At 66.4% G+C, this 109,559-nt stretch carries 109 protein-coding genes, 8 tRNA genes and 1 pseudogene (2 of these 118 only partly in view); 73 read left to right on the plus strand and 45 right to left on the minus strand.

Going from position 1 to position 109,559, the window contains the following annotated elements:
- Together EZ304_RS16420 and rlmKL are read left to right on the plus strand one after the other, a co-directional pair.
- Positions 1 to 485 carry the 3' portion of a hypothetical protein gene (locus EZ304_RS16420; protein ID WP_142807621.1) on the plus strand. 43 nt of this gene lie to the left of the window's left edge, so only the last 485 of its 528 coding nucleotides appear in the window; its start codon lies beyond the left edge, outside the window; it ends in the stop codon at positions 483 to 485.
- Between the two features lie 145 nt (positions 486 to 630).
- Entirely contained in the window at positions 631 to 2,769 is a 2,139-nt protein-coding gene (gene rlmKL / locus EZ304_RS16425; RefSeq protein ID WP_142807622.1) for a bifunctional 23S rRNA (guanine(2069)-N(7))-methyltransferase RlmK/23S rRNA (guanine(2445)-N(2))-methyltransferase RlmL, read from the plus strand.
- Between the two features lie 155 nt (positions 2,770 to 2,924).
- Here the strand turns inward: rlmKL and EZ304_RS16430 are convergent, their stop codons facing one another.
- The 7 genes from EZ304_RS16430 to EZ304_RS16460 form a co-directional block, all read right to left on the minus strand.
- Positions 2,925 to 3,254, minus strand: coding sequence for a DUF3325 domain-containing protein (locus tag EZ304_RS16430; RefSeq protein ID WP_142807623.1), 330 nt, complete (start codon positions 3,252 to 3,254; stop codon positions 2,925 to 2,927).
- Positions 3,251 to 4,879, minus strand: a complete 1,629-nt coding sequence (locus EZ304_RS16435; RefSeq protein WP_142807624.1) for a PepSY-associated TM helix domain-containing protein — start codon at positions 4,877 to 4,879, stop codon at positions 3,251 to 3,253. Before EZ304_RS16435 ends, EZ304_RS16430 begins: the two co-directional genes overlap by 4 nt.
- Positions 4,876 to 5,190, minus strand: coding sequence for a DUF3649 domain-containing protein (locus EZ304_RS16440; protein WP_099552614.1), 315 nt, complete (start codon positions 5,188 to 5,190; stop codon positions 4,876 to 4,878). Before EZ304_RS16440 ends, EZ304_RS16435 begins: the two co-directional genes overlap by 4 nt.
- A gap of 106 nt (positions 5,191 to 5,296) precedes the next feature.
- Positions 5,297 to 7,495: a TonB-dependent siderophore receptor gene (locus EZ304_RS16445; RefSeq protein ID WP_142807625.1), complete on the minus strand. Its 2,199-nt coding sequence runs from the start codon at positions 7,493 to 7,495 to the stop codon at positions 5,297 to 5,299.
- 271 nt (positions 7,496 to 7,766) lie between these two features.
- Entirely contained in the window at positions 7,767 to 9,053 is a 1,287-nt protein-coding gene (locus EZ304_RS16450; RefSeq protein WP_142807626.1) for a DUF445 domain-containing protein, read from the minus strand.
- A gap of 118 nt (positions 9,054 to 9,171) precedes the next feature.
- Positions 9,172 to 10,050 carry a plasmid replication/partition related protein gene (locus tag EZ304_RS16455; protein ID WP_099552617.1) on the minus strand — a complete coding sequence of 293 codons (879 nt, stop codon included), beginning with the start codon at positions 10,048 to 10,050 and terminating at the stop codon, positions 9,172 to 9,174.
- Between the two features lie 63 nt (positions 10,051 to 10,113).
- Positions 10,114 to 11,466 (minus strand): aspartate aminotransferase family protein, encoded by a 1,353-nt coding sequence (locus tag EZ304_RS16460; protein WP_142807627.1) that lies wholly within the window; start codon positions 11,464 to 11,466, stop codon positions 10,114 to 10,116.
- Positions 11,467 to 11,569: 103 nt separating this feature from the next.
- Between EZ304_RS16460 and EZ304_RS16465 the strand changes: the two genes are divergently transcribed.
- A complete protein-coding gene (locus EZ304_RS16465) occupies positions 11,570 to 13,066 on the plus strand; it encodes an aldehyde dehydrogenase (RefSeq protein ID WP_142807628.1) in 1,497 nt (498 codons plus the stop codon).
- A gap of 85 nt (positions 13,067 to 13,151) precedes the next feature.
- On the opposite strand, the pseudogene EZ304_RS16470 reads toward EZ304_RS16465, so the two are convergent.
- Positions 13,152 to 13,510: pseudogene (locus tag EZ304_RS16470) on the minus strand (hypothetical protein).
- A gap of 147 nt (positions 13,511 to 13,657) precedes the next feature.
- Here EZ304_RS16470 and EZ304_RS16475 point away from each other — a divergent pair.
- Positions 13,658 to 14,959 carry an MFS transporter gene (locus tag EZ304_RS16475; RefSeq protein WP_142807629.1) on the plus strand — a complete coding sequence of 434 codons (1,302 nt, stop codon included), beginning with the start codon at positions 13,658 to 13,660 and terminating at the stop codon, positions 14,957 to 14,959.
- Here the strand turns inward: EZ304_RS16475 and EZ304_RS16480 are convergent.
- The 5 genes from EZ304_RS16480 to EZ304_RS16500 all read right to left on the minus strand — a co-directional run bounded on the left by EZ304_RS16480 (position 14,940) and on the right by EZ304_RS16500 (position 21,611).
- Complete coding sequence (locus EZ304_RS16480; RefSeq protein WP_004151683.1) at positions 14,940 to 15,401, minus strand: bacteriohemerythrin; 462 nt, start codon at positions 15,399 to 15,401, stop codon at positions 14,940 to 14,942. The genes EZ304_RS16475 and EZ304_RS16480 overlap by 20 nt on opposite strands.
- 84 nt (positions 15,402 to 15,485) lie before the next feature.
- On the minus strand, positions 15,486 to 16,829 hold the full coding sequence (locus EZ304_RS16485) for a diguanylate cyclase (protein WP_142807630.1): 1,344 nt from the start codon (positions 16,827 to 16,829) through the stop codon (positions 15,486 to 15,488).
- Positions 16,830 to 16,925: 96 nt separating this feature from the next.
- Positions 16,926 to 18,479, minus strand: a complete 1,554-nt coding sequence (locus EZ304_RS16490; protein WP_142808117.1) for an MASE1 domain-containing protein — start codon at positions 18,477 to 18,479, stop codon at positions 16,926 to 16,928.
- A 199-nt stretch (positions 18,480 to 18,678) separates the two neighbouring features.
- A complete protein-coding gene (locus EZ304_RS16495) occupies positions 18,679 to 20,283 on the minus strand; it encodes an MASE1 domain-containing protein (protein ID WP_142807631.1) in 1,605 nt (534 codons plus the stop codon).
- A gap of 50 nt (positions 20,284 to 20,333) precedes the next feature.
- A complete protein-coding gene (locus EZ304_RS16500) occupies positions 20,334 to 21,611 on the minus strand; it encodes an NAD(P)/FAD-dependent oxidoreductase (protein ID WP_099555098.1) in 1,278 nt (425 codons plus the stop codon).
- A 161-nt stretch (positions 21,612 to 21,772) separates the two neighbouring features.
- Between EZ304_RS16500 and EZ304_RS16505 the strand changes: the two genes are divergently transcribed.
- The 3 genes from EZ304_RS16505 to EZ304_RS16515 all read left to right on the plus strand — a co-directional run bounded on the left by EZ304_RS16505 (position 21,773) and on the right by EZ304_RS16515 (position 25,130).
- Positions 21,773 to 22,534, plus strand: coding sequence for a gamma-glutamyl-gamma-aminobutyrate hydrolase family protein (locus EZ304_RS16505; RefSeq protein WP_142807632.1), 762 nt, complete (start codon positions 21,773 to 21,775; stop codon positions 22,532 to 22,534).
- Positions 22,531 to 23,928, plus strand: coding sequence for a glutamine synthetase family protein (locus EZ304_RS16510; protein ID WP_099555094.1), 1,398 nt, complete (start codon positions 22,531 to 22,533; stop codon positions 23,926 to 23,928). Before EZ304_RS16505 ends, EZ304_RS16510 begins: the two co-directional genes overlap by 4 nt.
- 92 nt (positions 23,929 to 24,020) lie before the next feature.
- Positions 24,021 to 25,130 (plus strand): polyamine ABC transporter substrate-binding protein, encoded by a 1,110-nt coding sequence (locus EZ304_RS16515; protein WP_071228406.1) that lies wholly within the window; start codon positions 24,021 to 24,023, stop codon positions 25,128 to 25,130.
- Between the two features lie 38 nt (positions 25,131 to 25,168).
- On the opposite strand, the gene EZ304_RS16520 is transcribed toward EZ304_RS16515, so the two are convergent.
- Positions 25,169 to 26,569: a flavin-containing monooxygenase gene (locus EZ304_RS16520; RefSeq protein WP_099603917.1), complete on the minus strand. Its 1,401-nt coding sequence runs from the start codon at positions 26,567 to 26,569 to the stop codon at positions 25,169 to 25,171.
- A 273-nt stretch (positions 26,570 to 26,842) separates the two neighbouring features.
- Between EZ304_RS16520 and EZ304_RS16525 the strand changes: the two genes are divergently transcribed.
- The 4 genes from EZ304_RS16525 (at position 26,843) to EZ304_RS16540 (ending at position 31,195) form a co-directional block, all read left to right on the plus strand.
- Positions 26,843 to 27,979 (plus strand): ABC transporter ATP-binding protein, encoded by a 1,137-nt coding sequence (locus tag EZ304_RS16525; protein ID WP_019337141.1) that lies wholly within the window; start codon positions 26,843 to 26,845, stop codon positions 27,977 to 27,979.
- On the plus strand, positions 27,976 to 28,908 hold the full coding sequence (locus tag EZ304_RS16530) for an ABC transporter permease subunit (protein WP_142807633.1): 933 nt from the start codon (positions 27,976 to 27,978) through the stop codon (positions 28,906 to 28,908). The genes EZ304_RS16525 and EZ304_RS16530 overlap by 4 nt, the downstream gene beginning before the upstream one ends.
- On the plus strand, positions 28,905 to 29,747 hold the full coding sequence (locus tag EZ304_RS16535) for an ABC transporter permease subunit (protein WP_004151945.1): 843 nt from the start codon (positions 28,905 to 28,907) through the stop codon (positions 29,745 to 29,747). The genes EZ304_RS16530 and EZ304_RS16535 overlap by 4 nt, the downstream gene beginning before the upstream one ends.
- 83 nt (positions 29,748 to 29,830) lie before the next feature.
- Positions 29,831 to 31,195: an NAD-dependent succinate-semialdehyde dehydrogenase gene (locus EZ304_RS16540; RefSeq protein ID WP_142807634.1), complete on the plus strand. Its 1,365-nt coding sequence runs from the start codon at positions 29,831 to 29,833 to the stop codon at positions 31,193 to 31,195.
- Between the two features lie 74 nt (positions 31,196 to 31,269).
- Here EZ304_RS16540 and EZ304_RS16545 read toward each other — a convergent pair whose 3' ends face one another.
- The 9 genes from EZ304_RS16545 to EZ304_RS16580 form a co-directional block, all read right to left on the minus strand.
- Positions 31,270 to 32,292 (minus strand): magnesium and cobalt transport protein CorA, encoded by a 1,023-nt coding sequence (locus tag EZ304_RS16545; RefSeq protein ID WP_049431296.1) that lies wholly within the window; start codon positions 32,290 to 32,292, stop codon positions 31,270 to 31,272.
- Positions 32,293 to 32,298: 6 nt separating this feature from the next.
- Entirely contained in the window at positions 32,299 to 33,549 is a 1,251-nt protein-coding gene (locus EZ304_RS16550) for a DUF4105 domain-containing protein (protein ID WP_099552713.1), read from the minus strand.
- Positions 33,546 to 34,427 carry an HlyC/CorC family transporter gene (locus EZ304_RS16555; RefSeq protein ID WP_005408827.1) on the minus strand — a complete coding sequence of 294 codons (882 nt, stop codon included), beginning with the start codon at positions 34,425 to 34,427 and terminating at the stop codon, positions 33,546 to 33,548. Before EZ304_RS16555 ends, EZ304_RS16550 begins: the two co-directional genes overlap by 4 nt.
- Before the next feature lie 64 nt (positions 34,428 to 34,491).
- Positions 34,492 to 35,079 carry a hypothetical protein gene (locus EZ304_RS16560; protein WP_142807635.1) on the minus strand — a complete coding sequence of 196 codons (588 nt, stop codon included), beginning with the start codon at positions 35,077 to 35,079 and terminating at the stop codon, positions 34,492 to 34,494.
- The gene (locus EZ304_RS16565) at positions 35,079 to 35,687 is read right to left on the minus strand and encodes a hypothetical protein (RefSeq protein WP_142807636.1); all 609 of its coding nucleotides are present in this window, start codon (positions 35,685 to 35,687) and stop codon (positions 35,079 to 35,081) included. Before EZ304_RS16565 ends, EZ304_RS16560 begins: the two co-directional genes overlap by 1 nt.
- A gap of 65 nt (positions 35,688 to 35,752) precedes the next feature.
- Positions 35,753 to 36,082, minus strand: coding sequence for a hypothetical protein (locus EZ304_RS21170; protein WP_260678123.1), 330 nt, complete (start codon positions 36,080 to 36,082; stop codon positions 35,753 to 35,755).
- A complete protein-coding gene (locus EZ304_RS21175) occupies positions 36,048 to 36,368 on the minus strand; it encodes a hypothetical protein (protein WP_260678124.1) in 321 nt (106 codons plus the stop codon). The genes EZ304_RS21170 and EZ304_RS21175 overlap by 35 nt, the downstream gene beginning before the upstream one ends.
- A gap of 48 nt (positions 36,369 to 36,416) precedes the next feature.
- Positions 36,417 to 36,902, minus strand: coding sequence for an rRNA maturation RNase YbeY (ybeY, locus tag EZ304_RS16575; protein ID WP_142807637.1), 486 nt, complete (start codon positions 36,900 to 36,902; stop codon positions 36,417 to 36,419).
- Positions 36,899 to 37,885, minus strand: coding sequence for a PhoH family protein (locus tag EZ304_RS16580; RefSeq protein ID WP_099552710.1), 987 nt, complete (start codon positions 37,883 to 37,885; stop codon positions 36,899 to 36,901). The genes ybeY and EZ304_RS16580 overlap by 4 nt, the downstream gene beginning before the upstream one ends.
- A gap of 441 nt (positions 37,886 to 38,326) precedes the next feature.
- Between EZ304_RS16580 and EZ304_RS16585 the strand changes: the two genes are divergently transcribed.
- The 3 genes from EZ304_RS16585 to EZ304_RS16595 are packed head-to-tail and all read left to right on the plus strand — an operon-like array spanning position 38,327 to position 41,336.
- The gene (locus EZ304_RS16585) at positions 38,327 to 39,283 is read left to right on the plus strand and encodes an HlyD family secretion protein (RefSeq protein ID WP_142807638.1); all 957 of its coding nucleotides are present in this window, start codon (positions 38,327 to 38,329) and stop codon (positions 39,281 to 39,283) included.
- 20 nt (positions 39,284 to 39,303) lie between these two features.
- Complete coding sequence (locus EZ304_RS16590) at positions 39,304 to 40,227, plus strand: ABC transporter ATP-binding protein (RefSeq protein ID WP_142807639.1); 924 nt, start codon at positions 39,304 to 39,306, stop codon at positions 40,225 to 40,227.
- A complete protein-coding gene (locus tag EZ304_RS16595; protein WP_142807640.1) occupies positions 40,224 to 41,336 on the plus strand; it encodes an ABC transporter permease in 1,113 nt (370 codons plus the stop codon). The genes EZ304_RS16590 and EZ304_RS16595 overlap by 4 nt, the downstream gene beginning before the upstream one ends.
- Positions 41,337 to 41,369: 33 nt before the next feature.
- On the opposite strand, the gene miaB is transcribed toward EZ304_RS16595, so the two are convergent.
- A complete protein-coding gene (gene miaB, locus EZ304_RS16600; RefSeq protein WP_142807641.1) occupies positions 41,370 to 42,788 on the minus strand; it encodes a tRNA (N6-isopentenyl adenosine(37)-C2)-methylthiotransferase MiaB in 1,419 nt (472 codons plus the stop codon).
- Positions 42,789 to 42,936: 148 nt separating this feature from the next.
- Positions 42,937 to 43,557 carry a glutathione S-transferase family protein gene (locus EZ304_RS16605; RefSeq protein ID WP_005415942.1) on the minus strand — a complete coding sequence of 207 codons (621 nt, stop codon included), beginning with the start codon at positions 43,555 to 43,557 and terminating at the stop codon, positions 42,937 to 42,939.
- Positions 43,558 to 43,637: 80 nt separating this feature from the next.
- Here EZ304_RS16605 and EZ304_RS16610 point away from each other — a divergent pair, with 80 nt between their 5' ends.
- From EZ304_RS16610 to EZ304_RS16640, 7 genes are all read left to right on the plus strand, one after another.
- Positions 43,638 to 44,606, plus strand: coding sequence for a helix-turn-helix transcriptional regulator (locus EZ304_RS16610; RefSeq protein WP_142807642.1), 969 nt, complete (start codon positions 43,638 to 43,640; stop codon positions 44,604 to 44,606).
- A gap of 46 nt (positions 44,607 to 44,652) precedes the next feature.
- Positions 44,653 to 45,573 carry a lytic transglycosylase domain-containing protein gene (locus EZ304_RS16615; RefSeq protein ID WP_142807643.1) on the plus strand — a complete coding sequence of 307 codons (921 nt, stop codon included), beginning with the start codon at positions 44,653 to 44,655 and terminating at the stop codon, positions 45,571 to 45,573.
- 200 nt (positions 45,574 to 45,773) lie between these two features.
- Positions 45,774 to 46,394 (plus strand): ubiquinol-cytochrome c reductase iron-sulfur subunit, encoded by a 621-nt coding sequence (gene petA, locus EZ304_RS16620; protein WP_004151998.1) that lies wholly within the window; start codon positions 45,774 to 45,776, stop codon positions 46,392 to 46,394.
- On the plus strand, positions 46,394 to 47,653 hold the full coding sequence (locus EZ304_RS16625) for a cytochrome b (protein ID WP_006429450.1): 1,260 nt from the start codon (positions 46,394 to 46,396) through the stop codon (positions 47,651 to 47,653). Before petA ends, EZ304_RS16625 begins: the two co-directional genes overlap by 1 nt.
- Positions 47,646 to 48,395 carry a cytochrome c1 gene (locus tag EZ304_RS16630; protein WP_099552704.1) on the plus strand — a complete coding sequence of 250 codons (750 nt, stop codon included), beginning with the start codon at positions 47,646 to 47,648 and terminating at the stop codon, positions 48,393 to 48,395. The genes EZ304_RS16625 and EZ304_RS16630 overlap by 8 nt, the downstream gene beginning before the upstream one ends.
- A gap of 134 nt (positions 48,396 to 48,529) precedes the next feature.
- Positions 48,530 to 49,165 (plus strand): glutathione S-transferase N-terminal domain-containing protein, encoded by a 636-nt coding sequence (locus EZ304_RS16635; RefSeq protein ID WP_005408842.1) that lies wholly within the window; start codon positions 48,530 to 48,532, stop codon positions 49,163 to 49,165.
- A gap of 84 nt (positions 49,166 to 49,249) precedes the next feature.
- Complete coding sequence (locus EZ304_RS16640) at positions 49,250 to 49,702, plus strand: ClpXP protease specificity-enhancing factor (protein WP_142807644.1); 453 nt, start codon at positions 49,250 to 49,252, stop codon at positions 49,700 to 49,702.
- Positions 49,703 to 49,787: 85 nt separating this feature from the next.
- Here EZ304_RS16640 and EZ304_RS16645 read toward each other — a convergent pair whose 3' ends face one another.
- The 4 genes from EZ304_RS16645 to EZ304_RS16660 form a co-directional block, all read right to left on the minus strand.
- Positions 49,788 to 50,138, minus strand: coding sequence for a DUF3301 domain-containing protein (locus tag EZ304_RS16645; RefSeq protein WP_049436544.1), 351 nt, complete (start codon positions 50,136 to 50,138; stop codon positions 49,788 to 49,790).
- 67 nt (positions 50,139 to 50,205) lie between these two features.
- Positions 50,206 to 51,207 (minus strand): DUF2272 domain-containing protein, encoded by a 1,002-nt coding sequence (locus EZ304_RS16650; RefSeq protein WP_142807645.1) that lies wholly within the window; start codon positions 51,205 to 51,207, stop codon positions 50,206 to 50,208.
- Positions 51,208 to 51,321: 114 nt separating this feature from the next.
- On the minus strand, positions 51,322 to 52,173 hold the full coding sequence (gene nadC, locus EZ304_RS16655; protein WP_106549015.1) for a carboxylating nicotinate-nucleotide diphosphorylase: 852 nt from the start codon (positions 52,171 to 52,173) through the stop codon (positions 51,322 to 51,324).
- Positions 52,170 to 52,439: a Trm112 family protein gene (locus EZ304_RS16660; protein ID WP_049432560.1), complete on the minus strand. Its 270-nt coding sequence runs from the start codon at positions 52,437 to 52,439 to the stop codon at positions 52,170 to 52,172. The genes nadC and EZ304_RS16660 overlap by 4 nt, the downstream gene beginning before the upstream one ends.
- A 58-nt stretch (positions 52,440 to 52,497) precedes the next feature.
- Between EZ304_RS16660 and purE the strand changes: the two genes are divergently transcribed.
- The 3 genes from purE (at position 52,498) to EZ304_RS16675 (ending at position 54,600) form a co-directional block, all read left to right on the plus strand.
- Entirely contained in the window at positions 52,498 to 53,001 is a 504-nt protein-coding gene (purE, locus tag EZ304_RS16665; RefSeq protein ID WP_005412808.1) for a 5-(carboxyamino)imidazole ribonucleotide mutase, read from the plus strand.
- A complete protein-coding gene (locus EZ304_RS16670) occupies positions 52,998 to 54,146 on the plus strand; it encodes a 5-(carboxyamino)imidazole ribonucleotide synthase (protein WP_142807646.1) in 1,149 nt (382 codons plus the stop codon). Before purE ends, EZ304_RS16670 begins: the two co-directional genes overlap by 4 nt.
- A gap of 112 nt (positions 54,147 to 54,258) precedes the next feature.
- Complete coding sequence (locus EZ304_RS16675) at positions 54,259 to 54,600, plus strand: carboxymuconolactone decarboxylase family protein (RefSeq protein WP_019659022.1); 342 nt, start codon at positions 54,259 to 54,261, stop codon at positions 54,598 to 54,600.
- A 114-nt stretch (positions 54,601 to 54,714) separates the two neighbouring features.
- Here EZ304_RS16675 and EZ304_RS16680 read toward each other — a convergent pair whose 3' ends face one another.
- Positions 54,715 to 55,293: a superoxide dismutase gene (locus EZ304_RS16680; RefSeq protein ID WP_099552721.1), complete on the minus strand. Its 579-nt coding sequence runs from the start codon at positions 55,291 to 55,293 to the stop codon at positions 54,715 to 54,717.
- 121 nt (positions 55,294 to 55,414) lie between these two features.
- On the opposite strand from EZ304_RS16680, the gene grxD reads away from it, so the two are divergent.
- The 13 genes from grxD to EZ304_RS16745 all read left to right on the plus strand — a co-directional run bounded on the left by grxD (position 55,415) and on the right by EZ304_RS16745 (position 70,266).
- Complete coding sequence (gene grxD, locus EZ304_RS16685) at positions 55,415 to 55,735, plus strand: Grx4 family monothiol glutaredoxin (RefSeq protein WP_005408852.1); 321 nt, start codon at positions 55,415 to 55,417, stop codon at positions 55,733 to 55,735.
- Entirely contained in the window at positions 55,732 to 56,508 is a 777-nt protein-coding gene (locus EZ304_RS16690; RefSeq protein WP_142807647.1) for an SDR family NAD(P)-dependent oxidoreductase, read from the plus strand. The genes grxD and EZ304_RS16690 overlap by 4 nt, the downstream gene beginning before the upstream one ends.
- Positions 56,509 to 56,740: 232 nt before the next feature.
- The gene (locus tag EZ304_RS16695) at positions 56,741 to 59,986 is read left to right on the plus strand and encodes a TonB-dependent receptor (RefSeq protein ID WP_142807648.1); all 3,246 of its coding nucleotides are present in this window, start codon (positions 56,741 to 56,743) and stop codon (positions 59,984 to 59,986) included.
- A 115-nt stretch (positions 59,987 to 60,101) separates the two neighbouring features.
- Complete coding sequence (locus EZ304_RS16700; protein ID WP_142807649.1) at positions 60,102 to 60,851, plus strand: Fic family protein; 750 nt, start codon at positions 60,102 to 60,104, stop codon at positions 60,849 to 60,851.
- Between the two features lie 81 nt (positions 60,852 to 60,932).
- Positions 60,933 to 61,361: a hypothetical protein gene (locus EZ304_RS16705; RefSeq protein WP_142807650.1), complete on the plus strand. Its 429-nt coding sequence runs from the start codon at positions 60,933 to 60,935 to the stop codon at positions 61,359 to 61,361.
- A gap of 288 nt (positions 61,362 to 61,649) precedes the next feature.
- Entirely contained in the window at positions 61,650 to 63,038 is a 1,389-nt protein-coding gene (ppnN, locus tag EZ304_RS16710; protein WP_099552697.1) for a nucleotide 5'-monophosphate nucleosidase PpnN, read from the plus strand.
- 161 nt (positions 63,039 to 63,199) lie between these two features.
- Positions 63,200 to 63,715, plus strand: a complete 516-nt coding sequence (locus EZ304_RS16715; RefSeq protein WP_099552696.1) for a GspH/FimT family pseudopilin — start codon at positions 63,200 to 63,202, stop codon at positions 63,713 to 63,715.
- Complete coding sequence (gene pilV / locus EZ304_RS16720) at positions 63,712 to 64,212, plus strand: type IV pilus modification protein PilV (RefSeq protein WP_142807651.1); 501 nt, start codon at positions 63,712 to 63,714, stop codon at positions 64,210 to 64,212. The genes EZ304_RS16715 and pilV overlap by 4 nt, the downstream gene beginning before the upstream one ends.
- Entirely contained in the window at positions 64,209 to 65,378 is a 1,170-nt protein-coding gene (locus EZ304_RS16725) for a PilW family protein (RefSeq protein WP_142807652.1), read from the plus strand. The genes pilV and EZ304_RS16725 overlap by 4 nt, the downstream gene beginning before the upstream one ends.
- Before the next feature lie 3 nt (positions 65,379 to 65,381).
- Positions 65,382 to 65,903, plus strand: a complete 522-nt coding sequence (locus EZ304_RS16730) for a pilus assembly PilX family protein (RefSeq protein WP_099552693.1) — start codon at positions 65,382 to 65,384, stop codon at positions 65,901 to 65,903.
- A gap of 11 nt (positions 65,904 to 65,914) precedes the next feature.
- Positions 65,915 to 69,703: a pilus assembly protein gene (locus tag EZ304_RS16735; protein WP_099552692.1), complete on the plus strand. Its 3,789-nt coding sequence runs from the start codon at positions 65,915 to 65,917 to the stop codon at positions 69,701 to 69,703.
- Positions 69,704 to 69,716: 13 nt separating this feature from the next.
- Positions 69,717 to 70,142, plus strand: coding sequence for a type IV pilin protein (locus tag EZ304_RS16740; RefSeq protein WP_099552691.1), 426 nt, complete (start codon positions 69,717 to 69,719; stop codon positions 70,140 to 70,142).
- A gap of 47 nt (positions 70,143 to 70,189) precedes the next feature.
- Positions 70,190 to 70,266, plus strand: a tRNA-Asn gene (locus EZ304_RS16745).
- A gap of 48 nt (positions 70,267 to 70,314) precedes the next feature.
- Here EZ304_RS16745 and EZ304_RS16750 read toward each other — a convergent pair.
- Complete coding sequence (locus EZ304_RS16750) at positions 70,315 to 70,851, minus strand: GspH/FimT family protein (protein ID WP_260678125.1); 537 nt, start codon at positions 70,849 to 70,851, stop codon at positions 70,315 to 70,317.
- Between the two features lie 129 nt (positions 70,852 to 70,980).
- On the opposite strand from EZ304_RS16750, the gene uvrB reads away from it, so the two are divergent.
- The 3 genes from uvrB (at position 70,981) to EZ304_RS16765 (ending at position 73,361) form a co-directional block, all read left to right on the plus strand.
- Entirely contained in the window at positions 70,981 to 73,005 is a 2,025-nt protein-coding gene (gene uvrB / locus EZ304_RS16755) for an excinuclease ABC subunit UvrB (protein WP_142807653.1), read from the plus strand.
- A gap of 108 nt (positions 73,006 to 73,113) precedes the next feature.
- Positions 73,114 to 73,188 (plus strand) — tRNA-Val (locus tag EZ304_RS16760).
- 98 nt (positions 73,189 to 73,286) lie between these two features.
- Positions 73,287 to 73,361, plus strand: a tRNA-Val gene (locus EZ304_RS16765).
- A gap of 95 nt (positions 73,362 to 73,456) precedes the next feature.
- On the opposite strand, the gene EZ304_RS16770 is transcribed toward EZ304_RS16765, so the two are convergent.
- The 3 genes from EZ304_RS16770 to EZ304_RS16780 all read right to left on the minus strand — a co-directional run bounded on the left by EZ304_RS16770 (position 73,457) and on the right by EZ304_RS16780 (position 74,917).
- Positions 73,457 to 73,789, minus strand: coding sequence for a hypothetical protein (locus tag EZ304_RS16770; RefSeq protein ID WP_142807654.1), 333 nt, complete (start codon positions 73,787 to 73,789; stop codon positions 73,457 to 73,459).
- 257 nt (positions 73,790 to 74,046) lie between these two features.
- On the minus strand, positions 74,047 to 74,235 hold the full coding sequence (locus EZ304_RS16775) for a hypothetical protein (protein WP_005408865.1): 189 nt from the start codon (positions 74,233 to 74,235) through the stop codon (positions 74,047 to 74,049).
- Between the two features lie 112 nt (positions 74,236 to 74,347).
- Positions 74,348 to 74,917, minus strand: a complete 570-nt coding sequence (locus EZ304_RS16780) for a TlpA family protein disulfide reductase (RefSeq protein WP_142807655.1) — start codon at positions 74,915 to 74,917, stop codon at positions 74,348 to 74,350.
- A 162-nt stretch (positions 74,918 to 75,079) separates the two neighbouring features.
- Here EZ304_RS16780 and EZ304_RS21000 point away from each other — a divergent pair, with 162 nt between their 5' ends.
- Positions 75,080 to 75,220: a hypothetical protein gene (locus EZ304_RS21000; protein WP_173364575.1), complete on the plus strand. Its 141-nt coding sequence runs from the start codon at positions 75,080 to 75,082 to the stop codon at positions 75,218 to 75,220.
- Between the two features lie 42 nt (positions 75,221 to 75,262).
- Here EZ304_RS21000 and EZ304_RS16785 read toward each other — a convergent pair whose 3' ends face one another.
- Positions 75,263 to 75,547, minus strand: coding sequence for a hypothetical protein (locus tag EZ304_RS16785; RefSeq protein WP_088025549.1), 285 nt, complete (start codon positions 75,545 to 75,547; stop codon positions 75,263 to 75,265).
- 30 nt (positions 75,548 to 75,577) lie between these two features.
- Positions 75,578 to 76,345 carry a MipA/OmpV family protein gene (locus tag EZ304_RS16790; RefSeq protein WP_142807656.1) on the minus strand — a complete coding sequence of 256 codons (768 nt, stop codon included), beginning with the start codon at positions 76,343 to 76,345 and terminating at the stop codon, positions 75,578 to 75,580.
- 145 nt (positions 76,346 to 76,490) lie between these two features.
- Between EZ304_RS16790 and EZ304_RS16795 the strand changes: the two genes are divergently transcribed.
- The 15 genes from EZ304_RS16795 to EZ304_RS16865 all read left to right on the plus strand — a co-directional run bounded on the left by EZ304_RS16795 (position 76,491) and on the right by EZ304_RS16865 (position 91,799).
- The gene (locus tag EZ304_RS16795; protein WP_057503598.1) at positions 76,491 to 77,162 is read left to right on the plus strand and encodes a response regulator transcription factor; all 672 of its coding nucleotides are present in this window, start codon (positions 76,491 to 76,493) and stop codon (positions 77,160 to 77,162) included.
- A 1-nt stretch (position 77,163) separates the two neighbouring features.
- Positions 77,164 to 78,507 (plus strand): sensor histidine kinase, encoded by a 1,344-nt coding sequence (locus EZ304_RS16800; protein WP_142807657.1) that lies wholly within the window; start codon positions 77,164 to 77,166, stop codon positions 78,505 to 78,507.
- A gap of 59 nt (positions 78,508 to 78,566) precedes the next feature.
- A complete protein-coding gene (locus tag EZ304_RS16805; protein WP_142807658.1) occupies positions 78,567 to 80,966 on the plus strand; it encodes a DNA internalization-related competence protein ComEC/Rec2 in 2,400 nt (799 codons plus the stop codon).
- Between the two features lie 3 nt (positions 80,967 to 80,969).
- Positions 80,970 to 81,632, plus strand: a complete 663-nt coding sequence (locus EZ304_RS16810) for a MotA/TolQ/ExbB proton channel family protein (RefSeq protein WP_049432517.1) — start codon at positions 80,970 to 80,972, stop codon at positions 81,630 to 81,632.
- A 3-nt stretch (positions 81,633 to 81,635) separates the two neighbouring features.
- Positions 81,636 to 82,058, plus strand: a complete 423-nt coding sequence (locus tag EZ304_RS16815; protein WP_004152323.1) for an ExbD/TolR family protein — start codon at positions 81,636 to 81,638, stop codon at positions 82,056 to 82,058.
- Positions 82,055 to 83,803, plus strand: coding sequence for a lipid A export permease/ATP-binding protein MsbA (gene msbA / locus EZ304_RS16820; RefSeq protein WP_099552684.1), 1,749 nt, complete (start codon positions 82,055 to 82,057; stop codon positions 83,801 to 83,803). The genes EZ304_RS16815 and msbA overlap by 4 nt, the downstream gene beginning before the upstream one ends.
- On the plus strand, positions 83,803 to 84,822 hold the full coding sequence (gene lpxK / locus EZ304_RS16825; protein ID WP_142807659.1) for a tetraacyldisaccharide 4'-kinase: 1,020 nt from the start codon (positions 83,803 to 83,805) through the stop codon (positions 84,820 to 84,822). The genes msbA and lpxK overlap by 1 nt, the downstream gene beginning before the upstream one ends.
- A gap of 74 nt (positions 84,823 to 84,896) precedes the next feature.
- Positions 84,897 to 85,670: a 3-deoxy-manno-octulosonate cytidylyltransferase gene (gene kdsB / locus EZ304_RS16830; protein WP_111112440.1), complete on the plus strand. Its 774-nt coding sequence runs from the start codon at positions 84,897 to 84,899 to the stop codon at positions 85,668 to 85,670.
- Positions 85,667 to 86,155, plus strand: a complete 489-nt coding sequence (locus tag EZ304_RS16835; protein ID WP_142807660.1) for a low molecular weight protein-tyrosine-phosphatase — start codon at positions 85,667 to 85,669, stop codon at positions 86,153 to 86,155. Before kdsB ends, EZ304_RS16835 begins: the two co-directional genes overlap by 4 nt.
- Positions 86,152 to 87,564, plus strand: coding sequence for a hypothetical protein (locus EZ304_RS16840; protein ID WP_099552680.1), 1,413 nt, complete (start codon positions 86,152 to 86,154; stop codon positions 87,562 to 87,564). The genes EZ304_RS16835 and EZ304_RS16840 overlap by 4 nt, the downstream gene beginning before the upstream one ends.
- Positions 87,561 to 89,405 carry an excinuclease ABC subunit UvrC gene (gene uvrC / locus EZ304_RS16845; RefSeq protein WP_099552679.1) on the plus strand — a complete coding sequence of 615 codons (1,845 nt, stop codon included), beginning with the start codon at positions 87,561 to 87,563 and terminating at the stop codon, positions 89,403 to 89,405. Before EZ304_RS16840 ends, uvrC begins: the two co-directional genes overlap by 4 nt.
- A gap of 18 nt (positions 89,406 to 89,423) precedes the next feature.
- Entirely contained in the window at positions 89,424 to 90,050 is a 627-nt protein-coding gene (gene pgsA, locus EZ304_RS16850; protein WP_012510614.1) for a CDP-diacylglycerol--glycerol-3-phosphate 3-phosphatidyltransferase, read from the plus strand.
- A 237-nt stretch (positions 90,051 to 90,287) separates the two neighbouring features.
- A tRNA-Gly gene (locus tag EZ304_RS16855) sits at positions 90,288 to 90,363 on the plus strand.
- A gap of 138 nt (positions 90,364 to 90,501) precedes the next feature.
- Positions 90,502 to 91,608, plus strand: coding sequence for an NAD(P)/FAD-dependent oxidoreductase (locus EZ304_RS16860; RefSeq protein WP_142807661.1), 1,107 nt, complete (start codon positions 90,502 to 90,504; stop codon positions 91,606 to 91,608).
- A 115-nt stretch (positions 91,609 to 91,723) separates the two neighbouring features.
- Positions 91,724 to 91,799 (plus strand) — tRNA-Gly (locus EZ304_RS16865).
- Positions 91,800 to 91,866: 67 nt separating this feature from the next.
- On the opposite strand, the gene EZ304_RS16870 is transcribed toward EZ304_RS16865, so the two are convergent.
- Positions 91,867 to 92,214: a hypothetical protein gene (locus EZ304_RS16870; RefSeq protein WP_260678126.1), complete on the minus strand. Its 348-nt coding sequence runs from the start codon at positions 92,212 to 92,214 to the stop codon at positions 91,867 to 91,869.
- Between the two features lie 190 nt (positions 92,215 to 92,404).
- Here EZ304_RS16870 and EZ304_RS16875 point away from each other — a divergent pair, with 190 nt between their 5' ends.
- The 4 genes from EZ304_RS16875 to EZ304_RS16890 are packed head-to-tail and all read left to right on the plus strand — an operon-like array spanning position 92,405 to position 96,660.
- The gene (locus tag EZ304_RS16875) at positions 92,405 to 93,868 is read left to right on the plus strand and encodes an efflux transporter outer membrane subunit (protein ID WP_142807662.1); all 1,464 of its coding nucleotides are present in this window, start codon (positions 92,405 to 92,407) and stop codon (positions 93,866 to 93,868) included.
- Complete coding sequence (locus tag EZ304_RS16880; RefSeq protein WP_142807663.1) at positions 93,865 to 95,004, plus strand: ABC transporter permease; 1,140 nt, start codon at positions 93,865 to 93,867, stop codon at positions 95,002 to 95,004. Before EZ304_RS16875 ends, EZ304_RS16880 begins: the two co-directional genes overlap by 4 nt.
- 10 nt (positions 95,005 to 95,014) lie before the next feature.
- Entirely contained in the window at positions 95,015 to 95,743 is a 729-nt protein-coding gene (locus tag EZ304_RS16885; protein ID WP_142807664.1) for an ABC transporter ATP-binding protein, read from the plus strand.
- Positions 95,740 to 96,660, plus strand: coding sequence for an HlyD family secretion protein (locus EZ304_RS16890; RefSeq protein WP_142807665.1), 921 nt, complete (start codon positions 95,740 to 95,742; stop codon positions 96,658 to 96,660). The genes EZ304_RS16885 and EZ304_RS16890 overlap by 4 nt, the downstream gene beginning before the upstream one ends.
- A 23-nt stretch (positions 96,661 to 96,683) precedes the next feature.
- Here the strand turns inward: EZ304_RS16890 and EZ304_RS16895 are convergent, their stop codons facing one another.
- Together EZ304_RS16895 and EZ304_RS16900 are read right to left on the minus strand one after the other, a co-directional pair.
- On the minus strand, positions 96,684 to 97,112 hold the full coding sequence (locus EZ304_RS16895; RefSeq protein WP_142807666.1) for a hypothetical protein: 429 nt from the start codon (positions 97,110 to 97,112) through the stop codon (positions 96,684 to 96,686).
- Complete coding sequence (locus EZ304_RS16900; protein ID WP_142807667.1) at positions 97,105 to 97,506, minus strand: hypothetical protein; 402 nt, start codon at positions 97,504 to 97,506, stop codon at positions 97,105 to 97,107. Before EZ304_RS16900 ends, EZ304_RS16895 begins: the two co-directional genes overlap by 8 nt.
- A 130-nt stretch (positions 97,507 to 97,636) precedes the next feature.
- Here EZ304_RS16900 and EZ304_RS16905 point away from each other — a divergent pair.
- From EZ304_RS16905 to EZ304_RS16935, 7 genes are all read left to right on the plus strand, one after another.
- Positions 97,637 to 97,712, plus strand: a tRNA-Gly gene (locus EZ304_RS16905).
- 142 nt (positions 97,713 to 97,854) lie between these two features.
- Positions 97,855 to 97,930, plus strand: a tRNA-Gly gene (locus EZ304_RS16910).
- Between the two features lie 66 nt (positions 97,931 to 97,996).
- Positions 97,997 to 98,070: transfer RNA gene (locus EZ304_RS16915), tRNA-Cys, on the plus strand.
- A gap of 261 nt (positions 98,071 to 98,331) precedes the next feature.
- The gene (locus EZ304_RS16920; RefSeq protein WP_260678127.1) at positions 98,332 to 99,030 is read left to right on the plus strand and encodes a hypothetical protein; all 699 of its coding nucleotides are present in this window, start codon (positions 98,332 to 98,334) and stop codon (positions 99,028 to 99,030) included.
- Positions 99,020 to 99,253, plus strand: a complete 234-nt coding sequence (locus tag EZ304_RS16925; protein ID WP_142807668.1) for a hypothetical protein — start codon at positions 99,020 to 99,022, stop codon at positions 99,251 to 99,253. Before EZ304_RS16920 ends, EZ304_RS16925 begins: the two co-directional genes overlap by 11 nt.
- Positions 99,254 to 100,993: 1,740 nt before the next feature.
- A complete protein-coding gene (locus EZ304_RS21305) occupies positions 100,994 to 101,269 on the plus strand; it encodes a hypothetical protein (RefSeq protein WP_142807669.1) in 276 nt (91 codons plus the stop codon).
- A gap of 118 nt (positions 101,270 to 101,387) precedes the next feature.
- Positions 101,388 to 101,792 carry a nuclear transport factor 2 family protein gene (locus tag EZ304_RS16935; protein WP_260678128.1) on the plus strand — a complete coding sequence of 135 codons (405 nt, stop codon included), beginning with the start codon at positions 101,388 to 101,390 and terminating at the stop codon, positions 101,790 to 101,792.
- A 50-nt stretch (positions 101,793 to 101,842) separates the two neighbouring features.
- On the opposite strand, the gene EZ304_RS16940 is transcribed toward EZ304_RS16935, so the two are convergent.
- Entirely contained in the window at positions 101,843 to 102,247 is a 405-nt protein-coding gene (locus tag EZ304_RS16940) for an NUDIX hydrolase (protein WP_099552666.1), read from the minus strand.
- Positions 102,248 to 102,354: 107 nt separating this feature from the next.
- Between EZ304_RS16940 and EZ304_RS16945 the strand changes: the two genes are divergently transcribed.
- From EZ304_RS16945 to EZ304_RS16955, 3 genes are all read left to right on the plus strand, one after another.
- Positions 102,355 to 102,852: a GNAT family N-acetyltransferase gene (locus EZ304_RS16945; RefSeq protein WP_142807670.1), complete on the plus strand. Its 498-nt coding sequence runs from the start codon at positions 102,355 to 102,357 to the stop codon at positions 102,850 to 102,852.
- 78 nt (positions 102,853 to 102,930) lie between these two features.
- On the plus strand, positions 102,931 to 103,440 hold the full coding sequence (locus tag EZ304_RS16950; RefSeq protein WP_260678130.1) for a GNAT family N-acetyltransferase: 510 nt from the start codon (positions 102,931 to 102,933) through the stop codon (positions 103,438 to 103,440).
- Between the two features lie 92 nt (positions 103,441 to 103,532).
- Positions 103,533 to 104,060 carry a DUF4124 domain-containing protein gene (locus EZ304_RS16955; RefSeq protein ID WP_260678131.1) on the plus strand — a complete coding sequence of 176 codons (528 nt, stop codon included), beginning with the start codon at positions 103,533 to 103,535 and terminating at the stop codon, positions 104,058 to 104,060.
- A 4-nt stretch (positions 104,061 to 104,064) separates the two neighbouring features.
- Here EZ304_RS16955 and EZ304_RS16960 read toward each other — a convergent pair whose 3' ends face one another.
- Positions 104,065 to 104,712, minus strand: a complete 648-nt coding sequence (locus tag EZ304_RS16960) for a flavin reductase family protein (RefSeq protein ID WP_142807673.1) — start codon at positions 104,710 to 104,712, stop codon at positions 104,065 to 104,067.
- Between the two features lie 105 nt (positions 104,713 to 104,817).
- On the opposite strand from EZ304_RS16960, the gene EZ304_RS16965 reads away from it, so the two are divergent.
- Entirely contained in the window at positions 104,818 to 105,522 is a 705-nt protein-coding gene (locus EZ304_RS16965; protein ID WP_099552661.1) for an ArsR/SmtB family transcription factor, read from the plus strand.
- 124 nt (positions 105,523 to 105,646) lie between these two features.
- The gene (locus EZ304_RS16970; protein WP_099552660.1) at positions 105,647 to 105,916 is read left to right on the plus strand and encodes a hypothetical protein; all 270 of its coding nucleotides are present in this window, start codon (positions 105,647 to 105,649) and stop codon (positions 105,914 to 105,916) included.
- Between the two features lie 15 nt (positions 105,917 to 105,931).
- On the opposite strand, the gene EZ304_RS16975 is transcribed toward EZ304_RS16970, so the two are convergent.
- The 3 genes from EZ304_RS16975 to EZ304_RS16985 form a co-directional block, all read right to left on the minus strand.
- Entirely contained in the window at positions 105,932 to 106,696 is a 765-nt protein-coding gene (locus tag EZ304_RS16975) for a thioesterase family protein (RefSeq protein WP_142807674.1), read from the minus strand.
- A 117-nt stretch (positions 106,697 to 106,813) separates the two neighbouring features.
- Entirely contained in the window at positions 106,814 to 107,014 is a 201-nt protein-coding gene (locus EZ304_RS16980) for a hypothetical protein (RefSeq protein ID WP_099552658.1), read from the minus strand.
- Positions 107,015 to 107,104: 90 nt separating this feature from the next.
- The gene (locus tag EZ304_RS16985; protein ID WP_142807675.1) at positions 107,105 to 108,181 is read right to left on the minus strand and encodes an alpha/beta hydrolase family protein; all 1,077 of its coding nucleotides are present in this window, start codon (positions 108,179 to 108,181) and stop codon (positions 107,105 to 107,107) included.
- A 261-nt stretch (positions 108,182 to 108,442) separates the two neighbouring features.
- Here EZ304_RS16985 and EZ304_RS16995 point away from each other — a divergent pair, with 261 nt between their 5' ends.
- A complete protein-coding gene (locus EZ304_RS16995; protein WP_142807676.1) occupies positions 108,443 to 108,961 on the plus strand; it encodes an AAA family ATPase in 519 nt (172 codons plus the stop codon).
- Positions 108,962 to 108,971: 10 nt separating this feature from the next.
- Here the strand turns inward: EZ304_RS16995 and EZ304_RS17000 are convergent, their stop codons facing one another.
- A protein-coding gene (locus tag EZ304_RS17000) for a LysR family transcriptional regulator (RefSeq protein ID WP_142807677.1) crosses the window boundary here: on the minus strand, positions 108,972 to 109,559 show its 3' portion. 330 nt of this gene lie beyond the right edge of the window; 588 of the gene's 918 nt are visible here — the last part of the coding sequence; its start codon lies off the right edge, out of view; the stop codon is at positions 108,972 to 108,974.

Consider the following 109,559-nt stretch of genomic DNA (forward strand, 5'->3'; position numbering starts at 1 on the left):
GCCCGGAAGCGACCAAGGTCACCGCGCTGGCGGAGGTGGCGCAGCGCCTGGGCTGGACCCACGAGCGCCCCGACTACACCGACCTGGACGCCATGAGCGAGGTCAGCCGGGTAGGCGACGTGCCGACCCGCCTGCGCCGCCTGGTCGAACGCACCGCCCTTGCCGCCCGGCAGGGCCCGGTGGTGCTGGCCGGCTCCAGCCTGGGCGCCTACATCTCCGCCATCGCCTCGCTGCAGGTGCCGGTGGCCGGCCTGTTCCTGATGGTGCCGCCGACCACCATGGGCCCGATGCCGGCACTGGATGCTGCCGCGGTACCGACTACGGTGGTGCAGGCCTGGCATGACGATGTGGTCCCGGCCGCCGGGGTCATCGCCTGGGCACAGGCGCGCGCCGCGCAGCTGCTGCTGGTCGATGACGGCCACCGCCTGGAACACCATGTGGAGGCCTCCGCGCAGGCCTTCGAGCGCCTGCTACGGCAACTGTGAAGCCCGGGCGCACGGCGTGCCCGCCCGCTTTGACTACAATGGCAGCCCCGCCGCCCCCGGCGCGGGCCTGCTGGCCGTGCTTGCGGCCCTCCTTTCCGACCGGCCCGGCCCCTGTGCCGCGCCCGACCACCTGCGAACCGATCCCGTGAAATTCTTCGTCTCCTGCGCCAAGGGCCTGGAATACCTGCTTGCCGATGAACTGTCGGCCCTGGGCCTTGGCAAGGCCACTGCCACCATTGCCGGCGTCAACGCCGAGGGCGAACTGGAGCAGGCGCTGCGGATCGTGATGTGGTCGCGCCTGGCCAGCCGCGTGCTGTGGCCGATCGACGAATTCGAATGCCCGGACGAACAGGCCCTGTACGACGGCGTGCGTGCGCTGCCCTGGCAGGAGCACATCAAGCCGGAGATGACCCTGGCGGTGGACGCGCACGTGTCCGGCGACAAGATCACCCATGCGCGTTTCGCCGCGCAGCGGATCAAGGACGCCATCGTCGACCGCATGCGTGACGAAGGCCTGGAGCGCCCGTCGGTCAACACCGACCTGCCGGACGTGCGCGTGAACCTGTCGCTGCGCAAGGGCCGTGCCTCGCTGTCGATCGACCTCGGCGGTGGCCCGCTGCATCGCCGTGGCTGGCGTGGCGCCGCCCACGAGGCACCGCTGAAGGAAAACCTGGCCGCCGCGCTGCTGCTGCGCGCGCAGTGGCCGCGCCTGCATGCCGCCGGCGGTGGCCTGCTGGACCCGATGTGCGGCAGCGGCACGCTGCTGATCGAAGGCGCGCTGATGGCCGCCGACGTCGCTCCCGGCCTGATGCGCCATGGCAGCCTGCCGCCGAGCCGCTGGCTGGGCTTCGACAAGGCCACCTGGAAGGCCATCCAGAGCGAAGCGCGTGATCGCGAAGCCGCTGGCCTGGCCGCGCTGAAGCCGGTCATCCACGGAAGCGACATCGACCCGGCCGCCATCCAGGCGGCGCGCGAGAACGCCGAGGTCGCGGGCGTCGCTCATGCGATCCGCTTCACCCGTGCCGACGTGGCCGACCTGGCTGCGCCCGAACAGGAGATCGGCGCGGTGGTCTGCAATCCGCCGTACGACGAACGCCTGGCCGCCGATCCGGCGCTTTACCGTGCACTGGGCAATGCCCTGCAGAAGGCCGTGCCGCAGTGGCGCGCCAGCCTGCTGTGTGGCAACGACGAACTGGCCTTTGCCACCGGCCTGCGCGCCGGCAAGAAGTACCAGATGTTCAACGGTGCGCTGGAATGCGCGCTGATCGTCTGCGACCCGATCGCTGTGCCGGGCCGCGACCCGGCGCAGCCACGCGAACTGAGCGAAGGTGCGCAGATGGTGGCCAACCGCCTGCGCAAGAACCTGAAGAAGTTCAAGAGCTGGCGCACCCGCGAAGACATCACCTGCTTCCGTGCCTATGACGCCGACCTGCCGGAATACGCGGCCGCCATTGACGTCTACGAGGAAGAGGGTGGCAAGCGCCGCACCTTCCTGCATGTGCAGGAGTACGCCGCACCGGCCGCGATTCCGGAGAACGACGTGCGCCGCCGCCGCAACGAACTGCTGGCCGCCGCGCGTGAAGTGTTCGGCGTACCGCCGGAGCAGGTCTCGATGAAGTCGCGCGAGCGCGGCAAGGGCGGCAGCAAGTACGGCCGCTTCGAGCAGCGCGACGAATTCATCGTGGTGCGCGAGAACAACGCGCTGCTGCAGGTGAACCTGTTCGACTACCTCGATACCGGCCTGTTCCTCGACCATCGCCCGCTGCGCCGGATGATGGCCGAGCAGGTGCGCGGCAAGCGCTTCCTCAACCTGTTCTGCTACACCGGCGTGGCCAGCGTGCAGGCCGCCGTGGCCGGTGCCGCCAGCACCACCAGCGTCGACCTGTCGGCGACCTACCTGCAGTGGTGCTACGACAACCTGGCCTTGAACGGGCAGGGCGGCAACCAGCATCTGCTGGTGCAGGCCGATGCAATGGCCTGGCTGGAGGGCGACCGTGGGCAGTACGACGTGATCTTCTGCGATCCGCCGACCTTCTCCAACTCCGCCCGTGCCGATGACTTCGACGTGCAGCGCGAGCAGCTGAAGCTGCTGCGCGCGGCGGTGGCACGATTGGCGCCCGGCGGCGTGCTGTACTTCTCCAACAACTTCCGACGCTTCAAGCTGGAAGAGAACGCCATCGCCGAGTTCGCCCAGTGCCGCGAGATCACCGCGCGCACGATTGGTCCGGACTTCGAGCGCAACGCGCGCATCCACCGCGCGTGGGAGCTGAAGCGGTTGGGGTAATTCCGGTAGTGCCGGCCGCTGGCCGGCAACGGTGTCAGATCCGCAGAGGGTTCATGGGATGCCGGCCAGCGGCCGGCACTACCCATATCTGGCCGGTAGATCCACGCCACGCGTGGATGGTTGTTCAGTAGATCCACGCCATGCGTGGATGGCGGCTACAGCACCGCCACCACCAGCCCCAACACCGGCAGCACGATCGCCAACACCGCGATCCATTTCGGGCGGTACGGGTACAGCCCGAACGACAGTGCCACGCCGCCCACGGTCATCGCGCCCAGCCACAGCACCGGGCCCATCGCCCAGCCGTGGTCGGCCACGCACAGTGCGAACGCCGCCGTCAGCAGCGCCCAGCCCAGCACCCGCCACTGCATCCGCCGTGCGGGTGCGGCAGCGGCCTTGCCATGCAGGTCGTGCTGGTGCTTTTCCATCGCCAGCGACAGGGCGGTGAACGCAGAGAACGACAGCGTCAGAGCGAGCAGCATCATGCGCTGGCCTCCGCTTCGGTCGCTTCGACTGATGCCTTCGGCGCTGCTGCTGCAGCGGCGCGCTTCTTCTTCTCGGCCGCAGACAGCGGTGGTGTCCAGTGCTGCATGCGCCAGCCGCATAGTGCCAGCATCGCGCCGAAGGCGATCATCGACAGGTCGAAGCCGGCCAGCACCCAATCACCGCTGCGCAGCGTGACGCCCAGGTGGGCGTGCGTGGTCAGGGCATTGACCACTGGCACCAGCGCGAACGCCGCCGCACCGAGGTACAGCTGCCACGCCCACATCATCCGTTTGGGCCAGATGAAGGCCGCCAGCAGTGCCGCACCCCAGGCATAGAAGAACACGTTGGCCTCGGCGCTGGAGCGCTCGGCGATGTCCAGCGGCAGCAGGCGGTTGCCCCAGAAGTGGGCTGCGAAGGCGATTGGCAGGCCGGCGACGGTGCCGATGTTCAGCGCATCGACCAGGCGCAGGCCGAAGCCGGTGTGTCCACTCTTGGCATGCTTCGGCCGTTCCTTCACCGCCCACAGCACCACGCCGCTGGCCACCATCAGGCAGCCGACCAGGCCGGACAGGAAGAACAACGCGCGCAGGCCCCAGTCGGCAAAACGTGCCAGATGCAGGCCGTACAGCACGCCACGGGTGGCGGTGGCGCCACCGGAGGGCGGTGTTTCTTCCAGCAGCGCACCGCTGACCATGTTGTAGCGCACGGCCGGGGTGTCGGTGGACAGTCGCTTGCCGTCGCGCTGGCGGATATCGATCACCGCATTGGCCGCGCCCGGATTGGACACGGTGAAGCCGGCCACTTCCACGCCGTGCCAATGCGCGCGTGCGCTGTCCAGCAGCTGTGCGATCGGCAGCGGCGCGGCGCGGCCTTCGGCCGGTGCGGTCACCTCCGGCATGCCACCGAAGGCCTCGAAGAAGAACTTGTCCTCATCCTGCGGGTAGGCCACCTTCACCCCCCACGGCAGGTACATGATCATCAACGTCACAATGCCGGTGTAGGTGATCATCGCGTGGTACGGCAGCGCCATCACCGCACTGACGTTGTGGAAGTCGAGCCAGGAGCGCAGGCCCTTGTCCTTGCGGAAGGTGAAGAAGTCCTTGAAGATTTTCTTGTGGGTGATGACGCCGGTGATGATCGCTACCAGCATGAACATCGCGCAGAAGCCGACCAGGTAGCGCGCCCACAGCACCGGGATGTAGTGCAGGTCGAAGTGCAGGCGGTAGAAGAAGTCGCCGCCGCGGGTCTCGCGCGCTTTCAACTCCTGGCCGGTGTTCGGGTCCAGCGTGGCGTCGCCGAAGCCACCGCGGCGGCCACGGCTGGGGTCGGCCAGCTCCGGTGGCAACCGCCAGAACATCTGCATGGCCGGGTTGCGCGGCTGCGGCAGTGTGACGAACCAGTTCTCGGCCTGGCCGGCATTGGCCTGCAGGTAGTCCACCGCGCGCTGCGCGGACACATCGATGCTGACCTTGTTGGCCGGCAGCTCCGGGCGCATCCAGCGGCTGATTTCCTCGCGGTAGTAACTGGCTGTGCCGGCCATGAAGATCAGCAGCAGCAACCAGCCGACCAGCAGTCCGGTCCAGGTGTGCAGCCAGGCCATCGATTGGCGGAATCCGTTCTTCATGCCCAGGCCCCCATCAGGCGCGCAATGCCTGCCATCAGCAGGGCCGGGACGAGGATGCCCACCCATGCGCGCAGCGCGCTGCGGGTGGCGAATGCCCACAGTGCGGCACAGGCGGCGACCAGGATCGCCAGCAGCATGCCGGTCAGCACGGTCTGCCCGCGCGCGCCGGGCAGCGCCACCGCGCAGAACACGCTGGTCACCGAGGCCAGCGCATAGCCGCCGAAGATCGCGGCCAACGAACGTGACAGCACGCCCCAGCGCGGGTTGGAGAAGAAGGTGCGGGGGCTGGCGGTTGCGGGCGAGCGGTCCACGGCATTCCTGCAGGTTTCAGTGGAAGAAGGCAGGCGCACCACTGTGCGCCGGAGGAGGCCATCCCTGGCCTGGCACTGGTCGCAGAACCGGTGCCATCCATCAGGGTCAGAGCTTCCAGCGCAGCGTCACGGTGACATTGCGTGGTTCGCCCCAGTACACGCCGTTGTAGAAACCGACGTTGTTGAAATACTTCTTGTCCAGCAGGTTGTTGATGTTCAGCTGGGCGCTGAAGTTCTCGTTGAAGCGGTAGCCGCCGGCGAGGTTGACCAGGTAGAACGCGTCCTGGGTGATCCTGGCCTTGCTGCGATCGGCCTTGGTGCTGTTGTTCCAGATGCTGCTCTGCCAGGTCACGCCACCACCCAGCCAGAAGCGACCGTCGATACCGCCGGGGCGCCAGCTGCTGTTGAGCCGGAAGGTGTCCTGTGGGGCGGTCGTCCGCTGCAGGACGCCGTCCTTGTTGCGGATGACGGTATGGGCGAAACCGGCCGAGACGTTCCACTGCTCGCCGATGCTGCCCTGGGTTTCGATCTCCCAGCCCTTGACCTTGTTGCCCTTGCCGGTGGAGCGGTAGGCCTGGCTGCCATCGGGCAGCGAGTTCACCGGCACCGAATCATCGATCTCGGCGACGTTGTCCTGCTTGCCCTCGAATACGGCGGCCGAGGCATTGAGCAGGCCGCCGAAGAACTCGGCCTTGACGCCCGCTTCGTACATGTTGCCAACCACCGGCTCCAGGTAGTTGCTATTGCGGTCGCGGTAGTTCTGCGGCTTGAAGATGTCGGTGTAGCTGACATAGCCGCTGAAGATCGAATTGAAGTCGTAGACCAGGCCGGCATACGGGGTGAGCATGTCGTCCGGCCTGTAGCCGGTGCGGGTGGTGCGGTTGCGGTTGCCATTGGCATCGTAGCCATAAGCCCAGCTGCGGGTTTCCCAGCTGCCGTAGCGCGCGCCGACCACCGCCAGCAGCGGGTCGGCCAGGCGCAGGCGCGCGGCAACGTAGGCTGCGCGCTGGCGCAGTTCATTCTGCGACGACAGCCTGCCCAGCCGGGTTACCGGAAGCACCGGCACATTGCCGGTCCAGTGGCGCCAGTCCGGCACCATGGCATAAGCATCGTCGTAGTCGAAGTCCATGCCTTCCGACTCGCCCTTGCGCACCGACTGGCCCAGGCCGAACACCAGTTCATGCTCGCGACCGAACAGCTGGAACGGGCCACCGACGTTGACGTCGAACACGTCCATCGTACTGTGCTCGTTGAAGTGCGAGATGTAGGCGGTGACGCCGGTTCCATCGGCACGCGGATTGCCGGCTGCGCCGTACCAGACGCTGCCGTCGGTATCACGCACGGCGTGGCTGATATTGCCCTTCACCGACCAGCCGTTGCCGAGCTGCTGCTCCAGCCGCGCGAAGCTGGTCTTCTCCACGATCGGCCAGGCGCTCCACGAGGCCGACAGGTTGGTCGAGCGTGGCAGGTTGGCTGGCGCGCCATCGGCACCCCAGTACGGCACCACGCCCCAGGTCACGCCGGTGGTACGGGGCGACTGGTATTCGTAGCCCACTTCGAACAGCGTGTTGTCGCTCAGGTCGGCCTGCACGATGCCGTAGAACACATCCTTGTCGAGCGAATAGACATCACGGAACGAATCGCTCTGCTGCTTGGCCGCGACCACGCGCGCACGGATGCGTCCGTCCCAGGCAACCGGACCACCGAGGTCGGCTTCCAGGCGGCGGTTGCCCCAGCGTCCCACGGTGAGGTTGGCGCCCATCTGGAAGGTATCGGTGGGGCGCTTGCGGATCATGCTGATGGTGCCGGAGGGATCGCCGGCGCCGGTGGTCAGGCCAGTGGCGCCACGGATCACCTCGATGCGATCGTAGATCACGTTGTCGGTATTGGTCTTGACCGAGCCACCGAACGTGTTGAGCATGCCGTCGATCTGGAAATTGTCGATGGTGTAGCCGCGCGAGACATAGTTGATGCGCTCGCTGTCGGTGACCGACACGCTGACGCCGGTCACCTGGCCCATCACGTCCGACAGCGAGAACAGGCCCATGTCGTCCAGGCGCTGGCGGGTGATGACCGTCACCGACTGCGGCGTCTCGCGCAACGACAGGTCCAGCCTGGTCGCGCTGCGCGCGTTCTTTACCGTGTAGCTGTTCGGGATCTCGCCATCGGCGGTCACCTTTACGGTGTCCAGCGTGCGCGCGGAAGATTCGGCGGTGCCGTCGGCGTGTGCCAGCGGAGCGATCATCAGTGCGGTCACGGCCAGGGCCAGCAGAGAGGGACGAGGGAGGTTCAGCGGCATTGCCATCGGTGCGATTCCATGCAGGACGAAACAGGCGATGGAATGCGCGGACGCAGCAGCCGTGCGCTCCGCGCACGTCGCCCAGCGAGTCCCATCGACGGTGCGCCACCCGCGCAGTGAGGGTGACCCGGTAGTCGGGGGATGTACACGGGCGAAGGGGCGGGTGGGTGCGTGCTTCCGTGCCCCGCTTGGCTAAGCGTACAACCGATTAGCAAATGATAGGCATTCGCATTTCGTTAATCAAGCGTGACGGCGCCCGCTCCCGTGCAGGGAGGCTTCAGAAGCGGAAAAGGACCGTCGCAGCGTGCAGCAGCAGGCCGATCAGCCCGCCGACCAGGGTGCCGTTGAAGCGGATGAACTGCAGGTCACGGCCCACGCTCAGTTCCAGCTGTTCGACCAGGTGCCGCTCGTCCCAGCCCTTCACAGTCTGCGCGATATGCGTGGTCACGCCTTCGCGCAGGCGCCCGGTCAGGCGCTGCGCACCTTCCATCAGATGCTGGTTCAGTGCCTCGCGCAGCGCCGGGTCGGCCTGCAGGCTGGCACCGAGCGAACCCAGGCTGCGCTGCAGGTGGCCGACCAGCGCCGAATCCTCGCGCTGCAGGTCCGCTCGCAGGCTGGCGTGGATGCGCGCCCACAGCCCCTGCACGTACTCCTGCAGGGCCGGGTGGTCGATCATTTCCTGCTTGAGCTGCTCGATGCGCTCGGCCAGCGCCGGATCCTCGCGCAGGCGCTGCACGTAGTTCTGCAACCAGGTCTCGTAGTCCTGGCGCAGCGGGTGCTGCGGCTCGGCCAGCACCTGCTGCAGCTCTTCCAGCACCGCGCGGGCCAGGCGTTCGGCCAGGCTGTCGCCGATCTCATCGATCGGCTTGACCCAGTTCACCGTGCTCGACAGCGTCGGCCATTCGCGCTGGATGTAGCGCACGATCAGCTGCGAGGCGCGTTCTTTCACCTCAGGCTGCTCCAGCCAGCGGCCCAGCCGTTGCAGGCCCTCGTCCAGCACGCGTTGATGGCGACCATCGGCGGTCAGCAGGGCCGGCAGTTCACCGGCAGTGGCAGCTGCATTCCACTGCCGCAGCTGCTGTACCACGAAGCCGTGCAGTTGCCGGCGCACGGCGGTTTCGTCGAAGAAATCCAGCGCCTGCAGCGCCCAGCCGCGGGCCATGTCGGCCAGCATGCGCGAGCGTGCCGGGTCGGCCAGCCAGCTGCCAAGGCGGCTGGCCGGATCGAATACCTGCAGCTTGGCCAGCAGCACGCCCGGCTCCAGGAACTGGTCGCGCACGAACAGCGCCAGGCTGTCGCCGATGCGCTCCTTGCTGCGCGGGATGATCGCGGTGTGCGGAATCGGCAGGCCCATCGGCCGCCGGAACAGCGCGACCACGGCGAACCAGTCGGCCAGCGCGCCCACGGCCGCGGCTTCGCAGAAAGCCGAAACCCAGGCCCAGATGCCGCGCTCGCCCTGCCAGTGGCTGACCGCGAAACCGGCCAGCATCAACAGCAGCAGGCCCAGCGCGAGGGCTTTCAGGCGCCGCAGCTGAGCGCGGCGCGGATCGATGGCAGACGTCATGCGGGGAGTCTAACCGGCACGGCATGAGCATCTGGTAGTGCCGGCCGCTGGCCGGCATCCTCAACGCACCCGGAACGTTCATGGGGGTGCCGGCCAGCGGCCGGCACTACCCGTTGGTTCAGAGCGCTTCGAGCTGCTTGCGCAGCGCGGCCAGCTGCGCGCGCAGGGTGTCGTTCTCGCGGGTCAGGGCGACCACGCGACGGCGCAGCGCCGGTGCATCCTCGCCCAATTGTTCCAGTGCCGACAGCACTTCGGCATCGCGGCTGGCGATCTCGTCCTCATCCGCTTCCTCGAAATCCATCTCGGCCGGTTCAGGCTTCGGCGCGCGCGGCTTGCGCTTGGACTCGCGCACGCGCTTGGCGGCCTGCTTCAGCTCGTCCTTGCCACCGGCGGCGGCGGCGCGCTGTTCTTCTTCGGGCAGGTCGGCCACGGCCGCGGCGGCGCTGATCGAGATCATGCCGGCCTTCACCGCTTCCACCACCTCGGCCGCGGCCTGGGCATGGATGCGTTCGATCATGCCGACCTGGCTGGTGCTCAGCTTGGCTTCGCGGGCCAGTTCGGCGCGGCTGACCTTCGGTGCCGGCTCCCACGGCGGGCCGTCTTCACCAGCCTCATCAGCCATCTCGGCCGTGCCATCGCTCTCGCGCTGCAGCTGGGCCTGCTCGACCTGCTTGCGGGCGGCCAGGATGTCGCGCTTGCGCAGCGCCAGCACGCCGCGCTGGAAGTCGGATACGCTGCGGCGGCCCAGGTGCTGCTCGATCATCCACAGGTGCACGTCTTCCATGCTCTGGAAGCGGGTGTTCTGCACGGTGTTGAAGGGCAGGCCGTGCTTCTGGCAGATACCGAAGCGGTTATGGCCATCGACCAGTACGTCGCCCCACAGCACCAGTGCATCGCGGCAGCCTTCGGCAAGGATGCTGCGCTCCAGCGCGTCATGTTCGTCCGCGGTCAGCGGGTCGATATAGGCCTTGAGTTCTTCTTTGACGACGATATCCATGGGCACGGCAGCGAGCAGGAGCGGAACCGCCCATTGTACCCGCTCGCCGCCGCCGGCCCGGGCTCAGGCGGTGGCCCGGATCATCTCGCCCAGCGTGCCGGTGATCTGGTCGATCTGCGCCTTGTCCACGATCAGCGGCGGCGACAGCGCGATGATGTCGCCGGTACAGCGCACCAGCAGCCCGCCGTCGTGGAAGCAGCGCCGGAATACCTCGTAGCCGCGGCTGCCTGGGGTATCGCGACGTGGTGCCAGTTCGATGGCGCCGACCAGCCCGAAGTTGCGGATGTCGATCACGTTGGGCAGGCCCTGCAGCGCATGCAGCCGTTCCTGCCAGTATTCGCCCAGTTCGATGGCCCGCTCGAACAGGCGCTCCTCGGCGTAGACCTCCAGCGTGGCCAGCGCGGCCGCACAGGCCAGCGGGTGGCCAGAGCACGTATAGCCGTGGAACAGCTCGATGGCCTGCGGCGGCGCCTGCATCAGCGTAGCGTGCACCGCATCGCTGACCAGCACACCCCCCAGTGGCACCGCGCCGTTGCTGACCGCCCTGGCGAAGGTCAGCAGGTCCGGTGTGACCCCGAAGCGCTGTGCGGCGAAGGGCATGCCGACCCTGCCGAAACCGGTGATGACCTCATCGAACACCAGCAGGATGCCGTGGTGATCGCACAGCTCGCGCAGGCGCTGCAGGTAGCCCGGCGCCGGCAGGATCACCCCGGCGGACCCAGCGATGGGCTCGACGAAGACCGCCGCGATGGTCGAGGCGTCATGCAGCGCGATCAGCCGCTCCAGGTCGTCGGCCAGTTCAGCGCCTTGGCGCGGCAGGCCCTTGCTGAACGCATTGCGCTGCAGGTCCAGGGTGTGGCGCAGGTAGTCCACGCCGCCCAGCTGCAGGCCGAACGCCCTGCGGTTGTTGGGCAAGCCGCCTAGTGCCATGCCGCCGAAGCCGACGCCGTGGTAGGCCTTCTCGCGGCTGATGAAGCGCGTGCGCTGGCCCTCGCCGCGCTGGCGGTGGTAGGCCAGCACGATCTTCATCGCGGTATCCACCGCCTCCGAGCCGGAGCTGGTGAAGAACACATGGTTCAGTGGCGTTGGTGCCAATGCGGCCAGCCGCTGCGCCAGCGCGAATGCGGGCGGCGAGCCCATCTGGAAGGCCGGCGAGTAGTCGAGCGTGCGCGCCTGCTCGACGATGGCTTCCACGATGCGGGGACGCGCGTGGCCGGCGTTGCAGCACCACAGGCCGGCCGTGCCATCGAGGATCTGGCGGCCGTCGACATCCTCGTAGTGCATGCCCTCGGCACGCACCAGTACACGCGGCGCTGCCTTGTACTGGCGGTTGGCGGTGAACGGCATCCAGTACGCCTCCAGTGACTGCGGGCGTTGGGTAGCCAGATCGTGCAGGTCGCTCGCGGGACGCTTCATGCCAGCTCCATCAGGTCCGATGGGGAGAATGTAGCGCAGCCACGTCACGGCGGAGTCGCGGCCACGCCGGTATAACCGGGGAAACTGTTCCGAGGAGCCCGACATGGCCGACTTTCCCGACCGCAGCCACTGGCAGGCACTGGCCCAGCAGCTTTCGATGCCCGGACAGGCATTCATTGATGGCCGCTACACCGACGCTGCCAGCGGCGCCCGCTTCGACTGCATCAGCCCGATTGATGGCCGCGTGCTGGGGGCGGTCGCCGACTGCGATGCACAGGACGTGGAGCGCGCGGTGCGGGCGGCACGGCGTGCCTTCGATGTGGGCCATTGGTCGCAGGCCAGCCCGGCCCATCGCAAGCGCGTGCTGTTGGCGCTGGCGGGGCTGGTGGAAAAACACGCCGACGAGCTGGCCCTGCTGGAAACCCTGGACATGGGCAAGCCAGTACGCGATGCACGCCGCATCGACCTGCCTGGCGTGGTGCGCTGCCTGGCCTGGACCGCCGAAGCGGTGGACAAGCTGTACGGCGAGATCGCACCCACCGGGCCGCACGAGCTGGGCCTGGTCACGCGGGAAGCGGCCGGCGTGGTGGCCGCAATCGTGCCGTGGAACTTCCCGCTGCTGATGGCCTGCTGGAAGATCGCGCCGGCACTGGCGATGGGCAATTCGGTGGTCCTCAAGCCCTCGGAGCGATCGCCCCTGACCGCGCTGCGGCTGGCGGCGCTGGCGGCCGAGGCAGGCCTGCCGGACGGGGTGCTGAACGTGCTGCCCGGTCATGGCGCGCGCGTGGGCGAGCCCTTGGCGCTGCACATGGATGTGGACGTGCTGGCCTTTACCGGTTCCACCGCCACCGGCGCGAAGCTGCTGGAGCATGCGGGTCGGTCCAACCTCAAGCGGGTCTGGCTGGAATGCGGTGGCAAAAGCCCGCACGTGGTGTTTGCCGACGCCCCGGACCTGGACGCAGCGGCCAAGGCCGTGGCGCAGGGCATCTTCTTCAACCAGGGCGAAGTCTGCACCGCCGGTTCGCGGCTGCTGGTACAGCGTTCGATCCGTGAGGACTTCGTGCACCAGGTGATTGCCTATGGCCAGCACATGCAGCCCAGGCATCCACTGGACGCCGATGCACCGATGGGCGCGCTGGTGGATGCCGCGCACGTGGACAAGGTGCTGGCCGATATCGCACGGGCCGAAAGCGACGGCGCCCGCCTGCTGCTCGGCGGCCATCGGGCCGAGGTGGAGGCCGGCGGCTGCTACGTGCAGCCCACGGTGTTCGACCGGGTGCGTCCGGACCACGCGTTGGCACGCGAGGAAGTGTTCGGGCCGGTCCTGGCCGTGCTTGGTTTCGACGACGAGGCCGAAGCGGTGCGCGTGGCCAATGACAGCCGCTATGGGTTGGCGGCGGGCCTGTGGACACGTGATCTGGGTCGCGCCCATCGTGTCGCACGCCAGCTGCGCGCCGGCAGCGTCTGGGTGAACGGCTGGGACGGTGGTGACATGACCGCCCCTTTCGGTGGTTACAAGCAGTCCGGCAACGGGCGCGACAAATCGTTGCACGCGTTCGACAAATACAGCGAGATCAAGGCCACCTGGATCCAGTTGTAACGACGCGCTTGCTGGACGGCCATTCGCTCTTTGTGGCGCCGAGCCATGCTCGGCTGCCTTCGCTAGAAGGCAGACAGCCGTCGAGCTACCTGCAGCGTGCGCTCACCTGCAGCACCGCCGCACGCAGCATATCCCGGTCGGCTTCATCGACGGCATTCTGGAAATGATCCATGTCCTGTCTACCCAGTTCGCACGGGTCGACGATGTACCCCGGCGGCCACAGCCCCAGCAGCTGCGCCACGCCATGCACGATCTGCTCCGGGGTCATCTGCCGGCGGATGCGGAAGTAGTTGCGGCGCGGTGCGAACGCGGGATGCATCGCACGACCCGGCCACTGCCCCACAACCACAGCGCCATCAGGCCATGTACCAGCAGCACCACCAGCCACGCCGCCATGCGCGGCAGCTTCGGCGAATCGGACCACGACAACGCAACTGCAGCCATCGGCAAAGCATCCATGCAGGGACCGGTGGCGCAGCCTGGCGGGTGACCAGAAAAATTCCGTTGGCATCGGTGTCGGCTGAAACCATCGCCCCGTGTGGCCACCGTCACGTGGCAGAATCGGCCGATCTACCGTTATCCGTCCTGCCGATGTCGACGATCGCTGCTGCCGCGCCACCCGTGAATTCCCGCCGTCGTGTCCTGCTGGCCAGCCTGATCGGCACCACCATCGAATTCTTCGATTTCTACATCTACGCCACGGCCGCCGTGCTGGTGTTCCCGCATCTGTTCTTCCCGGACAGCAGCGAGCAGGCGGCCCTGCTGCAGTCACTGGCGACCTTCGCGGTGGCGTTCATCGCCCGGCCGGTCGGCTCGGCGGTGTTTGGTCATTTCGGCGACCGCATCGGCCGCAAGGCCACCCTGGTCGCCGCGTTGCTGACCATGGGCCTGTCCACGGTATTGATCGGTTTGCTGCCTACCCACGCTCAGATTGGCCTGTGGGCACCGGCGCTGCTGGCGCTGTGCCGCTTCGGCCAGGGGCTGGGGCTGGGTGGCGAATGGGGGGGGGCGGTGCTGCTGGCCACCGAGAACGCCCCACCGGGCAAGCGCGCCTGGTACGGCATGTTCCCGCAGCTGGGCGCGCCCATCGGTTTCCTGCTGTCGGCCGGCATCTTCCTGGTGCTGGGCCGCTGCCTGAGCCAGGACGACTTCCTGCAGTGGGGCTGGCGCATTCCGTTCGTGGCCAGCGCGCTGCTGGTGGGTCTGGGACTGTGGGTGCGGCTGAACATCCACGAGACGCCCGACTTCAAGAAGGCGCTGGAGCGCAAGGCGCCAGTGCGGCTGCCGATGTGGACGGTGCTGCGTGACCATCCGGTGCCGATGCTGCTGGGCACCCTGGGCGCGTTCGCCACCTTCGTGCTGTTCTACCTGATGACGGTGTTCAGCCTTGGCCACGGCACTGCGGTGCTGGGCTACAGCCGCGAGCAGTTCCTGCTGATGCAGATGGTCGGCATGTTGTTCTTCGCACTGGGCATCCCGCTGTCGGCACGCTATGGCGACCGCTGGGGCACGCGTCGCACCATGATCGTCGCCAGCGTGCTGATCGTCGGCTTCGGCGTTCTGTTCGCGCCGTTGTTCCAGCCGCACAGCCCATGGCTGGTCACCGCCTTCCTGTGCCTGGGCCTGTTCCTGATGGGCCTGACCTACGGCCCCTGCGGCACCTTCCTGGCCGAGATCTACCCGGTGGAGGTGCGCTACACCGGTGCATCGCTGTCATTCAACCTGGCCGGCATCCTCGGTGCGGCACCGGCCCCGTACCTGGCGACCTGGCTGGCCGAACGCTTCGGCCTGGTCGCGGTCGGCTACTACCTGTGCCTGACCGCGGTGGCGACCCTGTGCGCGCTGGTCGCACTGCACCGGCGCGCGCTGAGGCTCAACCAAAGAAGCGCTTGAGCGTGCGACCCAGCCAGCCACCGCCCTGGTGTTCGCGGGCGAACTGGTTCAGGTGCGCCTTGACCTGCTCGGCATAGGCCTGGTCGTCGCCGCGGATGTGGTTGAACAGCCAGCGCGAGAGCATGGTGCGAAGTTCGTCGCTGATGTCCTCTCCGGCCTGGAAGCGCATGCGGTACTCCGATACCCGCTTGATGAAGACCTCATGCACGCGCTTGTGCGCCGCACAGAACGGGTAGCCCGCTTCCTCCATCAACTCTTCCTCGAACGCGAAGTGCGACATGGTGTAGTCCACCACCTCGTCGATCACTTCACCCACCGCAGCACGCTGCATGCTGGCCTGGGCCACGTGCAGGTGGTTGAGCATCTCGATGATGCGGCGGTGTTGTTGGTCGATCACATCGATGCCGATGTTCAGATCGTCCTGCCAGACCAGTAGTGCCATCCCGGCTCCCCTTCATGCGTATGTCGGGGCCGACTGTAGGACCGCCACCCCTCGATGGCGTTGATCTGGATCAAGGCGCCGCGGTCAGGGCAGGGCAGGCTCGCGTGGGCGCAGCGGGCTGGCCACCGTGGTGCAGCTGACCCGGTTGCGGCCACCGGCCTTGGCCAGGTACAGCTGGCGGTCGGCCTCGGAGATCAGCCGGTGCAGTGCATCGCGCTGCGGGCGCGGGCAGCACAGGCCGATGCTGACGGTCATGCGCAGAGTCGCGGTACCGATGTCGACCTCCAGCGCGGCGATGCGCTGGCGCAGTTCCTCGAAGTACAGCAGCGCCTCGTCCTGCTCCATGTCCGGCACCAGAAGGCAGAACTCCTCGCCGCCGAAGCGTGCGATCAGGTCCTGGCTGCGCGCGTGTGCGGCCACCGCGCCGGCCACCGCCCGCAGTGCATCGTCGCCGGCTTCATGACCATGGGTGTCATTGATGTGCTTGAAGTGGTCGATGTCGATCATCGCCACCGCCACGCACTGGCCATGCAGCTGCAGCTGCGGCAGCTGGCGCTGGCTCTGCTCCAGGAAGCAGCGGCGGTTGGGCAGGCCAGTGAGGAAGTCACGGGTGGCCAGGTCCTGCAGGGTGCCGATCAGCTCCAGCTGGTCCACATTCTGCGAGACACGGCAGAAGAATTCCTCGCGCGAGAACGGCTTGCGCAGGAAATCGTTGGCGCCATTCTTCAGGAAGCGCGGGATCAACGACGCATCAGTATTGCCGGAGATGCCGATCACCGCCACCTTGTCGCGCGAGCGCAGGGTGCGCAGGCGCCGGGTGAACTCCACGCCCTGCATGCCCGGCATTTCCTGGTCGACCACCGCCAGGCGGATCGCAGGATGCGCTTCGATCGCAGCCAGGCCCTCATTGCCATCGGCCGCCTCATGTACCTCATGCCCATACATGCGCAGCAGGGCTGCGGCATAACCGCGCGCGGACGGTGAGTCGTCCACCACCAGCGCGGCGATGCGCCGGTTGCGCTCCAGCCGCTGCACCAGCCACACCAGGTAATCGATGCTGCCGGGCGTGTTCTTCAGCACGTAGTCGATGATCTGCTGCTGCAGCACGCGCTTGCGCAGGTCCTCGTCGTAGACGCCGCTGACCACCACGGTGGGCAGATCGCGCTTGAGGAAGAACTCGACCACCGCGTCGCGGTCGCCATCGGCCAGGACCAGTCCGGTCAGTACCAGGAACCAGCCGCCACCTTCGCGCAGCAGGCGGTCGGCCTCGGCCAGGGTGGAGGCGATCACCACCGGCAGCTCCAGGCGCTGCTCGATGGCCTCGCGCAGCATGCCGGTGAAGGCACGGGAGTTTTCGACCAGCAGGATCCGCTGCGGCAGCGGATCGGCCAGGTCGCCATCGACGGCGGCCTGCGGCAGGACGGGCATGATGCGGTGGCTCACGAGGGAGGGGCTCGGCACGGATAGCGGCGGTTTCGGCTGCAACTTTAGCTGCGAACGCCACTGGCCGGGTGGGATTGCGTGTCAGGCCACCGCGGGCGACGCGTGGGTGATTGGTTCATGCAGGACCAGCCGCAGCCGATTGCCGCGGCAGTGGACCGTTCCGCCGTAGGCAAGCATCCGCCCGGCCAGGCGCTCGACGGCCTGGTGGGTAGTGCGCGTGGACAGCGTGCAACCACGGTCGAGCAGGCTCACCACAGCAACAATGCCGCGACGTTTGCCTGCCCGGCCGCTTCGGGCGCGCACGCAGACCTGCCCGGTCTCCAGTTCCAGCAGAAGTGAAACCGCCTCGATCAGCGAGCGATAGATGGCCAGTTGCAGATCCACGGTCAGCAGGCAGGGATTGCCCGCCAGCCGGGGCGGAATGACACGATGCGTGTTGTTCCAGATTTCGCATGCACCGCCGGCTTGCAGCGCGATGTAGAGCCCGACCTGCTCCAGTCCAGTGGGATAGACCAGGCTGGCCTGTTCACGGAACAGCCGTGAATGTACCGACGACGCGTGCTGCAGGCTGTTTGCGACCGCATGGTGGCCTTGGGACTTCAGCCAGCTGACCATCTCGCTGAGCGAACTGTCCATGCCCTCGCCCAGGTGCTTCAGGTGGACGGCCCGTTCACGCAGCTCGCGCTCGCTGGTCTGATGCGAGCCGCGTGCCAGGCGCAGCGTGGTTGCCTCGGCCAGGCCGCGGGACCGGGCGCGCTGATGGTGATAGCTGATGCTGGAACCGAGTGCCAGCAGTGCGACACTCATCACCGCCATGTTCTGTTGGGTGGCGAACGTGCCCAGGTCGAATGAGGACGGCAGGCCGGTGCTGGGCGTTGCACCGTGCAGGGGGAGGTTCAACAACGGAATCGCGATGGCTGCGCCACGCCACCCGTGCATGAAGGTCAGGGCGATGGCGGGCAGGGCGGCCAGCAGCACCATGTGCGTCCGCGTCGTGTGGGCGCCGGCGCTTGTCAACTGCATGCACAGGCCCAGCACCAGCATCACCAGGATCGCCGATGCGGTAGGGGCGACGAAACGGTCGGTCCAACCGGGATCGGCCTGCCGTCGCGACCAGAGGAATGCCAACGGCACCAGGGTGATGATGGCGGCGAAGTGACCAAAGATCGTCCGGTCGGCCGCGTCCAGCAGATTGCTGGGTGGTGGGTTCGACCATAGGACATATGAAATGCCCAGGTTGAGACCCGGGACGAACAGGGCCGTGCAGAAGGACAGCGACAGCAGCCAGAGACCGGTGGCTGCTTCGGACGGCATTCTCAACCGATGCAGGTAGACCACCAGCATCGCCATCGGCATCAGCAGCGTCGAAGCCAGGATGACCCAATCCAGGCCATAGGTGTCGATCATGGGGATGCGCAGCGTTGCGAAGTACGCGTACTCGCCCAGCAGCAGGTAGGGCCACAGGCGGGTCGGGACGATCAGCAGTGCCGCTGCGCGGATGCCCGCCGGCAGGAAGAACTGATCCAGCGAGAACTGACGCGAGCCGAGGCAGCTCAGCGCATAGACGGCCGCGAGTGCGATCCCGGCTGGCCGGATACGGAAGCTCAGTTCAACTGCCTTTTTGAATCGGTCCAAACCCGAGCCTCCCTTGCTCGTGACATGGCAGCGGCCGTGCGGGTTGCTTGAACGCGCCATGACGCGCCATTGGATGGACAGTATCGATAGAAGCATGGGGGCGCAATTGCACGCCGGCGCCAGATCCTGACGGGGTGGGTTCGGCATCGACCAGGGATTACTTTCGAGTAGTGATCTGCATCTCCTTTCATCGGGAAAGTCAGATCGCGGCCCGGGGTGCGCCTGGGTCAATGGAACGTGTGCGTTCCATCAACGCTTCAGTAGCGCCTGCCTGGCGGGGAGCATCCCGTGCTTCGGTCAACACCATCCTGAGCCTGTTGCCACTCACGTCCATGTGGCCCGCGTGTGCGAGGACCCGGCCCAGCAGCTGCTCGTTCGCCAGTTCCTTCGCCCTGCTTCCCAGTGATTCGTGGCGGTCCAGAAGAGCCACGCAGATGAAGGCACCACGCTTCCGGATGGAACTTCCGCAGCGGATACTGACTGAGATCTGCCCAGCCTCGCATTTCAGTAGAAGCGAGACCGCATCGACCACGAGTCGATAGGCAGCAAGCTGCAGGCCGACCCCGAGCGCGCAGGGGTCACCCGTCAACCTCGGCTGGCCGATTCGATGCGTGGCATTCCACGCCTCGCGCACCCCGCCTGCCTGCAACGCCACGTACAGGCCCAGTTGTTCCAGGGCGGCGGGATAGATCATGCTGGCCTGGGCCCGGAACAAGCGTGAATGCACCTCCGAGGTATGCCGCAGGCTGTCGGCCACGGCGTGATGACCCTGGGCATGCAGCCAGTTCACCATCTCGTTCAGGGACAGGTCCATGCCATCGCCCAGCTGGCGCAGGTGAGCCGCCCGTTCACGCAGGTCCATCTCGCCGGCCAGGTGCGAATTGCGGGCAAGCTGAAGGGCCGCTTTGCCATCTTCCTCGCGCAACCGGTGCTGGCTCTGGAAGTGGGTGATGCGCGCGCCCAGCAGCAGCAGGGCGATGCTGGCGACGGCCATGGCCTGCTGGGTGGCGAAAGTGGCCGGGTCGAATGCCGTCGGATGGTCGGCCGGGGCGCTCAGGCCAAGGATCATGTTCACGGCGGCGACACCGATGGCCGCACCGCGCCATCCCAGCAGGCAGGTCAGGGCGATCGCGGGAATAGGCAGGATCAGCAACAGCTGCAGCGAGCCAGGGGCCGTGATCGAGGCAGGTACCGGCGTTGCCTGCAGGCCAATGACCAGCATGGTGCCAAGTGCTGCGACCGTGGCCACTACAGACCGGGTTGTCCATTTTTCTTCGGCGCGGCGGATCCACAGCAGTGCCAGAGGCGCCAGGATCAGGATGCCGGTGAAGTCGCCCAGCGCATAGCGCAGCACGTTGGTGAGAAATGTCTCTTCATGCAACGGTTCCCAGATCAGGTACGAGATCCCCAGGTTGAGCAGGCTGATGACCGTGGCGGCGCATACCGCAATGGAGATCACGCCGACGACCGTGGTGCGCGCCAGCAGCTTCCGGTGCAGGCGCACGATCAGCATCACGGCAGGCATCAGGAACACCGAGGCGAGGATCACCCAGGTCAGGTTGTATTTGCTGATCAGGGGGATGCGCAGATGCGCGAAGTAGGCGTATTCACCGATCAGCAGGTAGGGCCAAAGACGGGGCGGGCACAGCAGCAGTGCGGCCACCCGCACGCCGGCAGGCAGGAAGAACTGGTCCAATGACAGCTTGCGCGCGCCCCAGCAGGCGAAGGCATAGAGCAGCGCCAGCACCAGCCCCTCGGGGCTGACGCGTATCCTCACCTGCAGGCCGTCCTTCCACCACTGCATCCACGTGCTCCCCAGCTCCTGCGCCGATTATGTGGCTGGGAAGGGTCCCGCTACCACAACGCATCCCGCAGCTTGTACCACGACATCGCCGCCACCAGCAGGGGCGTGCGCAGCAGCCGGCCGCCGGGGAAGGGCGCATGGCGCAGGCGCTGGAACACGTCCAGGCGCTCGCTCTGGCCGGCGATGGCGGCGGCGATCACCTCGCCGGCCAACCCGGCGGCAGCGACGCCATGCCCCGAGAATCCCTGCGCGAAGTACAGGTTGCCGTCCAGCCGGCCCCAGTGCGGGGCGCGGTTGCGGGTGATGTCCACGTAGCCACCCCAGACCTGGTCCAGTACCACGTCGGCCAGCTGCGGGAAGACGTCGTGCATGCGTCGCTGCATCACCCCGCGCAGGCCGGGCGGGGGCAGTGCCGAGTAGCTGGCGCGGCCGCCGAACAGCAGGCGGTGGTCGTGGCTGAGGCGGAAGTAGTCCAGTGCCCAGGCGGTGTCGGCCACGGCCATGTTGTTGCCGATGAGGGCACGGGCGCGTTCGGCGCCCAGTGGCTCACTGGCACCAATGTAGGTGCCCACCGGCATGATCCGCCGCTCCAGCTCGGGCAGCAGGCCCTGCAGCCAGGCATTGCCGGCCACCACCAGATGCGCGGCGTGCACGCGACCCTGTGCAGTGTGCAGGGTTGGCTGCGCTCCGCGCTGGATGCGCACCACGGGCGAATCCTCGTGGATGACCACTCCCGCCGCGCGCGCCGCATCGGCCAGGCCACGTGCATACGCCAGCGGGTGCAGGTGCGCGCTGAGCGGGTCGAACATCGCGGCTCGATAGCGCGGGCTGTCCAGCTGCGCGCGCAGGGCGTCTCGGCTCCACCACTGCATGGGGTAATCGTAATGGCGTTGCAGGTGCTCGCAGTTGGCCTGCAGGTCACGCTCGTGGCGTTCACGGATGGCGACGCTGGCGTGGCCTTCCACCCAATGGCAGTCGATGCGGTGGCGATCGATGCGCGTGCGCATCGCCTGCACCGCGTCGCGCGACCAGTCGAACAGGTGGCGTGCATCGTCGCGACCCAGCTGCCGCTCCAGTTCGTCCACCTCGCAGCCGTAGCCGACCAGTGCCTGGCCGCCGTTGCGGCCGGAGGCGCCCCAGCCGATCCGCTGCGCTTCCAGCAGCACCACGCGCTGGCCGCGCGCGGCCAGTTCCAGGGCAGCAGTAAGGCCGGTATAGCCGGCGCCGAGCACCGCGACATCGGCCTGCACATCACCCTGCAACGGAGGCAGTGCGGGTGGCTCGGGCAGGCTGGCCACGTACCAGCTGGGCGGGAAGGCGGCGCTCACTGCGGGCCTCGCGGGCACAGGGCGGCAGGACGGTGCGGGGCAGGACGATCAGCGTTCACGCGTCTAGTTTCGCCGATGCGCGACGGCCGTGGCGTGACGGCGACGACTTGCCGCATTCGCCGGGCGACGGGTAACGTGGCGGCACGCCAAGGAGTTTTCCCATGCGCCGCCTGCCCTGGGTGGGCCTGCCCACCGACAGCACCGTACTCGGCCATCATCGTTTCGCGGTGGTCGGCGAGAAGTACGTGCGCGCGCTGGTGGTGGCGGCCGAAGCAACCCCGGTGGTCCTGCCCAGCCTGCAGCCGCCGTTGCCGGCTGCGGAGTGGTTGCGCGGGCTCGATGGCCTGCTGCTGACCGGTGCGGTCAGCAACATCGAACCGCAGCACTACGAAGGTGGCCGCAGCTGGCCGGGGAACCCGCATGATCCGGCCCGTGATGCCAGCGCCTTCGCACTGCTGCACGAGGCGCTGGCGTTGGACCTGCCGGTGCTGGCGATCTGCCGCGGCTTCCAGGAGCTGAACGTTGCGCTGGGTGGCACGCTGCATCCGCAGGTTCACGCGGTGCCGGGTCTGTCGGATCATCGTGAAGACCCACAGGCGCCGGTTGAGGTGCAGTATGGGCCGGCCCATGCGGTCGCGCTGGCGGCGGATGGCTGGCTGGCGCAGTGGCAGGGTGGTGATCGCGCACAGGTCAATTCGGTTCACGGGCAGGGCATCGATCGACTGGCACACGGGCTGCAGGTCGAGGCTGTGGCCGATGATGGACTGGTCGAGGCGGCGCGCAGCACACGCCATCGTTTCGTGCTCGGCGTACAGTGGCACCCGGAGTGGCGTGTCATGGATTCGCCGTTCTATCACGCTATTTTCCGTGCGTTCGGCCAAGCTTGCCGGCAGCACCAACAGAACCGACTGGATTCCCGATGAGTTCCCGAACGCGCCCGCGCAAGACGGCTACGCCCCCCGCACCGCAGGAAAGCAGCTTGCTGCGCTGGCTGAAGGAGCGACGCATCACCGAGGTCGAATGCCTGGTGCCGGACATCACCGGCAACGCGCGCGGCAAGATCATTCCCGCCGACAAGTTCTCGCACGACTATGGTACGCGGCTGCCCGAAGGCATCTTCGCCACCACCGTCACCGGCGAGTTCCCTGATGACTACTACGAGCTGACCTCGCCGTCGGACTCGGACATGATGCTGCGCCCCGATCCGGACACGGTGCGCATGGTGCCGTGGGCGGCCGACGCCACCGCGCAGGTCATCCACGACTGTTACACCAAGAACGGCGAGCCGCACGAGCTGGCGCCACGCAACGTGCTGCGCCGCGTGCTGGCGGCCTACGCCGAGCTCGGCCTGCGCCCGGTGGTGGCGCCGGAGCTGGAGTTCTTCCTGGTGCAGAAGAACACCGACCCGGACTTCCCGCTGCTGCCACCGGCCGGCCGCTCCGGGCGCCCGGAGACCGCGCGGCAGTCGTACTCGATCGACGCGGTCAACGAATTCGACCCGATCCTCGACCTGATGTACGACTACGCCGATGCGATGAAGCTGGACGTGGACACGTTGATCCACGAATCCGGCGCGGCGCAGCTGGAGGTCAACTTCACCCACGCCGATGCGATGGACCTGGCCGATCAGGTGTTCCTGTTCAAGCGCACCATGCGCGAGGCCGCGATGCGCCACGGCGTGTATGCCACGTTCCTGGCCAAGCCGATGGAGAACGAGCCGGGTAGCGCCATGCACATCCACCAGAGCCTGGTGCGGGTGAGCGACGGCAGCAATGTGTTCGCTGGCGAGACCGATGCCGAGGGCGAGTTCAGTCCGGTGTTCGGCCACTACCTGGGCGGCCTGCAGAAGTACGTGCCGCAGGCGATGGCCTTCTTCGCGCCGAACGTGAACTCCTATCGGCGACTGGTGTTCGGCGAGGTCTCGCCGAGCAACGTGCACTGGGGCTATGACAACCGCACCTGCGGGCTGCGCGTGCCGCTGGACACGCCGGAGAACATGCGCGTGGAAAGCCGTTTCGCCGGGTCCGACGCCAACCCCTACCTGGCGATGGCGGCGACCCTGGCCTGCGGCCTGCTGGGCATCCGCGAGCGGCTGGCACCGGATGCGCCGGTGACCGGCAGTGCCAAGGAACTGGGCTACAACCTGCCGCGCTCGCTGGGCGAGGCGCTGGACGGGCTGGAGCAGTGCAGCGAGCTGCAGGCCCTGCTGGGCGAGCGCTTCTGCCGGGCCTACATCTCGGTGAAGCGCAAGGAATACGAGACCTTTTTCCGTGTCATCAGCTCGTGGGAGCGTGAGTTCCTGCTGCTGAACGTCTGAGCATCTGGAATAGAAAAATCCGCCGCCGGGGGGTAGGCTGGCACCCGTCGCCGGCTCCCGCCGGCCCCCCTTCCCGCATTCTGGAGCACCCGATGAAGCTGCGTATCCTCACGCTCGGCCTGGCCTCCGCCATGCTTGCCGCCTGTGGCGGTGGCAACGGCGGCGCGCAGGACAGCCAGGTCCTGAACGTCTACAACTACAGCGATTACATCGCCGAGGACACCATCCCGACCTTCGAGAAGGAGAGCGGCATCAAGGTGACCTACGATGTGTTCGACAGCGATGAGATGGTCGAGACCAAGCTGCTGGCCGGCAACAGCGGCTACGACGTGGTGGTGCCGACCCTGAACTTCTTCGGCCGCCAGATCCAGGCCGGCGTGTTCCTGCCGCTGGACAAGAGCAAGATCCCGAACCTGGCCAATCTCGATCCGGCGGTGATGAAGCGCATTGCCACCCAGGACCCTGGCAACCAGTACGGCGTGCCGTACATGATCGGCACCACCGGCATCGGCTACAACGTGGAGATGCTGAAACAGCGTTTCGGTGGCAGCACCGACATCGCCAACAGCTGGGACCTGGTGTTCAAGCCGGAGAACATCAGCAAGATGAAGGACTGCGGCGTGACCATCCTGGACACGCCGGCGGACATGATCCCGATCGCGCTGCACTACCTGGGCCTGGACCCGCACAGCGGCGATCCGGCCGAGCTGCAGAAGGCGGCCGACCTGCTGAAGTCGATCCGCCCGTACGTGCAGAACTTCCACTCCTCGCAGTACGTGGGCTCGCTGGCCAACGGCGGTACCTGCCTGGTGGTCGGCTGGTCGGGTGACATCATCCAGGCCCGTGACCGTGCCGAGGAAGCCAGCAATGGCGTGCACGTGGCCTATTCGATCCCGAAGGAAGGCGCCCCGCAGTGGTTCGACATGCTGGCCATCCCGAAGGACGCCAAGCATCCGGAAGCCGCGTACGCGTTCATCAACTACCTGCTGCAGCCGAAGGTTGCCGCGGCCAACACCAACTTCATCCATTACGCCAACCCGGTGCCGACCGCGACCCCGCTGGTGGACGAGGCGATCCGTACCGACCCGACCATCTACCCGCCGGCCGATGTGGCCGAGAAGATGTTCACGTACTCGATCAACACGCCGGAGACCGACAAGCTCTACACCCGGCTGTGGACCGAGGTGAAGACCGGCCGGTAAGCGGCCCGGGTAGCGCCGGGCCATGCCCGGCGGCTGCCTTACCCTGCGTCGGAGTCGGCCCTGTCGCTCCGGCCAAGGTGATGCAGGATGGCAGGCAGCAGGTCGCGTGCATCGCGACCGCCGTTGCACAGGAATGACGAACTCATCCGCTGCAGGTTGTGCATGCCGATGAAGAACAGCCCCGGTTGTGGTGAAACACCGAACTCGCCGAGCGGGTAGCCATGTGCATCCAGCGCGCCCGGTACGTCGAGCCAGGGCCATTCGGCGACGAAGCCGGTGGCCAGCACCACCGAGCGGATGCCCGCGGCCTGCAGATCCAGTTCGCGCGGGGATGCGTCCGGTTCCCAGTGCAGATAGACCTCCTCCGGAATGTAGCGGGCATCGTCGGTGCGTGGCTCGGGACGCGTGGCGTAGTACGCGCTGGCCAGCGAATCGAGATAGTCGTATTCGGTCCGTGTCGCCTCGATCGCGGTGCGCAGCTGCGGGCGGACATCGGCGAAGCGGGCGATGTTTCCATTGAATTCCTGCAGCCGGCCCAGCAACCTGATGCCTGCGCGGTGCATCGCCAGCAGGCTGATCGAGCTGCCCAGGCCGGCACTTCCCTTGCCGGAGATCAGCGGGAACTCCGCGGTGCGGGCCTTGCGCAGCGCATCCGGTTGTCCGGCCAGTACGGCGGCCGCTTCACTCACATGCTGGTGGATGCGCCCGGCCATGTCCCACCAGGTCATCGAGTCCTTGCCGCGCAGCCGGCGGGTATGCGAATGACGCTGGGCCAGTGACCAGTGCACGCTGCGACCGCTGTCGCGCAGGTCCTGGGCGATCTGCGCACCGGACTGCCCACCACCGATGACCAGCACTGCGCCATCGGGCAGCTGGTGGGCACTGCGGTAGTTGCCCGAGTGCAGCACGGCAAGGCCGGGCGCGGGCGCGAAGGGGACCCGGGGCATCCGCGCACGGCGGTACTCACCGGTCGCGACCACCACCGCGCGGGCATGGATCAGCCCCTCGCTGCTGTCGATGGCATAGCCGCCGCACTCGGGTGCGACCCGATGTACCGCGCACCCCTCGCTGATCGGCAACACGCGCTCGTCGGCATAGTCGCGGAGCCGACGGATCACCTCCGGGGCGCCCATGAAGCCTTCCGGGTCATCGCCCGCATAGGCATGACCGTGCAGGGCCATGGTCGCGTTGGCGGTGTTGGTCTGGAACGAATCCCAGCGCCGCTGCCAGCTGGCACCCACGGTTTCGGCCTCCAGCACGCGATGCTCGACGCCGGCCTCCTGCAGGAGTGCGCTGAGGGACAACCCGGCCTGGCCGGCGCCGATGATGGCCAGCGGCAGCCCTGGGGGCACGGATGACGACGGACGGGAAGGGAGAGGGGAGGGGCTGACGGGGGGAATCAACGGGATGGGTCCATGCAAGGCCTTGATCGGAGGCATTGCGCGGGGAATGCCCCGGGGCCTTCAACAGATCCCGCTCCGAAAAACGTTGCAGATCGGGTCGTTGCCCGTGGTGTCTGGCCGGGACGCCGTAGGCTCGACCGGGCAGCCCCGGCCTTTTGCGCGGACGGGCCCTGATGGCGGGGTAAAGCCGACACCCCTTCCGGCCCGGGAGCGGGCCGCTGGCGGCTTCCGCCCGTCGCCGTCATATCCCCTGCGGCCCCCGGCCGTTAGAATGGCGGCCGCTGTCCACCGCCCGCTCCCGGAGCCCCCATGCCCGTTGAAGCCCAGCCGGTAGCCGCCGTCGTCGACACGACCGGTGCGCCCGGCTATCTCTCCATTCGTGATTTGCGCAAGGAATTCGACGGTTTTGTCGCCGTCGACGACGTCAATCTGGACGTGCGCAAGGGCGAGATCTTTGCCCTGCTCGGTGGCTCCGGCAGCGGCAAATCGACCCTGCTGCGCTGCCTCGGCGGCTTCGAGACACCCACCAAGGGCAGCATCACCCTTGATGGCCAGCGCCTGGACGCGCTGCCGCCGTACCAGCGGCCGGTCAACATGATGTTCCAGTCCTATGCCCTGTTCCCGCACATGACGGTCGAGCAGAACATCGCCTTCGGCCTGAAACAGGACGGCCTGGGCAAGGACGCGATCAGCAAGCGTGTCGGCGAGATGCTGGACCTGGTGCAGATGGGCCACCTGGGCAAGCGCAAGCCGCACCAGCTGTCCGGCGGCCAGCAGCAGCGCGTGGCGCTGGCGCGGTCGCTGGCCAAGGGGCCGAAGCTGCTGCTGCTGGACGAGCCGATGGGCGCGCTGGACAAGAAGCTGCGCTCGCAGATGCAGCTGGAACTGGTCAGCATCATCGAATCGTCGGGCGTGACCTGCGTGATGGTCACCCACGACCAGGAAGAAGCGATGACCATGGCCACCCGCATCGCGGTGATGGATGCCGGCTGGATCCAGCAGGTCGGCAAGCCCGACGAGGTCTACGAGCAGCCGGCCAACCGCTTCGTCGCCGAGTTCATCGGTTCGGTCAACCTGTTCGACGGTGTGATCGACGAGGACCTGCCCGAGTACGTCACCGTGCGCTCGCCGCTGTTCCCGGCGCCGATCTACATCGCCCATGGCATCACCGGCTATGAAGGTCAGCCGGTCGCGTTCGCGCTGCGCCCGGAGAAGGTGATGATCGGCAAGGACGAGCCGGAAGGGCACACCAACAAAGCGCAGGGCGTGATCGAGGACATCGCCTACTTCGGCAGCCATTCGGTCTACCACGTGCGCCTGCCCAGCGGCGCCAAGGTGCTGGCCAACTTCGCCAATTCGCAGCGTTGGGCCAGCGATGGCCTCACCTGGGGCGATGAGGTGTGGGTGCACTGGCGCGACAACGACGGCGTGGTGCTGACCTCATGAGCACGGCCGGCCTGAAGCGCTGGCTGCCGGGGCTGCGTGCCACGGTGATCGGCATTCCGTACCTGTGGCTGCTGCTGTTCTTCGCAGTGCCGTTCCTGATCGTGCTGATGATCAGCTTCTCGCTCAGCCGGGTCGGCTCGCCGCCGTACACCTGGCTGCTGCAGTACGTGGACGGCGGCTTCTCGCTGAAGCTGAACCTGGAAAACTACCTGGCGCTGTTCCGCGATTCGATCTATGCCCAGGCCTTCCTGAGCTCGATCAGGATCGCAGCGATCTCGACTTTCCTGACCCTGCTGATCGGCTACCCGATGGCCTATGCCATCGCCCGCCTGTCACCGGCCGCGCGCAATGTGGCGATGATGCTGGTGGTGCTGCCTTCGTGGACCTCGTTCCTGATCCGCGTGTATGCGTGGAAGGCGATCCTGGACCGCAACGGCCTGCTCGACCAGTTCCTGCAGTTCACCGGCCTGCAGACGCTGATGACCAGCCTGGGCCTGCCCAAGCTGCAGCTGATCGATACGCCGACCGCCGCCTATATCGGCATCGTCTACTGCTACCTGCCGTTCATGGTGCTGCCGCTGTACGCCAACCTGGTCAAGCATGACCACCGGCTGCTGGAAGCGGCCTACGACCTCGGTGCCAAGCCGTGGCAGGCGTTCCTGCGCATTACCCTGCCGCTGTCGAAGGCGGGCATCATCGCCGGCTGCATGCTGGTGATGATTCCGGCCATCGGTGAATTCGTGATCCCGGAAATGCTGGGCGGCTCGGAAACGCTGATGGTCGGCCGCCAGCTGTGGAACGAGTTCTTCAACAATCGCAACTGGCCGGGCGCCTCGGCGATGGCGGTGGCGATGATCCTGTTGCTGCTGGTGCCGATCCTGCTGTTCAACCGTTCCCAGCAGCGCCTGCTGGAAGGGAAGCAGGCATGAGCCCGCGTACCGCCAAGGGCCTGGGGCTGGGCGTGCTGCTGCTCGGCTTCGCCTTCCTGTACCTGCCGATCCTGCTGCTGATGTTCTACTCGTTCAACAGCTCGCGGCTGGCGATGGTCTGGGCCGGGTTCTCCACCCGCGCCTACAGCGACCTGTTCGCCGACCGCGCGCTGATGGACGCGATGTGGACCAGCCTGGTGGTGGCGTTCTGGACCGCCTGCACCGCCACCGTGCTGGGCACGCTGGCGGCGATGGTGATGACCCGCTTCAAGCGCTTCCGCGGCAAGCCGCTGTTCGGTGCGCTGGTGACCGCGCCGCTGGTGATGCCGGATGTGATCCTGGGCTTCTCGCTGATGGCGCTGCTGGCCTCGATGGGCGCGATTCCCGGCTTCCCGGCACGCGGCCTGACCACCATCTGGATCGCCCACGTCACCTTCACCCTGTGCTTCGTCACGGTGGTGGTGTCCTCGCGCCTGCAGGAAATGGACCTGTCGCTGGAAGAAGCGGCGATGGACCTGGGTGCGAGCCGGCTGACCGTGTTCGGCCGCATCACCCTGCCGATCATCGCGCCGGCGCTGGTGGCGGGCTGGCTGCTGGCCTTCACCCTGTCGCTGGATGACGTGGTGGTGGCGAGTTTCGTCGCCACACCGGGTTCGACCACGTTGCCGATGAAGGTGTTCGCCTCGGTGCGCATGGGCATCAGCCCGAAGATCAACGCGTTGGCCACGCTGCTGGTGTCGGCGGTGTCGATCGCCGCAGTGATCGGCTGGTACATCAATGCGCGGGCGGAGAAGCGGCGCCAGCGCGACCTGCAGCTGGCGAGGCAGGACAACGGCTGAGCACACGGCCTGGCGACAGTGCCGGCAACACCCGGCTCACGGCCGGCGGCGCACAATGGGGGTCTTCCAGAGGGAGATCCCCCATGACCGTCGAGATCGTCGACCCGGCCACCGGCCAGGTGACCTACCGCCATGAACTGATGGGCGCTGCCGATATCGAGCAGCGCCTGCAGGCCGCTGCCGATGCCTTCCCCGGCTGGGCCGACCACTCGCTGCAGGATCGTGGTGCCATCCTGCGCCGGATCGCCGCGCAGCTGCGCACGCGCCGCGACGATCTGCAGCAGGCGATGACCCACGAGATGGGCAAGCTCAAGGCCGAGGCGCTGGCCGAGGTCGACAAGTGCGCTGCCGCCTGCGAGTACTACGCCGACCACGCAGCCGACTATCTCAAGCCGCAGCTGATCGACACCGAAGCCCAGCGCAGCTACGTGCGCTACGAACCGATCGGCTGCGTGTTCGCGGTGATGCCATGGAATTTCCCGATCTGGCAGGTGTTCCGCTTCCTGGCCCCGGCGTTCATGGCCGGCAACGTGGCCCTGCTGAAACACGCCAGCAACGTACCGCAGTGCGCCGACCTGATCCTGGCCGTGTGCCGTGACGGGGGTCTACCCGATGGTGTGTTCGACGTGCTGCACATCGACAACGACCAGGCTGCCGAGGTGCTGCGCGACGCACGGGTGAAGGCGGTGACGCTGACCGGCAGCGAGCGGGCAGGGCGCTCGATCGCTTCCAACGCCGGCAGCCAGTTGAAGAAGTCGGTGATGGAGCTGGGTGGTAGTGACGCCTTCGTGGTACTCGACGATGCCGATCTCGACAAGACCGTGGCGGCGGCAGTGAAGTCACGTTTCGACAACAGCGGCCAGACCTGCATCGCGGCCAAGCGCTTCATCGTGGTCGAGGCGGTGGCCGATGAATTCACCCGTCGCTTTGTGGAAGCGGCGGCAGAGCGCCAGTACGGCGATCCTGATGAGCGGGGCACCACGCTGGCGCCAATGGCGCGCGCCGACCTGCGCGACGAACTGCACAAGCAGGTGCAGGCCAGCGTGGCCAAGGGCGCGCGGGTGCTGATCGGCGGCGAGCCGATTGCCGGCACCCATGCCGGCTATCCGGCCACGGTGCTCGACCAGGTGGGTCCTGGCATGCCGGCCTACGACGAGGAACTGTTTGGACCAGTTGCGGCGGTGATCCGGGTCAAGGATGAAGCCGAAGCGCTGCACGTGGCCAACGACACCCGCTTCGGCCTGGGCGGCAGCGTGTGGACCGGCGACCCGGTGCGCGGCGAAGGGTTTGCCCAGCGCATGGAATGCGGTGCGGCATTCGTCAACGCCATCGTCAAGAGTGATGCGCGGCTGCCGTTCGGTGGCAGCAAGCAGTCGGGTTTCGGTCGCGAACTGGCCGACCACGGCATCCATGAGTTCATGAACATCAAGACCGTCTACGTGGCTTGATGCCGAACGGCAGTGCCGGCCGCTGGCCGGCATTGCCTGGTTGCCGGCCAGCGGCCGGCACTACCAGAAGCGGGTCACAACCATTTGGCCCGCTTGAACAACCGGTACAACCCCACGCACACACCGCCCACGCCAACGATCATCAGCGGGTACGACCACGGCTCACTCAGCTCCGGCATGTGGCTGAAGTTCATGCCGTACCAGCTGGTGATCAGTGTCGGCGCGGCCAGCAGTGCAGCCCAGGCACCCAGTCGTTTCACCGTCTCGCCCTGCGCCAGTGTCACCAGCGACAGGTTCACGCTCAGCGCGGTGCCCAGCATCTCGCGCAGAGTGTCGATCACATCGCTGATGCGTACCGCATGGTCATGCACATCACGCACGTACAGCTTCACTTCGTCGGGAATCAGATCGCCCTGGTAGCGGCGGATCTGGGCCAGCACATCCTGCAGCGGTGCCACCGCCATGCGCATCTTGTTCAGTTCGCGCTTGAGCTCGTACAGCCGCACCACCGTGCTGCGCTTGTAGGTGTCGGCGAAGATGTCCTTTTCCAGCAGGTCCAGGGTGTCGCGGAAGCGGTGCACGATCGGCAGGTAGTTGTCGACCACGAAGTCGGTCACCGCGTACAGGCAGTACGACGGGCCCATCTTCAGCAGCTGCGGCTCGCGCTCCACGCGCGCACGTACCGGGGCGTAGGACAACGAGGCACCGTGGCGCACCGTCACCAGGAAGCGCGGGCCGAGGAAGGCATGGGTTTCGCCATACTGGATGCGTTCGTCGACCATCTGCGCGGTGGTCACCACCACGAACAGCGAATTGCCGTAGGTCTCGACCTTGGGCCGCTGGTGCGCATTGCGCGCATCCTCGATGGCCAGGTCGTGCAGGCAGAATTCTTCCTGCAGTTTCAACAGCACGTCTTCATTGGGGTCGTACAGGCCGACCCAGACGAAGCCGTTGCCGCTGGCAATGACATCGCTGATGGCGTCCAGGCTGATGTCGTGGCGCTTGCCTTCGTCATCGTAGTGGACGCAGTTGATGACGCAGGTAGGGTTGGCCGAAGCCGGGGCGGAAGCGGAGGCGGGCAATGACATGCCCGCCATCGTGCGTCAGGGCCGTGTTTCGGACAAGTGAGGACGACGCGCCAGCACCCACGCCAGGGCGACGTGCACCGGCAGCAGCAGCACGATCCACTGCACGTTGTACTGCGCCTGCAGGCTCAGCCAGTGCAGCACCAGCGCGGCCACGGCCTGCACTGCCAGCAGCCACAGCACCACCCTGAACATGCGGCCCGGCACGCGCCGGCGCAGCAGGGCGATCGCACCCGGCAGCAGCAGCACGGCCAGTGGCGAAAGCAGCAGCAGGTTGCGGTTGGCCCACGCGGCGTAGTGGATGCTGAAGCCCCACAGGAACACCAGCACGCCGCCGAACAGGGCACACAACAGCCAGAACGGCAACGCCAGCCCGGCCAGCAGGCGCGGACGGCGGCGCAGCGCCAGCACGCCGGCGGCGATCACCAGGCCGCACAGCAGCCACGGCCACCAACGGCGCGCGAACTCCTTCGGCTCCGGGGCGATGCGGTGCGGCAGCAGTTCCTGTTCGGACTGCACCAGCGGCCGGCCATCGCTGTTGCGCGCCTGGCGCAGGGCATCGGCCAGGCGCATCGGCACAAACGCCTCCTGCCAGCGCGACAGTGGCTGGTCGGCGAACGGCCCCAGGCCGACGTCGAAGCCCAGCCACATCCACGGGGCCGGCGAGGCGAGGCGCACCGACTCGCTGCGGTAGGTGTTGCCGCGCGAGCGACCGGCCAGCTGCGACTGCAGGCCGCCACCCAGTGCCTTGTCCACCGTGTCGCGCACCATCGTGGCGCAGTTGGCGGTGTAGTAATCGTAGTGGTACCGCGCGTTTTCCGGCTTGGCCCGTTCGGCCAGGTCGGCGGCCAGCGAGCGGGCCTGGTCCGGGCGCAGGTCCAGCCACTGCACGCTGGCGCCACGGCCGGTCTCGTCGTAGTAGGACAGGTCCTGCTGCAGCGGCAGCGCCACCAGGTAGTACATCATGTCGCCGCGTGCGAAGCGGCTGATGAAATCGTCTTCGGACGGATCGAAGTAGCCGAAGTTGTACGAGGTCGCTTCACCGCTGAGCGGATCGACCACGACGATGGCGTCATGGCCGAATCGCTCGAAGAACACCGTGCCCGGTTGCATGGTCACCACGCCGATGCGAGGCGCAGGGGACTCGGCGCTTGCGATGGACGCTGCAGGTGTGGCCGCCGCCGGCTGCGCGAACGCGGCCAGCGGCAGGGCCATGGCCAGCACCCACAGTGCCAGCCACAGCGTCAGGATCAGGCCGCGGCGCTTCAAGCGTCGTCCTGCGCGTCCGGCGGCAGCACGGTCACATGGAAGGCCTGCACCCGGCGCGCATCGGCGCGGGCCACGCGGAACATGAAGCGGTCCAGCGCCAGTTCGTCGCCGACTTCCGGCAGGTGGCCCACGGCCTCGGTGACTAGGCCACCGATGGTGTCGTAGTCCTCGTCGGAGAAGGTGGCACCGAAGCGTTCGTTGAAGTCGCCGATCGGGGTCAGTGCGTCGACCACGTACTGGCCGTCGGACTGGATCGCGATCTGCGCCGACGGATCCTCGGCCTCGTCATGCTCGTCGTCGATCTCGCCGACGATCTGTTCCAGCACGTCCTCGATGGTGACCAGGCCGGCGACACCGCCGTACTCGTCCACCACGATGGCCATGTGGTTGCGCGACAGGCGGAACTCCTTCAGCAGCACGTTGAGCTTCTTCGCCTCCGGGATCAGTACCGCCGGGCGCAGCAGCTCACGCACGTTGGCCGGGCCGTTGTCGGCAACCACGCCGCGCAGCAGGTCCTTGGCCAGCAGGATGCCGAGGATGTCGTCCTTGTTCTCGCCGTGCACCGGGAAGCGCGAATGGCCGGATTCGACCACCTGCTTCATCAGTTCCAGGAAGGGTGCTTCGACCGGCAGCGAGACCATCTGCGAGCGCGAGATCATCACGTCGCCCACGGTCAGCTCGGCCACCGAAATGGCGCCTTCCATCATCTTCAGGGTATCGGCGGCGATCAGACCCTCTTCCTGCGCGGTGTGCAGGACAGCGACCAGCTCGTCGCGGGTATGGGGTTCGCCGGAGAAGGCGGAGGTCAGGCGTTCAAGCCAGCCGCGCTTCTTTTCACTGTGCTCCGCAGGGGAGCTACTACTGTCGTCTTCTGACATCTCTGGAAAAAAGGCACCCGGCAGGCCGGGCGTTGACCCAAGTCTAGCAGGATGTGACGGCCTGTCAGTGACTGCCGGTGGCCGGGCCTGGGGCGGCCGTGGCCGGCTCCTCTTCGGGCAGGTCCAGGCTGTAGGTGCAGCCGGCCAGGGTCTTGCCCGGGTGGGAGGCCACGGTGGAGACACTGAGGATGATCGACTCGATCTGGGCCTCGCCGGTCCTCTGGTCGGTCACATCGCGGCTGACCACCTCTCGGCCGGCCATGAACTTGCCGTCCTGGTCGTAGCCCGTCTCAAGCTCCAGGCGCTTGGCCAGCGGTCGTGGGTCGGCCTGGTCGAGGACGGCCATGACGCTGGCGCCCGCCACCGCCACCCGCTCGGTGTTCACGCCGAATACGCTGATCGGCTGGGCCAACCGGTACTCGCTCATGAACTGGTTGCCCTGCGGCAGCGGCTGCAGGCCCTGGGCCACGGCCTTCAGCGGGTCGGACAGCAATGGGGCCAGCGCGGCCTGGTCGGCCACGCCCTGGCGGCATTCGATCAGGGCCGGGAGGTCCAGGCTGGAGGCGAAGGCGGAGGGAGCGGCGAGGGCACAGAGCAGGGGCAGGCAGCAGCGCAGTGACACGGTCGGTTTCCGCAGGCGAAGGGCCGCCATCATAGCCCCGGCGAGCGCCTGAACAGCCCGCTGAGAAGGCGCAGGAAACCGGTCATCGCCAGCCGCACGACCATCAGTGAGAGGGTCAGCACGACCGCAAGCATGGCGACCTGCATCGATTGCCCCGCGATGCGCGCCACCGCCGGCCACAGGCCCGGGCTGGTCAGCCAGGGCATCAGTTCCGCTGCGGCGGTCCTGCCCACTTTCATGTGGATCACGGCCAGCACGAACAGCACCAGCAGCGAGGTGCGGCTGGCATGGAAGAACGGGAGCGCGTTGACCGGCCTGCCAAGCCGCTGCTGCAGCAGCGTTCGCCACAGCACCGGCAGGGTCAAGGCACCGACCAGTACCAGTACCATCGACGTTTCCCACAGCCCGGGCAGGTGGGCGGGTTCCGCTCTATCTGTGAGGTGGGGGCCGATCATGCCGATCGCCAGCCCGGCCAGCAGGCACACGGGCGAGAGCAGGGCCAGGCTGCGCAGCAGCCAGTGCCTGCCGCTCGGGTCGCGGGCGCTGAGGCGGCGCACGGTGTAAGCGCCCAGCACCAGCAGGGTGGCGAACAGGCCGGCGCCCATCGCAAACGTCGTGAAGCTGTTCCCTGGGTTCATCCTTTTTCCTTCCGCGTCCTGGCCGGTGTTGAACAGTAGCTCATGGCACTCCAGCCGTGGCGCAGTCAGGGCGGATTCCAGCGCGTGGCCGCCGGGTACCAGCGCAGCCTGACCGGGTAGCCCAGTCGCGCCTGCAGGTGGTCACGCACGGCCGCCGCCGTCGCGCGGTTGGCTGGGGTATCCCGCAGCTCCACCTCCAGCTCCCCGGTCGTGACATCCAGGCCATAACCGAACAGGTCAGGCAGCTGGGCCCGCAACCAGTCCCGCTGTGCGCGCAGGCGGCGCGTCATCTCCGCTTCGGTCATCGCGGCGCCGGTGATGTAGCGCACACGTTGCGGGCCATCCGCCCCTGGATGTGTCTCATCGGCCTCGGGTGCGGCGCCTGCCAGTCGCACGACAACGTTCCAGCCCCTCGCATTGTCCACCCAGATGCCGGCCAGACGTGCCGCGTGCCGCGTGCCGCGCTTCCAAGCGCTCGATCAGTGCCCGTTGCTGGGCAGTGGCGACGATGTTGCGGGTGTCGCGCTCGCTGCTGCCGAAGAACGCCCGTAGTTCGGCGATCTTTGCGGCGATGTCGGCCTCGCTGTCGCTGGTGGGGAACGGTGAGGGACGGTCAGGATCGGGCATCAGGCCTGCCCCGGACTGCAGTAGCGCGGCAAGCACAAGTGCGGGCAGGGTCATGCTGCGCTCCTCTTCCGTGAGTGCGTGGGCTCGGAACAGGGCCCGGTGTCAGCGCTCGCCGGCGTAGGGGTCGGCGATGCCCAGCTCGGCCAGGATCTCCCGCTCCAGCTGCTCCATCGCCTCGGCTTCCTTGTCGTCCTCGTGGTCCCAGCCAAGCAGGTGCAGCACGCCGTGTACGGTCAGATGCGCGTAATGGGCATTGAGCGCCTTGCCCTGTTCGTCGGCCTCCCGTGCCACGACCGGAGCACAGATCACCAGGTCACCCAGCAGCGGGAACTTGACGCCCTTGGGCAGGCCTTCGGGCACTTCGGCCGGGAAGCTGAGCACGTTGGTGGCGTAGTCCTTGCCGCGGTAATGGCGGTTCAACGACTGTCCTTCCTTGGCATCGACCACGCGGATGGCCAGATCGGCCTCGCGGATGCGGCCCTTCAACGCGGCGGCCACCCACTTGCGGAAACTCACTGCCGCCGGCAGGCCGGCACGCGGCAGGGCATAACTGACGGTGACGTCCAGTCGCACGGGACCACGGGTCATGGAGTTGCTCCAGGTTGGATCTGATGCAGGTCGCGGCGGTCGTAGGCGCTGACGATGCGCGCGACCAGCGGGTGGCGGACCACGTCACGGGATTCGAAGAAGGTGAAGCTGACGCCCTCGACCTCGCGCAGCACGTCGATGGCGTCGCGCAGGCCGGACTTCACGTGCTTGGGCAGATCGGTCTGGGTCAGGTCGCCGGTGACCACCGCGGTGGAGCCGTAGCCCAGGCGGGTCAGGAACATCTTCATCTGCTCGATGGTGGTGTTCTGTGCTTCGTCCAGGATCACGAACGCATCGTTGAGCGTGCGGCCGCGCATGTAGGCCAGCGGCGCGATCTCGATGACGTTCTTCTCCAGCAGCTTGACCACCTTCTCCACGCCCATCATCTCGTACAGGGCGTCGTACAGCGGTCGCAGGTAGGGATCGACCTTCTGGCTCAGGTCGCCGGGCAGGAAGCCCAGCTTCTCGCCGGCTTCCACTGCGGGGCGGACCAGGATCAGGCGCTGCACCCGCGATTCGTTCAGTGCTTCGACCGCGCTGGCCACGGCCAGGAAGGTCTTGCCGGTGCCGGCCGGGCCGATGCCGAAGTTGATGTCGTGGGTAGCGATCTGGTGCAGGTAGCGGGCCTGGTTGGCACCGCGCCCACGTACCGTGCCGCGCTTGACCTTGATCGCCACCTCCTGCGCTTCGTAGGAGCGCTCGGCGATCTGCTCGACATTGGCCTGCGCCAGGCGCAGGTGGATGGCGTGGTTGTCGAAGGTGGTCTCGGTGGTCTCGGCGTAAAGTGCCTCGACCAGCTTCTGCGCCTCGACGATGGCCTCGTTCGGCCCGCTGATGCGGAACACGAAGCCACGGTTGGCGATTTCCACGCCGAGTTTCAGTTCGATCTGCCGCAGATGACCGTCGAACGGGCCACACAGGTTGGCCAGCCGTTCGTTGTCTTCCGGCGACAGGGTGAAGTCTCGATGCTCGATGCTTTTCATTGCTTCGGGTGGGGCGGACGCCTTCCACCGCAGTGTATTCAGGGGAGACAAGGGTAGCGCGCACACGGGGCGCGCGGCCAGCAGCGGGCCGATACGCGGTTTTCCACACCCGGTGTGGACGGGGTGCGCGAAAACCTGTGGATAGGCCCTCGCAGTGCTTGTGCCACAAGGACCATGAGGTGGTGGTGAAAAAACCGTCACGGTCGGTCGGCCCGTGTGACGGCAGCGCATGTTCCGCTGCCAGGCACCCAACACGGACACCGCCTGCCGGTTTTCCACACCGGCTGTGGAATGATGCTGAACCAAGCTGTGGATAGGTGGCGCAGAGCCTTGCGGTAAAAGGCCGGGCAGCCGGCGGTGAAAAAAACACCATGGCTGATTGCAATCATTGTGGGTGCACGGGGCGCATGGCACCGTGGCGCCGTCGCAGGAGGGGATGGCATGGACACCGGTAGCTGGACACGTGGGATCGGACTGGCAGGCCTTGCCCTGCTGGCAGGCTGTGGCAAGACGCCTCCGGTTGCACTGGGGACACTGGAGTGGGACCGGATCACGGTGCCGGCACCGGCGGCCGAGGTGATCGCTACGGTGGATGTGCGCGAGGGCCAGCAGGTCACGGCCGGTGCCGTGCTGATGCAGCTCGACCCGGCGCGCGGCGATGCGCAGTTTGTCGCCGCCCAGGCCGACACGGTGCGCGCGCAGGCGCAGCTGGAGGAATTGAAGATCGGGCCGCGCCCGGAACAGATCGCACAGGCCCAGGCACAGCTGGCCGCGTTACGGGCGCAGTCTGCCGAAGCCAGTGCCTACTACCGCCGCGTGCAACCGCTGGCACGCCAGCGTCTGGTCGCCGCCGCCGAGCTGGACCGCGCACGGGCTGCGGCCGGCAATGCCGAAGCCAGTGCGCGTGCCGCCGAGCAGGCCTGGCTGGAGCTGGTGCATGGCAGCCGGGCGCAGGACATCGCCCAGGGCAAGGCTGCGGCTGACGCTGCGCAGGCGCAGCAGGTGGTGCAGGGCGTCAACCTGCAGAAGCTGCAGCTGCGCGCGCCCCGCGATGGCGTCGTCGATGCCTTGCCCTACCGGCAGGGCGACCAGGCGCCGATCGGCGCACCGCTGGCGGTGATGCTGGTCGGCGAGCGCCCCTATGCGCGCGTCTACCTGCCGCAGCCATTGCGGTTGCAGGTCAAGGTCGGGCAGGCCGCGCAGGTGCATCTGGAAGGGCAAGGTGTTGCGTTGAAGGGGCATGTGCGCTCGATCCGCAGCGAGCCTTCGTTTACTCCGTACTACGCGCTGACCGGTGACGATGCCGCACGCCTTAGTTACCTCGCCGAGATCGAAGTGGACGACGCCGCCGACATGCAGAAGCTGCCGGCGGGAATGCCGGTACAGGTGAGCTTCTGAACACCGGTGACGACATTGCGGTGCATGCGCAGGGCCTGACCCGCCGCTTTGGCGACCTGCTGGCCGTGGACAACGTCGACCTGACCGTACCGCGCGGACAGGTGTATGGCTTCCTGGGTCCGAACGGGTCGGGCAAGTCGACCACCATCCGCATGCTGTGCGGCCTGCTGGAACCGAGTGCCGGCCAGATCGAGGTGCTGGGCCTGGCCGTGCCGGAGCAGGCCGAAGCGCTGCGCCGGCGCATCGGCTACATGACCCAGCGTTTCTCGTTGTATGAAGACCTGTCGGTGCGCGAGAACCTGGAGTTCCTCGCCGCCATCCAGGACATGCCGCGCACGCAGGCGCGGCAGCGCGTCGATGCACTGCTGCAACAGTACCGGCTGCAGGATCGGCAGCCGCAGCTGGCTGGCACGCTCAGTGGGGGGCAGAAGCAACGCCTGGCGTTGGCCGGTGCCGTCGTGCATGCGCCAGAGCTGCTGTTCCTGGACGAGCCGACCAGCGCGGTCGATCCGGAATCGCGCCGCGATTTCTGGGAGGCCCTGTTCGAACTGGCCGATGCGGGCACCACCGTGCTGGTCTCGACCCACTACATGGATGAGGCCGAGCGCTGCCACCGGCTGGCGATCCTTGATCGTGGCGCGCTGGTGGCCGATGGCACGCCGGCCGAACTGTGTGCCCGGCTGCAAGGGCGCACGTTGCAGGTGACATCTTCTCAGCCGCGCCAGGCCAGCCGCGCGCTGGCCGAACTGCCTGGCGTGCTGAGCGTGGCACAGATCGGCACGCAGCTGCGCGTACTGTGCAGTGAAGGCGCTGCCGACATGCCCACGTTGCAGCACGCATTGGCTGGTGCCGATCCGCGGGCCCGCATCGATGCGGTGGCCCCGAACCTGGAAGACGTGTTCGTCGCTGCCACCCGCGGCCGTGGCAGGGAGCCAGCAGCATGAACCTGCGCCGGCTGTGGGCGATCATGCTCAAGGAGCTGCGCCAGCTGCGCCGCGACCGCATCACGCTGGCGATGATCGTCGGCATTCCGGTGATGCAGTTGCTGTTGTTCGGCTATGCGATCAACCTCAACCTGCGCCACCTCGATGCCGGTGTCGCCGACCAGGCCAACAGTGCGGCCTCGCGCGCGCTGGTGCAGGACATGGTCGCCACCGGCGTGGTCACGCCGCGCAGCGAAGCCTATACGCCTGACCAGCTGATGCAGGCGCTGCGCCGGGGCGAGATCAGCGTTGGCATCGTGGTGCCGGCCGATTTCGAGCGTCGCCGTTTCGATGGGCGCGAAGCGGTACAGGTGCTGGTCGATGGCAGCGACACCGTGGTGCAGAGCGCGGCGATCCAGCTGGCCCAGGTGCCGCTGGATACGCGCCCGACCAGCAATGCCCGGCCGCTGCGCGAAGGCAGCATCGCCAGTGGGCAGGTCAGCGTGACCAGCTTCTACAACCCGCAGCGGCGCTCGGCGGTGAACATCGTGCCGGGCCTGATCGGGGTGATCCTGACCATGACCCTGGTGATGTTCACGGCGGTGGCGGTGGTGCGCGAACGCGAGCGCGGCAACATGGAGCTGCTGATCGCCACGCCGGTATCGCGCAGCGAACTGATGGTGGGCAAGGTGCTCCCTTACGCAGCGATTGGCCTGCTGCAGACCACGCTGGTGCTGGTGCTGGGCACCTGGCTGTTCCAGGTGCCGATCCGCGGCAGCCTGCTGGACATCTACCTGGCCGCGGTGCTGCTGGTGCTGGCCAACCTCGCGCTGGGCCTGCTGATCTCCACGCGCGCGCGCTCGCAGTTCCAGGCGATGCAGATGACGTTGTTCCTGTTCCTGCCGTCGATCCTGCTGTCGGGTTTCATGTTCCCGTTCGCCGGCATGCCGCGGCCGGTGCAGTGGCTGGCCGAAGTGCTGCCGCTGACCCATTTCCTGCGGCTGGTACGCGGCATCATGCTGCGCGGCGCCTCGTTGTGGGAGCTATGGCACGACGCCCTGGCACTGCTGGCCTTCATCGTGGTGATGATGACGCTGGCGATCCTGCGTTTCCGCAAGCGGCTGGATTGAGGCATGCCGACCAATGGTCGGCACACCCAGACCTTACTCCGCCACCACCCGCGCGCGCAGCGAATTGGTCAGCGCTTCGGTGATCACCACATCCACGAACTGGCCGATCAGCCGCGCCGGCGCCGGGAAGTTCACCGAACGCATGTTCTCGGTCTTGCCGGTCAGCTCGTTCGGGTTCTTGCGCGAGGGCCCTTCCACCAGCACGGTCTGCACGGTGCCGACCATCTTCTCGGAGATGCCGGCGGCGTGTGCATTGATGCGCTCCTGCAGGCGCGAAAGGCGCGCATGCTTTTCGGCATCGCTGATGGTGTCCTCCAGATCCGCAGCCGGGGTGCCCGGACGACGCGAATAGATGAAGGAGAAGCTGTGGTCGAAGCCGATGTCTTCGATCAGTTTCATGGTCTTCTCGAAGTCCGCATCGGTCTCGCTGGGGAAGCCGACGATGAAGTCCGAGCTGATCGAGATGTCCGGGCGCACTGCGCGCAGCTTGCGGATCTTCGACTTGAATTCCAGCGCGGTGTAGCCGCGCTTCATCGCCGACAGTACGCGGTCGCTGCCGGCCTGCACCGGCAGGTGCAGGAAGTTGGCCAGCTGCGGTACGTCGCGGAACGCATCGATCAGCGAATCGCTGAACTCCAGCGGGTGCGAGGTGGTGAAGCGGATGCGGCCAACGCCATCAATCTCGGCGATGGTGCGGATCAGCAGGCCGAGGTCGGCGAATTCGCCATCCCCATAGGGCCCGCGATAGGCGTTGACGTTCTGGCCGAGCAGGTTGATCTCGCGCACGCCCTGCGCGGCCAGCTGGGCCACTTCCACCACCACGTCCTCGAACGGGCGGCTGACTTCGGTGCCGCGGGTGTAGGGCACCACGCAGAACGAGCAGTACTTCGAGCAGCCTTCCATGATCGACACGAACGCCGAGGCGCCATCGGCGCGCGGTTCCGGCAGGCGGTCGAACTTCTCGATCTCGGGGAAGCTGATGTCCACCTGCGGGCGCTTCTGCTCGCGACGGGCGCGGATCAGCTCCGGCAGGCGGTGCAGGGTCTGCGGGCCGAACACCAGGTCGACGAACGGCGCGCGCTTGATGATCGCTTCGCCTTCCTGCGAGGCGACGCAGCCGCCCACGCCGATGATGACCTCACGGCCCTTGTTCTTCAGGCCCTTCCACACGCCGAGCTGGCTGAACACCTTCTCCTGCGCCTTCTCGCGGATGGAGCAGGTGTTGACCAGGATGACGTCGGCGTCGTCCGGGGTATCGGTCAGTTCCAGGCCATCGCTGGCGGCGAGCACGTCGGCCATCTTGGCCGAGTCGTACTCGTTCATCTGGCATCCGTGGGTCTTGATGTACAGCTTGCCTTTCACCTGGTCGGGCTTGCGCGGACCAGCGGGCAGGGCAACGAGCGGGGTACCGCCCGGCGTGGCGGGCGGAAAGACGTCTGGCGTCCCGGTCATGGCGCTTAATCCATTCGGGTGGCGGGAAAGCCGGCAATTCTACCCGCATCCCGCGCCACCCGCCGCGCTGTGCGCTCGCGGGGCACGGCCCCGCGCTACCCGCATCCCGCCGGCCCCGGTAGCGCCGGGCGGTGCCCGGTGGGCGCCCTTACGCCGCCGCCAGCTCCGCATCGATCTGCCGGGAACGGTCGAAGGCGGTCATCGCGCTCATCCGTGCAATGTAATCAGCCGTGGCCGGCGCAGGCTGCACCAGGCCGAAGGCCGTGGTCCAGGCCAGCGCATTGCCCCACAGCACATCGGCGGCGCTCATCGTCTCGCCGAGCAGGTAGGGGCCCTGCGCCAGCTGGGCCTCGACCACCTGCAGCACGGTTTCGGCGTCGTTGTACGGCGACATCAGGCGCGGCGGCGGCTCGCGGTGCATCGCCTTGTCGATCATTGCCGGCTCGAAACAAGCACCATAGAAGGCCATCCAGCGCAGGTAGGGCCCGCGCAGGGCGTCGCCGATCGGCGGGGCCAGTCCGGCTTCCGGGTACAGGTCGGCCAGGTACAGATAAATGGCCACCTGTTCGGTCACCAGCGCGCCGTTGTGGACGATGGCCGGCACCTTGCCCATCGGGTTGATGGCCAGATAGGCCGGGGCCAGGTTGGCGCCGGCCTTCAGGTCCAGCACCTGCATGCGGTAGTCGGCACCCAGCGCTTCGAGCAGGGCCACGGCGCCGCTCGAGCGGGAACGGGCGGCGTGGTACAGCGTGATCTGACGGGAATTCATGGCATTGCTCCTTGCGGTGGGTGGTGAACTGGAGGCCATCCTGAGGCACTATTGCGGACGACTTCTGTCCTCGATCCTTCATGCGCCATACCGCCCATCGACTGCTGCGCCTGATCGCCCTGCTGCAGGCCCGCCGCCAGTGGTCCGGGGCCGAGCTGGCCGAGCGCATGGGTGTGGACCGGCGCAGCATCCGTCGCGATATCGAGCGACTGCGCGAACTGGGCTATCCGGTGCAGGCCTCGGCCGGGGTAGGGGGCGGCTACCAGCTGGGGGCCGGGGCACCGGTACTGCCGATGCTGCTGGACGAGGAGGAGGCGACCACCCTGGCGATCGCGCTGCGTGCCGCGTCCGCGACCGTTGCCGGCATCGACGACACCGCCCGTGGCCTGTTGTCCAAGCTCGACCCGCTGGTGCCGACCCGTCGCCGCCAGCAGGCCGGCGAGGTGCATGCGGCGACGGCCACCCTGTCCGATCTTCCGTCCACCGACGCACGCCTGCTCGGGCGGCTGGCCCAGCACTGCCGGCAGGCGTCGCGGCTGGCCTTCGAGTACCGCAGTGCGCAGGACGCGGTCACCCAGCGCGAGGTCGAGGCCCAGCACCTGGTCAACTATGGCCGGCGCTGGTACCTGCTGGCCTGGGACCTGGGACGGCAGGACTGGCGCACCCTGCGCGTGGACCGGATGGGCGCGGTGCGCGAATGCACCGGGCCGGGCCTGCATCGGCGCACGCCAGCGCCCCCGGACGTGATGGTGCGGCAGGCAGTCAGCCAGGCGCCGTTCGCGTTGCAGGCCATCCTCCGCCTGGCCGGCAGCCACGCCGAGCTGGAAGGCCGCATCCCGCCGTGGTGTGGAGTACTGGAAGCGGACGGCCCCGACCACTCCCTGCTGCGCATGGGCGCCGAGAGCCGCGGCATGATGCTGGCACAGATTCTCAGCCTGGACCGCATACCTGTGGCGCTTTGGACCACCCCGCCGGGGCTGCGCGACGAACTGGCACAGCGCCTGGCAGGCCTCGGCCAGCTGCTGGCTGTGCCGCCGGTCACAGGCTGAGCCACATCGCTTGGCAAGCCCCGGCGAAGCTGGGACACTCGCCGCCATGAAGGGGATACTGGGGACAACGGCGATCATCATCGCTGCGCTGACCGCTGCGCCGGCCAGCGCTGGAACCCTGTACAAGTGCCAGGGGGCGGACGGCGTCACCAGTTATGTGAGCAAGCGGGTGGTCGGCGCGCGCTGCATCACCATCAGCTACAGCCGTGACACCCGCCCGGCGCCGCGCCCGGTTGTGGCTGCACCGAAGCCTGCGCCGACCACTGTCGCCAGCATCGAACGCAATCCGGTCGCCGTGGCGGCCAGCGCCGCTGCGCCGCCCCCGGTCGCACCGACGCCGGCTGCGCCAGCCCCGGTCGCGGCACCGGCGGCCTCGCGGGCCGGTCGCATGGTCAGCGGCCAGGTCTATTCCTTCATGAAGGATGGCGTGCGCCACTACACCAGTGCGCGGCCGACCCAGGTGGCCAACCTCGGCCCGGTGCGCACCATCCGTTACAGTTTCATGGAGCGCTGCTACGCCTGCGGCGTCAACCCGCGTGTGGACTTCGGTTCGGTGCGCTTGAACACCACCGCGTTCCAGACCGAGATCACCTCGGCCGCACGCGAGTTCGGCGTCGACGAAGCCGTGGTACGCGCCATCATCCATGCCGAGTCGGCCTACAACCCGACCGCGCTCAGCCGTGCTGGTGCGCAGGGCCTGATGCAGCTGATGCCGCCAACCGCCGCGCGCTTCGGGGTCAGTGACTCCTACGATGCCGGGCAGAACATCCGTGGTGGCGTGCAGTATCTTGCGTGGTTGCTGAAACGCTTCAATGGTGACCTGACCCTGGCCGCGGCCGGCTACAACGCCGGCGAAGGCGCGGTCGACCGCCACGGTGGCGTGCCGCCCTACAGCGAGACCCAGTACTACGTACGCCGGGTCGGGCAGCTGGCCGAACGTTACCGCACCGCATTGACGCACCAGTAGTGTTGGCCGCTGGCCGGCAATCCCAGGGCAATGGCCGGTACTGACCGGCCGCTGGCCGGCAACCCCGCAATCAATGTTGTTGCAATGCGTTGTGTGGCGCGCGACGGTTCCGCTACACTCGCCCATGATTCAATGCGGCTCTGGCCCCCACCGGATCCGCTGGCAGCCTTAAAGCTACCTAATCAATATCGGAGTGCCGGATGGCCAACGATGGGGTACACGATCCAGTCAACACCGGACGTCGGCGTTTTCTTTCTGCCACCACAGCCGTGGTGGGTGCCGTCGGCGTCGGATTCACCGCAGTTCCTTTCATCAAATCCTGGAACCCCAGTGCCCGCGCCAAGCTTGCCGGCGCACCGGTGGTGGCCGACATCAGCGCCCTGCAGGAAGGCCAACGCCTGATCGTGGAATGGCGTGGCCAGCCGATCTGGATCGTCAAGCGGTCCAAGGCCATCCTCGATGCGTTGCATGGGCTGGATGGCCGTCTCAAGGACCCCGAGTCCGGCGAGAAGGACCAGCAGCCGGACTACGTGCTGAAGCAGAACCCCGAGCTGCGCTCGATCAAGCCGGACATCTCCGTACTGGTCGGCCTGTGCACGCACCTGGGCTGCTCGCCGGAAATGGTCGCCGAGATCCGGCCTGAACCCTACGACCCGCAGTGGAAGGGCGGCTACTTCTGCCCCTGCCACAAGTCGCGCTTCGATATGTCCGGCCGCGTCTTCAAGGACGTGCCGGCGCCGATCAACCTGAAGGTGCCCGCGCACCATTACCAGGACGACAACACCATCATCATCGGTGTCGATCCGCAGGGGGCTGCCTGATGGCCAATATCCTCAGCCGTACCGCCAGCGGCGTGGCCGACTGGGTCAACGCCCGCGCGCCCGGCCTGATGCCGGTCTACCGCAAGCACGTCAGCGAGTACTACGCGCCGAAGAACTTCAACATCTGGTACTACTTCGGTTCGCTGGCGCTGCTGGTGCTGGTCAACCAGATCGTCACCGGCATCTTCCTGACGATGCACTACAAGACCAACGCCGCCGAAGCGTTCGGTTCCATCGAGTACATCATGCGGGACGTGGAGTGGGGCTGGCTGATCCGCTACATGCACTCCACCGGGGCCTCGCTGTTCTTCATCGTGGTCTACCTGCACATGTTCCGCGGCCTGCTGTACGGCAGTTACCAGAAGCCACGCGAGCTGGTGTGGATCCTCGGCATGCTGATCTACCTGGTGCTGATGGCCGAAGCCTTCATGGGCTACGTGCTGCCGTGGGGCCAGATGTCGTTCTGGGGCGCCAAGGTGATCATCTCGCTGTTCGGCGCGATACCGGTGATCGGCAACGGCCTGACCGAATGGATCATGGGCGACTACCTGCCCAGTGACGCCACGCTCAACCGCTTCTTCGCGCTGCATGTCATCGCATTGCCGCTGGTGCTGTTGCTGCTGGTGGTACTGCACCTGGGTGCGCTGCACGAAGTGGGTTCGAACAACCCCGATGGCGTGGAGATCAAGAAGGGGCCGAAGGGCAACCGCTGGTCGCCGAACGCGCCGGCCGACGGCATTCCGTTCCACCCGTACTACACGCTCAAGGATGGCGTCGGTGCGGGCTTCCTGCTGATCATCGCCGCCTTCATCATCTTCTTCGCGCCCGGTTTCGGTGGCCTGTTCCTGGAGCATGACAACTTCACCGAGGCCAACCGCCTGGTGACCCCGGAACACATCAAGCCGGTCTGGTACTACACGCCGTACTACGCGATGTTGCGGGTGGTGCCGAACAAGCTGGGCGGCGTGCTGGTGATGTTCTCGGCCATCGCGATCCTGTTCCTGGTGCCGTGGCTGGACAAGGCGCGGGTGAAGTCGGTGCGCTACCGCGGCTGGATCTCGAAGGTGATGCTGGGCGTGCTGGCGGTGTGCTTCGTGTGGCTGGGCGTGATCGGCTCCGGTCCGGGCACCGACGTGCACGAAACCTACATCGGGCGGGTGCTGACCTTCCTGTACTTCGCGTTCTTCATCACCATGCCGCTATGGACACGGTTGGACAAGACCAAACCGGTACCGGAGAGGGTGACCACCCATGACTGATCGCTGGATGGTCCGGCTGGCCCTGACGGCCGCCCTGATGCTGGGCAGTTTCCTGGCCTCCGCCGCCGAAGGTGGCACCAAGCTTCTGCAGGCCGGCAACGACCTGGGTGACCGTGCCTCGCTGCAGCGCGGCGCGCAGCTGTACATGAACTACTGCTCCGGTTGCCACGCGCTGAAGTACCTGCGCTATTCGCGGATGGCGCAGGACCTGGGCCTGACCGAAGAGGAGGTGATGAACAACCTCAACTTCACCGGCTCGGCGATCGGCGACCCGATCCCGGTGGCGATGCCCAAGGAGAACGCGGAGAAGTGGTTCGGCAAGATGCCGCCGGACCTCAGCCTGATCGCGCGCGTGCGCGGCAGTGACTGGGTCTACACCTATCTCAAGTCGTTCTACCTGGACAGCAGCCGGCCGCTGGGCTGGAACAACGCGCTGTTCGCCAACGCTTCCATGCCCAACCCGCTGTGGGAGATGCAGGGCCTGCAGCATGCCGTGCATGGCAAGCCTGAAGCGCCGGGGATGGACCCGCCGGTGACCGGCCTGAGGATCGAAACGCCGGGTTCGGTCGATGCCGGGCAATACGACCAGGCCGTGCGGGACATCACCAACTTCCTCGAATATGCCGGTGAACCGGCCGCGCTCAAGCGCCAGCAGCTGGGCGTGTGGGTGATCCTGTTCCTGGCCCTGCTGACCTTCCTGCTGTACCTGTTGAAGAAGGAATACTGGAAGGACGTTCACTGATTCTGCTGCCGGCCATCGCATGGGCCTATTGGCTTTTGTGATGGTCGGTTGCACACTCGGGGAGGAGTCGATCGCCGGCACGGTGCCGGCGGCGCCGATGCGGCAGGCGGTCTCCTGTCGTGGGAGAGCCTTTGATGGCGGCGAGCGTACGCATGCGCAATACACTGACGCTGTTTTCCTCGAACGACGATGTACTGTGCCACCGTGTACGTCTGGTCCTGGCGGCCAAGGGGGTCACGTTCGACTTCGTTCCGGTCGATCCGCAGAACCCGCCTGAAGACCTGATCGACCTCAATCCGTACCATTCGGTGCCGACCCTGGTCGAACGCGAGCTGGTGCTGTACGCCGCATCGGTGGTCAGCGAGTACCTGGACGAACGTTATCCGCATCCGCCGCTGATGCCGGTCGATCCGCTCTCGCGTGCACGCATCCGCCTGGCGATGCTGCGCATCGAGCACGACTGGGTGCCGCAGGTGCAGGCCATCCAGCTGGGCAACAAGACCCAGGCCGAGGCCGGTCGCAAGCGCCTGAAGGAGCTGCTGACCGCCTCGCTGCCGCTGTTCAAGGCCAGCAAGTTCTTCCTCAATCCGGAAATGAGCCTGGCCGACTGCGCGATGGCGCCGATCATCTGGCGCCTGCAGTCGCTGGATGTACCGCTGCCGAAGGACGGCAAGGCGATCGAGGATTATGGCAACCGCATCTTCCGCCACCCCGGCTTCGTCCGCAGCCTGACCGATCAGGAAAAGAAACTACGCGATCTGCCGGTCTGATCCAGCCACGGGTTACCCGTCTGCACGCCGACCGGCGTGCAGGCGATCCGCCCCGGCGGGCCGCCGGGCGCGTACACTTCACGCATGACCGAAGGCTTCTTCCACATGACCAGCCACCGCCCGTACCTGCTGCGGGCGCTGGTGGAATGGATCAACGACAACCAGCTGACCCCGCACATCCTGGTCGACGCCGGCGTTCCCGGCGTGCAGGTCCCGCCTTCGGCGGTCAAGGATGGCCGGGTCGTGCTCAACATCGCCGAACGTGCTGTCGTACGGCTGATGATCGACAACGAGATGGTGAGCTTCTCGGCGCGCTTCTCCGGCACCAGCTATCCGGTACAGGTACCGATCAGCGCCGTGCTGGCCGTCTACGCCCGCGAGACCGGGCAGGGCATGGCGCTGCCGGACGATATTCCAGGCAACGACACCGCGCCGACCAGCGACGAGCTGCTGCACGATGAAGGTACGCCGCCGGACGATACGCCGCCGGCCAATCCGCCGCCCAAGGGCCGTCCGAACCTGCGCGTGGTCAAGTAATGTTTCCGACGCCGCCCCGATGGGCGGCGTTTTCCTTTGCAGGATTTACCGGTGGGTGCCGACCGTTGGTCGGCACTCAAAGCCCTTACACATCCTCGGCATCATCCACATCCGGCCGGATCTGGCTGATCCGCGCCGCCCCCGGGCCGGTGAACGAGATCAGCTGGTCGCCGCGCAGCACCATGCGGCCTACATGGCGATCGATGCCATCGTAGGAGTACTCGAACTTGAAGGTGCGCTCGAATCCGAGCCGTCCATCCTCGCCACGCGACAGTCGCAGGCCGGTGGCATGTACCGCCTGATCCAGCCATTGCACGTCGGCTGCGCGGCAGGCATTGCGCCCCAGCTCGACCGCGCGCTCGGCGGCCGAACGCGCCGCGTTCCAGAAGAAATAGATGATTCCGCCGGCAATCAGCAACAGCAGCAGGGTGGGCATGGCGTCAGCCGTCAGAGGTCGATCCCGCAAAGATGGCGGCGAACGCGCGCTGGATCAAGCGCCGGCATCAGTGTGTCGGTCGAGGTTCGTCCGTCACCGGCTGCGCGGGCGCACTGGTCGGTTGCGGCACCGGCGTGGGTTGCAACGGCGTGGCAGTGGGCGAGGGCATTACCAGCGGTGAGGTTGCAGTCAGCTGCAGCAGGGCGGCCCAGTCCTGGCGGTTGAAACTGCATTCTTCCTCACGCCCCGGGGTGCAGCTGGGGTCGATGCCGGTGCTGTTGCGTTCGCGCGCCGGTGGCAGTTTGATCAGCCCGGTACGATCAAGCTGCAGCAACCGCATCGCCACCGTGTTCATCACGTTGCCGCCAACCAGATACAGCGTCTGGTCGCCACCGAGGTTGGCGGCCACCACCACTTCGCAATGCGATTTCCAATGGCCCACCGAGCCATTGCCCAGTGCCTGCACCAGCCCGCTGTAGCTGAGCGTGGTGCTGCGGTCGCGCAGGAAGCACAGCAGGTCGCCGGGCGCGGGTTTGGCGGTGGCCGGGTCGACCAGCCGGTAAGGTACGCCCGAGGGGCCGCCCTGGTACGCGGCACGGATGTAGTCGATATGGCGTGGCGAGGTGTTGAAGCCCGGAACACCGGCACGCACCATCACCCAGGAAATGAAGGCGGCCGACCACGGGTTGTCAATCAGGAACGCCCGGCAGTCGCTGTCGGTGTAGCGCGTGCCCAAGGGGGCCAGGCAGCTGCTGGCACCGGCGATGCTGCCCATCGCATTGAGCGTGCCGCTGTCGCGCCAGTAGCCGGCCACTCGTCGCCAGGCGATCAGGCCGTTGTCGGCCAGATGATCGCTTTCGGCTTCGGTGACGCTGAGGCTGGCCGCACGGCCATCACGATCGATGAAGGGGCGGAACCACAACCGGTGCTCGTTGCAGGCGGTGTTGCGGATGGCCACCGCCAATGGGCTCAGGCCGAAGCGCGGTGGCACATCGCAGGCTTCGGCGGCAGCCGCAGACAGCGGGGTCGCGGCCAGCAGCAGGCAGGCAGGCAAGAGCATCCGGCGCATGCGCGGCTCCTGTGGGGGATGACCGCAGCGTCGCAGCGCCGTCGTGAACGCCGGGTGTGAGAACGGGGTCAGATCCCTTTTCCACGGGAAAAGGGATCTGACCCCGGCCAGGCCTCAACCCGGCGGCGGGCCCAGCTTCAGGGAAAGATCGATGGCCTGCACGTGCTTGGTCAGTCCACCGATGGAGATGCAGTCCACGCCGTCTTCGGCGATCGAACGCAGGCCACCCAGTCCCACGCTGCCGGAGACTTCCAGCGGAATGCGGCCCGCCGTGATGCGCACCGCCTCGCGGCGCAGGTCGGGGCTGAAGTCATCCAGCAGGATGCGCTCGCAACCGGCTTCCAGTGCCTGGCGCAGCTGCGCCAGATCCTCGACCTCGACCACCAGCGGCAGCCCAGGCCATTGCCGGCGTGCGGCGGCCACGGCCGCGGCCAGCGAACCGGCGGCACGGATATGGTTTTCCTTCAGCATTACCGTGTCGTAGAGGCCGAAGCGGTGGTTCTCGCCGCCGCCACAGCGCACTGCGTACTTCTGCGCCAGGCGCAGGCCGGGCAGGGTCTTGCGGGTGTCGAGGATGCGCGTGCCGGTACCGGCCACGGCGGCCACGTAGCGGGCCGTAGTGGTGGCGGTGCCGGACAGCGTCTGCAGGAAATTCAGCGAGGTGCGCTCGGCACTGACCAGGCTGCGGCTGCGGCCGTGCAGCAGGGCCAGCACGGTGCCGGCAGTGACCGCGTCACCTTCGGAGACACGCCATTCGATGCGCACGTCCGGGTCGAGCGCGCGGTGGGTGGCGTCGAACCATGGGCGGCCGGCGATCACTCCGTCCTGCTTGCACAGCAGGTAAGCGCTGTCGGCCTGGTCGGGCAGCAGGGCGGCGGTGACGTCACCGCTGCCCAGGTCCTCGGCCAGCGCACGCGCGACATCGGCGGCGACAACGGCCGCATCCGGCGTCGGCAGCGCGCTCATGCGGCCGGGAAGTCGGTGATCTGGGCAGTGGGAATGGCTTCCTCGGCCAGCAGCACCGGGATGCCGTCGTCAACGCGGAACACCTGCTTGCGGTCGCGGGTGACCAGCGCTTCGCGCAGCGGCTGCGCCAGCGGGTTGCCATCGGCCTTGTTCACCGCGCCGGCGGAAATGGCCTTGTTGAGGGCTTCCAGGCCCTTGCCATCCAGCAGGGACAGGGGCTGGCGGGTGTCCGGCGACACCAGCAGGTCGAGCAGCTTGCGATCCATGGTTCTTCGTCTTGCGTGGAAGATGGCTAGAATACGTCTTTAAGGCAGGTGACGGCCAATGACCCCCAACCCGATCGCGCCGCTTGTCGGCATCGTCATGGGTTCCCGTTCCGACTGGGAAACCATGCAGCACGCCGCCCAGAAGCTTGAAGCCCTGGGTGTTCCGTTCGAAGTGAAGGTGGTGTCCGCGCATCGGACGCCGGATGTGTTGTTCAGTTACGCCGAGCAGGCGGGCCCGCGTGGCCTGCGCGCCATCATCGCCGGTGCCGGCGGGGCCGCGCACCTTCCGGGCATGATCGCCGCCAAGACCGCCGTGCCGGTGCTGGGCGTGCCGGTGCAGTCCAAGGCCCTCAACGGCATGGATTCGCTGCTGTCGATCGTGCAGATGCCGGCCGGCATCCCGGTCGCCACCTTCGCCATCGGTAATGCCGGCGCGTCCAACGCCGCGCTGTTCGCCGCTGCGATGCTGGCCAGCGACCAGCCGGCGATCGGCCAGGCGCTCGACGCGTTCCGTGCGCGCCAGACCGAAGACGTGATGGCCCACGACGATCCGCGCCAATGAGCCTGACCGTCGGCATCCTGGGCGGCGGCCAGCTCGCCCGCATGATGGTCCTGGCCGGTGCGCCGCTGGGATTGCGCTTCGAACTGTACGACCCGGCAGCCGACGCCTGCAGCGGCCCGCTGGCGCCGCTTACCGTCGGTGCCTTCGATGACCGCCAGGCGCTGGCGGAGTTCGCTGCCAAGGTCGATGTGGTCACCTTCGATTTCGAGAACGTCCCCGCTGACAGCGCGCAGTTCCTGGCCGACCGCGTACCGGTGTATCCGCCGCCGGCCGCACTGGCGGTGGCCCAGGACCGGTTGAGCGAGAAGACCCTGCTCCAGCAGCTGGGCATCCCGCTGCCGGCCTTTGCCGATATCCGCAGCCGTGACGAGCTGGCTGCGAAGGCGGCTGAGTTCGGCCTGCCGTGCATCCTCAAGACCCGCCGCCTTGGTTACGACGGCAAGGGCCAGTTCCGCCTGCGCAGCGAGGCCGACATCGACGCCGCGTGGGATGCACTGGGTGCGCAGGTCGAGCGTACCGGCCTGATCCTGGAAGGCTTCGTGGCGTTCCAGCGCGAGGTCAGTGTGGTCGCTGTGCGTGGCCGCGATGGCAGCTTCGAGGCCTGGCCGGTCACTGGCAACTGGCATGTCGACGGCGTGCTGTCGGCCAGCGTGGCCCCGGCCGTGCTGGCCGATGCCGAGCAGCAGGCCGCGATCGGCTATGCCCGCCGTGTCGCCGAACACCTGCAGTACGTCGGCGTGTTCGCGCTGGAGCTGTTCTGCCGCGATGGCGAGCTGCTGGCCAACGAGATGGCGCCGCGGGTGCACAACTCCGGCCACTGGACCATCGAAGGCAGCGAGACCTCGCAGTTCGAAAACCACCTGCGCGCCGTGCTGGGCCTGCCGCTGGGCAGCACCCGCATGCTCGGTCATGCCTGCATGCTGAACTGGCTGGGTGAGATGCCCGACCCGTTGCCGGTGCTGGCCCAGGCCAGCGGTCACTGGCACGACTACGGCAAGGAAGCGCGCGAAGGCCGCAAGGTCGGCCACGCCACCCTGCGCAACGATGATGCCGCTGCACTGGCCGATGCGCTGGACCAGGTTGGCCTGGAGCTGGACCGCCAGGCCCAGGTGGCGCCGGCGGTACACGCGCTGCGCAACCGCTGAGCCCGGTAGTGCTGGCCGCTGGCCGGCAGTGCAACGCTGTGACGCGCCGGTGCAGGCATCGGCGCAACATTCCCGGTGGTAGCGTGGAGCTCCTTTCTCAGGAGTCACCCCCATGCTCGACTGGAATGCCTACCGCAAGGAACTGAAGGGCCGCATCGGTGAGATCGGCAAGCTCTCGCCGGACACGGTCAAGGGCTACGCCACCCTGGCCAACGCTGGCGCCCAGACCAACCACCTCGATGCGAAGACCCGGGAGCTGATCGCGCTGGCGGTGGCGGTGACCACCCGCTGCGACGGCTGCATCACCGTGCACGTGGATGCAGCGCTCAAGCATGGTGCCAGCCGCGAGGAAATCGCCGAGGCGCTGGGCGTGGCGGTGTCGCTCAACGCCGGCGCCGCGCTGGTGTACTCGGCACGGGTGATGGACGCAGTGGCCGCACACGAGAACGCGTGAAGCCACGCTCTGCTTTCCGGTAGTGCCGGCCGCTGGCCGGCAACCCTCTGGGCGTACCAACGATGCCGGGGTTGCCGGCCAGCGGCCGGCACTACCCGCGGTCGGGTTCCTGCCTCAGCGCAGCTGGCTTTCGGCAAATTCCCAGTTGACCAGCTGCCAGAACGCGTCCAGGTAACGCGCGCGGTCATTCTGGTAGTCGGTGTAGTAGGCGTGCTCCCAGACATCGCAGCACAGCAGCGGCGTGCTTTCACCCGTCAGCGGCGTGCCGGCATTGCGGGTGGCCTGGATGCCCAGCTGCCCGCCAGGATGCTGCACCAGCCACACCCAGCCCGAGCCGAACAGGCCCAGCGCGGTGCGGTTGAATTCCTCGCGCAGGCGCTGCACGTCGCCGAACTGGCGCTTCACCAGCTCGCCCAGGCGACCCTGCGGTTCGCCACCGCCACGCGGCCGCAGGCACTGCCAGTAGAAACCGTGGTTCCACGCCTGGGCGGCCGCATCGAACAGCTTTCCCTGGGCCTGGCGGACGATCTCCTCCAGTGACGCTTCTTCCCACTCGGTGCCGAGGATGCCGGCATTGACTGCATCCACATAGGCGCGATGGTGGCGGCCGTGGTGCAGTTCCAGGGTCTGTGCGGACAGGTGCGGCTGCAGGGAGCCGGAAAGGTAGGGCAGGGCAGGCAATTCGACAGGCATGGACAGGTTCGTGGCCAGAGGGGCGGCGGCAGCCGGTTCCATCCGCTTACAATGGCGGCTACCGTGGGCAGTCTAGCCGACCACCGCGGTCGGTTTGTCCGGCGAAGCAAGGAGTGAGGTTGTGGCGGTAATGCAGCAAATCCAGGCCGAGGTCGATCGTTACCCGCTCGTGCTGTTCATGAAGGGCACCCCGCAATACCCGATGTGCGGCTTCTCCAGCCGCGCCGTACAGGCGTTGATGGCAGCCGGCGCGGTCACCCTGCGCACCGTCAACGTGCTGGAAGAACCCGAGATCCGCGCCAACCTGCCGCGGTTCTCCAACCTGCCGACCTTCCCGCAGCTGTTCATCAACGGCGAGCTGATCGGCGGCTGCGACATCGTCCTGGAACTGTTTGAAGCCGGCGAACTCAAGCGCATCGTCGAAGAGGCGACCCAGGGATGAGTGCCTGGCCATCGACGTCACCGACCAACGGGGCGCTCGATGGCCGCCCGTTGCAGGATCGCGTGGTGCTGGTTGCCGGCGCCGGCGGTGGGCTGGGCAGTGCGGCGGCCGTTGCCGCCGCCGCCGCCGGGGCCACCGTGGTCCTGCTGGGCCGCAAGCCGCGCCGCCTGGACCGTGTCTACGCCCAGGTCCAGGCCGTCGGCCCGGAACCGCTGCTGTATCCGCTGGATCTGGAGGGTGCGGGCCCCGACGACTATGCCGAACTGGCCCAGGCCCTGCAGCGCGAGCTGGGGCGCCTGGATGGAGTGCTGGTCTGTGCCGCCCATTTCCCCGGATTGACTCCGTTCGAACTGGCCGACCCGGCCAGTTTCGCCCGTGCGGTGCATGTCACCCTCACTGCCCCGGCGTGGCTGGCCCAGGCCTGCCTGCCGCTGCTGCGGCAGCGCGAGGACGCGGCCCTGGTGTTTGCGGTCGATGCCTCCGAACGGGTGGGGCAGGCCTATTGGGGGGGATACGGTGTGGCCCAGCATGGCCTGCGCGGGCTGATCACCAGCCTGCATGACGAACTCGGCCGCAGCCCGGTGCGGGTCAGCGGCCTGTACCCTGGCCCCCTGCGCACGGCGCTGCGCGCCCGCGCCTATTCCGTCGACCAGGACCCGGCCGCGCAGGGCCCGGAGGTGGCCGCCGCTGCGGCCGTGGCGCTGCTGTCCAGTGCTGGCAGCGCCTGGCGGGGCCAGATTCTCGATGCCAGCGGGGCAATTCCCGGCGAGTGAGCCCCGGGGAAAGATGGAGTGAAGAACCCGTCACGATTGCGTTGCGATCCGGTGCCGTTTGTCGCACAACCGTCACATTGATGGCGTAGCGTGTTAATCTAGTGTTAACCGTTATGGCTGCCTTCAGCCAAGCGGTAGGGAACCCCAGATAAATCTCCGACCAGCCACCCGCAGGGCTGTTTGGATGCGCTTTTTTTCCGCCATCGCCAACTCGCATCGAGGCTACCGAAAAATGACCCACCCACTCCGGATGTCCAAGCTTACCCTTGGTCTCGTGGCCGCACTTGCCGCCGCTCCCGCCTTCGCCCAGAGCACCTCTGCCGGTGTCGGCGGCCAGGTGATGTCCGCCGCAGGCCAGCCTGTCGCCGGCGCTGAAGTCACCATCACCCACACCGAGTCGGGCACCGTTTCGCGTGCCACCACCGATGCGTCGGGTCGATACAACGCGCGCGGTCTGCGCGTGGGTGGTCCGTACACCATCACCATCACCAAGTCCGGTGAAGGCACCAAGACCGAAGAAGGTGTCTTCCTGAACCTGAACCAGGTCAACACCGTCAACGCCAGCCTCGGCGGTGACCTGGCTGCGACCAACCTGGACGCGGTGAACGTTGTCGCCACCGCGGGCGGCCTGGACCTGTTCAGCGCCAACAAGATGGGCACCGGCAGCAACGTGACCCGCGAAACGATGGACGCGCTGCCGTCGGCCAACCGCAACATCCAGGACTACATCCGCCTGGACCCGCGCATCTCGCAGGTCAGCAAGGCTGACGGCGCGATCTCGGCCGGTGGCCAGAACACCCGCTACAACGCCATCCGCATCGACGGTATCAGCGCCTCCGATCCGTTCGGCCTGGGCTCCAACAACCTGCCGACCGAGCGTCAGCCGGTGTCGATGGACGCCATCCAGGAAATCAACATCGACCTGGCCAACTACGACACCACCATCGCCGGTGGTACCGGTGCGGTGATCAACGCCGTGACCAAGTCGGGTACCAACGAGTTCCACGGCACCGTGTACGGCTCGTACCGCGACAAGGACATGATCCGCACGCGCCTGGAAGGTGACACGACGGACTTCAACGGCTTCAAGGACGAGAAGACCTACGGCATGACCCTGGGCGGCCCGATCGTCAAGGACAAGCTGTTCTTCTTCACCAACTATGAAAAGTACGAGCGTAGCGGCGGCGGCGTGAGCCTCGGCGAAACCCCGTACAACAAGCCGAACGGCATCAGCGACGCCGACATCGCCCGCGTGCAGAAGCGCATGTCCGATCTGGGCTACCCGGTTGGCGGCATCGGTGCGCTGGACAACAAGACCTCGATCGAAGAATACGCGATCAAGCTCGACTGGAACATCAACGAGAACCACCGCGCGGCCCTGCGCTACAACAAGATGAAGCAGGACGTCGTCCGCTTCCCGCAGGTCAACAACAGCGCCATCTCGCTGAGCGACTTCTGGTACACCCAGCCGACCCAGTACGAAACCTGGATGGGTGAACTGTTCAGTGACTGGTCCGAGAACTTCTCGACCGAGTTCAAGGTTTCGCACAAGGACTACTCGTCCAACCGCGTTGCTGCCTCGCACCTGCCGCAGATCCGCGTGCGCTTCGGCAACAACTCGCTGTACCTGGGTACCGAGCAGAACACCCACACCAACATCGTCGAGTCGAAGGAACTGAGCGCCTTCGGTGCCGGTACCTGGTACATCGGTGACCACACCGTCAAGTTCGGTTTCGACTATACCGACAACGACCTGATGAACTTCTACGGCCGCAACCTGTACGGCGCGTACGAGTTCGCCGACCTGGCTGCGTTTGAAGCCGGTACCCCGTCGGCCTACCAGGTGCGCGTGCCGCGCGCCGGCGGCAGTGTTGACGACATTCCGGCCAAGTTCCACCTGAAGAACACCGGCCTGTTCATCCAGGACACCTGGGCGATCAACTACAACCTGAGCCTGATGTTCGGTATCCGTATCGACATGCCGGACTTCAGCACCCAGCGCCTGTACAACCCGCGCATCGAACAGCTGTACGGCTTCAACAACACCCAGCTGGTCGACAAGAAGCTGTTCCAGCCGCGCGTCGGCTTCAACTACACCTTCGACACCGATCGTCCGACCCAGCTGCGCGGTGGCGTTGGCCTGTTCGGCGGCGCTGCTCCGAACGTGTGGCTGGCAGGTGCCTACCAGAACACCGGCCTGAACTACTCCGAGTACAACCTGACCCGCAACCCGGGTGGCTTCAGCTTCGACGCTGACAACCCGTACATCCCGAACCCGTCGCTGGCCTCGGCCCGCCAGAACGTCGACCTGATCGCTCCGGGCACCCGCCTGCCGTCGGTGTGGAAGGCCAACCTGGCGTTCGACCATGAGCTGCCGTGGTACGGCATCGTGGCGTCGGCTGAAGTGCTGTTCACCAAGGTCAAGGATGGTCTGTACTTCGACCGCCTGGACGTGATGTCCCCGAATGCCAAGCGTTCGGTCGGTCAGGATGGTCGCGCGCTGTACTGGAACGACTACGGCATGAACGGTGCCAATGCCGGCCCGAACGGCATGCAGGCTGGCCAGAAGAATGGTCGCGCCTGCTCGGCGACCGATCTGACCTGCCCGGGTGACCGCGTCAACCGTCCGGGTGACATCGGCGACGTGATCCTGCTGCGCAACACCGACAAGGGTCGTGGTTCGCAGGCTACCTTCTCGCTGGCCAAGCCGCTGACCGAGAACTGGGGCTGGTCGCTGGGTTACACCTACACCCAGTCCAAGGAAGTGAGCCCGCTGTCCAGCTCGCAGAACACCTCGAACTGGAACAACACGCTGAGCCTGAACGCCAACGACAACGTTGCGTACAACTCGCGCTACGCGATCAAGGACCGCATCACCGGCACCCTGGAGTGGAAGCACAACTTCTTCGGTGACAATGCCACCCGCGTTGGCCTGTTCTATGAAGGCCGTTCGGGCCGTCCGTACAGCTACGTCTACTACAACGACGTGAATGGCGACGGTGCCGGTACCAACGACCTGTTCTACGTGCCGAAGGGCCCGGGTGACGTGATCTTCACCGGCGGTGCCGACATGGAGAAGAAGTTCTTCGAATGGCTGGCGCAGAATCCGGAGCTCGAGGCCTACCGTGGCAGCGTGGTCCCGGCCAACTCGCACCGCGCCAAGTGGGTCAACAGCTTCGACGTCCGTATCAGCCAGGAGTTCCCGGGCTTCGTGAAGGGTCACAAGGGTGAAGTCGCCCTGGACATCATGAATGTCGGCAACCTGCTGAACAAGAAGTGGGGCCTGATCGACGACTACGGCTTCTACGCCACCCGTCGCGTTGCCAACTACTCGGGTATCGACCCGGCTACCGGCAAGTACCTGTACAACTTCACCGGCCGTACCGACAATTCCTCGATCCAGGAAAACAACAACGACAAGGGCAACACCGCCGTGTCGCGTTGGTCGATGCAGCTGACCCTGAAGTACAAGTTCTGATCCGTCAGGGCTTGAAGCAGTAAGTAGAACGGCCGGGGAAACCCGGCCGTTTTTTTTGCGGTAGACAAGTAATTTTGCGTTCGCTATAAGAGGTTGTGCCTCATGGATGGTGTAGATGAAGGTCAGATATGGACTATCGGAAGCGGCAGTTGCCGGGCTGGGTTCGTGCGAGCTGGCGTTGCCCGTAGATGCTCCTGACAAGCATTCAGGCCGACGGCTCAGGGAGCTGCTGGCCCGAGTGCTTTCCTGCCGGATGCGGTTCTGCCCGCACTGTCAGTCGGCGGATGGAGATTTTCTGCAATGCCGTCAGGGTGCCGAGTATCTGAAAGCTGCGAGCAAATGCAGCATCTCGGCGCTGCATGCGCGTTCATTCCTGAGCATTCATGCTCGGTTCTCGCCAGGTGCTGTGGATCGCGCTGGGTTCCGGGTTCGCCGGATATGGGTCGGAGCCAGTGATGCTCCCCACAGTTTCGTCGCGGCCCACATAGACGTTGAATCCCATCTATCCCGGGTGTGTGGCGCTGTCGCAGGGATGGGGCCAGTCACTCGTCTGTACGCGCTTCTGATGGCGATCAACATTCTTCATCCATTCGAGGATGGGAATGGAAGATTGATGCGTGCCATGGCGTTCGCATTCTCGATTCAGTATCGCTGCGATTTTTTCGCCTTTCTTGCGATCCATATCAAGCTCATGCAGCAGGATTTTGTGTATGCGATGGAGATGGCTGCCGATGGTGTCCATGGCGCTGTGCAGGAATTCCATTTCGCTGCGCTCGATACTTTTGAGCGACTGGGCGGGGCGCAAGGGGGCTTGGATGGGTGGGCTCGAGGCGTGGTGCTCGGCAGGTTGTTGGCCAGGCCTTAACGGGAGGCTGCCCGCGGGGCAGGTTTGCTTGATCGTTGGAAGCGAAGTTCGGACGGATAACCCAGTCAAGGAGACGTTGCAATGAAGTTGAGCGTTATTGTTGCTTCTGTTGTTTTCGGAATGAGCATGGCTGCATCGGCGAAAGTCAGTGCTCTGGATCCGTGGTGCAACCCCAGTTACTGCCCGCCAAATCCCACTTACCCGGGTGGCGGGGATACTTCCACACAGGGAAACAATGGTGATTCGTTCATCCTCGTCCATGGAGTGGTGAGCTGCGACGCTCAAGTGCAGGAGCGCTATGCGGCGGCGCTCGCGACATTCCTGTCCTTCCCTCTTGAGCGTCGTATCAGCTACTACGAGACTGCCGACAGGGGGGAGTTCTTCGTTGCCTATATCGGTATTCCATCACTCAATGGCGCACTTGCGTATGAGTCATGGAAGATCACGGATCCTTCTTCGGCGGTCCCGCTTGATCCCAATCCGGTGCCAATCTTCGATTGCAGGCGATAGGCTGAAGGGAAGGGGCTGGACTGGTGATGTGCTGAGCCCCTTGGGGGGGTATGGTGCAGAGGTAAGCGGCCGGGGAAACCCGGCCGTTTTCCGTTCAGGCGAAAGTCCTTGCAGGCCACTCTGCATCGGCGTAGCATCCAGAAATGTGCGCGGTGCCAACGCCGCCGAAGCGGTCCCGGAAAGGCGAACGCGGGGAGCACACATCCAACGGTCGGGCTTCCCGGCCGTTTTGCTTTTTAAGGGGGCGGCAGTACAGTCGGAAACCTTGAAGGAAGCGAAAAATTGGATATGACCACGAACGAAAAATCAGCCCGCGCACTGCCGGTGCAGGACGCGCGGATCTACCCGCGCGGTGGGCTGGATGTGCTGTCGCGGGCCGAAGTGGCCCGCCTGCGCGATGCGTCTGCCGGCGGCATGCACGAGCTGCTGCGCCGCTGTGCGCTGGCCGTGCTGACCAGTGGCAGCGCCTCTGACGATCCGCGCGCGGCGCGCGATCTGTATCCCGATTTCGACATCCAGGTGGCGCAGCAGGATCGCGGCGTGCGCATCGACCTGGTCAACGCGCCGGCGATGGCCTTCGTCGATGGCGAGATCATCCGCGGCGTCGCCGAACTGCTGTTCGCGGTGGTGCGTGACCTGGCCTACATGGCCATCGAGATGGGCCCGGCCTACGCGGCCGAACTGGAGTCGTCCGAAGGCATCACCAATGCCGTGTTCGGCCTGCTGCGCAATGCGCGCATCCTCAATCCGGGCGACCCGAACCTGGTGGTCTGCTGGGGCGGCCACTCGATTTCGCGCGACGAGTATCTGTACACCAAGCAGGTGGGCTATGAGCTGGGCCTGCGTGGTCTGGACATCTGCACCGGCTGCGGCCCGGGTGCGATGAAGGGCCCGATGAAGGGGGCCACCATCGCCCATGCCAAGCAGCGCAGGACGGTCACCCGTTACATCGGCCTGACCGAGCCGGGCATCATCGCCGCCGAGTCGCCGAACCCGATCGTCAACCACCTGGTGATCATGCCGGACATCGAGAAGCGCCTTGAGGCCTTCGTCCGCATCGGCCACGGCATCATCGTGTTCGCCGGTGGCGTCGGTACCGCCGAGGAAATCCTGTACCTGCTCGGCATCCTGCTGCGCGAGGAAAACAAGGACCTGCCGTTCCCGCTGATCCTGACCGGCCCGACGGTGGCGGCGCCGTACTTCGAGCAGATCGACCGCTTCATCCGCCTGACCCTGGGTGATGAAGCCGCCGAGCGCTACGAGATCATCATCGGCGACCCGGTTGCGGTGGCGAAGAAGATGGCCAATGGCATCAAGCGCGTGCGCGAGCACCGCCTGGCGCAGAAGGACTCGTTCTTCTTCAACTGGTCGATCGAGATTCCGTGGGAGTACCAGCAGCCGTTCGTGCCGACCCACGAAGCAATGGCCGCGCTGGACCTGCACCACGGGCGTGCGCCGCATGCGCTGGCGGCGGACCTGCGCCGCGCGTTCTCGGGCATCGTCGCCGGCAATGTGAAGGAAGACGGCATGCGTCGCATCGAGCAGTTCGGGCCGTTCCAGATCCATGGCGACCCGGACATGATGCAGGCCCTGGACGGGCTGCTGCGTGCCTTCGTCGAGCAGCGCCGGATGAAGATCTCCGGCGAGTACCAGCCCTGCTACCAGGTGCTGGCCTGAGCCCGCGCCGGCGCGATGGGGATCGCGCCGGGACAGGTAGGGGAGGGCGGGTCGTCAAGGCGTTGACGCCCGTCGCCCCGGATTGACCGTTCATCCTGCCGCCGCTTGCCGGTGGCAGGACGATGGCCCATCGTGGCCATCAACACGCTGGGGAGCGTCCAATGTCTTTGCGCCGGCAAAACGGCTTCACGCTGGTCGAGTTGATGATCACGCTGGTCATCCTGGTCATTCTGGCCAGCATCTCCTATCCCAGCTTCCGCACCGCGATGCGCTCCAATCGCCTGACCACCACCAACAACGAGGTGATCGGTCTGCTGTCGCTCGCCCGCAGCGAGGCCATCCGCAACCGCCACGGTGGCGGGGTCTGCGGCAGCAGCAACGGAACGTCCTGCGACGGCGAGTGGAGCAAGGGCATGCTGGCCTGGGGCGATGCCGATGGCGATGGCTCCATCAGTGGCAGCGAAAGCGTGCTGCGCTTCTCCAAGGGCAGCAGCAGCCTGGCGGTCGAGGCTCCCAGCCCAACCGTCATCACCTTCGATTCCCAGGGGCGCCGCCGCGCGTCCGCCGACCAGATCGTGAGCCTGGTGCCGCAAGGCTGCAAGGCGGGTGACCCCATGCGGACCCTGACCGTCCTGTTCTCGGGCCAGGTCCGCTCCACCGCAGGAACCTGCAAATGAAACGTCATCGTTCCGGCATGGGCGGGCCTGCCCGCAGTCGTGGCTTCAGCCTGATCGAGGTGCTGATCGCGCTGCTGGTGCTGGCGTTCGGCCTGCTTGGCTTTGCGCTGCTGCAGACCATGAACGTGCGGTTCGTGCAGAGCGCCAGCCAGCGCACCCAGGCCACCAGCCTGGCCTACGACCTGATCGAGCTGATGCGCGTGCAGCGCAGCGAAACCCTCAACGGTGGCGAATACACCAAGGCCTCGTTCACCGCCGGCTCGGTCACCGCACCTGCCGGCCCCTGCACCTGGCCCAACAGTGCCAACGTCACAGCCTCCAAGGCGAACGTGGCGCGCTGGCAATGCCAGGTCGTCAAGGTGCTGGGAGGCAAGGCCAGCGCCAACGTGACCGTCAACGATGGTCTGGTCACGGTGGGCATCGGCTGGGGAGACGAGCGATGGAACGCAGCCAATCCCGACAGCATCACCACGTTCACCCTGGTTACCCGTCTATGAAGCGCGCGCCTTCCGCTGCCAGCCATGCGGCTGGCCTCTCGCTGGTTGAACTGCTGATCTCGCTGGTCATCGGCCTGGTGCTGATGCTGGGCGTGACCCAGATCTTCATGGCTTCGCGGGCGGCCTCGCAGCTGTCCGAAGGTGTCGCGCGCACCCAGGAAAACGCTCGATTCGCACTGGAGTTCCTCGAGCGCGACATCCGGATGGCCGGGCACATGGGCTGCGTGAACGACCAGGCGCATCTGGTGCGTGCCCAGGACAGTGTCAAGGTCAACATTGCCGGCGTGAAGTCGGGTGATGGCAGCCCGATGGACTTCTCGGTGCCGATCCAGGGTTACGAGGCGCAGGGTACCGCGCCTGGCAACAAGCTGACCCTCGGCGCGAGCTGGGGGGCGGCCGGCAGCACGCCGTCGGCGATCACCAATCTGAAGCCCAAACCGCTTGGTGGCAGTGACATCATCGTGATGCGCTACCTGGCGCCGGAAGGCTCGCCGGTGCTGTCCATCGGTTCCGGTACTTCGCCGGACATCACGATCGCCAGTGACGCGGCGGCCCGCCTGTCGGCCGGTGCCGTCACCACGCCCTCGGCGTTTGCCGTGGCCGATTGCAGCAAGGTGGACGTGTTCGCCGGAAAAATCGCCGGCAGCACGATCACGGCCAGCAAAGCCGATCTCTCGGCGTATTCGGCCAACAACGCGGTGACCATGGTCTATCGGGTGGAATCGATGGCGTACTACGTGGCCACCAATACCGCCGGCGAGCCCGCGCTGTACCGCGCGCGTGGCGCTGGCGACAACACCTTCGCCACCGGTGAGGAGCTGGTGGAAGGCATCGAGAGCCTGCAGTTCCTCTATGGCCAGGATACCGAGACGGCGATCAGCAGCGCCGCGCCGCCGACCGGGGTAATCGCCTTCCAGAAGACTGCCAGCGGGGTCAGCACCGGTACCGATGCCGCCGCTGTCGCTGCGTGGCGGCGGGTTGGCATGGTGCAGTTCGGGCTGCTGGTGCGCAGCCCGCAGCGGGCCGCTGCGGAGCAGGCCAATACGGCGGTGGCCCAGCTGGGTGTGCTTGGCGTTGGCTTCAATCCGCCCACGACCTACGACGATCGCTACCGTGCCTCCTACGAGGTGTCCGTGGCGCTGCGCAACCGACTGTTCGGGAACTGACCCATGAAGCCCTCCGTCTCCCGTCGATTCCAGGGGCGCGCGCAGCAGCGCGGCGCGGTGCTGTACGTGGCCCTGATGCTGTTGATCCTGCTGTCGCTGATCGGCGTGGTCGGCATGCAGGTGGCCAGCATGCAGGAGCGCATGTCCTCCAACTACCGGGCCGCCAACGTGGCGTTCCAGGCCAGCGAACGAGCGGTACGTGATGCCGAGCGGTCGATCGAGGAGATTGACAACAATACCGGCGATGGCGGCGCGTTGAAGGCTGACGCCATCAAGCGCATCTGCGACGACGGCTTCGATCCCACCCGCTGGGTGGGTGAGCAGAAGCTGTCGGCGGCGCCGGTGGTCAGCGTGCGCCGCATCGACGCCTGCATCCAGGGCGAATCGACGCTGGGCATGGGCACGCCGGAAAGCGAAGAGCCCACCCGCGTCTACCAGATCACCGCGTTCGGCTCCGATCGCGATGCCGCCACCAGCAACGAGGGTACCTCCTCGGCGGCTGTCGACACTGTTTTCAAGCTTTGAGGAATCCGGTCATGGCGACCCGAAAGATCAAGATCCTGGCCGGCTCCGGGCTGCTGCTGGCGGTGGCGGGTGGTACCTGGCTTGCGATGAACCTGTTCGCCGCGCAGGCGCAGGGAACGTTGTCACAGCACCCGATGAACCTGAAGGTCTCCGCGCCGCCGTCGTTCATCATGGCGGTGGATGATTCGGGTTCGATGACCTTCCAGACCCAGTTCCCGGGGCAGGATGGTACGGCGTGCTGGCACTACGGAAGAAGGAGTTTCTTCCGATCGGCCGGGGTGCTCAATACGCCTGAAGACGTGCCCGTAACCTATGACCGGTGGGGAAATGCCATCCAGACTGGTGAGTGCAGTTACTTCTATGTGCTGCCCGGTGCACGGATCAACAGCTACAACGGCATCCCGGCGCTGGATGTCTTCGGGTTTGCCCGATCGGCGGCCTACAACCCGACCTACTACGACCCTGCCATCAAGTACGAGCCCTGGCTGCGGATCGTGAACGAAGAAGTGCAGTCGTATCCAGTGGCGAGTACGTCGGCCACCCTCATCGATCCTCGTGAGACGGATACACTGGCGATCGCCAGCAGCTATCTGGGTACCTCGTCCTGGGACGTCCAGAGGATGCAGGAAGGGATGACGGTACCGGCCGGGCAGACCTACAGGACTGCAAGCAGGGCCAATGGTGGTTTTGGCAGCGAGAACGCCAATACGAGAGGCGCGATCTGGAACTCGGCGGGCTATGCGTCGCTGCGTTATGTGCCCGCTACGTTCTACATGCCATACACAAGTGAGGGCGACGCCTATCCGCAGTTGCCGGGCACTGCCAATGCGTATGCAGGTATCCAGCGAACCAAGGTCACCGGCGCCTGCGGTTCGGGATGTGACATGTGGAAGTACGTCATCGGCACCGGTGATGCTGCCGCATTGCAGAACTTCGCCAACTGGTACTCGTACTACGGTAACCGCAACCGGGCGATGATCGCCGGCATGACGCGTGCATTGAATGTCAATGACATGTATGTCGGCTACTTCCGGATCAACGATTTCCAGGATTACAACAGCTCGACGGACTCCAACAAACGGCTTGCGATCCGGGACATGAGCGTGATCGGGCAGAAGTCCGCGCTCTACACCAGCATGATCGCGCTGACGGCCAGTGGTGGTACGCCGAATCGACATGCCGTCAACGCCGCGGGCCTGCAGTTCATGCGGACCGATGACAATGCCCCCATCAAGCTGTCCTGCCAGAAGAATGCGGTGATGCTGTTCACCGACGGCTACAGCAACAATGGCAACAACCTTTCGTCATCCCTGGCGCCTGCCCCGGGCAACGTGGACGGAGACATGGGGACTCCCTTCTCGGATGGCAATTCCAACACCATGGGTGATATTGCCGCGTACTACTACGTGAACCCGTTGCGAACCGATGATCGGATGCCCCGGGGACAGGTGCCGGTACCGGAGCAATGTGCGACCAGTACCGACAAGTCGCTGGACTGCAACAAGGACCTGCATATCAACTTCTACGGGATCACGCTGGGTGCGCGTGGCAATCTGTTCGACCCGAACAGGCAGCAGAACCCGTATACCGATTCGGCGGTCTACAGCAACTGGCCGAGTCGCCAGAACGACAATCCCAGTACCGTGGATGACATCTGGCATGCCGCGACCAATACCCGCGGTGAGTACATCAACGCGCGTACTCCGGCAGACATCACCACGGCCATGCGCCGGGTGCTGTCGTCGGTCACCTCCGGGCCAGCGCCTTCGGGCAGCCAGGGCCTGACCGGCGCGCGTATCGGTACCGGATCGCTGGCGGTCACGCCCCAGTTCGAAGTGGCCAACGAGGAAACCGATTGGTTCAGCCGCCTGAAGGCATCCAAGCTCGCGGTCAACGACAAGACGCAGCAGACCGAGTACACGCAGGTATGGGAAGCGGCCGAGAAGCTGGGGGCGCAGCGTTCGCGCACCATCGTCGCCACCAAGGGCAATGCTGCGGTTGACTTCAGCAGCACCAACATCGCCTTCACCGACCTCTGCAACAAGGACGAGAAGCAGTATCCGGGCATTGCGCGCTGTTCCGCGACCGAGGCTGAAAAGCTGGGCGGCGACATCGCCACGGCCATGGCTTATCTGCGCGGCGACGCATCACGCGAAGTACGCAACTCGGGGGGCATCTATCGCACCCGTACCACCGTGCTGGGCGACATCGTCAATTCCAGTCCGGTGATCAGTTCGCCCCGCGACGACTATGGCTACCAGCGCATCAGCACCGCGATGGCGACCTCGTATGCCACGTATCTGACCCGCAAGCGCAACAATGGCCGCTACATGGTCTATGTCGGTGCCAACGACGGCATGCTGCATGCCTTCGACGGTGGCATGAACGGCAACGGCGTAAGTGACAGTGCCGGTGGCAGCGAGACCTTCGCCTACGTTCCTGGCACGGCGCTGGGCCACATGGCCAACCTTCTGTACCCCTACGTGGCGGCCAACAAGTCCGACCAGCGCTTCCGTCATCGCTACTACGTGGATGGACCGATCGCGGTGGCGGACGCACAGATCGGTGGCAACTGGGCCACGGCGCTGGTGGGTACGGCGGGCGCCGGTGGGCGCTCGGTGTTCGCGCTGGATGTAACCACGCCGTCCAGCTTCGGCACCGGTAACCGCCTGTGGGAAATCAGTGACGTGGCGCCGGGGCTCGATAGCACCGTGAAGGCGAATATCGGTCATGTCCTTGGCAAGCCGGTGATCGTGCCGGTGAAGGAAGGGACCGGGGTGGCGTGGAAAGCGATCTTCGGCAACGGTTACAACAGCCTCAGCCGCAAGGCCGTGCTGTTCGTGGTCGACCTGGGATCGGGCGCGGTGCGGATGATCACTGCTACCGAGGCCGCGGCAACCGCACCTGCCGGTGACAACGGCCTGGGCAACATCGTGGCCGTCGACCGTTGGCGCGCCGACAGCGCCGGTGGTACGGGGCGTGTACGTGGCCGCGACGGCCTCGCGGACACGATCTATGCGGCCGACCAGCGCGGCGCGCTGTGGAAGTTCGATCTGGAAAGCACGGCGACCTCGGTCACCACGCCGGTGTTCACCACGGCGCGCCAGACCAACAACAACAACCAGGTGTACCGCCAGCCGATTACCGGTGGCATGACCGCAGTGACCGGACCCGGTGGTGGCGTGATGCTGGTGCTGGGTACCGGCAGCTTCTCCTTCGACAATGACCCGCAGGATCTCACCGCGCAGTCGCTGTACGGTGTCAACGACACCAGCAAGGACCAGCCGGAGGCAACGATCGTGCCCGCCAATCTGCTGGCCTATACGGTGACCACCACCAACAAGTTGCGCACGGTCACGGCCACCCCCTTCTCCGGGGCGGCGCGCGGGTGGAGCATTGCATTGCCCGGCGCAGGTGAACGTTTTGTTGGTAATCCTGCAGTGGCGTCGGGAACGGTGTTCATGCCGACCTACATGCCCACCGCGGGTGGCCGTGGCTGTTCGACCGAGGGAAGCAACTGGCTGTTTGGCCTCAATCCGATCTCGGGTGTTGCATCGCTGGAGCAGGCACGGGTCGGGTCCATTACCGGCACGCCCTATGGAGCGGGCACGGCCGGCGTCAGTCTCGATACCGGCGGCACGGCACCGGTGAAGGACGTCAATGTCTCGGTGATGCCGCGCCTGGCAAAGGGTGCCGATCGAGGCGGACGCGCCTGCTGGATGGCGGTCAACGTGGCGGGTGCTCCGACGATGTACGTACCTTATCCCTGCGGTCGCCAATCCTGGCGCCAGATCCAGTAACGAAGACATTCCCATGAGCCTGAACACTCTTTCCCGCACCCTGCGTCGTCCCGGCAAGCAGCACGGTTTCTCCCTCATCGAATTGATGATCGTAGTGATCGTGCTCGGCATCCTGGCCGCGATTGTCGTTCCGTCTTACCAGCAGTACATCCGCCAGTCACACCGGGGCGTGGCCAAGGCGGACCTGGTGGAGTACGCGCAGCGCGCTGAGCGCTACTACTCGGTGAACAACACCTACTCGGGCTTCGCGCTGCCCAGCAAGGTGTCGCCGCGCGAGGGCGGGACCACACGCTACGCAGTCACGTTCGATGGCAAGGCGTCCTCGTTCACGCTGACGGCGACACCCCAGGGCAACCAGACCAAGGACAGCTGCGGGACGCTGAGCGTGGACCAGGCCAACCGCAAAACGGCCAGCGGCACGGTTTCCGATTGCTGGTAAATCAGGTGTTGATCTTCCTCTGAACGCCCAGTACAATGCGCCTCCCCGCCCGAATAGCTCAGCCGGTTAGAGCACTTGACTGTTAATCAGGGGGTCGTTGGTTCGAGTCCAACTTCGGGCGCCAGATACTGCAGAAGCCGCGAGAAATCGCGGCTTTTGTCTTTTTGGTCTGTCAGCAGGGGAGGGTGCGGTCGACACGCTCGCTGCGGATGCGGCCGCCGTTGTTGATGACCAACCTGCCATGCAGCCGGTTTCCTGCGCAGATGCGTAGTGTCAGATTGGCGCCGGGACTGCGGCCATCAGGCTGGAAGAAGAGCAACGGCCGTCCACTGCTGGCCTGGGCGACGATCGCGATGTCGGTCCGGCCCTGGTGGTGGGTCAGGATGTCCTCGGCGGATGCCGGTGTCCCACGGTGCCTGCCGCTGCGATAGATGATCCACCCGGCGCTCCAGTCGCGGGAGCACTGCTCACCGTCGTCGCTGGCGCACAGCCCGATCAGTTCGCGGCGCTTCAGGGCCTCGCTTCGGGCGCTGGAAAGACTGGCATGCAGGGCTAGCTGCAGGGCGTCGGCGCGATGCCGCAACAGCAGCGGATGCAGGGCGGGCCAACCCGCGGCCACCAGAACGGCAAGGACGGCGATCACCACCAGCATCTCGACCAGATGCATGCCGCGTGGCGCCGAACGATCGGGACGGGGGATGCGGTGCATGGCTTCAAGCCTCGCGCCCCGGCGGCAGCGCCGCCATCAGGCACCGCCGCGCCGGCCTGCCCGGAAACCCCTCAGCCGGCCGTCACCCCTTGCCCCGTATACTTGTCCTTCCCGGGAACTGGCAACACCATGAGCGACCGTTTCGAACTCGTCTCGCCGTATTCGCTGGCGGGCGACCAGCCTGATGCCATCGCGAAGCTGACCAGCAACTTCGAAGCGGGCATCGCCAAGCAGACCCTGCTGGGCGTCACCGGCTCGGGCAAGACCTACACCATCGCCAACGTCATCCAGAACGTGCAGAAGCCGACGCTGATCATGGCGCCGAACAAGACGCTGGCGGCGCAGCTGTATGGTGAGTTCAAGGCGTTCTTCCCGCACAACGCGGTCGAGTATTTCGTCAGCTACTACGACTACTACCAGCCGGAGGCCTACGTGCCTTCGTCGGACACCTTCATCGAGAAGGACAGTTCGATCAACGAGCACATCGAGCAGATGCGGCTGGCCGCGACCAAGACCCTGCTGTCGCGCCCGGATGCGATCGTGGTGGCCACGGTGTCGGCGATCTATGGCCTGGGTGCGCCCGAGGACTACCTGTCGCTGCGCCTGATCCTGTCCAAGGGCGAGCGCATCGACCAGCGTGACCTGATCAATCACCTCACCCAGCTGCAGTACACGCGCAACGAGTACGAGCTTCAGCGTGGCACGTTCCGCGTGCGTGGCGAAGTGATCGACGTGTTCCCGGCCGAGTCGGACAGCGAGGCGCTGCGCATCGAGCTGTTCGACGGCGAGGTCGAGAAGATCACCATGTTCGACCCGCTCACCGGTGAGACGATGCGCAACATGCAGCGTTTCACCGTCTACCCCAAGACCCACTACGCCACCACCCGCGAGCGCGTGCTGGCCGCGGTGGAAACCATCAAGGTGGAGTTGAAGGAGCGGCTTGAGCAGTTGTACGCGGAAAACAAGCTGGTCGAAGCGCAGCGCCTGGCGCAGCGCACCCAGTTCGACATCGAGATGATGGCCGAGGTCGGGTTCTGCAACGGCATCGAGAACTACTCGCGGCACCTGACCGGCAAGAATGCCGGCGAGCCGCCACCGACGCTGTTCGACTACCTGCCGCCGGACGCGCTGCTGGTCATCGACGAATCGCACGTGACCATTCCGCAGATCGGTGCCATGTTCAAGGGTGATCGCTCACGCAAGGAGACCCTGGTCGAGTTCGGCTTCCGCCTGCCGTCGGCACTGGACAACCGGCCGCTGCGTTTCGAGGAGTGGGAGGAGCGTTGCCCGCGCGCGATCTACGTGTCCGCCACGCCGGGCCCGTATGAGTACCGCGAGGCCGGCGACGAGATCACCGAGCTGGTGGTGCGCCCGACAGGCCTGATCGATCCGGTGGTGGAGATCCGCCCGGTGGGCACCCAGGTCGACGACCTGATGAGCGAGGCCAACGCGCGCATCAAGGCGGGTGACCGTGTGCTGGTCACCACGCTGACCAAGCGCATGGCCGAGAACCTCACCGAATACCTGACCGAACACGGCATCCGCGTCCGTTACCTGCACTCTGACGTGGACACGGTCGAGCGCGTGGAGATCATCCGCGACCTGCGCCTGGGCAAGTTCGATGTGCTGGTGGGCATCAACCTGCTGCGCGAGGGCCTGGACATGCCCGAGGTGTCGCTGGTGGCGATCCTCGACGCCGACAAGGAAGGCTTCCTGCGCTCCACCGGCTCGCTGATCCAGACCATCGGCCGCGCCGCCCGCAATGTGCGCGGCAAGGCGATCCTGTATGCGGACAAGGTGACCCGCTCGATGCAGGCAGCGATCGACGAGACCGACCGCCGCCGCGCCAAGCAGGTCGAGTACAACGAAGAACATGGCATCGTGCCGCGCTCGGTGGCGCGCCCGATCGTCGACGTTCTCGAAGGTGCGCGTTCGGACGCCGCAGAGAAGGAGGCCAAGAAGGGCAAGGGCAAGGGCAGGGCGGGTGTTGCCGAGGAAGGAGCCGATTACCGTTCGCTCGGCCCGGCCCAGCTGGCGGCCCGTCTCAAGGCGCTGGAACAGCAGATGTACCAGCACGCCAAGGACCTGGAATTCGAGGATGCCGCACGCGTGCGTGACCAGATCCGGCAGCTGAAGGAAGCGAGTCTGGGCTGAACGCGGCGGTGCAGCATCTTCTTCACAAAAGTGTTGCGCTTCACGGCCGGCATCCGTAATATACGCGGCCTGCACCGACGCAATCGCGGACGTTCAGAAGCAAAAAACGGGCGGTTAGCTCAGCGGTAGAGCACTACCTTGACATGGTAGGGGTCACAGGTTCGAACCCTGTACCGCCCACCACGAAGTCTCCGGAAGGGGGCTGTCGTGAACTGAAGAGCCCGGCCCTGGCGCCGGGTTTTTACGTAGCAAGGCCAGCTTTCGGGCGGCAAGAACAAGATGGGCGGTTAGCTCAGCGGTAGAGCACTACCTTGACATGGTAGGGGTCACAGGTTCGAACCCTGTACCGCCCACCACCTGGCTCCCGGCATTGCCGGTGCAGCGGTGGATCACGATGAAAGCCGGCCCTGGGCCGGCTTTTTCGTTTGCGACGGTCGCCGGCGCCCCAGAGTCAGCGCTGGGCAACCCATTCGTTGATGCTGATCATGCGCTGCAGCCGCCAGTGGCCGTCCACGCGTTCCCAGACCTGCGCGAAGCGTGCTGAACCGGCCTGATGCTGCTGGCCGCCTGCAGGCAGGCGCTGGTTACCCACGCGCAGCACGCGGTCCTGGCGCAACCGATACAACTGCAGGGCCGTCGGCTCCGGTGTCTGGTCATGCGCTGGGGACATGGCCGCATGCCCGGTGCCGGCCTGCAGGATCTGGCTGTGCAGGGAGGCATCCCCGGCGTCGGGATCGCGGCCGAACAGGCCAGCGCACAACAGCAGCAGGGCAAGCATCGGCATGGCACGGTGCTCCGGAGAAGGGAATCCAGCGTGGCACTGCCCCCTGCGGTGTGAAACCGGTATGCGACGAAAGCCGGTAAAGCGCGCGTCAAGTCGCTGCGGGAAGGATGAATCCGGGCCGGGAAGTGCCGGGCCGCGCTTCAAGGCGGCCCGGCGTGGTGGGTCACTGCGGGGTGGCCCGGTCATGGCCGCGGCGCTGGCTCAGCTCCGCGGCGGGTGAGGCAGGTCAGCGATGCCGACCCCATGCGCGGATCCGGTTACAGCGGGTCGCAGCACAGCAGCTGGCCGTGCTTGCCAGCGTTACCGAACGGGCACTGCGGGTGCGGTTCGCAGCCCGGTGCATATCCGGTCTTGGGCGAGACGGCGAAGGCCTGGCTGGCGCCGAAGGCCATGGCCGCGACAACGACGATACCGGCGACGGACGAAAGCACTTTCTTTCCGATCATGTGTATCTCCTTGGTTGGCGTTGTGGAGTTGCAGTTGCCGAAGGCACGGGAGTGCCGGTTGTGGCGCGAATGCAGTAACAGGGCGCCGCGACGTGATGCGCGGCATGCGGGATCAGGGCAGCGCCGGCTTCGGTGCGAGCGACGCCACGGCGGCCTGCACGACCTGGGCGTCGAGCTGGCCGACATGCTTGTAGGCAACGCGGCCATCGGCGGCCAGCACCATCAGCATCGGCGTGACGGTGGCGCGATAACGCGTGGACGCGGCGGCTTCGTTGTCGATGGCGATCGGGAAACGCAGTGCATGCTTGCCGGCGTAGTCCGCCAGCTGGTCGTATGGCGGCAGGCCGACGCCGACCAGTTCGCTGTTGCCGCGGGCCGCGGCGATCTGTTGCAGCTGCGGTACCGAGGCCAGGCAGTAGCGGCATGCAGTGGAGAAGAAATAGAGGATCTGCGGAACCTCGCGCGCACCGCCGATATCGACGAAGGTCTGCTGCGTGGTGCGCAGCGCCAGTGCATCTGGGCGACTGCCCAGCTCGAGGCCATGTGCTTCAAGGCGCATGTCCTGCAGCTGCGTGGCCATCTGCTCGTTGATCTGCCGCAGCTGGCGGTTCTGCCATCCGAGCGCGATGACCAGCACGGACAGCAGCAGGGCGACAACAGGGAGCAGGACGCGCTTGAGCATCGATCATCCTTGAACGCAGCGTTGGGTTGAACATACCCGAACTGGCGCGGAGGGTGTTAAGCGGATGTTCCCGGCACATCCGCCGACGGCGCACCTGTACTAGAGTGGTGCCCGCGCAGGCATGCGTGCATTCCCTCCACCCATCACCAGGATCTTTCACCCATGAGCGATCATGTGCCGGTTTCCAAGCCCAATCCGTTCTTTGAACTGCTGTTCGGCGGCAACATGCTGGAAGGTACGTTCAAGGCGGTGATCTGGGTCGCCCTGTTGTCCGCTGTGCTGGCCTGGACCACGTTCCGCTGAGCGGGTGCGCGGTGCTGCGGCACCGTTGCCGATGGCCTGTGCTCAGGCGCTGAAGGCCTGGCGCAGGCTGCGCAGGGTGGCCTGCCGATGCTCCTTCGCGCTGGCCTCGCCCATCTCAAGTTCCTGCAGGCGCAATCCCACCAGCGTCATCGACAACGCATAGCCGCGTGCCGCATCGGCAGCACGCGAAAGGCCCAGTGCGCGGCGCGTCAGCGCGTTCACGTGTTCCAGGTCGGGCAGCAGCCCCAGGTAGGCGCGCTCGGCGCTGTCCAGGTCCGGGGCACGCAGGATCGCGTGTGCTTCAGCAGCAGGGGAGACGGAGGCCATGGGGGGTCCTTGTCCGTTGCGGGCGCTCGATCAGAACGAGCGCATCAGGGAAACGAAGGCCGACGTCTGCGTACCGCGACGGGCCATCGGGCTGTCCTTTACGGCATCGCCGAACCACTGGTTGGCGACGACGCCGGTCGCGCGCCACTTCGTGCCCAGGGGCGTACTGACCGCGATCTGCAGGCTCGGTGATGTCGCGCTGCCCGGGTTGTAGGCGGCCAGTCCCGAGCGCAGCGCTTCTTCGTCGGTGATGCCGTAGTAGTAGTCGAGCAGGCGCGCACTGGAGTGCACTACGCCGACCTTGGGCACCCAGGTGAAGCGACCGGCCTGGATCGGATAGCTGTAGTGCAGGCGCGCCTCCATGCCACCTCCGTGCCCGGTGACCTCGCGCATCACGCTGGCCTCGACGATGCCCCAGTCGGCGCTGTATTCACCATTGATGCCGGCCATGGCGGACATCTGCCGGCTGTGCAGGCGACGCAGCTGAGGATCGTTCACGTCGTCGGTCTTGAAGCGCAGCGTGTAGGGCGTGACCGCCGCCGACAGGCGCAGGCCCTCGCGCTTGTACAGGTACATGCCCAGCGAGCCGGGGCTGGCGAAGAAGCGCTCGCCCTGCCAGGCAATGGACGGCACGACCAGCGGCTTGACGTCGTAGTGGGCGTACGCCCCTGAGGTCGCGCCGGCACTGATACCGGCCTGCACCCCCGGGTTCTGGTCGGCGGCGTGGGCGATCAACGGCAGGCCGATGGCAGCGGAGAACAGCAACGGGCGCAGCAGGGTCGGGGACAGCGACGGCATCGATCAGCCACTTTGCGGGGGATGGCTGTGCATGGTGGGGGCACAACATTGTCAGAACATTGCGCCTTGGCAATCGGCACGCGAAGGCGCCCAAACCCGGCGCCAGGCACTATGATCGGCACCGTTTCCGGTAGCCGAGCCCCTGATGCGCATCCTCCTGGTCGAAGACGATCCCGATCTGTCCCGTGCCCTGCAATCGGGCCTGGAGCGGCAGGGCGTGGTCGCCGACGTGGTCGGCAGCCTGGCCGAAGCTGCGGTCGCGCTGCGTGAGCCGGTGCACCAGCTGATGCTGCTCGACCGCCAGCTGCCCGATGGCGATGGCGTGGCTTTCGTCGCCACCGCGCGTGCGCTGCGCCCGAACCTGGCGGTGATCATGCTGACCGCCAAGGGCACGCTGTCGGACAAGGTCGAGGGCCTGGATGTCGGTGCCGATGACTACCTGGTGAAGCCGGTGGCGATCGAGGAGCTGATGGCGCGGATCCGGGCTGTCTCGCGGCGACCCTCGGCGATGGTGACGCCAAGCCTGCATCTGGGCCGGCTGGAATTCGACTTCGAATCGCTGCAGGCGCAGGTGGAGGGCCAGCTGCTGGCGCTGCCCCGGCGCCAGGTGCTGGTGCTGCAGGCGCTGGCGATGCGCCAGGGGCGCACGGTCACCCGCAGCGCACTGGAGGCGGCGGTGTACGGTTTTGATGATGAGATCCAGTCCAATGCGCTCGATGCGCACATTTCCAAGCTGCGCAAGGCGCTGCAGCAGGCCGGGGCCGGTGTGGAGATCCACGTGATCCGCGGCGTCGGCTACCTGCTGGCGGAGGCCTGAGATGGCCCGTCCGATCCGCTCCATCACGCTTGGCCTGGCCTGGCGCCTGTTCCTTGCACAGGCCTTCACCGTGCTGTTCGCGGTGGTCGCGCTGATCCTGACCTGGGGTGACAAGGACACCTGGGGCATGGACATGTTCATGGCCGAGGCAGTGGCCAAGGCGGTGCACAGCGAGGGTGGCCGGTTGGTGCTGGATCAGGCGCGCTGGGAAAAACTCGATGCCAGTGCAGGCGGCAACCTCTGGTTCGCGGCAGTCGACGACAAGGGGGGCTGGCTGGAGCGCGGCACGATTCCGGCGATCCACGCGCCGCTGCTGGCGCGGTTGCCGACGCTGGGCGCGACCGAACTCGGTTCGCTGGTGCCGCCGTACCTGGATGTGGCGCGGGTGATGATCCGCAACGAGGATGGGCGGCGCATCACGGTGATGGTGGGCGGGGCACCGAAGGGCGGGCTGCTGGATGGCGCGCTGATGGTGCTGCGCCTCATCGGCCTGTGGTTCTTCCTGCCGTTGATCGTGGTGACGCTGCTGGTGATGCCGACGGTGATCCATCGCGCGATGCGCGGCGTGCGCCGCTCCGCACAACAGGCCAAGGAGCTGGACATCGGCCAGCCGGGCGCGCGGCTGGATGCGCAGCTGGTGTCGACCGAGGTCGCACCACTGGTGGAAGCGTTCAACGATGCAATCGACAAGGTGCAGCAGGGCTATGCGGCGCGTGACAAGTTCCTTGCCGATGCCGCGCATGAGCTGCGCGTACCGATCGCGGTGGTGCAGGCGCGCCTGTCGCAGCTGCCGCAGGGTGAACTGAAATCGCAGTTGCTGACCGATGTCGCCCGCCTCGGTAACGTGGCCGAGCACCTGCTCGACCTGCAGCGGCTCGATCGCAATGTTGGCGCGCTGCAGCGGCTGGACCTGGCATTGCTGGTGCGCGAGGCGGCCGCCGATCTGGCGCCGCTGGTGGTCGGTGCCGGTTATGGCTTCGAGGTGGATGCGCCCGAGATGCCGGTGTGGATCCATGGTGACAGCCTGGCGCTGGGGCGGGTGATCGCCAACCTGGTGCACAACGCCATCGTCCACGGCGGCGGGCGCGGCACCATCTGCGTGCGCCTGGATGCACGTGGCCTGCTGGAGGTCAGCGACCAGGGCGCCGGCATTCCGGTCGGTGACCGCGAAGCGATCTTCGAGCCCTTCCACCGCCTGCGTGCTGCCGGCAGCGGCAGCGGCCTGGGCCTGCACCTGGTGAAGGAAATCGTGCAGCACCACGGTGGCTCGGTCAGCGTGGGTGAAGCGGCTGGCGGCGGCGCCAGTTTCAGGGTCAATTTCCACCGCGGCACCGTACGGCGCTGACAGCGACGCGAGGAAAGGCCCGATAGGCAGCCTGCCACCTCCGGCGGCAGGCTGGGGGAATGGCTCCCGAACAATCCGCCCCGGCCCTGTTTGGCCCCGGCTGCGCCGCCGGCCTGGTGCTGGGGGCGCTGGCCTGCGTGCAGATGCCGATGTTGCTGCCGCTGTGGCTGAGCGCGCCGATGGCAGTCGCCGGCGCCAGCGGCTGGCTGCTGCGCTGGCGCGGCCGTGCGTGGGCCGCGACCTTGCTCGGCCTGGCATGGGCAACACTGCACGGGCACTGGGTCCTGCACGGCCAGCTTGTGCCCGGCGCGCCGCCGCAGGATGTGCAGGTGCGGGGCCGGGTTGCCGACCTTCCGCAGCGTGGGCCGGGCTACACGCGTTTCGTGTTGCACGTCGAAGAGGCCGACGCGCTGCCAGCGCTGCGTGGCAAGCGCCTGCAGGTGACCTGGAACGATCCGTGGCGCGGGCCTCCGCAACGTGGCCTGGGCGCTGGACGCCATGCGGTTCGCGCCGGGGCGTACTGGGAACTGTCGTTGCGCGTGCGGGCGCCGCGTTCACGGATCAATCCCGGTGGCTTCGATGGCGAACGCCACGCCGTGCTGCGGGGCATCTCCGGCAATGCCTCGGTGCGTGATCCGGCCAGCGCGCGCGAGTGGCTGCCGGCGCGGGGCCTGCAGGCCTGGCGGGAACGCAGCAGTGCCGCGATCGCCGTGCAGGTGGCACATCCTGCCGCACGGTTCGTGCAGGCGTTGGCACTGGGCGATACCCGTGGTCTGTCCGATGCCGACTGGGAACACCTGCGCGCGTTGGGCCTGACCCATCTGGTCGCCATTTCCGGTTTCCACGTGGGCGTGGTCGCTGGCTTCGGCGTGCTGCTGTGCCGCCTGTCGTGGTGGCTGTGCCCGCTGCTGGGACGGTACTGGCCGCGGCCGCAGGCGGCCGCATGGGGAGCGGCACTGGCCGCAGCCACCTATGCCGTAGCGGCCGGTGGTGCACTGCCGACGGTGCGCGCGGCGCTGATGATCGGGCTGGTCGCACTGGCCAGGGCCGGGCGTCGCCCGGTTGGTGCAGGGCAGGGGCTGGCGTTGGCCGCGATGGTGATGCTGTTGCCGGCGCCGCTGTCGGTGCTCTCGGCCGGGTTCTGGCTGAGCTTCGGTGGCGTGCTGTGGTTGCTCTGGTGCCTGCCGAGGACGGGGCCGGAGGGCATCGGTGGTGGGCTGCGCGGGTTCCTTGCCGCGCAGGGTGTTGCCAGCCTCGGCCTGCTGCCGCTGTGCGTTGCCTTGTTCGGCGGGACCGCGCGGTTGGGGCCGCTGGTCAATCTGCCGATCATCCCGTGGTGGACAATGCTGGTTGTTCCGCTGTCGCTGCTCGGTACCGGCCTGCACGTGCTGCATGACGGCGCGGGGCGTTGGGCCTGGCGCGCCGCGGCCTGGCTGTTCGAGCTCAGCTGGGAGGCCCTGCAGCCGTTGGCGCTGCATCCGCAGGCGATGTGGTGGCTGGCCGAGGCGCCGCGCTGGGCGGTACCGGTGGCCTTGCTGGGGGTGTTCTGGTGGCTGCTGCCGCGCGGCGCCGGCGGTGGCCTCGCTGGCCTGCTGTTGTGCCTGCCACTGCTGTGGCAGGCCCGGCATGCCCCTGCCCAGGGCGAACTGGAGCTGCTGGTGCACGATGTCGGCCAGGGCACGGCGGTGCTGGTGCGCACGGCCCGGCACGCGCTCTGGTACGACGTTGGGCCACCGACCGGTGGTGACGGCAACGAGCGGATCCTGATTCCGGCGTTGCGTGCGCTCGGTCAGGGGCCGCCGCAGCAGGCGATGCTCAGCCATGACCACCTGGATCACACCGGCAGCCTGCCCGGCCTGCGCCGGCAGCTGGCCGGGCTGCAACTGCTGGCGCCGCCCGGCAGCGCCATCGCCGGGGCTGCCCCGTGCCAGCAGGGGACGCGCTGGCAGTGGGATGGGGTCGATTTCCAGGTCCTGCACCCCGCGCCGGGCAGCCGGCAAGCCGAAAACGAGGACAGCTGCGTGCTGCGCATTGCCAGCCGCCACGGCGTGGTGCTGCTTCCCGGCGACATTGGTCGCCCGGCCGAGGCGGCGCTGCTGCAGGGGTATCCGCACGCGCTGAAGGCGGACGTGGTACTGGTGCCGCACCATGGCAGCGGCGGCAGCTCCAGTGCGCCGTGGGTCGCGGCGGTAGCACCGCGGCTGGCGGTGGTCTCTGCCGGGCACCGGAACCGCTTCGGCCACCCGCGCCAGGAGGTGGTCCAGCGCTGGCAGGCGCAAGGCGCGGAAGTGCTGGCCACGGCCGACTCCGGGGCGATCCGCGTATGGCTTGGCGCACAAGGCCTGCAGCTGCGTGAACAGCGCATCCATGCATCCCGGTGGTGGGATGCCGCTGGGCGGGCGCGGTCGGCTGCTATCCTATCGCCGATCGAACAAGCGGCCGTTGGGCCGGAGGGTTGAAACGTGTGGGAACTGGTCAAGGCCGGTGGCTGGCCGATGGTGCCGCTGCTGCTGTTGGGCGTACTGGCTTTGGCGATCATCCTGGAGCGTTTCTGGTCCCTTCGGCGGACTGAAGTGCTGCCGCCCGGCCTCGGCCAGGAAGTGCGCAACTGGGCCGCTCGCGGCAAGCTCGACCCGGCCCACCTGCAGACCCTGCGGGCGAATTCGCCGCTGGGCGCGCTGCTGGCTGCCGCACTGGAAGCCCGCAATCGCCCGCGCGACCAGATCCGCGAGCGCATCGAAGACACCGGCCGCCACCTGGTGCACCGCATGGAGCGTTTCCTGAACGCACTGGGCACCATTGCCTCGGCCGGCCCGCTGCTGGGCCTGCTCGGCACGGTGATCGGCATGATCCAGATGTTCCTGGGCATCCTCGACCACGGCGTGGGCGACGTGAACCAGCTGGCTGGCGGCATCGGCAAGGCGCTGGTGTGCACGGCCACCGGCATGATCGTGGCGATCCCGGCGCTGATGTTCCATCGCTACTTCAAGGGCCGCATCCACGGCTACGTGGTGGAGATGGAGCAGGAAGCCAGCGCCCTGCTGGATACGCTCGATGGCCGCCCCGGGGTGATGAACCCGGCCCCGGCCGCGCGCCAGGCCGGCGCCGCCACGGCGAAGGCCTGATCGATGCGTATCGGCAACGACCGATCCCAGGATGAGCCGCATATCGACCTGGTGCCGCTGATCGACGTCATCCTGGTGCTGATCATCTTCTTCGTGGTCACCACCACCTTCGACGCGCGTTCTACGCTGCAGGTGCAGCTGCCGACCGCAAGCCAGCAGCAGACCAACGAGCCGCCACGCTCGCTCAGCGTGCTGATCAACGCCGAAGGCCGTTACTTCATCAATGACCAGGAAGTGCTGCGCAGCGACGTCGAGTCGGTCAAGCAGACCATCGCCGCCGTGGCCGGCAGCGATCGCGAGCAGACCGTGCTGCTGCGCGCCGACGCGCGCACTCCCTACCAGGCCGTGGTGACCGCGCAGGATGCGCTGGGTCAGCTCGGTTTCCGCCGTATTGCCATTGCAACAGCACCCGAGGTGCGTCCATGAGTTCCAATCACGCGCCGGTGTGGCCGATCTACAAACGTCTGCTGGGGTACACCCGCGCCTACTGGGTGTTCATGGTGGCCGCGGTCATCGCCATGGTGGTCGAAGCCCTGGCGGGCTACCACTTCACCAAGTTGATGGAGCCGCTGGTCAACCGTGGTTTCGTCAACCCGGAACCGCGCATGGCGGTGATCCTGCCGCTGACCATCCTCGGCCTGTTCCTGATGCGCAGCCTCGCCACCTGGGTGAGCGACTACGCGCTGGCCAAGACCGGCCGCAGCGTGGTGCGTGACCTGCGCGAACAGGTGCTGGCCAAGTACCTGCACCTGCCGTCCTCGCACTTCGATACCGAAGCGACGCCGGTGATGGTCAGCCGCCTGAACTTCGACACCGAGCAGGTCACCCAGGCCAGCGCCGACGCACTCAAGACCGTGGTGGCCGACACTCTGACCATCATCGCCATGCTGGCGGTAATGCTGCAGATGAGCGTGAAGGTCACCGTGGCCATGCTGGTGGTGGTGCCGCTGATCGGCGTGATCGTGTCCTACGTGGGCAAGCGCTACCGCCGCATCAGCCGCGGTATCCAGGACGGCATGGGTTCGATGGCGCAGACCGCCGAACAGTCGCTGGCGGCGCAGCAGGAAGTGAAGGTGCACGGCACCCAGCAGCATGAGATCTCGCGCTACTCGCGCCTGGCCAACCGCATGCTGTCGCTGAACATGAAGGTGGAAGTCACCCGTGCGGCGGCGTCCAGCGTGGTGCAGTTCCTGGCCGCACTGGCGCTGGCGGTGATCGTCTGGGTATCGACCCGCGAAGCGCTGGCCGGTCGCCTCAACGCCGGCCAGTTCATGGGCCTGATGACCTCGATGATGGCCATCATTCCTTCGCTGCGCCGCCTGACCAGCGTGCAGACCTCGATCTCGCGCGGTGTGGCCGCCGCAGAGCGCCTGTTCGGCATCCTCGACATGCAGGTCGAGCGTGACGAGGGCCGCAACAGCGTGCAGCGCGTGCGCGGCGAGCTGGCCTTCGACCACGTCATGCTGCGCTACCGCGAGGACAGCGGCATTGCCCTGGACGACATCAGTTTCGTGGCGAAGCCGGGCACGGTCACCGCCATCGTGGGTCGTTCCGGCAGTGGCAAGACCAGCCTGATCCGGCTGGTGCCGCGCTTCTACGAGCCCAGCGGTGGTGTCATCACCCTCGATGGCGTCGCGCTGGATGACTATCCGTTGGCCGACCTGCGTCGCCAGGTGGCGATGGTCGGGCAGAAGGTCATGCTGTTCGATGACACCATCGCGGCCAACATCGCCTATGGCATGGAAGCGAGCGAGGAGCAGATCCGTGCGGCGGCCGAAGCGGCCAATGCGTGGGAGTTCATCGCGCGCATGCCGCAGCAGCTGCAGACCCCGGTCGGCGAGAACGGTGCACTGCTGTCCGGCGGCCAGCGCCAGCGCCTGGCGATCGCCCGCGCGATCCTGCGTGACGCGCCGATCCTGATCCTCGACGAAGCCACTGCCGCGCTGGACAACGAGTCCGAGCGACTGGTGCAGGATGCGCTGCAGCGCCTGATGCCCGAACGCACCACGCTGGTCATCGCGCACCGCCTGTCGACCATCGAGCATGCCGACCTGGTGCTGGTGATGGACCACGGCCGCATCGTTGAGCGGGGTACCCACAAGGAGCTGCTTGCCATGGGTGGCCTGTACCAGCATCTGCACAGCATGCAGTTCCGCGAAAGGCAGGACTGATGGCTGGCAAGGGTACCCAGACCCCGCCGTACTGGTACGACGGCAGCCCGGTTCCGTGGGCGATGCGCCTGCTGGCGCCGCTGTATGCTGGCGTCACCGCGCTGCGCCGCCGCGCTTATCGGCGGGGATGGCGCAAGCGCTACGCGCTGCCGGTGCCGGTCATCGTGGTTGGTAACATCACCGCCGGCGGCACCGGCAAGACGCCGCTGACCATCGCCCTGGTCGAGCGCCTGCGTGCGGCCGGCTGGAAGCCGGGCGTCGCGAGCCGTGGCTATGGCCGCGAAGACGCCGACAAGCCGCTGTGGGTGCAGGCCGACACGCCGACCGCCAAGGGCGGTGACGAACCGGTGCTGATCGCCTGGAAGACCGGCGTGCCGGTGCGCGTGGACCGTGACCGGGTCGCCGCAGGCAAGGCACTGATCCAGGCGGGCTGCGATGTGATCGTCTGCGATGACGGCCTGCAGCACTACCGGCTGGCGCGCGACATCGAGATCGAAGTGGTCGATGCCCAGCGTCGCTACGGCAACGGCCGGATGATTCCTGCCGGACCGCTGCGCGAGCCGATCAGCCGTGCTGGCGAATGCGATTTCCGTGTGGTCAACCTGGGCCAGGCCGATGAGGAAACCGCGGCCCAGGCCTGCGGTTTCGGCCAGTGGCCGATGGCCCTGCACATCGACAGCGCGCAGCCGCTGGCCGGTGGCCGCGCGCGCCCGTTGTCGTACTTCAAGGGCCAGCGTGTTCACGCGGTGGCCGGCATCGCCCATCCACAGCGCTTCTTCGACATGCTGCGCGCGCGTGGCATCGGCGTGGTGCCGCATGCCTTCGCCGACCACCAGGTCTACCAGCCGCAGGACCTGTCCTTCGGCAGCCAGCTGCCGGTGCTGATGACCGAGAAGGATGCGGTGAAATGCCGCGCATTCGGCAACGATTGGCATTACGCGGTGCCGTTGCGTGCCGAGCTGCCTGCCGCGTTCTGGGTGGCGCTGACTGACCGCCTGGACAAGCTGCGACCGAACTGAGTGGCGCGGTGGCGCTTGCATTCACGCGCCACCGGCCGCATCCCCGTTGTAACGAGCCTGCCGAGTATCGCCCCATGACTGAATTCGTTGTCGCCATCCCGGCCCGCTATGCCGCCTCGCGGCTGCCGGGCAAGCCGCTGCGTCTGCTGGGTGGTGAGCCGCTGGTGCTGCACGTGGCGCGCCGCGCGCTGCAGGCAGGCGCTGGCGAGGTATGGGTCGCTACCGACGATCAACGCATTGCCGACGCGCTGTCCGGGCTGGCCGAGGTGAAGGTAGCGATGACCGCCACATCGCATGCGTCCGGTACCGATCGCCTGGCCGAATGTGCGCGTATCGCCGGCTGGGCGGACGACACTGTGGTGGTCAACCTGCAGGGGGACGAACCGTTCGCGCCTGCGGCCGGCATCCGTGCGGTGGCCGAAGCGCTGGTCGGCGGCAACGCGCCCATGTCGACCCTGGCCACCTCCGTCGAGGACGCGCAGACGCTGTTCGACCCGAACGTGGTCAAGCTGGTGCGCAACGTGCGCAACGAGGCGATGTACTTCAGCCGCGCACCGATCGCCTGGCACCGCGATGGTTTCGCGCGCAGCCGCGACACGCTGCCGGAAGGGCATGCCTGGCTGCGCCACATCGGCATCTACGGCTACCGCGCCGGTTTCCTGCAGCAGTTCGCGGCGATGCCCCCGGGCCAGCTGGAGCAGGTCGAATCGCTGGAGCAGCTGCGCGTGCTGGAAGCGGGCCATCCGATCAGTGTGGCGATCTCGCCGGAACCGTTCCCGCCCGGCATCGACACGCCCGAAGATCTGGAACGCGCTGAAGCGCTGCTGCAGGCGCTGGCCGCGCGATGAGGCTGCTGGTCGTCTGCCTCGGCAACATCTGCCGTTCGCCGATGGCCGAGGGTGCGCTCCGCGCACGCCTGGACGCTTCGCCGCTGGCGGGGCGGGTGCAGGTGGATTCGGCCGGCACCGGCGACTGGCATGTCGGCGAGCCACCGGACCGGCGCGCGATCGCCTGTGCGGCCGGGCATGGCGTGGACATCGGCGGCCTGCGTGCGCGCCAGCTGCAAGCCGCTGATTTCGACCGCTTCGACTGGATCCTGTGCGCCGACGAGGCGAACCTGCGGGACGCCGGCCGCCTGGCCACGCCTGCCCAGCGTGAGCGGCTGGCGCTGTATCTGCCCTGGTCAGGCGGGGAGGGGCGGGTGGCGATCCCCGATCCCTATACCGGCGGCAGCGATCACTTCGAGCAGGTCTGGACGCTGGTCGACAATGCTGCAAAACGTGCAGTGGCACGACTGTTGCATGACGCCGACTCCGGCATAATCGGGCCATGAACGTCCAGCCCGTCCCGGACCTGCCCGAGTTCGCCACCTGGCTCAACGCCGCCCCCTGCACCCTGACCGAACTGCGCGGTCGGCCGGTGGCGCTGTTGTTCGTCAACGCCGCCTCTGCCTGGAGCGCGCAGCGCCTGGCCGAATTCGGTCAATGGCTGTCGCGTCACCCCGGCATGCTGCAACCGCTGGTGTTGCAGGTACCCCGTTTCGATTTCGAGCGTGACGCCGGCGCCGCACTGAAACTGCTGCGTCGCCAAGGGCTGTCAATGCCGGTCCTGCTCGATGCCGACTGGGATGGTTGGCGTCGCTTCGGCGTCACATCATGGCCGACCGTGGTGCTGCTGGATGCGCAGGGGCGCGAACAGCAACGGCTGGTCGGGCTGGGTGCTCCGGGAGACCTTGAGCGCGCGTTGAATGCGCTGTGCCACGGCGCGCCGTCGGCACCGCCGCGCGGCGGTACCGAGCTGCACCCGGAGCCGCGGCAGGCACTGCGTTTTCCGCTGGGCCTGGCGGTCAGCACCGAACGCCTGTACATCGCCGACAGTGGCCATCACCGCATCCTCGAATGCAGCCACGGCGGGCGCATCCTGCGCCAGTTCGGGTTGGGGACGGCCGATTTCATGGACGGCAACCTCGCCGAAGCGGCGTTCCATCGTCCGCAGGCGCTGGTGCTGGAGCGCGACGCGCTGTACGTGGCCGACACCGGCAACCATGCTGTGCGCCGCATCAACCTGCTGACCGGCATCGTCGACACGCTGTGCGGCAATGGCCGCCCCGGCGCGCCGGTGGAGGGCCCGGTAGCGCAGGCGCGGCAGGTCTCGCTGGACCACCCGGTCGGTCTGGCCATCGCCGATAACCAGCTGCACATCGCCATGGCCGGCGACAACCGCATCTGGAGCTACCACCTCGGGCAGCGCAGCCTGCAATGGCGCGCCGGCAGCGGTGCCATCGACGAGCGTGATGGCAGCGGCCATCTGGCTGCGTTCGCGCAGCCGACCGCACTGGCCGTGGTGCAGCAGGTGCTGTACGTGGCCGATGCGCTGGGCTCCTCGATCCGTGCACTGCAGCTGCGTGGGGATCTGGTGCAGACGCTGGTCGGGCAGGGCCCCTGGCGTTTCGGCGATGAAGATGGCCCGCGCGCGCAGGCCAGCCTGCAGTTCCCACAGGCGATCGCGCTGAGTCCGGATGCGCCGCTGCTGTGGATTGCCGATACCGGTAATGGCCGCCTGCGCACGCTGCGCCTGGGCGGTGGCGAGCTGACGACCCAGCCGCTGCCGCGCCGCCTGCATGGCCCGGCCGGACTGGCCGTGGGTGCCGGTGCGGTGTGGATCGCCGAGACCGACGCCCACACCGTGCTGCGATTCGACCCCGAAAGCGGCGTGCTCAGCGAAGTGCCGATCAGCGAATGACCGACGTTCCCGCCCCGGCCTTCGACGGCAAGGCCTTCGCGGCCCAGCTCAGTACCGCCCCCGGTGTGTATCGCATGTACGCTGCCGACGACACCCTGCTGTATGTCGGCAAGGCGCGTGCGCTGCGCAACCGTGTCGGCAGCTATTTCAACGGCAGCCCGAAGAATGCGCGGATCATGTCGATGATCTCGCAGATCGTGCGCATGGACGTGACCGTCACGCGCTCGGAAGCCGAAGCGCTGCTGCTGGAAAACCAGCTGATCAAGTCGCTGTCGCCGCGTTACAACGTCTCGCTGCGCGACGACAAGACCTATCCGCATGTGCTGCTGACCCGCGAGGACTGGCCCCGCATTGCCCTGCATCGCGGCCCGCGTGCCATTCCCGGGCGCTATTTCGGGCCGTATCCCGGCGTCACTGCGGTGCGCGAAACGCTGAACCTGATGCACAAGCTGTTCAAGCTGCGCAGCTGCGAGGACAGCGTGTTCCGCAACCGCTCGCGGCCGTGCCTGCAGTACCAGATCGGCCGTTGCAGCGCGCCCTGCGTGGAGCTGGTGGCGCCTGCCGAGTACGCTGAATCGGTGCGCCGCGCCGCGCTGTTCCTGGAAGGCAAGAGCGACGAGCTGACCCGTGAACTGGGCGAGCAGATGCAGGCCGCCAGCGAGGCGCTGGAGTTCGAACAGGCCGCGCGCCTGCGTGACCTGATTTCCTCGCTGCGCAGCATGCAGACCCGCCAGTATGTGGACGGCCGTGCCGCCGACCTGGACGTGCTGGCAGTGGCCATGCAGGGCTCGCAGGCCTGCGTGCTGCTGCTGGCCTTCCGTGATGGCCGCAACCTCGGTACCCGCCCGTTCTTTCCGCGTACCAATGGCGAGGAGAGCCCGGAGGAAGTGCTGGCCGCGTTCGTCTCGCAGTACTACATCGAATTCGAGCCGCCGCGCGAGATCCTGCTGGACCGCGAGATTCCCGACGCCGACCTGCTGGTCGCCGCGCTGTCGGCCTCGGCCGAGCGCAAGGTGCAGCTGAAGTGGAACGTGCGCGGCGAGCGTGCCGGCTACGTGGAGCTGGCCAGCCGCAACGCGCAGCTGACCCTGGCCACCGAACTCAATAGCCGCAACGCGCAGCACGCGCGCAGCGATGCATTGCGCGACATGCTGGGTCTTGCCGAGCCGGTCAAGCGTGTCGAATGTTTCGATATCAGCCACACCCTGGGCGAGGCCACCGTGGCGTCGTGTGTAGTGTTCGACGCGGCAGGCCCGGTGCGCGCGCAGTACCGCCGCTTCAACATCAGCGGCATCGAGCCGGGCGATGACTACGCCGCCATGCGCCAGGCCATCGACCGCCGCTTCCGCCGTGCGGTGGAAGAGCAGGGCGTGCTGCCGGACGTGCTGCTGATCGACGGTGGCGCCGGCCAGCTGGCACAGGCCCAGGCCGCACTGGCCGACCTGGGCGTGGAAGGCGTGCTGCTGGTAGGCGTGGCCAAGGGCGTGGAGCGCCGCGCGGGCCACGAAGCGCTGGTGATGCCCGATGGCCGCGAGCTGCGCCCGGGCGCGGCCAACCCGGCGCTGCAGTTCATCCAGCAGGTGCGCGACGAGGCGCACCGCTTCGCCATCACCGGCCACCGCGGCCGCCGCCAGAAGGCACGGATGACCAGCAAGCTGGAGGACATCCCCGGTATCGGGCCGCGCCGCCGCGCCAGCCTGCTCAAGCATTTCGGCGGCCTGGTGGGCCTGAAAGCCGCTGGCGAAGCGGAAATCGCCAAGGTGGAAGGCATCAATGACGCCCTCGCGGCACGTATCTACGCTAACCTGCACGGGTTGGCCACGCCTGATGCGGCCGAGTAGAGAGAGAAGCACGCAAGCATGAAGTTGACCCTGCCCACCTGGCTGACGTTGTTGCGGATCGTGATGATCCCGGTGCTGGTGCTGGTGTTCTACCTGCCCTACACCTGGACCAACTTCGCTTCGGCGGCGATCTTCGGCCTGGCCGCGATCACCGACTGGCTCGATGGCTGGATCGCCCGCCGCTACCAGCTGGAGTCGGCCTTTGGCGCCTTCCTCGACCCGGTCGCGGACAAGCTGATGGTGGCAGTGGCGCTGTTCCTGATCGTGCAGGGCCACCCGACGCCGTGGATGGCGTTCTGGGCGGCGGTCATCGTCGGTCGTGAGATTGCAGTATCGGCGCTGCGCGAATGGATGGCCGAGCTGGGCCAGCGCGCCAAGGTGCGCGTGGCGATGATCGGCAAGGTCAAGACCACCGCGCAGATGGTCGCGCTGTTGTGCCTGCTGTATTCGGTGGCCCCCAACGTGCCGGTGGAAGACATCTGGATGGGCTGGCCGGTGTTCCATATCGGCGACTGGACCCTGGCCATTGCCGCCGTGCTGACCCTGTGGTCGGGCCTGCAGTACCTGCATGCCGCCTGGCCGAGCCTGCGCGATGACGAGCGCGCCGCGCGTGAGCGTGCGCGGCAGAAGAAGCTGGGCAACTGAGCGCCGGGGTCGAATCCCTTTCCGAAGCAAGGGGCTCTGACGCCATCGATGCTGGCATCCACGCATGGCGTGGATCTACTGGAAATGCTGCATCCACGGATGATGCGGATCCATCGGTTTGCGGGGATGCTGTAGTAGATCCACGCCATGCGTGGATACGCGGCGCCAGGCATCCCGCATTCCCTGAAAAAAAGCGCTTGACGCGCTCCTTGGAATAGGTAGAATTTCGCCTCCCAAGCGGGAATAGCTCAGTTGGTAGAGCGCAACCTTGCCAAGGTTGAGGTCGCGAGTTCGAGTCTCGTTTCCCGCTCCAGATTCAAGAAAAGCGCTCCCGGAAGGGGGCGTTTTTCGTTTGCGTACTGATCGCTTCATCCCCACTTCACCGCCACTCCTTCGCCTCACCACGCGGCAGTTCGAAGCTGCATCTCCGTTCCTTCAGGACGATGCAGCAATGCCTCACACTCCCTCCGCCTACGACCACGACGTGGTCATCGTCGGCGCCAGTTTCGCCGGTGCCGCCTGCGCCCTGGCCGCTGCCCAATACGGCCTGCGCGTCTGCGTGCTTGACCGCAAGGCCGACCCTGGCGAGCGCCTGCACACCACTGGCATCGTTGTGAAAGAGGCGATGGAGCAGACCTGGCTGGGGCGCATGCCCGAGCATCTGGTGCAGCGGGTCGCGAACGTGCGCCTGTATTCGCCCAACCTGCGCAGCGTATTGCTGGCCGCACCGGGCTACTTCTTCCTCACTACCGATACGCCGAACCTGATGCGCTGGCTGGCCAGCGAACTGCGCGCGAATGGTGTCGACCTGCGCCTGCAGCAGTCCTTTACCGACGCTCATCGAAGCGGCGATGGCTGGCAGGTGGAAGGGGCAGGCCGCTGCGCCTACCTGGTCGGTGCAGATGGCGCACGCTCACGCGTTGCCCAGCGCGTCGGCCTCGGCCAGGTACGTGACAATCTCTACGGCGTTGAGCGCGAGTTCGCCGGCCTGCAATTGCCGCAGGGAGACGCGCTGCATTGCTTCGTCAGCAAGCGCTATGCGCCGGGTTACATCGGCTGGGTCGCGCAGAATCCGACCGGCCTGCAGGTCGGGTTGGCGCTGCGTCACGACCCGCAACAGGTACGGCCGCCGGACATCGATGGTTTCCTCGACCACGTGCGCGACGTGGTCGGCATTCCGCCTTCGGCGCGCCCTACGGGTACCCGCGCCGGCCTGGTCCCGTGCGGCCGACCGGTTGGCCCAATCACGGGCCGCCGCCTGATTCTGACCGGTGACGCGGCGGGCATCGTCTCGCCGCTCTCGGCGGGCGGCATCCACTCCTCATGGCGGCACGGCTGGGCAGTCGGCGAGGCGATTGCCCGCCATCTGCGTGGCCGGGGGCCGGAAGCCGAACGGGTGGCGCGGCAGGTGGCGCCGGCATTCCATGGCAAGCGGCTGCTGCGCTGGGCGATGGATCATCTGCAGGCCGACTGGCCTCTCAATGCACTGCTGCATACGGCGGCCACGCGGCGCGTCGCCGAGCAGGTCTATTTCCACCGACGTGGCCTGCGGACCTGAGGTGTCGGTCCTGGGGGCCTGAACGCCGCCCTTCACTTCACGTGAAAATTCCTGTTGACGCCGTGCAGCAATATCGACACAATAGCGCTCCTTCGACGCAGGTCGAACGAAATCTGCGGGAATAGCTCAGTTGGTAGAGCGCAACCTTGCCAAGGTTGAGGTCGCGAGTTCGAGTCTCGTTTCCCGCTCCAGATTCAAGAAGAACGCTCCCGCAAGGGGGCGTTTTTCGTTTGTCACTCCGGTTGCACCACTGCCGCGCTAGCGTGGCTTGCCGGGCAGGGCGCTGCACCAGGTCCGGGCATCCTGCCGGTCGAAACCGGGGCAGCGGTTGTCCTGCGGAATGTAGACGTAGGGGACGTCATCTTCGTAGGTGAAGTGGTAGTAGTAGCTCCGGTCCTTCCCGTACAACCAGTAGTTCGACGAGCCCTGGTTGATGGCATACGGCTCGAAGGTGAAGATCGAGGATTCACCGGGGATGAAGTTGCTGCGCTCCATCCGTAACTGCAGGGCGTTCGAGACCAGTGGGGTGGTCAGGACGAGCACGATCACACCGACAGTCGCTGTCGTGATCGAGCCAATCAGCAGCCGGTGGCGGGGGTGTTTCACGGTCGGGCAGCATCGAAGCAGGACAGTGCTGCAATGTGCAATACGCCGTAAAAGTCGTCCAGTGTTCCGTGCCGGGAACGCATTGAAAGCGTAGTGAAAGACTGGGTCGGCGTTGCCTGAACCGCACGCGTGCTGTGACCTTTTTCGGACGATTTCTCCATGTTCGCTCCACAATCGCACGGTAGCCTTCATGCTCCTTCTACACGTTGGCGGGCTGGTGGTCAGGCGTATCACTCCAGTGGCAGTGCCCAGGACCGGGCGCGGATTTTCCCTGCATGCAGTGCTGCGCCCTGGCGCGTTGTTGGCAAGCCTGGCCCTGGCTGGCTGCATGTCGGTGCCGGTGCCGGACCTGCCTGACCGCACGCCCAGTACCTGGACCCAGGTGCCGCAGGGGCAGGGCGTGGCGGTGGATGCCAGGCAGTGGTGGAAAGTGCTGTCCGACCCGGCGCTGGATGGCCTGGTCGATCAGGCGGTCGCCGGCAACCTGGACCTGCAGCAGGCGACGCTTCGCCTGCAGGCCGTACGCATCGTCGCCGGTACGTCCGACTCGCGTTTCCTGCCGGAAATCTCGGCCAGCGCCAAGCAGGTGCAGGACGCCGCCGCAGTGGATACCTACTTCCATGCCGGCATCGAAGCGATCTGGGACCTGGGCCTGTTCGGCGCCGCCGAGAGTGCGCAGCTGAGCGCGCAGGCCTCGGCCGGCAATGCCGAGGCGCTGCGCAATGCCGCGCAGGTGGCGGTGATTGCCGACGTGGTGCGCAGCTATCTGGACCTGACCGTGGCACAGGCCCAGCAGGACCTGCTGGCCAAGCAGCAGGCCGTGGATGACCGTGGCGAACAGTTGGCCCTGGTCCGCCAGCGCCTGCGCCTGGATGAGCCGGGCGAGCTGGATCGCCTGCGTGCACGCCAGGCCGCCACCCGCGCCGCAATCGCACAGGCTCGGGAAAACGCCGACAACGCGGCCCGCGCGCTGGCATTGCTGCTGGGCCGTGACGGTCCGGACCCGGCCTGGCGCGCCTACCGCACGCCGCCGAAGCTGGGCACGTTCTCGCTGCAGCAGGTACCCGCCGATCTGCTGCGCCACCGTCCGCAGATCCTGCTGGCCGAATCGGAGGTGATGCAGGCCGCGGCCAGCAAGGGCGCGGCGCGCGCTGCGATGTATCCGCGGATCAGCCTGGGTGGTTCGATCCTGTACGCCTACAACCTCACCCAGAACGCCCGCTCCAATTCCGATTCCAGTCCGTCGATCGGCCCGTACGTCGATATTCCACTGTGGGACTGGGGCCAACGCCGCGCGCGCTTCCATGCCGATGAGAAGCAACTGGACGCCGCATTGCTCGGCTACCGCAAGGCCGTGCTGGAAGGCGTGAGCGAAGTGGAAGGTGCGCTCGGCAGCCTTGCACGCCAGGACAGCAGCATCCAGTCGCTGCGCGCGGCCAACGATGCAGCCGGACAGCAGGTCAAGCGCCAGGCGCGGCAGGTGCAGCTGGGCCTGTCCAGCGAATTCGACGGGCTGGACACGCAGCGTGCCGCGCCGGCCTCGCAGGCCGACCTGATCGGTGCGCAGGGCGCACGCGTGCTCGCCTTTGCGTCGCTGTACCGCGCGCTTGGCGGCGCACCGCTGCCGGTCGAGGGTGAGGGCGAACAGCAATGATCGCGCTGGCCCGCAAGACCCTGGCCTACGAGTGGCGCCGGTTCCTGCCGGTAGTGCTGGCGATGTGTTTCGCCGGCGTGCTGTTGATCGTGCAGGCTGCACTGGTGCTGGGCATCTTCGGCACCGCGGCGATCTACGTGAAAGCATCGTCGGCTGATATATGGGCCGGTTTCCCCGGCACCCAGAGCGTCAACTACGGCCATGCAATCAGCGCCGACGTCGAAAGCCACCTGCGCATGGATCCGGATGTCTCCCGCGTCGAACCCTATGAGTGGGTTGATGGCGAATGGCGCTCCAGCGCGCAGGGTACGGGCAACGTGTCGGTGTATCTGTCCGGCATCTCCACCCGCGACGACGCGATGATGTTCGCGCACATCCTGCCCGCCGACCTGCGTGCACAGCTGCGCGAACCGGGCGCCGTGATCGTGGACAGCGCCGACCTGGATACGCTGGGCGTGGATCTGCAGAACAATCGTGCCTGGATCAACGGCAAGGCCGTGCGTGTGGTTGCCGCGCAGCCAGGCCTGCGTGGCCTTGGTGGCGTCAACGTGCTGGCTTCGCTCGACACCGCGCGTGCCATCGCCGGCACTGACCCGCATGAGGGCAGTACCTATTTCGTGGCCGGCCTGCGCTCGCCGGACCTGGCCGACCGCGTGCGTGATCGACTGGCGGCGTCGATGGGCCAGGCCACACCGGTCGAGTTCTGGACCGCGCCGGAATTCGCCAGCCGCTCGCAGCAGTACTGGCTGTTCGATACCGGCGCGGGTATCGCGGTGTTGTTCATGGCCGTGATCGTCTGCTTCGTCGGTGCGGTGATCACCAACCAGTCGTTCGCCTCGGTAGTGGCCGGCTCGGTGCGCGAGTACGCCACGCTCAATGCACTCGGTGCGGGTCGCTATGCGCTGGCGCGCGTGGTGTTCGAGCAGGCCTTGCTGATCGGCGGCGTGGGCATGTTGCTGGCGGCAGCCTTCAGTACCGTGGTGCTGTTGATCGCGCAGACCCAGCGCGTACCGGTGCAGCTGACACCGATGGTGATCTTCGGCTGCGTGGCGCTGGTCGCGGTGATGGCCATGCTCTCCAGCATCATGGCGGTACGCAGTGTCGTCCGCTCCGATCCATCGTTGCTGCTGCGTTGAGGGCCGGCCGATGACTTCTACTCGCGCCGTCGCCCCGACCCTGCAGGCCGACGCACTGGAAAAGGGCTTCATGTCCGGCGATGTGCAGGTGCCGGTGCTGCGTGGCCTGTCGCTGGACATCTATCCCGGCGAGCTGACCCTGGTATCCGGCCCATCCGGCTGCGGCAAGAGCACGCTGTTGTCGCTGCTGTCCGGCCTGTCCGCACCCGATGGTGGTCGCGTGCATGCACTCGGCCAGGATGTGGGCCACATGAGCCGCAGCGAAGTGGAGCGTTTCCGCCTGCACCATGTCGGGTTCGTGTTCCAGGGCTTCAACCTGTTCCCGGCACTGACCGCGCTGGAGCAGGTGCAGCTGCCGCTGGGCTACCGCGGCATGCGCAATCGCGAAAGCGAACCGCTGGCCCGCAAGGCGCTGGAAGAAGTGGGCCTCAGCCATCGCAGCCACATGCGACCGGCGCAGTTGTCCGGCGGTGAGAAGCAGCGTGTAGCCGTTGCCCGCGCCTTCGCCAAGTCGCCGACGCTGATCTTCGCCGACGAACCCACCAGCGCGCTGGACGCCGAGAACGGCCAGCGCGTGATCGACATCCTGCATCGCTACGCACGTGCGCATGGCGCCACCGTGCTGTGCGTGAGCCACGATCCGCGCCTGATCCGGCATGCCGATCGGGTGATCGCCATGGAAGACGGCATGGTCCGTGATGACCGCCGCCAGAACGAAACTGTAGAGTCCGCCCCATGACCAAGACGTCGCACCTGCTTCCCCTCAGCCTGGCCCTGTCCGCGGCACTGCTGCTCGGCGCCTGTTCCAAGGAGGCACCCGCGCCTGCACAGCCGCCTTCTGGCAAGGCCGGTGCAACCGCCGCTGGCAAGGTTGCGGTCGCGCGCGGCATCATCGATGTCGAGGGTGGCCTGATCGCGCTGGCACCGCCGGTGGATGGCTCGATCACCGCCGCACCGGTGAAGGAGGGCGCCACGGTGAAGAAGGGGCAGCTGTTGTTGTCGCTGGATGGCGCCCTGCTGCAGCAGGAGGTGGCGATGGCCACCGCGGATCTGACGCTGGCCAATGACCGCCTGAAGGGCAGCCAAGCACAGCTGCGCGAACTGGAGCGCAACGCCACCCGCCTGTCTACCGGCGCCAGCGAAGGCGTGTCGTCCAGCCAGCAGGCCGATGCGGCCAAGCAGCAGTTGGCCGGCTTGCATGCTGACGTCGACGTGGCCGGTGCGCAGGTCGACATGGCCCAGCACAAACTGGAACACGCCAAGCTGAAACTGCAGCAGATGTCGCTGAGTGCGCCGGAGGCTGGCACGGTGGTCGGCCAGGTGCCGGGACTCGGCGCCTTCGTGCAGGCTGGCAAGCCGGCGATCTCGTTGTTGCCGGCGCGCCCGCTGCAGGTGCGTGCCGAACTCAGCGCCGCCTATGCGGACGCCGTGCAGGTCGGCATGCAGGCCACCGTGGTGCCGGACAGCGATGGTGCCGAGAACACCAGCACGCTGCCATCGGCACGCGTGGTGCGCATCAGCCCGGTGTTTGCGCAGGCCCGCCTGCCTGAAGATGCAGGGCGTGGCGTAGCCAAGGTGGTGGAATGCGTGCTGGAGTTCGATGGCGAGGCCAAGGCGCGCTTCGGCCAGCATGTGCGGGTGGAGTTCCGGAAGTAAGCCTGGCGTTGGGGTCGGGCCGTCTAGGGGCCCTTTCGACGCCTGAGTGCCCGCCATGCGCTCACCGCCGACACCAGGCACAGCGCCAGCAGCAGGCCCACGTCCAGCAGCAGCAACCACAGCAGGTGCATGCCGTGTACGGGCGGCTGGTGCATTGCCGACAGCATCCACGGTACCGACCACGCCAGCAGCAGCGCGAAGGCGATCAGCAGGCGCAACCACAGCCGCTTCAGTTTCCAGGGCCGCACGATCAAGGCAGCCACCACCAGCTCGACCGTTCCCAGCAGCGCGAACACGATGACGGTGCTGGTCGGGTAGGGCAGCTCGGCGCCTTCCAGGCGATGCAGCAGCCAGTAGTCCGGGGTGAAGCCGGCATTGACCAGTGCGGCGATCAGCGCCAGCCAGGTGAGCGCGACCAGCAGCCAGAACAGGCGGATGTAGCGTCTAGGCATCGGCGGTGTCCGGGGTGGTGGGCAAGCGGCTACGTGATGCATGGCACACGGATGTGGCGATCGCGGCCAGTGCCAGCAAGCCGGGCCCGACGGTGAAGTACAGCAGGCGCAGCGGGTGGTTGTGCATCAGTGTCCAGCTCGCGAACGCCAGGGGTATCGCCAGCACCAGCAGCTTGGCGAAGAGCGGCCGCAGCACTGCGATCAGCGGCTGGGCGCCAATGAACATCCAGAACAGATAGAACTGGGCGATGCCCAGGCCGATGTCACGATGTGAAGCAAAGCCGAAATGGTCGCGATACCAGTTCATTCCCAGTGGTATCAGTGCCCAGTACAGCAAGGCCACCAGCAGATGCAGCAGCAGGGCGATCAACAGGGGCGTGCCGCGAAGGAGCATGGGCGAATGGAGCCGGGCGGGGCAGCGTACCCCAGCGCGGACGCCCGTGACCGCATGATGTGAAGACTGTTGACGGCGTGAAGGAATTTGGACACAATAGCGCTCCTTCGACGCAGGTCGAACGGAATCTGCGGGAATAGCTCAGTTGGTAGAGCGCAACCTTGCCAAGGTTGAGGTCGCGAGTTCGAGTCTCGTTTCCCGCTCCAGATTCTACAGGGCCCCGGTAGGGGCCTTGTTTTTCTCCCGCCACGGCAAGGCGGGGCACGTTGGGCCACAAGGCTTTACGCGCAGTCAGAAAGGTGAAATCGCTGGTGTGTGTTCCGGATTTCCGGTACCATGGCGGCTTACGCGGGAATAGCTCAGTTGGTAGAGCGCAACCTTGCCAAGGTTGAGGTCGCGAGTTCGAGTCTCGTTTCCCGCTCCATGTTCCGACAGGCCCCATCTTGGGGTTTTGTCTTGTCAGGGCTACGTTCCTGGCGCGCAGTACGTTGGCCTCATGGCAGAGTGGCTATGCACCGGATTGCAAATCCGTTTACAGCGGTTCGATTCCGCTTGAGGCCTCCAATTGAAAAGCCCTGACTCCGGTCAGGGCTTTTTTGTTTGCCTGGCGTTCGACGCCTTTGTGCAGAATCTCCTGATTCGGCCATGAAATCATCTGTTTGCCAGCCGTTGTCAGCAGGTGGCAAACTCGCGCATAACATGCGCCGAGTGCGTTTACGTGAGCTTGAGCGGGGATCGCAACCACGCGACGCCGGGAAGATTCCTGCAAGGGCACGATCAAGTGGGCGGGGCTACTGCCGCAGACGGTCTATCTGAGCTTCTCCTATGAAGCCGAGGAACGAGTATGTACGTCGTCTGGACGTGCTGCTTGATCGCGGCGTGGTGCCGGAGGAGCTAGCCAACACCGAGGCGGCAGCGAAGAATCTGCGACGCGAACACGCCTCTCGATGCCATCAGCGGCTTGGCCGGGGCAAGTGGCGCGGTGGTGTGCAGTCCGACCCGGCGCTGCCGGTGTTGCGGGTCCGGGCCAGCTATCCGGTCAGCCCGTGGCTTTGGCGGGAATCACCTCCTGACCACGTTGTGCAGGAGGACATCGTCCTTGCCGAGAGCCTCCAGATGCGTAGCGCGCCGCTGTTCGATGCGGTGGTGGTCACCGGTGAGCTGCTGGGGAAGGGCGTCACCTGCAAAGTGCGCAAGGACGGTGAGGCAGGTCAGCTGTTCGCACGGCAGGTCAGCAGCCCACTGATCAATGTTGCTGCCGCCGGCGCCGAGCGCGGTCGGAACATCCTTAGTGAACGAGGTGAGCAAGCCGCCGTTGACCTCGCCATGCCGCTGTTCCCCAAGCCGCTTAAGCCAGGTGAGGTCGGCCCAGTCATGCCATTGGACCTGGTGGAGGTGGTTGGCCCTGCGGGGAGATGGCATGGGCAGTGCGAGTCGCTGCGCGTTGATGTTGTGATCGATCAGCAGGCAGTGGTGATCGAGCAGACCGTAACCCTTGAAAGGCACTACAGCGATGCGGACTGACCTTTGGGATCAATTCGGCGAACTGGTCAGCAGCAACCCTCGACTGCTGGCGACCGTCACCGCGCACAACACTGATGGCACCAGCACGTTGACGACGTATGACGGGGTGCGGGTGCGGGCTTTCGGCCAGCTGCAGCAAACCACTCCTCACAACGTCTGGGTTCGAGGTGGTCGCTTGATTGAAGCGGCTCCCAACCTTCCAGTGATGGAGGTCACCATCTAGATACTTCTTACAGGAGAAGCGTATGTGCTATTACGCCCGGATCATCGCTGCCTACTGGAATCTGGCCAGGATGACCGGCGCGCGTGGCATTTGTGAGAAAAGCCCAGCTCGTTGAGTAAGCTGGGCTTTGCATCGGTAAATCAAATTTGCTGGACTGGGCCGACATCTATCCTGCCACTGCAGTTGCCGACACATCCACCGCCAAAGTTGGTGCCACCGACGCCAACTCCGCCACCCCCATTCTCGGTGCCGCCTCCGCCAGTCTCCACGCCACCGCCTTCGTAGATTGGCTCGGGCATAACACCCTCGCGAGGGGTCCGGCCTTCGCCCACCCAATTGGATTCAAAGTTCTCGTGATAGACGGTGCAGTGGGTGGGATTGCATATCTGGTACGTTGTTCCAGTCGCCCACGCAAAGAATGGCACATAGTCGATTGGTGCCCGCGAGTCTTTAATGACCTCTAGGGTTCTTGCGTCGGGTACCGGTGATTCGACGTGACAATCGGTGCAGAAGTAGGGGCCGCGTTCGAAAGCGAACGTGCTTGCTGCGAGTGCGACCGCAGCGACGAATATCAGAAGTAGAATGGCCTTGCGGCGGGGGATGCGGAAGAACTTCTTATCTGCAGCATGAGTCATAGAGTTGATTTCCCTTTCGAAGCGCCAAGTTCAGCTGTTCTGTACTTAGCGATTTGTCCAAGGTACTAACTTGTCGAGCTGGCACTATCGACGGATCTGCGAGACGAACTGCTTCAAAGTAAGCTCTGCTTGTAACTCGGTCCTCGTCGACAAGTACACCAGCGTGATAGGCATTCCCAAGCTGTAGGAGCGCGTCCGCACTACCTTGGTTTGCCATTTCTTGCAGATAGCCGACAGCTGTCTGCTTGTATTCCTTCGTGCGGTCTGGATTGCGAAGCAGCTCCGCTGGTCCTCCAAGGGCGGATTGTGAGTCCGCGGCATAAAGGAGTCGTGCTCCAATGTTCCCCTGCTCTGCTGCAAGCGAGAGCCATCTACTGGAACTCAGTTCATCTTCAGCGGATAGTTCAATGCACGCGGTCGCGACATTCTCGGAAGCGTGAAGTGCGACGCCTCGAGACGCGCGTCGATTGATGTCCTTACACTCATTGAGCTTCTGAAATATTCCGTAGGACGCCGTCGCATCACCAGCCAATGCCAACGGCGAAAGTCTTGAAATTACTTCGTGCACTGTCCCTGGTGGGATTGGTCCATAGTCTTCTACTGCGTAGGCGTGTCCGGACAGTTGCCTCACACGAACCAATCTGTTGGCCGCAGACCCTGGTGTGGATCTTGAAGAAACCGGCTGCGAAGCGGAGATCACGGGCCCTCGAGTGGCGTGCTCCAAAGCGCTGGATGGATCTGACGATGAGGCGGCTTTGTTTGGCTGCGTACTCGATGCGGTTGTTCCATACCAAACTGCCGCTCCTGCCAGCATGGCTAGTACAGCGAGGCTCAGGGCTTTGATCCGTCGACTCATAGCGCTCCTTTGTTGCTGATGAACGTAGTGCGTGTACAGGGGGCATAGATGGCGCTCGATCCGGGGTGTCTCCGAGTGCCAAGTGCTTTACAGGCCTCTATTTGTAAACGACGACGGGCGGCACCACCCCCGGGCAAGGTGTAACTGAAGTTCACTTTTTGTTCACATTGGACTGGCTGGCGGAAGCTCTGGTGCATCGGCGACTGGCTCAATTACAAGCCGGGGACCAGGGCGCGCCTTGTCGAATCGTTGACGAGAAGCGGCACCAGTGCGAAGCGCTACGCGGAACGCTGGTGCGCGGCCCGGCTGTATCCCGAGCTGCCTCTGTGTGAGGCCGTCGCCCGGCTGACCGACAGCACGCCGATCCAGTTGCCCCCGCCACTGCCCCGTCTGCCGCCGACCCGCGAGCAGCAGCAACAGGCTCGACGCCTGGCCGAGGCCAGAGCGAAGGAGGTTGAGCGGATCAAGGCAGCACTCGATCGGTCAGGGTGGCTGGGCGGGTGTCGCCTCCGCTCAGGCTATTGATGAGTAAGGATTTGTTTAGGATTTCAGATCCGTTTACAGCGGTTCGATTCCGCTTGAGGCCTCCAATTGAAAAGCCCTGACTCCGGTCAGGGCTTTTTGTTTTTCTGCGGTCTGGAATGTGCTGTACGAGCGCTATGATCGGGTCTGGGCCTTAGCGGACTTCATGCGGATGACTCCCCGGCATATCGTGGAAACCTGGATCGAGCGCTTCAACGCAGGCGATGCTGCTGGCCTGGCGGAGCTGTATCACCCCGACGCGATCAATCACCAGGTCACCCAGGACCCGATCAAGGGCCGTGATGCGATCCGTGCCACCTTCGAGCGTGAATTCAACAACGCCGAAATGGTCTGCATTCCCGAAGTCATCCATGAGGCCGGCAATGTCGCTGCGCTGGAATGGCGCGACCCTCTTGGCCTGCGAGGATGCGGTTTCTTCACGGTTGATGGAGGGTTGATCACGTTCCAGCGCGGCTACTGGGACAAACTCTCGTTCCTGAAGATGCATGGCCTTCCGATCGAGTGAACCGCAAGCCAGGCCGGCAGCTGTGCTGACTTTCATCGTGGTCTGAGCAGCTACAGCCTTGCCAGCGCCCGCACCGTGGCCTGGGTCAGCGGCTGGGGCAGGGCATCCAGCGCGAACCAGCCCAGCCCGGTCTGCACACCCGGCTCCTGGACGGAGGCTTCGGCACCGGCAGGTGCCCGTGCCTCGTAGATCGGCGCGACCCAATGCTGCGCAAGCGCCGGCTCGAAATGATCGGCCACGCACAGCAGGCGCAGCAGCGTCACTTCCAACGCCGTCTCCTCGCGGACTTCGCGGACCACGGCGGCCTCCACCGTTTCCATCCAGTCGACTTTCCCACCGGGCAGGCCCCAGTGCCCGCGCTCCGGCTCGCGTCCGCGCTGGATCAGCAGGATGCGGCCGTCGGCATCACGGACGACGGCGCCACATCCAACGCGGGGAATCTGCAGTTCAGTCATGGCGGAGAATGAAGAAAGGGCAGTCTTCATTCTTGCATGCACGCCGTATCGGGCGAACCCGCGCTAGGCTGGGCACCTGCACATCAACAACCTCGCAGGTGGGTCGCATGCTCATCCGGCAACTTGGTGCTGACGACGCCGACATTCTCTGGCAGGCACGGTTGCAGGCGCTTCGCGAGTCGCCCGCTGCGTTCCTGTCCACGCTGGCCGAGGCGCAGAATGAGACGGCAGACGTGATGCGCGCCCAGCTTGCCGATCCCGGCACGCGTTATTTCGGCGCTTTCATCGACGGCATGCTTGTGGGCTTCCTGCGCTACGTACGCCCGATGCGGATGGCGCGACGGCATACGGCGGAAGTGCACAGTGTCCATGTGGGCACCGGCCATCGTGGCCAGGGTGTCGCCCGCCAGCTTTTTCTTGCTGCGTTTGCGTCTGCGCGCGCCGAGGGCATTGAATTGGTCACCCTGACGGTGCTGGCGGACAATGCTGCTGCGCGCGGGCTGTATGAATCGCTGGGTTTCAGCGTACTCGGCAGGGAGCCGCGGGCGGTCAAGCGCGAGGGCATCTACACGGATATCGTCTCGTACGGGATCACACTGCACTGAGAGTGAAACCTTGCCGCGGGCCCGGTCATGTTTCCGTGGCACGATGAGGCTGGACACATGTTCCAGGAAGACGGGGCAATGCACGTTCAGGTATCCAGCAGGGAGCGTGTGGCGCCGGAACACCGTCAGCAGGCGGTGGATCTGCTCCGCCAGGCTTTCCCGGACATGCAGGGCGAGGGCTACGCCATCCCGGGGCCGGTCGCTCTGGTCCTGGCAATGGAGTGTGATCAGGTGGTCGCACACCTCGCACTGTACGAACGCAACGTACGGCTGGACGGCGAGCCGGAACGCATCGGCTTGATCGGCGGCGTGGTGGTGCGTGCCGACGTTCGCCGGCAAGGCGTTGCCTCGCGCTTGATCGAAGCTGCGCACGCTGAACTGCGCCAGCGCGGGATCGATTTCGCGGTGTTGTTCGCCCTGGATCATCGGCACTATGCCTCTGCGGGCTATGTGCCGATGCAGAACGAGACCTGCTTCATTGAAGACGGCCATGCACGCCGGTTCGTCTATCGCGGCGGCATGGTGGCCATGCTGGGGGCGCGCCGCTGGACCACGGCCGTGCTCGATCTGCAGGGCGAAACGGTCTGAACGACGCCATCGTGCAGTCGCCCCCAAACCAACGTATCGTGTCGGTTGTCCAATGAACCAGGGAGCGGTGCAGGATGAAACGGAAGGTAGTGATGGCGATGATCCTGCTGGGGTGTGCCCCGCTGGCATCGGCCCAGGTCTACAAGTGCAAGGGCGCTTCCGGGGAAACGGTGTACAGCCAGAATCCTTGTGCTGCCGGCGCTGAACCCATGAAGCTGCGTTCCAGCCGTTCCTCCACGGAAACGGCGGGGGAGGCATCGAACCGCGCGGCGGTGTACCAGAACACCGAACTGGCCGACGCCGGCATCGCCGAGCGCAACTGCGTGCAGGGCGAGCGCTCGCGCATCTACGGTCCGCTGGAGTCCCGCAGCCAGCAGGTTGGCCGGCAGGTCGCCGAGCTGAACCGTCAACTGGCCGCGGCGGGCACCAGCCTGGCCGGCGCAACACAGGACTCCGGCATCCGTGCGCAGATCGCCAGCCTGCAGCAGTCGCTGAGCGCTGAGCGTGTTGCAGCAGATACGCAGATGTCGAATGCGCGCGAACAGTGTGCATCGGTCCGGCGCGAACGTGAGCGGACGGTGCGCGACAAGTTCAGCAGTTCGACCGCCCCTGCGAATTGACTGCTCACTGCGAGGCAGACGCGCCCATGGGCATTTCCGCACGGAAGTTGCGCCCGACCGGCTCTCCTACACCCAGGTAGTGCCGGAACAGGTAGATCAACGGTTTCCAGCGCGCCACATCGATGTGCTGGGTGCCGTCCACGGTGATGTCTTCGTGCGCATGCACGCAGCGGATGCGGGCTTCGACGATCACGAAGCCTTGGCCGTCATCCTCGCCGGGTGGATGCATCGCCATTACGCTGGCCTCCACCTGCAGCGGGCACTCGGCAATGGCCAGCGGAGCAACGTGCGTCGACGCGACGGCACTGAACCCGCCCAGCGCGAATTTGTCACGCACGTGCACGTAGCCCATCGCCTGCTTGGCGGCCGGCACAGGGTTGCAGCCGGTCGCTCTGGCGATGGCCTCGACTTGTGCAGCCTGGGCGGATGAGGGGAAGTTCAGCACGCACTCGTTGCGCAGCTGCAGGTTGCGATAGCCCTGGCCCTGCGTACCGAGGCCCAGCACCACCCGGTTGCCCAGCGCCCAGAACGAAGAAAGCGGGCTGATGTTGCTGCTTCCATCGTCATTCAACGTGGTCATCAGCAGCACGGGCGTGCCTGGGTACAGGACAGAAGGGGTGATGCGGCGGCGGGGAATCGGGGCGTTTTTCACGGCAGGCCTTGCGGTATCGGGGTGCGCACTGTGCCTTGGCAGCAGGTGCAGACGCTTCGGCCTGCATCGAACTGTCGGCCGGCAACGGCGTGCCACAATGCGGGCATGGTCCACACCTCCGGTTCCCTTGTCAGCGTCGGTGCCCTGGTCGGTGACCAGGCGCGCGCGGCCATGCTGCTGCAGCTGATGGATGGACGGGCGTATACCGCGACGGAGCTGGCACGCGTGGCCGGGGTGACACCGCAGACGGCGAGCACGCATCTGCGCAGGTTGGTCGAGGGCGACCTGCTGGTCGCTGTCGCGCAGGGGCGCCACCGCTACCACCGGCTGGCCTCAAGCGAGGTGGCAGAGATGCTCGAAGGCATCCTGCGCGTGGCCGACCGCACGCCCTCGTGCACCGCGGCGGCCTCACGCAGCATGCCGGCGCTGCGCGAGGCACGTTCCTGCTATCGGCACCTGGCCGGCGTGCACGCGGTAGCCATCACCGATCGCCTGCTGCAGGCGGGGCATGTGCTGCCGTGCGAAGGGCATTGGCAGATCAGCGCTGGGGGCGCCGGATTCCTGGCCGGGCTGGGCCTGCCGTTGCGCGAGCTCCTGCAGCAGCCGGTGACGGCCAAGCCGGCGCGCTACTGCCGTGGTTGCCTGGATTGCACCGAGCGGCGGCCGCACCTGGCAGGGCTGGTCGGTGAGGCGATGCTGGACAGTTTCGTGAACAACGATTGGCTGCGGCGCGTCGAGGGCCGACGCGAACTGCGGCTGACACCACCTGGGCGCGAGGCGTTGTGGCGGCTGTTCAACCTGGCGACCTGAGGCGCCCGGTCAGTCTCAGTCACCCACGACATGGCAAGGCGCTATGGTCAGGTTCCAAGTCTTAGGGAGCTGCAATGGCGAGCAGGGACATGAACGACCGTGGTACGCAGCCGGTACGCGGGCAATGAGCAAATCCTCTGCGGAAGTGCGCTGGCTGACGTTCCGGCTGATGAATGGCCAATCCATCGGGCCGGACCGTTTGAAGGACGGTTGGGTGATCGCTTCGGAAACCCGGCACTGCGGCGTACGCCGCGAAGCCATCGAAGGCGCAGGCGTGGTCTACGCGCTGTATGCGCCGGCCAACCTGGCCTCGCCGCGGCGCGCGGAGATGCGCATGCGCGAATTCCTGATGAGCTCCGGCTACACCTTCACGATGGGCACGCTGGGCGGCTGATCCGGCCTGTTGCGGCTACGGGCGCACGGTCAAGGCCTGGCCAAGCGTGCCAACTGGACCGCGCGCATCGTGGAGCACCGTGCTGGTCAAGCCAAGCCCCTGGCGGCCGAATGAGACTGACGTATCGAAGCCCAGCCATTCCCCTTCAGGCGTGCCGAACAGGTGGGCGGTCAGATCGAGGTTGGGGAAGGCGATCTCCTTCGGATCGGCGCGTACGGCCATGCCATTGGACAGATCGAACAGGGTGGCGGCACGCGCCAGCGGACTGACCGGTTCGCCCTCCAGCAGCGCATGCTTCGCGCGCGCCCAGTAGGTGGCACGGCCGGGGCCCTGATCGTGTCGGCGGATCTCCACGCTCCTGATGAATCCGCCGGGCCAGACCGTGCCCGGGTCCCACGCCGGCATCGATTCCGGTGGCGCGATGGCAGCGATCGGCGTTCCGGCGATGGCCTGCGTATCGTTCGGGCGCATCAGCCACGCACGTACGCGCAGCGCCGCGCGATCGTCATGGCGCAGCGTGGCTTCGACCAGTTCGATGGTGCGACCACCACGCAGCACCTGCACGTCGGCCTCCATCGCTTCGATCGGAATGGTGCCGAGAATGTCGTAGGACAGGCGCGCGATCAGGAAGCCGTGGCCACGTGCGGCGGCGTCGCGTTCCAGATGGTGGGCCAGCAGTCCGATCGCAGGCGCGATGTGCTGTTCGCGGATGTTCCAGGCGCCGCCGGTGTGTTCGGTCGGCAGGTAGCGGGTGTCGCTCAGACGTTCGAAGAAGGCCATCGTATGCATTGCTTCAGCAGGGAGGGAGGCGGCAGGTGTTGCACCGGCCCCTGCATCGTAAGCGTTTGGCAACGTGACGGGCCGAGCCGGCCCCCGAAGGAGCCGGCCGGACACCGGTCAGGGCGACGGGCAGTCCGTTTCACGGCACAGCTTGTACTCGGCCAGGCACTGCTCGGAGGTCTTGCCCAGCGGTCCATGGGTTGCACGCAGGCATTGCTCGTACCGCAAGGTGCAGAACTCGCAGGAGTCTGCGGCGAAGGCCAGGCCGGTCACGGCCATGCCAAGGAGCATCACGGTCTTCAAGGTCATCTTGATCATCACGTCAGTCCTTTGTGTGCCCGTCAATGGGCCGGTCCACCATAGCAGCACTTCCTGGTCGGTCCTGACGCGCTGCGGCACGCGTTGGACTCAGGGCCGTACCGCCTTCAAGGCGTTGACCACCTGTGCTTCCGAAAAGCCACAATGCCCTTCGCCCACCGATGGCAGTACCTGCGGCACCGGCCGCGCACCGGCGTGTGCGGCCAACTGCGGATATACCGTCTGCATGTGCGGCACGATGGTCGGGTCGTTGTGGTTGAACTGGATCACCAGCGGTCGCTTCAGTGCGCCGGTCAGCGTCAGCGTCGCGCGCACCTTGGCCTGCGCGGCAGGTACAGCATCGATGCGCCGCACCCCGGCGTTGAATGCGGAGCCATCGCCGAAGCCGCTGTAGACCACGCCCATGTTGCCGACCGGCATGCCACCGCTGCGTGTGGCCAGTTCATGCAGGACCAGGGCGTGCAGGCTGATCGTGCCGGCCACTTCGTCGGGGGAAACCTGCAGCCGCCGCGCCAGCAACGCGGCATGCGCTGGGTCGCGTTGCAGCGCAGTGGCGATGCCCTGGTACAGCTCACCCTGCGGCAGCATGGCTGCATCACGCGATGCCAACCCGGTGCCCGGCAGCCCCTCGGCCCTGGGGAAGAAATAATCGAACGCGACCAGTGTGGTCAGCAGGTCGGCCGCGATCTGTTCGCCACTGAGATTGGCGCCGCACAGCGACACACCACCGACATAGTGCTGCGGGAAGCGCTCGAGGCTGCCGATGGTCACGGCACCGCCCATCGAAAAGCCCAGCATCCAGGCGTGTCGCACGCGCTTGAGTTCACCCAGCGCATGCTGTCGCAGGTGTTCCATGTCGGTGATCGCCTCGGCCACCGCCCAGCCCTGGCTGGAATACGCGCTCTGCGCGACGGCGTAGCCCGCAGCCAGCAGTGCTGCGGTGCTGTCACTGGCGGCCATCGGCGTGGTGCGCGGCACGCCCACGGGCTCATAGCCATGGGCCAGCATCACCAGGTCGCCGTTCCAGTCTGCCGGTACATCCAGCCGCCAGGGGGCGCCCTGCAGCTCGCCGCTGAGCGTGCGCGGCGCGGTGGGCGCTGCGGCCAGCAAGGTCGTCGAAGGCAACAGCAGGCAGAGGGCAAGAGCGCATCGAAGCAGGGGGCGCATCGTGGTCATTCCATGCGGGAATGGCGCCGAGCATAGATCCCCGCACTACCTTGCGCGCGCTGCACTGCCGCAGGGCATTGCCGGCCGGCCGTGCTGCGCTCTACGCTGGCGGCATGGCCCTGCACAGTATCGCGTCGATTATCCGCATTCCCCACGGGAAGGCGGGGTAGCGCGCGGTCATCACGGCCATGCAACCCGCCCGGGAAGGCGGGTTGCATGCAGCACTCTCCCGGGTAATGGAATCCACCAAGGAGAACGCAGATGCACGACCTTTCATCGAACGACCCCGCGCCGACCCTGCACCTGGTGTGCGGCAAGATCGGTGCCGGCAAATCCACTCTGTCGCAGCAGTTGGCGTTGAAGCCGCGTCACGTATTGATCAGCGAGGACGCATGGCTGGCGGCGCTCTATCCGGGCGAAATCCATTCCATTGCCGACTATCTGCAGTGCGCAGCCACGTTGCGCACTGTGCTGGCCGATCATCTGCGCGCATTGCTGCAGGCGGGTGTTTCGGTGGTGCTCGATTGTCCATTCAATACGCCCGCCAGCCGCGCGTGGGCACGTGAAGTGTTCTCGCCGGCTGGCGCTGCACATCAACTGCATTTCCTCGATGTGGCCGACGAGGTCTGCAAGGCGCGGCTGCACGCGCGCAATGCACTCGGCGAGCACCCGTTCCAGGCCAGTGACGAGGAATTCGAGCAGATCACCCGCCACTTCGTTGCACCGGCCGCGGAAGAGGGCTTTGTGGTGATGCGCTACACCGAAGCAGGCCCGGCATAGCGCGGTCGGTTCAGTCGACGAAGGCCGGCTTGCCCTCGGTAGCGGTCTGCACCAGCGTCCTGCGGAAGGTCTCGACCAGCGGGCGCAGGTTGATGCGGTGCCAGGCCGCCCACAGCGGCGTGCGGTAGCTGAACCACGGCAGCTCGCGCAGCACCACGCCCGTCGGTGCCTGGTGGTCCAGGCTGCGCTGGATGGTGGTCAGGCCCAGCCCCGCGGCGACCAGCCCAAGTGCGGCCAGTGGTTCGGTCGCTTCCATGGCGATGGTCGGGGTGAAACCGGCCTTCGCGCAGGCGGCGATGAAGGTGTCATGGCGCAGCGCGCTTTCCTTGTGCATCACGCCGATCCACTGCTGGCTGGCCAGATCCTCGGGCGTGATGGTCTCTGCGCTGGCCAGTGGGTGGTCGGCCGGCAGCGCCAGAAGCATCGGGTCATTCAGTACCTGCGTGGCTTCCAGGTCCGGATCGTCGAACGCGGGTGGTTCGCAGACCAGGGCGATGTCCAGGCTGCGTTGGCGCAGGCCTTCCAGCTGCACGTCCGATTGCTGGTTGTACAGCGCGATGTGCACGGCAGGACGGTCGCCACGCAATTCGCGCAGGGC

It is taken from the genome of Stenotrophomonas maltophilia, assembly GCF_006974125.1.
GTDB classification, from domain to species: domain Bacteria; phylum Pseudomonadota; class Gammaproteobacteria; order Xanthomonadales; family Xanthomonadaceae; genus Stenotrophomonas; species Stenotrophomonas maltophilia_O.

Excerpts from the sequence above, each read along its gene's own strand:
- EZ304_RS16510 (WP_099555094.1), top strand. The coding sequence starts at position 22,531 with ATGAGTTCCCGAACGCGCCCGCGCAAGACGGCTACGCCCCCCGCACCG.
- EZ304_RS16795 (WP_057503598.1), top strand. The coding sequence starts at position 76,491 with ATGCGCATCCTCCTGGTCGAAGACGATCCCGATCTGTCCCGTGCCCTG.
- EZ304_RS16640 (WP_142807644.1), top strand. The coding sequence starts at position 49,250 with ATGACCGAAGGCTTCTTCCACATGACCAGCCACCGCCCGTACCTGCTG.
- EZ304_RS16875 (WP_142807662.1), top strand. The coding sequence starts at position 92,405 with ATGCTCCTTCTACACGTTGGCGGGCTGGTGGTCAGGCGTATCACTCCA.
- EZ304_RS16495 (WP_142807631.1), bottom strand. The coding sequence starts at position 20,283 with ATGCAGTGGTGGAAGGACGGCCTGCAGGTGAGGATACGCGTCAGCCCC.
- EZ304_RS16775 (WP_005408865.1), bottom strand. The coding sequence starts at position 74,235 with ATGATCGGAAAGAAAGTGCTTTCGTCCGTCGCCGGTATCGTCGTTGTC.
- EZ304_RS16645 (WP_049436544.1), bottom strand. The coding sequence starts at position 50,138 with ATGCCCACCCTGCTGCTGTTGCTGATTGCCGGCGGAATCATCTATTTC.
- EZ304_RS16890 (WP_142807665.1), top strand. The coding sequence starts at position 95,740 with ATGACCAAGACGTCGCACCTGCTTCCCCTCAGCCTGGCCCTGTCCGCG.
- EZ304_RS16965 (WP_099552661.1), top strand. The coding sequence starts at position 104,818 with ATGGTCCACACCTCCGGTTCCCTTGTCAGCGTCGGTGCCCTGGTCGGT.
- EZ304_RS16435 (WP_142807624.1), bottom strand. The coding sequence starts at position 4,879 with ATGAAGAACGGATTCCGCCAATCGATGGCCTGGCTGCACACCTGGACC.
- EZ304_RS16605 (WP_005415942.1), bottom strand. The coding sequence starts at position 43,557 with ATGAATTCCCGTCAGATCACGCTGTACCACGCCGCCCGTTCCCGCTCG.
- EZ304_RS16660 (WP_049432560.1), bottom strand. The coding sequence starts at position 52,439 with ATGGATCGCAAGCTGCTCGACCTGCTGGTGTCGCCGGACACCCGCCAG.
- EZ304_RS16560 (WP_142807635.1), bottom strand. The coding sequence starts at position 35,079 with ATGGCGGCCCTTCGCCTGCGGAAACCGACCGTGTCACTGCGCTGCTGC.
- EZ304_RS16750 (WP_260678125.1), bottom strand. The coding sequence starts at position 70,851 with ATGCACCGCATCCCCCGTCCCGATCGTTCGGCGCCACGCGGCATGCAT.
- EZ304_RS16840 (WP_099552680.1), top strand. The coding sequence starts at position 86,152 with ATGAACGTCCAGCCCGTCCCGGACCTGCCCGAGTTCGCCACCTGGCTC.
- kdsB (WP_111112440.1), top strand. The coding sequence starts at position 84,897 with ATGACTGAATTCGTTGTCGCCATCCCGGCCCGCTATGCCGCCTCGCGG.
- uvrB (WP_142807653.1), top strand. The coding sequence starts at position 70,981 with ATGAGCGACCGTTTCGAACTCGTCTCGCCGTATTCGCTGGCGGGCGAC.
- EZ304_RS16545 (WP_049431296.1), bottom strand. The coding sequence starts at position 32,292 with ATGGCGGGCATGTCATTGCCCGCCTCCGCTTCCGCCCCGGCTTCGGCC.
- EZ304_RS16940 (WP_099552666.1), bottom strand. The coding sequence starts at position 102,247 with ATGACTGAACTGCAGATTCCCCGCGTTGGATGTGGCGCCGTCGTCCGT.
- EZ304_RS16485 (WP_142807630.1), bottom strand. The coding sequence starts at position 16,829 with ATGCCCGTCCTGCCGCAGGCCGCCGTCGATGGCGACCTGGCCGATCCG.
- EZ304_RS16885 (WP_142807664.1), top strand. The coding sequence starts at position 95,015 with ATGACTTCTACTCGCGCCGTCGCCCCGACCCTGCAGGCCGACGCACTG.
- EZ304_RS16695 (WP_142807648.1), top strand. The coding sequence starts at position 56,741 with ATGACCCACCCACTCCGGATGTCCAAGCTTACCCTTGGTCTCGTGGCC.
- ybeY (WP_142807637.1), bottom strand. The coding sequence starts at position 36,902 with ATGACCCGTGGTCCCGTGCGACTGGACGTCACCGTCAGTTATGCCCTG.
- EZ304_RS16460 (WP_142807627.1), bottom strand. The coding sequence starts at position 11,466 with ATGAAGCGTCCCGCGAGCGACCTGCACGATCTGGCTACCCAACGCCCG.
- EZ304_RS16780 (WP_142807655.1), bottom strand. The coding sequence starts at position 74,917 with ATGCTCAAGCGCGTCCTGCTCCCTGTTGTCGCCCTGCTGCTGTCCGTG.
- EZ304_RS16805 (WP_142807658.1), top strand. The coding sequence starts at position 78,567 with ATGGCTCCCGAACAATCCGCCCCGGCCCTGTTTGGCCCCGGCTGCGCC.
- EZ304_RS16455 (WP_099552617.1), bottom strand. The coding sequence starts at position 10,050 with ATGGATATCGTCGTCAAAGAAGAACTCAAGGCCTATATCGACCCGCTG.
- EZ304_RS16900 (WP_142807667.1), bottom strand. The coding sequence starts at position 97,506 with ATGCTCCTTCGCGGCACGCCCCTGTTGATCGCCCTGCTGCTGCATCTG.
- EZ304_RS16610 (WP_142807642.1), top strand. The coding sequence starts at position 43,638 with ATGCGCCATACCGCCCATCGACTGCTGCGCCTGATCGCCCTGCTGCAG.
- pgsA (WP_012510614.1), top strand. The coding sequence starts at position 89,424 with ATGAAGTTGACCCTGCCCACCTGGCTGACGTTGTTGCGGATCGTGATG.
- EZ304_RS16725 (WP_142807652.1), top strand. The coding sequence starts at position 64,209 with ATGAAGCGCGCGCCTTCCGCTGCCAGCCATGCGGCTGGCCTCTCGCTG.
- nadC (WP_106549015.1), bottom strand. The coding sequence starts at position 52,173 with ATGAGCGCGCTGCCGACGCCGGATGCGGCCGTTGTCGCCGCCGATGTC.
- EZ304_RS16800 (WP_142807657.1), top strand. The coding sequence starts at position 77,164 with ATGGCCCGTCCGATCCGCTCCATCACGCTTGGCCTGGCCTGGCGCCTG.
- EZ304_RS16650 (WP_142807645.1), bottom strand. The coding sequence starts at position 51,207 with ATGCGCCGGATGCTCTTGCCTGCCTGCCTGCTGCTGGCCGCGACCCCG.
- EZ304_RS16970 (WP_099552660.1), top strand. The coding sequence starts at position 105,647 with ATGAGCAAATCCTCTGCGGAAGTGCGCTGGCTGACGTTCCGGCTGATG.
- EZ304_RS16925 (WP_142807668.1), top strand. The coding sequence starts at position 99,020 with ATGCGGACTGACCTTTGGGATCAATTCGGCGAACTGGTCAGCAGCAAC.
- EZ304_RS16480 (WP_004151683.1), bottom strand. The coding sequence starts at position 15,401 with ATGGCACTACTGGTCTGGCAGGACGATCTGAACATCGGCATCGATGTG.
- EZ304_RS16515 (WP_071228406.1), top strand. The coding sequence starts at position 24,021 with ATGAAGCTGCGTATCCTCACGCTCGGCCTGGCCTCCGCCATGCTTGCC.
- EZ304_RS16585 (WP_142807638.1), top strand. The coding sequence starts at position 38,327 with ATGGACACCGGTAGCTGGACACGTGGGATCGGACTGGCAGGCCTTGCC.
- lpxK (WP_142807659.1), top strand. The coding sequence starts at position 83,803 with ATGGCTGGCAAGGGTACCCAGACCCCGCCGTACTGGTACGACGGCAGC.
- EZ304_RS16430 (WP_142807623.1), bottom strand. The coding sequence starts at position 3,254 with ATGATGCTGCTCGCTCTGACGCTGTCGTTCTCTGCGTTCACCGCCCTG.
- EZ304_RS16985 (WP_142807675.1), bottom strand. The coding sequence starts at position 108,181 with ATGCGCCCCCTGCTTCGATGCGCTCTTGCCCTCTGCCTGCTGTTGCCT.
- EZ304_RS16950 (WP_260678130.1), top strand. The coding sequence starts at position 102,931 with ATGCACGTTCAGGTATCCAGCAGGGAGCGTGTGGCGCCGGAACACCGT.
- uvrC (WP_099552679.1), top strand. The coding sequence starts at position 87,561 with ATGACCGACGTTCCCGCCCCGGCCTTCGACGGCAAGGCCTTCGCGGCC.
- EZ304_RS16535 (WP_004151945.1), top strand. The coding sequence starts at position 28,905 with ATGAGCCCGCGTACCGCCAAGGGCCTGGGGCTGGGCGTGCTGCTGCTC.
- EZ304_RS16785 (WP_088025549.1), bottom strand. The coding sequence starts at position 75,547 with ATGGCCTCCGTCTCCCCTGCTGCTGAAGCACACGCGATCCTGCGTGCC.
- EZ304_RS16675 (WP_019659022.1), top strand. The coding sequence starts at position 54,259 with ATGCTCGACTGGAATGCCTACCGCAAGGAACTGAAGGGCCGCATCGGT.
- EZ304_RS16690 (WP_142807647.1), top strand. The coding sequence starts at position 55,732 with ATGAGTGCCTGGCCATCGACGTCACCGACCAACGGGGCGCTCGATGGC.
- EZ304_RS16770 (WP_142807654.1), bottom strand. The coding sequence starts at position 73,789 with ATGCCGATGCTTGCCCTGCTGCTGTTGTGCGCTGGCCTGTTCGGCCGC.
- EZ304_RS16705 (WP_142807650.1), top strand. The coding sequence starts at position 60,933 with ATGAAGTTGAGCGTTATTGTTGCTTCTGTTGTTTTCGGAATGAGCATG.
- EZ304_RS16945 (WP_142807670.1), top strand. The coding sequence starts at position 102,355 with ATGCTCATCCGGCAACTTGGTGCTGACGACGCCGACATTCTCTGGCAG.
- EZ304_RS16860 (WP_142807661.1), top strand. The coding sequence starts at position 90,502 with ATGCCTCACACTCCCTCCGCCTACGACCACGACGTGGTCATCGTCGGC.
- EZ304_RS16730 (WP_099552693.1), top strand. The coding sequence starts at position 65,382 with ATGAAGCCCTCCGTCTCCCGTCGATTCCAGGGGCGCGCGCAGCAGCGC.
- EZ304_RS16680 (WP_099552721.1), bottom strand. The coding sequence starts at position 55,293 with ATGCCTGTCGAATTGCCTGCCCTGCCCTACCTTTCCGGCTCCCTGCAG.
- EZ304_RS16505 (WP_142807632.1), top strand. The coding sequence starts at position 21,773 with ATGCGCCGCCTGCCCTGGGTGGGCCTGCCCACCGACAGCACCGTACTC.
- EZ304_RS16580 (WP_099552710.1), bottom strand. The coding sequence starts at position 37,885 with ATGAAAAGCATCGAGCATCGAGACTTCACCCTGTCGCCGGAAGACAAC.
- EZ304_RS16975 (WP_142807674.1), bottom strand. The coding sequence starts at position 106,696 with ATGGCCTTCTTCGAACGTCTGAGCGACACCCGCTACCTGCCGACCGAA.
- EZ304_RS16525 (WP_019337141.1), top strand. The coding sequence starts at position 26,843 with ATGCCCGTTGAAGCCCAGCCGGTAGCCGCCGTCGTCGACACGACCGGT.
- EZ304_RS16815 (WP_004152323.1), top strand. The coding sequence starts at position 81,636 with ATGCGTATCGGCAACGACCGATCCCAGGATGAGCCGCATATCGACCTG.
- EZ304_RS21000 (WP_173364575.1), top strand. The coding sequence starts at position 75,080 with ATGAGCGATCATGTGCCGGTTTCCAAGCCCAATCCGTTCTTTGAACTG.
- EZ304_RS16670 (WP_142807646.1), top strand. The coding sequence starts at position 52,998 with ATGAGCCTGACCGTCGGCATCCTGGGCGGCGGCCAGCTCGCCCGCATG.
- EZ304_RS16555 (WP_005408827.1), bottom strand. The coding sequence starts at position 34,427 with ATGTCAGAAGACGACAGTAGTAGCTCCCCTGCGGAGCACAGTGAAAAG.
- EZ304_RS16595 (WP_142807640.1), top strand. The coding sequence starts at position 40,224 with ATGAACCTGCGCCGGCTGTGGGCGATCATGCTCAAGGAGCTGCGCCAG.
- EZ304_RS16715 (WP_099552696.1), top strand. The coding sequence starts at position 63,200 with ATGTCTTTGCGCCGGCAAAACGGCTTCACGCTGGTCGAGTTGATGATC.
- purE (WP_005412808.1), top strand. The coding sequence starts at position 52,498 with ATGACCCCCAACCCGATCGCGCCGCTTGTCGGCATCGTCATGGGTTCC.
- EZ304_RS16980 (WP_099552658.1), bottom strand. The coding sequence starts at position 107,014 with ATGATCAAGATGACCTTGAAGACCGTGATGCTCCTTGGCATGGCCGTG.
- EZ304_RS16450 (WP_142807626.1), bottom strand. The coding sequence starts at position 9,053 with ATGACGTCTGCCATCGATCCGCGCCGCGCTCAGCTGCGGCGCCTGAAA.
- EZ304_RS16740 (WP_099552691.1), top strand. The coding sequence starts at position 69,717 with ATGAGCCTGAACACTCTTTCCCGCACCCTGCGTCGTCCCGGCAAGCAG.
- EZ304_RS16835 (WP_142807660.1), top strand. The coding sequence starts at position 85,667 with ATGAGGCTGCTGGTCGTCTGCCTCGGCAACATCTGCCGTTCGCCGATG.
- EZ304_RS16445 (WP_142807625.1), bottom strand. The coding sequence starts at position 7,495 with ATGGCAATGCCGCTGAACCTCCCTCGTCCCTCTCTGCTGGCCCTGGCC.
- EZ304_RS16955 (WP_260678131.1), top strand. The coding sequence starts at position 103,533 with ATGGCGATGATCCTGCTGGGGTGTGCCCCGCTGGCATCGGCCCAGGTC.
- ppnN (WP_099552697.1), top strand. The coding sequence starts at position 61,650 with ATGACCACGAACGAAAAATCAGCCCGCGCACTGCCGGTGCAGGACGCG.
- EZ304_RS21175 (WP_260678124.1), bottom strand. The coding sequence starts at position 36,368 with ATGACCCTGCCCGCACTTGTGCTTGCCGCGCTACTGCAGTCCGGGGCA.
- EZ304_RS16920 (WP_260678127.1), top strand. The coding sequence starts at position 98,332 with ATGAAGCCGAGGAACGAGTATGTACGTCGTCTGGACGTGCTGCTTGAT.
- petA (WP_004151998.1), top strand. The coding sequence starts at position 45,774 with ATGGCCAACGATGGGGTACACGATCCAGTCAACACCGGACGTCGGCGT.
- EZ304_RS16880 (WP_142807663.1), top strand. The coding sequence starts at position 93,865 with ATGATCGCGCTGGCCCGCAAGACCCTGGCCTACGAGTGGCGCCGGTTC.
- EZ304_RS16995 (WP_142807676.1), top strand. The coding sequence starts at position 108,443 with ATGCACGACCTTTCATCGAACGACCCCGCGCCGACCCTGCACCTGGTG.
- msbA (WP_099552684.1), top strand. The coding sequence starts at position 82,055 with ATGAGTTCCAATCACGCGCCGGTGTGGCCGATCTACAAACGTCTGCTG.
- EZ304_RS16475 (WP_142807629.1), top strand. The coding sequence starts at position 13,658 with ATGTCGACGATCGCTGCTGCCGCGCCACCCGTGAATTCCCGCCGTCGT.
- EZ304_RS16895 (WP_142807666.1), bottom strand. The coding sequence starts at position 97,112 with ATGCCTAGACGCTACATCCGCCTGTTCTGGCTGCTGGTCGCGCTCACC.
- EZ304_RS16530 (WP_142807633.1), top strand. The coding sequence starts at position 27,976 with ATGAGCACGGCCGGCCTGAAGCGCTGGCTGCCGGGGCTGCGTGCCACG.
- EZ304_RS16625 (WP_006429450.1), top strand. The coding sequence starts at position 46,394 with ATGGCCAATATCCTCAGCCGTACCGCCAGCGGCGTGGCCGACTGGGTC.
- EZ304_RS16465 (WP_142807628.1), top strand. The coding sequence starts at position 11,570 with ATGGCCGACTTTCCCGACCGCAGCCACTGGCAGGCACTGGCCCAGCAG.
- miaB (WP_142807641.1), bottom strand. The coding sequence starts at position 42,788 with ATGACCGGGACGCCAGACGTCTTTCCGCCCGCCACGCCGGGCGGTACC.
- pilV (WP_142807651.1), top strand. The coding sequence starts at position 63,712 with ATGAAACGTCATCGTTCCGGCATGGGCGGGCCTGCCCGCAGTCGTGGC.
- EZ304_RS16735 (WP_099552692.1), top strand. The coding sequence starts at position 65,915 with ATGGCGACCCGAAAGATCAAGATCCTGGCCGGCTCCGGGCTGCTGCTG.
- EZ304_RS16790 (WP_142807656.1), bottom strand. The coding sequence starts at position 76,345 with ATGCCGTCGCTGTCCCCGACCCTGCTGCGCCCGTTGCTGTTCTCCGCT.
- EZ304_RS16565 (WP_142807636.1), bottom strand. The coding sequence starts at position 35,687 with ATGAACCCAGGGAACAGCTTCACGACGTTTGCGATGGGCGCCGGCCTG.
- EZ304_RS16520 (WP_099603917.1), bottom strand. The coding sequence starts at position 26,569 with ATGCCTCCGATCAAGGCCTTGCATGGACCCATCCCGTTGATTCCCCCC.
- EZ304_RS16700 (WP_142807649.1), top strand. The coding sequence starts at position 60,102 with ATGAAGGTCAGATATGGACTATCGGAAGCGGCAGTTGCCGGGCTGGGT.
- EZ304_RS16540 (WP_142807634.1), top strand. The coding sequence starts at position 29,831 with ATGACCGTCGAGATCGTCGACCCGGCCACCGGCCAGGTGACCTACCGC.
- EZ304_RS16615 (WP_142807643.1), top strand. The coding sequence starts at position 44,653 with ATGAAGGGGATACTGGGGACAACGGCGATCATCATCGCTGCGCTGACC.
- EZ304_RS16635 (WP_005408842.1), top strand. The coding sequence starts at position 48,530 with ATGGCGGCGAGCGTACGCATGCGCAATACACTGACGCTGTTTTCCTCG.
- EZ304_RS16630 (WP_099552704.1), top strand. The coding sequence starts at position 47,646 with ATGACTGATCGCTGGATGGTCCGGCTGGCCCTGACGGCCGCCCTGATG.